Source organism: Kitasatospora sp. NPDC050463, assembly GCF_040655255.1.
Classification (GTDB): domain Bacteria; phylum Actinomycetota; class Actinomycetes; order Streptomycetales; family Streptomycetaceae; genus Kitasatospora.
In genome coordinates, this window is record NZ_JBFAJO010000015.1 from 2,820 (window position 1) to 115,567 (window position 112,748).

At 74.8% G+C, this 112,748-nt stretch carries 94 protein-coding genes and 1 tRNA gene; 44 read left to right on the top strand and 51 right to left on the bottom strand.

Annotation, left to right across the window (positions count from 1 at the left end):
• Nucleotides 1-165 precede the first annotated feature (165 nt).
• The 5 genes from AB0J08_RS12005 to AB0J08_RS12025 form a co-directional block, all read right to left on the bottom strand.
• Nucleotides 166-636, bottom strand: coding sequence for a hypothetical protein (locus tag AB0J08_RS12005; RefSeq protein ID WP_360631011.1), 471 nt, complete (start codon nucleotides 634-636; stop codon nucleotides 166-168).
• Nucleotides 637-884: 248 nt separating this feature from the next.
• Entirely contained in the window at nucleotides 885-1,763 is an 879-nt protein-coding gene (locus AB0J08_RS12010; protein WP_360631014.1) for an alkaline phosphatase family protein, read from the bottom strand.
• A gap of 220 nt (nucleotides 1,764-1,983) precedes the next feature.
• Complete coding sequence (locus AB0J08_RS12015; RefSeq protein WP_360631334.1) at nucleotides 1,984-2,760, bottom strand: ATP-grasp domain-containing protein; 777 nt, start codon at nucleotides 2,758-2,760, stop codon at nucleotides 1,984-1,986.
• A 95-nt stretch (nucleotides 2,761-2,855) separates the two neighbouring features.
• Nucleotides 2,856-3,227 carry an ADP-ribosylation/crystallin J1 gene (locus tag AB0J08_RS12020; protein ID WP_360631017.1) on the bottom strand — a complete coding sequence of 124 codons (372 nt, stop codon included), beginning with the start codon at nucleotides 3,225-3,227 and terminating at the stop codon, nucleotides 2,856-2,858.
• A gap of 107 nt (nucleotides 3,228-3,334) precedes the next feature.
• Nucleotides 3,335-4,513, bottom strand: coding sequence for an acyl-CoA dehydrogenase family protein (locus tag AB0J08_RS12025; protein ID WP_360631020.1), 1,179 nt, complete (start codon nucleotides 4,511-4,513; stop codon nucleotides 3,335-3,337).
• A 118-nt stretch (nucleotides 4,514-4,631) separates the two neighbouring features.
• Here AB0J08_RS12025 and AB0J08_RS12030 point away from each other — a divergent pair, with 118 nt between their 5' ends.
• The 3 genes from AB0J08_RS12030 (at nucleotide 4,632) to AB0J08_RS12040 (ending at nucleotide 6,009) form a co-directional block, all read left to right on the top strand.
• On the top strand, nucleotides 4,632-4,775 hold the full coding sequence (locus AB0J08_RS12030) for a hypothetical protein (protein WP_360631023.1): 144 nt from the start codon (nucleotides 4,632-4,634) through the stop codon (nucleotides 4,773-4,775).
• 127 nt (nucleotides 4,776-4,902) lie between these two features.
• On the top strand, nucleotides 4,903-5,550 hold the full coding sequence (locus AB0J08_RS12035) for an MOSC domain-containing protein (protein WP_360631026.1): 648 nt from the start codon (nucleotides 4,903-4,905) through the stop codon (nucleotides 5,548-5,550).
• A 138-nt stretch (nucleotides 5,551-5,688) separates the two neighbouring features.
• A complete protein-coding gene (locus AB0J08_RS12040; RefSeq protein WP_360631029.1) occupies nucleotides 5,689-6,009 on the top strand; it encodes a hypothetical protein in 321 nt (106 codons plus the stop codon).
• A gap of 27 nt (nucleotides 6,010-6,036) precedes the next feature.
• Here the strand turns inward: AB0J08_RS12040 and AB0J08_RS12045 are convergent, their stop codons facing one another.
• From AB0J08_RS12045 to AB0J08_RS12055, 3 genes are all read right to left on the bottom strand, one after another.
• Nucleotides 6,037-6,510: a MarR family transcriptional regulator gene (locus tag AB0J08_RS12045; protein WP_360631032.1), complete on the bottom strand. Its 474-nt coding sequence runs from the start codon at nucleotides 6,508-6,510 to the stop codon at nucleotides 6,037-6,039.
• Between the two features lie 115 nt (nucleotides 6,511-6,625).
• A complete protein-coding gene (locus AB0J08_RS12050; RefSeq protein ID WP_360631035.1) occupies nucleotides 6,626-6,934 on the bottom strand; it encodes an AzlD domain-containing protein in 309 nt (102 codons plus the stop codon).
• Entirely contained in the window at nucleotides 6,934-7,683 is a 750-nt protein-coding gene (locus AB0J08_RS12055) for an AzlC family ABC transporter permease (RefSeq protein WP_360631038.1), read from the bottom strand. The genes AB0J08_RS12050 and AB0J08_RS12055 overlap by 1 nt, the downstream gene beginning before the upstream one ends.
• 69 nt (nucleotides 7,684-7,752) lie before the next feature.
• Here AB0J08_RS12055 and AB0J08_RS12060 point away from each other — a divergent pair, with 69 nt between their 5' ends.
• Nucleotides 7,753-8,376, top strand: coding sequence for an XRE family transcriptional regulator (locus AB0J08_RS12060; RefSeq protein WP_360631041.1), 624 nt, complete (start codon nucleotides 7,753-7,755; stop codon nucleotides 8,374-8,376).
• 19 nt (nucleotides 8,377-8,395) lie between these two features.
• Here the strand turns inward: AB0J08_RS12060 and AB0J08_RS12065 are convergent, their stop codons facing one another.
• Nucleotides 8,396-10,228: a cholesterol oxidase substrate-binding domain-containing protein gene (locus AB0J08_RS12065; protein ID WP_360631337.1), complete on the bottom strand. Its 1,833-nt coding sequence runs from the start codon at nucleotides 10,226-10,228 to the stop codon at nucleotides 8,396-8,398.
• A gap of 231 nt (nucleotides 10,229-10,459) precedes the next feature.
• On the opposite strand from AB0J08_RS12065, the gene AB0J08_RS12070 reads away from it, so the two are divergent.
• Entirely contained in the window at nucleotides 10,460-11,851 is a 1,392-nt protein-coding gene (locus AB0J08_RS12070) for a class II fumarate hydratase (protein WP_360631044.1), read from the top strand.
• Nucleotides 11,852-11,968: 117 nt separating this feature from the next.
• Here the strand turns inward: AB0J08_RS12070 and AB0J08_RS12075 are convergent, their stop codons facing one another.
• Nucleotides 11,969-12,439 carry an SPW repeat protein gene (locus AB0J08_RS12075; RefSeq protein WP_360631047.1) on the bottom strand — a complete coding sequence of 157 codons (471 nt, stop codon included), beginning with the start codon at nucleotides 12,437-12,439 and terminating at the stop codon, nucleotides 11,969-11,971.
• Between the two features lie 265 nt (nucleotides 12,440-12,704).
• Between AB0J08_RS12075 and AB0J08_RS12080 the strand changes: the two genes are divergently transcribed.
• Together AB0J08_RS12080 and AB0J08_RS12085 are read left to right on the top strand one after the other, a co-directional pair.
• Complete coding sequence (locus tag AB0J08_RS12080) at nucleotides 12,705-13,262, top strand: PadR family transcriptional regulator (RefSeq protein WP_360631050.1); 558 nt, start codon at nucleotides 12,705-12,707, stop codon at nucleotides 13,260-13,262.
• 70 nt (nucleotides 13,263-13,332) lie between these two features.
• Complete coding sequence (locus AB0J08_RS12085; RefSeq protein WP_360631053.1) at nucleotides 13,333-15,033, top strand: acyl-CoA dehydrogenase family protein; 1,701 nt, start codon at nucleotides 13,333-13,335, stop codon at nucleotides 15,031-15,033.
• A gap of 126 nt (nucleotides 15,034-15,159) precedes the next feature.
• On the opposite strand, the gene AB0J08_RS12090 is transcribed toward AB0J08_RS12085, so the two are convergent.
• The 3 genes from AB0J08_RS12090 to AB0J08_RS12100 form a co-directional block, all read right to left on the bottom strand.
• Nucleotides 15,160-16,434: a M28 family metallopeptidase gene (locus AB0J08_RS12090; protein WP_360631340.1), complete on the bottom strand. Its 1,275-nt coding sequence runs from the start codon at nucleotides 16,432-16,434 to the stop codon at nucleotides 15,160-15,162.
• Between the two features lie 276 nt (nucleotides 16,435-16,710).
• Nucleotides 16,711-18,996, bottom strand: a complete 2,286-nt coding sequence (locus tag AB0J08_RS12095; protein ID WP_360631056.1) for a histidine kinase — start codon at nucleotides 18,994-18,996, stop codon at nucleotides 16,711-16,713.
• 137 nt (nucleotides 18,997-19,133) lie between these two features.
• On the bottom strand, nucleotides 19,134-19,769 hold the full coding sequence (locus AB0J08_RS12100; protein ID WP_360631343.1) for a response regulator transcription factor: 636 nt from the start codon (nucleotides 19,767-19,769) through the stop codon (nucleotides 19,134-19,136).
• A 392-nt stretch (nucleotides 19,770-20,161) separates the two neighbouring features.
• Between AB0J08_RS12100 and AB0J08_RS12105 the strand changes: the two genes are divergently transcribed.
• Nucleotides 20,162-22,405: an ATP-binding protein gene (locus AB0J08_RS12105; RefSeq protein ID WP_360631059.1), complete on the top strand. Its 2,244-nt coding sequence runs from the start codon at nucleotides 20,162-20,164 to the stop codon at nucleotides 22,403-22,405.
• A gap of 182 nt (nucleotides 22,406-22,587) precedes the next feature.
• Here AB0J08_RS12105 and AB0J08_RS12110 read toward each other — a convergent pair whose 3' ends face one another.
• From AB0J08_RS12110 to AB0J08_RS12120, 3 genes are all read right to left on the bottom strand, one after another.
• A complete protein-coding gene (locus AB0J08_RS12110) occupies nucleotides 22,588-22,779 on the bottom strand; it encodes a hypothetical protein (RefSeq protein WP_360631062.1) in 192 nt (63 codons plus the stop codon).
• A gap of 280 nt (nucleotides 22,780-23,059) precedes the next feature.
• Nucleotides 23,060-23,998: a hypothetical protein gene (locus AB0J08_RS12115; protein WP_360631065.1), complete on the bottom strand. Its 939-nt coding sequence runs from the start codon at nucleotides 23,996-23,998 to the stop codon at nucleotides 23,060-23,062.
• 135 nt (nucleotides 23,999-24,133) lie between these two features.
• The gene (locus AB0J08_RS12120; RefSeq protein WP_360631068.1) at nucleotides 24,134-25,246 is read right to left on the bottom strand and encodes a hypothetical protein; all 1,113 of its coding nucleotides are present in this window, start codon (nucleotides 25,244-25,246) and stop codon (nucleotides 24,134-24,136) included.
• 824 nt (nucleotides 25,247-26,070) lie between these two features.
• Here AB0J08_RS12120 and AB0J08_RS12125 point away from each other — a divergent pair.
• The 7 genes from AB0J08_RS12125 (at nucleotide 26,071) to AB0J08_RS12155 (ending at nucleotide 34,501) form a co-directional block, all read left to right on the top strand.
• Nucleotides 26,071-27,432, top strand: coding sequence for an alpha/beta family hydrolase (locus tag AB0J08_RS12125; protein ID WP_360631071.1), 1,362 nt, complete (start codon nucleotides 26,071-26,073; stop codon nucleotides 27,430-27,432).
• A gap of 352 nt (nucleotides 27,433-27,784) precedes the next feature.
• Entirely contained in the window at nucleotides 27,785-28,999 is a 1,215-nt protein-coding gene (gene hppD, locus AB0J08_RS12130) for a 4-hydroxyphenylpyruvate dioxygenase (RefSeq protein WP_360631074.1), read from the top strand.
• 68 nt (nucleotides 29,000-29,067) lie between these two features.
• Entirely contained in the window at nucleotides 29,068-30,267 is a 1,200-nt protein-coding gene (locus AB0J08_RS12135; protein WP_360631077.1) for a cupin domain-containing protein, read from the top strand.
• Nucleotides 30,264-31,115 carry a hypothetical protein gene (locus AB0J08_RS12140; RefSeq protein ID WP_360631080.1) on the top strand — a complete coding sequence of 284 codons (852 nt, stop codon included), beginning with the start codon at nucleotides 30,264-30,266 and terminating at the stop codon, nucleotides 31,113-31,115. Before AB0J08_RS12135 ends, AB0J08_RS12140 begins: the two co-directional genes overlap by 4 nt.
• On the top strand, nucleotides 31,112-32,332 hold the full coding sequence (gene fahA / locus AB0J08_RS12145) for a fumarylacetoacetase (RefSeq protein WP_360631083.1): 1,221 nt from the start codon (nucleotides 31,112-31,114) through the stop codon (nucleotides 32,330-32,332). Before AB0J08_RS12140 ends, fahA begins: the two co-directional genes overlap by 4 nt.
• Before the next feature lie 164 nt (nucleotides 32,333-32,496).
• A complete protein-coding gene (locus AB0J08_RS12150; protein ID WP_360631086.1) occupies nucleotides 32,497-33,549 on the top strand; it encodes an enoyl-CoA hydratase/isomerase family protein in 1,053 nt (350 codons plus the stop codon).
• Nucleotides 33,550-33,721: 172 nt separating this feature from the next.
• Nucleotides 33,722-34,501, top strand: a complete 780-nt coding sequence (locus AB0J08_RS12155; RefSeq protein ID WP_360631089.1) for an enoyl-CoA hydratase — start codon at nucleotides 33,722-33,724, stop codon at nucleotides 34,499-34,501.
• 56 nt (nucleotides 34,502-34,557) lie between these two features.
• Here the strand turns inward: AB0J08_RS12155 and AB0J08_RS12160 are convergent, their stop codons facing one another.
• Nucleotides 34,558-36,543, bottom strand: a complete 1,986-nt coding sequence (locus AB0J08_RS12160; protein WP_360631092.1) for an NAD-binding protein — start codon at nucleotides 36,541-36,543, stop codon at nucleotides 34,558-34,560.
• A 127-nt stretch (nucleotides 36,544-36,670) separates the two neighbouring features.
• Here AB0J08_RS12160 and AB0J08_RS12165 point away from each other — a divergent pair, with 127 nt between their 5' ends.
• Nucleotides 36,671-37,309, top strand: coding sequence for an HdeD family acid-resistance protein (locus AB0J08_RS12165; RefSeq protein WP_360631095.1), 639 nt, complete (start codon nucleotides 36,671-36,673; stop codon nucleotides 37,307-37,309).
• Nucleotides 37,310-37,384: 75 nt separating this feature from the next.
• On the opposite strand, the gene AB0J08_RS12170 is transcribed toward AB0J08_RS12165, so the two are convergent.
• From AB0J08_RS12170 to AB0J08_RS12180, 3 genes are all read right to left on the bottom strand, one after another.
• A complete protein-coding gene (locus tag AB0J08_RS12170) occupies nucleotides 37,385-38,029 on the bottom strand; it encodes a DUF6461 domain-containing protein (protein WP_360631098.1) in 645 nt (214 codons plus the stop codon).
• A 68-nt stretch (nucleotides 38,030-38,097) separates the two neighbouring features.
• The gene (locus AB0J08_RS12175) at nucleotides 38,098-39,528 is read right to left on the bottom strand and encodes a CoA transferase (protein WP_360631102.1); all 1,431 of its coding nucleotides are present in this window, start codon (nucleotides 39,526-39,528) and stop codon (nucleotides 38,098-38,100) included.
• Between the two features lie 21 nt (nucleotides 39,529-39,549).
• The gene (locus tag AB0J08_RS12180; protein WP_360631105.1) at nucleotides 39,550-40,176 is read right to left on the bottom strand and encodes a LysE family translocator; all 627 of its coding nucleotides are present in this window, start codon (nucleotides 40,174-40,176) and stop codon (nucleotides 39,550-39,552) included.
• Nucleotides 40,177-40,293: 117 nt separating this feature from the next.
• Between AB0J08_RS12180 and AB0J08_RS12185 the strand changes: the two genes are divergently transcribed.
• Nucleotides 40,294-40,752: an Lrp/AsnC family transcriptional regulator gene (locus AB0J08_RS12185; protein ID WP_360631108.1), complete on the top strand. Its 459-nt coding sequence runs from the start codon at nucleotides 40,294-40,296 to the stop codon at nucleotides 40,750-40,752.
• Nucleotides 40,753-40,793: 41 nt separating this feature from the next.
• Here AB0J08_RS12185 and AB0J08_RS12190 read toward each other — a convergent pair whose 3' ends face one another.
• Nucleotides 40,794-42,089 (bottom strand): cytochrome P450, encoded by a 1,296-nt coding sequence (locus AB0J08_RS12190; RefSeq protein WP_360631111.1) that lies wholly within the window; start codon nucleotides 42,087-42,089, stop codon nucleotides 40,794-40,796.
• A 353-nt stretch (nucleotides 42,090-42,442) separates the two neighbouring features.
• Between AB0J08_RS12190 and AB0J08_RS12195 the strand changes: the two genes are divergently transcribed.
• Nucleotides 42,443-43,336, top strand: coding sequence for a hypothetical protein (locus AB0J08_RS12195; protein ID WP_360631114.1), 894 nt, complete (start codon nucleotides 42,443-42,445; stop codon nucleotides 43,334-43,336).
• A 253-nt stretch (nucleotides 43,337-43,589) separates the two neighbouring features.
• Here the strand turns inward: AB0J08_RS12195 and AB0J08_RS12200 are convergent, their stop codons facing one another.
• Nucleotides 43,590-44,075 (bottom strand): zf-HC2 domain-containing protein, encoded by a 486-nt coding sequence (locus tag AB0J08_RS12200; protein WP_360631117.1) that lies wholly within the window; start codon nucleotides 44,073-44,075, stop codon nucleotides 43,590-43,592.
• Here AB0J08_RS12200 and AB0J08_RS12205 point away from each other — a divergent pair.
• Entirely contained in the window at nucleotides 44,074-44,676 is a 603-nt protein-coding gene (locus AB0J08_RS12205) for a sigma-70 family RNA polymerase sigma factor (RefSeq protein WP_360631120.1), read from the top strand. The two genes, AB0J08_RS12200 and AB0J08_RS12205, sit on opposite strands and share 2 nt — an antisense overlap.
• Nucleotides 44,677-44,894: 218 nt before the next feature.
• Here the strand turns inward: AB0J08_RS12205 and AB0J08_RS12210 are convergent, their stop codons facing one another.
• The gene (locus AB0J08_RS12210) at nucleotides 44,895-45,560 is read right to left on the bottom strand and encodes an NAD(P)-binding domain-containing protein (protein WP_360631123.1); all 666 of its coding nucleotides are present in this window, start codon (nucleotides 45,558-45,560) and stop codon (nucleotides 44,895-44,897) included.
• A gap of 343 nt (nucleotides 45,561-45,903) precedes the next feature.
• Here AB0J08_RS12210 and AB0J08_RS12215 point away from each other — a divergent pair, with 343 nt between their 5' ends.
• The 3 genes from AB0J08_RS12215 (at nucleotide 45,904) to AB0J08_RS12225 (ending at nucleotide 49,993) form a co-directional block, all read left to right on the top strand.
• Nucleotides 45,904-47,409: an MFS transporter gene (locus tag AB0J08_RS12215; protein ID WP_360631126.1), complete on the top strand. Its 1,506-nt coding sequence runs from the start codon at nucleotides 45,904-45,906 to the stop codon at nucleotides 47,407-47,409.
• A gap of 49 nt (nucleotides 47,410-47,458) precedes the next feature.
• Nucleotides 47,459-48,793 carry a cytochrome P450 gene (locus tag AB0J08_RS12220; RefSeq protein ID WP_360631129.1) on the top strand — a complete coding sequence of 445 codons (1,335 nt, stop codon included), beginning with the start codon at nucleotides 47,459-47,461 and terminating at the stop codon, nucleotides 48,791-48,793.
• Between the two features lie 111 nt (nucleotides 48,794-48,904).
• The gene (locus tag AB0J08_RS12225; protein WP_360631132.1) at nucleotides 48,905-49,993 is read left to right on the top strand and encodes an isocyanide synthase family protein; all 1,089 of its coding nucleotides are present in this window, start codon (nucleotides 48,905-48,907) and stop codon (nucleotides 49,991-49,993) included.
• On the opposite strand, the gene AB0J08_RS12230 is transcribed toward AB0J08_RS12225, so the two are convergent.
• The 3 genes from AB0J08_RS12230 to AB0J08_RS12240 are packed head-to-tail and all read right to left on the bottom strand — an operon-like array spanning nucleotide 49,978 to nucleotide 52,961.
• Nucleotides 49,978-50,787, bottom strand: coding sequence for an ABC transporter ATP-binding protein (locus AB0J08_RS12230; RefSeq protein ID WP_360631135.1), 810 nt, complete (start codon nucleotides 50,785-50,787; stop codon nucleotides 49,978-49,980). The two genes, AB0J08_RS12225 and AB0J08_RS12230, sit on opposite strands and share 16 nt — an antisense overlap.
• Entirely contained in the window at nucleotides 50,784-51,866 is a 1,083-nt protein-coding gene (locus AB0J08_RS12235) for an iron ABC transporter permease (protein ID WP_360631138.1), read from the bottom strand. The genes AB0J08_RS12230 and AB0J08_RS12235 overlap by 4 nt, the downstream gene beginning before the upstream one ends.
• A 3-nt stretch (nucleotides 51,867-51,869) precedes the next feature.
• Entirely contained in the window at nucleotides 51,870-52,961 is a 1,092-nt protein-coding gene (locus AB0J08_RS12240) for an ABC transporter substrate-binding protein (RefSeq protein WP_360631141.1), read from the bottom strand.
• A gap of 131 nt (nucleotides 52,962-53,092) precedes the next feature.
• Here AB0J08_RS12240 and AB0J08_RS12245 point away from each other — a divergent pair, with 131 nt between their 5' ends.
• On the top strand, nucleotides 53,093-53,983 hold the full coding sequence (locus tag AB0J08_RS12245; RefSeq protein ID WP_360631144.1) for a helical backbone metal receptor: 891 nt from the start codon (nucleotides 53,093-53,095) through the stop codon (nucleotides 53,981-53,983).
• 132 nt (nucleotides 53,984-54,115) lie between these two features.
• Entirely contained in the window at nucleotides 54,116-55,159 is a 1,044-nt protein-coding gene (locus AB0J08_RS12250; protein ID WP_360631147.1) for a lytic transglycosylase domain-containing protein, read from the top strand.
• 72 nt (nucleotides 55,160-55,231) lie between these two features.
• On the opposite strand, the gene AB0J08_RS12255 is transcribed toward AB0J08_RS12250, so the two are convergent.
• The 3 genes from AB0J08_RS12255 to AB0J08_RS12265 all read right to left on the bottom strand — a co-directional run bounded on the left by AB0J08_RS12255 (nucleotide 55,232) and on the right by AB0J08_RS12265 (nucleotide 60,759).
• Nucleotides 55,232-57,469 carry a hypothetical protein gene (locus AB0J08_RS12255; protein ID WP_360631150.1) on the bottom strand — a complete coding sequence of 746 codons (2,238 nt, stop codon included), beginning with the start codon at nucleotides 57,467-57,469 and terminating at the stop codon, nucleotides 55,232-55,234.
• A 206-nt stretch (nucleotides 57,470-57,675) separates the two neighbouring features.
• The gene (locus tag AB0J08_RS12260) at nucleotides 57,676-59,241 is read right to left on the bottom strand and encodes a lipase maturation factor family protein (protein ID WP_360631153.1); all 1,566 of its coding nucleotides are present in this window, start codon (nucleotides 59,239-59,241) and stop codon (nucleotides 57,676-57,678) included.
• A 447-nt stretch (nucleotides 59,242-59,688) separates the two neighbouring features.
• Entirely contained in the window at nucleotides 59,689-60,759 is a 1,071-nt protein-coding gene (locus tag AB0J08_RS12265; protein ID WP_360631156.1) for a GAF domain-containing protein, read from the bottom strand.
• A 409-nt stretch (nucleotides 60,760-61,168) separates the two neighbouring features.
• On the opposite strand from AB0J08_RS12265, the gene AB0J08_RS12270 reads away from it, so the two are divergent.
• The 5 genes from AB0J08_RS12270 (at nucleotide 61,169) to AB0J08_RS12290 (ending at nucleotide 65,719) form a co-directional block, all read left to right on the top strand.
• Nucleotides 61,169-62,443 (top strand): acyl-CoA dehydrogenase family protein, encoded by a 1,275-nt coding sequence (locus AB0J08_RS12270; protein ID WP_360631346.1) that lies wholly within the window; start codon nucleotides 61,169-61,171, stop codon nucleotides 62,441-62,443.
• Nucleotides 62,444-62,867: 424 nt separating this feature from the next.
• Nucleotides 62,868-64,862 (top strand): ATP-binding protein, encoded by a 1,995-nt coding sequence (locus AB0J08_RS12275; RefSeq protein ID WP_360631159.1) that lies wholly within the window; start codon nucleotides 62,868-62,870, stop codon nucleotides 64,860-64,862.
• On the top strand, nucleotides 64,862-64,984 hold the full coding sequence (locus AB0J08_RS12280; RefSeq protein WP_360631162.1) for a hypothetical protein: 123 nt from the start codon (nucleotides 64,862-64,864) through the stop codon (nucleotides 64,982-64,984). Before AB0J08_RS12275 ends, AB0J08_RS12280 begins: the two co-directional genes overlap by 1 nt.
• Nucleotides 64,981-65,361, top strand: coding sequence for a DUF742 domain-containing protein (locus AB0J08_RS12285; RefSeq protein WP_360631165.1), 381 nt, complete (start codon nucleotides 64,981-64,983; stop codon nucleotides 65,359-65,361). Before AB0J08_RS12280 ends, AB0J08_RS12285 begins: the two co-directional genes overlap by 4 nt.
• A 220-nt stretch (nucleotides 65,362-65,581) precedes the next feature.
• Entirely contained in the window at nucleotides 65,582-65,719 is a 138-nt protein-coding gene (locus AB0J08_RS12290) for a hypothetical protein (protein ID WP_360631168.1), read from the top strand.
• 75 nt (nucleotides 65,720-65,794) lie between these two features.
• Here AB0J08_RS12290 and AB0J08_RS12295 read toward each other — a convergent pair whose 3' ends face one another.
• The 7 genes from AB0J08_RS12295 to AB0J08_RS12325 all read right to left on the bottom strand — a co-directional run bounded on the left by AB0J08_RS12295 (nucleotide 65,795) and on the right by AB0J08_RS12325 (nucleotide 81,048).
• Nucleotides 65,795-66,280: a MarR family transcriptional regulator gene (locus AB0J08_RS12295; RefSeq protein WP_360631171.1), complete on the bottom strand. Its 486-nt coding sequence runs from the start codon at nucleotides 66,278-66,280 to the stop codon at nucleotides 65,795-65,797.
• A 211-nt stretch (nucleotides 66,281-66,491) separates the two neighbouring features.
• Nucleotides 66,492-68,489, bottom strand: a complete 1,998-nt coding sequence (locus AB0J08_RS12300) for a hypothetical protein (protein WP_360631174.1) — start codon at nucleotides 68,487-68,489, stop codon at nucleotides 66,492-66,494.
• On the bottom strand, nucleotides 68,486-72,403 hold the full coding sequence (locus AB0J08_RS12305) for a DUF5682 family protein (protein WP_360631177.1): 3,918 nt from the start codon (nucleotides 72,401-72,403) through the stop codon (nucleotides 68,486-68,488). The genes AB0J08_RS12300 and AB0J08_RS12305 overlap by 4 nt, the downstream gene beginning before the upstream one ends.
• A 4-nt stretch (nucleotides 72,404-72,407) precedes the next feature.
• Complete coding sequence (locus AB0J08_RS12310; protein ID WP_360631181.1) at nucleotides 72,408-73,562, bottom strand: AAA family ATPase; 1,155 nt, start codon at nucleotides 73,560-73,562, stop codon at nucleotides 72,408-72,410.
• Entirely contained in the window at nucleotides 73,559-78,706 is a 5,148-nt protein-coding gene (locus AB0J08_RS12315; RefSeq protein WP_360631184.1) for a hypothetical protein, read from the bottom strand. The genes AB0J08_RS12310 and AB0J08_RS12315 overlap by 4 nt, the downstream gene beginning before the upstream one ends.
• On the bottom strand, nucleotides 78,703-79,560 hold the full coding sequence (locus AB0J08_RS12320; protein WP_360631187.1) for a DUF4132 domain-containing protein: 858 nt from the start codon (nucleotides 79,558-79,560) through the stop codon (nucleotides 78,703-78,705). The genes AB0J08_RS12315 and AB0J08_RS12320 overlap by 4 nt, the downstream gene beginning before the upstream one ends.
• A gap of 315 nt (nucleotides 79,561-79,875) precedes the next feature.
• On the bottom strand, nucleotides 79,876-81,048 hold the full coding sequence (locus AB0J08_RS12325) for a PQQ-dependent sugar dehydrogenase (protein WP_360631190.1): 1,173 nt from the start codon (nucleotides 81,046-81,048) through the stop codon (nucleotides 79,876-79,878).
• A gap of 228 nt (nucleotides 81,049-81,276) precedes the next feature.
• Between AB0J08_RS12325 and AB0J08_RS12330 the strand changes: the two genes are divergently transcribed.
• The 5 genes from AB0J08_RS12330 (at nucleotide 81,277) to AB0J08_RS12350 (ending at nucleotide 86,007) form a co-directional block, all read left to right on the top strand.
• The gene (locus tag AB0J08_RS12330; protein WP_360631192.1) at nucleotides 81,277-82,224 is read left to right on the top strand and encodes a GNAT family N-acetyltransferase; all 948 of its coding nucleotides are present in this window, start codon (nucleotides 81,277-81,279) and stop codon (nucleotides 82,222-82,224) included.
• Between the two features lie 182 nt (nucleotides 82,225-82,406).
• Entirely contained in the window at nucleotides 82,407-82,748 is a 342-nt protein-coding gene (locus AB0J08_RS12335; protein WP_360631195.1) for a hypothetical protein, read from the top strand.
• Between the two features lie 544 nt (nucleotides 82,749-83,292).
• Complete coding sequence (locus AB0J08_RS12340; protein WP_360631198.1) at nucleotides 83,293-84,525, top strand: MFS transporter; 1,233 nt, start codon at nucleotides 83,293-83,295, stop codon at nucleotides 84,523-84,525.
• Between the two features lie 4 nt (nucleotides 84,526-84,529).
• Complete coding sequence (locus AB0J08_RS12345) at nucleotides 84,530-85,189, top strand: TetR/AcrR family transcriptional regulator (protein WP_360631201.1); 660 nt, start codon at nucleotides 84,530-84,532, stop codon at nucleotides 85,187-85,189.
• A gap of 101 nt (nucleotides 85,190-85,290) precedes the next feature.
• The gene (locus tag AB0J08_RS12350) at nucleotides 85,291-86,007 is read left to right on the top strand and encodes a siderophore-interacting protein (RefSeq protein WP_360631204.1); all 717 of its coding nucleotides are present in this window, start codon (nucleotides 85,291-85,293) and stop codon (nucleotides 86,005-86,007) included.
• Nucleotides 86,008-86,074: 67 nt separating this feature from the next.
• Here AB0J08_RS12350 and AB0J08_RS12355 read toward each other — a convergent pair whose 3' ends face one another.
• The 3 genes from AB0J08_RS12355 to AB0J08_RS12365 all read right to left on the bottom strand — a co-directional run bounded on the left by AB0J08_RS12355 (nucleotide 86,075) and on the right by AB0J08_RS12365 (nucleotide 88,507).
• Nucleotides 86,075-86,626, bottom strand: coding sequence for an NUDIX domain-containing protein (locus tag AB0J08_RS12355; RefSeq protein WP_360631207.1), 552 nt, complete (start codon nucleotides 86,624-86,626; stop codon nucleotides 86,075-86,077).
• Between the two features lie 488 nt (nucleotides 86,627-87,114).
• A complete protein-coding gene (locus tag AB0J08_RS12360) occupies nucleotides 87,115-88,254 on the bottom strand; it encodes a CapA family protein (RefSeq protein WP_360631210.1) in 1,140 nt (379 codons plus the stop codon).
• 103 nt (nucleotides 88,255-88,357) lie between these two features.
• Nucleotides 88,358-88,507, bottom strand: coding sequence for a hypothetical protein (locus tag AB0J08_RS12365; protein ID WP_360631213.1), 150 nt, complete (start codon nucleotides 88,505-88,507; stop codon nucleotides 88,358-88,360).
• 277 nt (nucleotides 88,508-88,784) lie between these two features.
• Between AB0J08_RS12365 and AB0J08_RS12370 the strand changes: the two genes are divergently transcribed.
• The 4 genes from AB0J08_RS12370 to AB0J08_RS12385 all read left to right on the top strand — a co-directional run bounded on the left by AB0J08_RS12370 (nucleotide 88,785) and on the right by AB0J08_RS12385 (nucleotide 92,814).
• Entirely contained in the window at nucleotides 88,785-89,552 is a 768-nt protein-coding gene (locus AB0J08_RS12370; RefSeq protein WP_360631216.1) for a universal stress protein, read from the top strand.
• Nucleotides 89,553-89,662: 110 nt separating this feature from the next.
• Nucleotides 89,663-90,976, top strand: coding sequence for a M48 family metalloprotease (locus tag AB0J08_RS12375; protein ID WP_360631220.1), 1,314 nt, complete (start codon nucleotides 89,663-89,665; stop codon nucleotides 90,974-90,976).
• A gap of 137 nt (nucleotides 90,977-91,113) precedes the next feature.
• A complete protein-coding gene (locus AB0J08_RS12380; protein WP_360631223.1) occupies nucleotides 91,114-91,536 on the top strand; it encodes a MarR family transcriptional regulator in 423 nt (140 codons plus the stop codon).
• Nucleotides 91,537-91,623: 87 nt separating this feature from the next.
• A complete protein-coding gene (locus AB0J08_RS12385; RefSeq protein ID WP_360631226.1) occupies nucleotides 91,624-92,814 on the top strand; it encodes a PP2C family protein-serine/threonine phosphatase in 1,191 nt (396 codons plus the stop codon).
• Between the two features lie 31 nt (nucleotides 92,815-92,845).
• Here the strand turns inward: AB0J08_RS12385 and AB0J08_RS12390 are convergent, their stop codons facing one another.
• Together AB0J08_RS12390 and AB0J08_RS12395 are read right to left on the bottom strand one after the other, a co-directional pair.
• Nucleotides 92,846-94,279 carry an ABC transporter substrate-binding protein gene (locus tag AB0J08_RS12390; protein ID WP_360631229.1) on the bottom strand — a complete coding sequence of 478 codons (1,434 nt, stop codon included), beginning with the start codon at nucleotides 94,277-94,279 and terminating at the stop codon, nucleotides 92,846-92,848.
• On the bottom strand, nucleotides 94,270-94,878 hold the full coding sequence (locus tag AB0J08_RS12395) for a hypothetical protein (RefSeq protein ID WP_360631232.1): 609 nt from the start codon (nucleotides 94,876-94,878) through the stop codon (nucleotides 94,270-94,272). Before AB0J08_RS12395 ends, AB0J08_RS12390 begins: the two co-directional genes overlap by 10 nt.
• 245 nt (nucleotides 94,879-95,123) lie before the next feature.
• Here AB0J08_RS12395 and AB0J08_RS12400 point away from each other — a divergent pair, with 245 nt between their 5' ends.
• The 4 genes from AB0J08_RS12400 to AB0J08_RS12415 are packed head-to-tail and all read left to right on the top strand — an operon-like array spanning nucleotide 95,124 to nucleotide 99,175.
• On the top strand, nucleotides 95,124-95,729 hold the full coding sequence (locus AB0J08_RS12400; protein ID WP_360631235.1) for a hypothetical protein: 606 nt from the start codon (nucleotides 95,124-95,126) through the stop codon (nucleotides 95,727-95,729).
• A gap of 13 nt (nucleotides 95,730-95,742) precedes the next feature.
• Complete coding sequence (locus AB0J08_RS12405) at nucleotides 95,743-97,719, top strand: ABC transporter permease (RefSeq protein WP_360631238.1); 1,977 nt, start codon at nucleotides 95,743-95,745, stop codon at nucleotides 97,717-97,719.
• Nucleotides 97,716-98,507: an ABC transporter ATP-binding protein gene (locus AB0J08_RS12410; RefSeq protein ID WP_360631241.1), complete on the top strand. Its 792-nt coding sequence runs from the start codon at nucleotides 97,716-97,718 to the stop codon at nucleotides 98,505-98,507. The genes AB0J08_RS12405 and AB0J08_RS12410 overlap by 4 nt, the downstream gene beginning before the upstream one ends.
• Nucleotides 98,504-99,175, top strand: coding sequence for an ATP-binding cassette domain-containing protein (locus AB0J08_RS12415; protein WP_360631244.1), 672 nt, complete (start codon nucleotides 98,504-98,506; stop codon nucleotides 99,173-99,175). The genes AB0J08_RS12410 and AB0J08_RS12415 overlap by 4 nt, the downstream gene beginning before the upstream one ends.
• Here AB0J08_RS12415 and AB0J08_RS12420 read toward each other — a convergent pair whose 3' ends face one another.
• Nucleotides 99,176-99,367, bottom strand: coding sequence for a hypothetical protein (locus AB0J08_RS12420; protein ID WP_360631247.1), 192 nt, complete (start codon nucleotides 99,365-99,367; stop codon nucleotides 99,176-99,178).
• A gap of 72 nt (nucleotides 99,368-99,439) precedes the next feature.
• Entirely contained in the window at nucleotides 99,440-100,234 is a 795-nt protein-coding gene (locus AB0J08_RS12425) for an SDR family NAD(P)-dependent oxidoreductase (protein ID WP_360631250.1), read from the bottom strand.
• A 265-nt stretch (nucleotides 100,235-100,499) separates the two neighbouring features.
• Here AB0J08_RS12425 and AB0J08_RS12430 point away from each other — a divergent pair, with 265 nt between their 5' ends.
• Entirely contained in the window at nucleotides 100,500-100,934 is a 435-nt protein-coding gene (locus AB0J08_RS12430) for a protein-tyrosine phosphatase family protein (protein WP_360631253.1), read from the top strand.
• A 37-nt stretch (nucleotides 100,935-100,971) separates the two neighbouring features.
• On the opposite strand, the gene AB0J08_RS12435 is transcribed toward AB0J08_RS12430, so the two are convergent.
• The 7 genes from AB0J08_RS12435 to AB0J08_RS12465 form a co-directional block, all read right to left on the bottom strand.
• Nucleotides 100,972-101,787, bottom strand: a complete 816-nt coding sequence (locus AB0J08_RS12435) for a helix-turn-helix transcriptional regulator (RefSeq protein WP_360631256.1) — start codon at nucleotides 101,785-101,787, stop codon at nucleotides 100,972-100,974.
• 301 nt (nucleotides 101,788-102,088) lie between these two features.
• Nucleotides 102,089-103,384, bottom strand: a complete 1,296-nt coding sequence (locus tag AB0J08_RS12440; protein WP_360631259.1) for an MFS transporter — start codon at nucleotides 103,382-103,384, stop codon at nucleotides 102,089-102,091.
• Entirely contained in the window at nucleotides 103,381-104,640 is a 1,260-nt protein-coding gene (locus AB0J08_RS12445; RefSeq protein WP_360631263.1) for an ATP-grasp domain-containing protein, read from the bottom strand. The genes AB0J08_RS12440 and AB0J08_RS12445 overlap by 4 nt, the downstream gene beginning before the upstream one ends.
• A gap of 116 nt (nucleotides 104,641-104,756) precedes the next feature.
• The gene (locus tag AB0J08_RS12450) at nucleotides 104,757-106,922 is read right to left on the bottom strand and encodes a biotin carboxylase N-terminal domain-containing protein (protein WP_360631265.1); all 2,166 of its coding nucleotides are present in this window, start codon (nucleotides 106,920-106,922) and stop codon (nucleotides 104,757-104,759) included.
• 7 nt (nucleotides 106,923-106,929) lie between these two features.
• On the bottom strand, nucleotides 106,930-108,534 hold the full coding sequence (locus AB0J08_RS12455; RefSeq protein WP_360631268.1) for a carboxyl transferase domain-containing protein: 1,605 nt from the start codon (nucleotides 108,532-108,534) through the stop codon (nucleotides 106,930-106,932).
• Nucleotides 108,531-109,781, bottom strand: coding sequence for an aminotransferase class I/II-fold pyridoxal phosphate-dependent enzyme (locus tag AB0J08_RS12460; RefSeq protein ID WP_360631271.1), 1,251 nt, complete (start codon nucleotides 109,779-109,781; stop codon nucleotides 108,531-108,533). The genes AB0J08_RS12455 and AB0J08_RS12460 overlap by 4 nt, the downstream gene beginning before the upstream one ends.
• A 558-nt stretch (nucleotides 109,782-110,339) precedes the next feature.
• Nucleotides 110,340-110,990: a helix-turn-helix transcriptional regulator gene (locus AB0J08_RS12465; protein WP_360631274.1), complete on the bottom strand. Its 651-nt coding sequence runs from the start codon at nucleotides 110,988-110,990 to the stop codon at nucleotides 110,340-110,342.
• A gap of 132 nt (nucleotides 110,991-111,122) precedes the next feature.
• On the opposite strand from AB0J08_RS12465, the gene AB0J08_RS12470 reads away from it, so the two are divergent.
• Entirely contained in the window at nucleotides 111,123-112,529 is a 1,407-nt protein-coding gene (locus tag AB0J08_RS12470) for an MFS transporter (protein WP_360631277.1), read from the top strand.
• A 67-nt stretch (nucleotides 112,530-112,596) separates the two neighbouring features.
• On the opposite strand, the gene AB0J08_RS12475 is transcribed toward AB0J08_RS12470, so the two are convergent.
• A tRNA-Glu gene (locus tag AB0J08_RS12475) sits at nucleotides 112,597-112,665 on the bottom strand.
• Nucleotides 112,666-112,748 lie beyond the last annotated feature (83 nt).

The window sequence follows — 112,748 nt, forward strand, 5'->3', positions numbered from 1 at the left end:
GGGTCGAATGTGACCTTCGAGCGTTCGCAGATCCGGATGATCCGGTGGGCGCGGGCCGCGGGCCGCGGTGAGGTCGTGGTCGGACCCCGGCGCCGGGCACCTGGCCGCCCCGCCCCCGGCCCACCGCCCGGTACTCGACCGCCCGGTAGTCGGCCGCCCGGTGGCTCAGTGCCTGGCGGCCGACTGCGCGCGCAGGGCGGCCTGGACGGCGGCGCCGTCCTGCCAGGCGTAGAGCTGGTTGCCCGTCAGGGTCACGTCGTAGTGCCCGCACGAGCCGCTGATCTTCGAGGAGACGCCCTCGGGGAACCAGCCGGCCTTCATGGTGGCCGGCACCGGGTGGACGCCCCTGCCCGGCTGGGCGGTGACGCAGCCGGCGGGCAGCCGCCCGTCCGGCAGGGTGGCGCGCAGCAGTCGGTCGTCACCGGTGGTGGACACCAGGTAGTGGACGCCGGAGGCGTTGTCGGGCAGCCAGGACGGTACCGAGTGCCGGCCGGCCTTGGCGGCGCTGCCGGTGGTGTAGGTGACCTGCTCCTGGTGGCGCCCGTCGTACCAGTCGGAGACCCGCGGGCCGACCGCCACGGCGGCGACGGCGACGGCCATACCCGTGCCCGCGACTCCGAGTACGACCTTGCTCACGATGCCGTTCATGCCCGCCCTGCCCTCTCCCTGTTCGGTCCCGTCCCCGGTGCCCGGCGCTGCGCGAAGGGCGCCCGGTCCACCGGGGTGTGTCCATCCTGACCCGTCGTGGCCTGCCGCGGCGTCACCACGAGGTCGCGACCGCACCTGCGACCTTGGGGGTACGGCCTCCACCCTGAGGGGTACACGGGCCGCCGTCGTCTCGGGGTTCACCCCCGGTACGGCGGTGCGGGCGGGCCCGTGCGGCGTCAGCGGCCCGCCGGGACGGGCGCCGCGACCGGGAACGGCCGGCCGTCCAGAGTCCAGTGCGGGTCGATGGGCCGGCCGAGGGAGGCGTACACCTGGGCGGCGACGTCCGGGTGGCGGATCTCCCCGGTGGGCGGGGCGGCGGGGATGCCGGGACCGGAGCAGGCCACCCAGGCGGTGCGCTCCTCGGGGGTGCGGCCGCCGTGCCCGCCGGCGTCGACGTGGCCGTGGTCGGTGACGACGATGACCGTCCACGCCTCCTCGGCGTGGCCGGGCCGGGCGCGCACCGCGTCGAGCAGCCGGCCGAGACGTTCGTCGGCGGCGCGCATCGAGGCCCGGTACTCCGCGCCGCAGCCGAGGAAGTGCGCGGTCTCGTCGACGGCGCCGAGATAGACGAAGGAGGCCTCCGGGTCGGCGGTGGCGAGGACGTGGACGGCCTCCCGGGTGACCTCCTCGTCGACGGCCTCCCAGGCCTCGGGGGTGTCCTCGGCGGGGGCGACGTAGCAGAGCCGGCCGGGGGCGCGGAACAGCGGGCCGCCGGACTCGGTGATCACCAGTGGGTCCCAGCCGGCGGCCACGAAGGTGCGGCGGCGGTCGCCGCGCGCCAGGCGGGTGGCGAAGTCGGGGAATACGTCGAGCCGGTTGCCGCCCAGGTGGTTGCCCCAGACGCCGTGCTTGGCGGGCTCGACGCCGGTGACGATGGTGGCCCAGCAGGGGCCGGACATGGTGGGCGTGGACTCCGCCACCGTGACGGGCGCCAGGAACCCGGCCCCGGACACCTCCGCGAGCCGGGGCATCGGGACCTCTTCAAGCAGGTCGTACCGGACACCGTCGATCCCGACGACGAGGACCCTGGACCGGGGCGGCGGAGCGGTGGGCATGGTGAGGGCGGTTCCTTTCACGGTGCGTCCCGGTGTGGCCGCGCGGGCGCCACCGGTCGCGTCATGCTGCACGGCCCGCCGGGCCGGTCGGTGTCGCCGGGGCGAACGGCGGGTGTCCGGGCCGTGTCGGGCCGACGGGCCGGCTCACCCCGACGCACCCCCGGGCGGGCCGACGGGCCGGCTCACCCCGACGCACCCCCGGGCGGGCCGACGGGCCGGCTCACCCCGACGCACCCCCGGGCGGACCGACGGGCCGGCTCACCCCGACGACGGCCCCGGGCGGACCGCCCGGCCCGCTGCCGCCCCGGACGAACCGCCGGTCGGCCGGGCGCAGCGCGGCGGCCGGGCCCGCCGCGCGCAGCACGACCTCCAGCGCCCGGGCCGGGTCGGCGGCGTAGCAGTGGGCGAACCACGGCAGGTTCGCCTCGACGACGGCCCAGCGCTCGCCCGGGTCGTACGGGTCGAGCAGCGGGCCGACGTCCAGCACCACGGCGCTGGGCAGGGTGTCGCCGACGGCGGTGAGCAGGCGGCGGGCGAAGCCGGTGGCCTCGTCGGTGAGCGGCCCGGGGTCGAGCCGGCCGAAGCGGGCGTAGCGGCTGCCGGTGACCACCTCGCCGTCCAGGACGAACAGCCGGTACTCGGCGCCGAACGTCACCGGGTCGCTGACCAGGACGGGCGTGTCGGGCCCGATCCGCTCGCCGTGCCGGGGCAGCCGGGAGCCGTCGGAGTAGACGGCCGGCGGGAGGGACTTGTCGGCGGGCGGTTTCACGAAGGCCGGCCGGCGCAGCGTCCAGGCCTCGGCGAGGGTGGTCAGCTCGATCCGTCGGCCGGTGAACTCCTCCGGCAGTCGGGCCGGCCAGTCGTCCGCCGGTTCCAGCAGGGCGAGGCCGAGCCGGTCGGCGATCCGGGCGGCGGCGAGCGGGCCGCCGTACCAGTGGACGGGACGCCCGGCGAGGCGGTCGAGGACGGCGGGGCCGGTGAGCTCGGCGGTCGCCAGGCCGCGTGCGGCGGCGGCCTCGGCGAGCAGGACGGTGGTGCCGGTCTGCTGGGCCGAAGTGAGCAGGACGGGGCCGGCGGCGTCGCGGACGGCCGTCACGGCTGCGGCCGGAACGTGTGGACGATCTCGATGCGGCCGACGATGTGCCGGTTGAACTCGTCCAGTTCCTCGGCGGGTACCCAGAGTTCGAGGATGGTGCGGCCGCCGACCTGCCGGACGGGGTAGCGGGCCAGGAAGGCCGCGTCGACCTCGAACCGGGTGACGTGGCCGACGCCGGCCGCGGGGACGTTCCAGTCCCGGGCGATCCGGATCGCGTAGTCCTCGGTGAGCACCGGGTAGAAGATCGGCTGGTCGGGCAGTCGGGGCGGCCAGGCCCGGTGCCCCGACGCCTCGACCAGGGCCAGCTCCTCGGGGCCGGTGGGTCGCCAGAGCGTGGTGGTCGCGAGGGTGGGGGTCGGGCTGTTCATGGGAGCCGACGGTAGCCGGGCGGCAGCCGGCCCGGCCACCGGGTTTCGGGCCGGGTCGACGACCGCCGCAGCGGCCCGGCCCGGCCCCGTCCGGCCCCGAGAGCCCGTCAGCGGTAGGCCGACTCCCCGGTGATGGCCTCGCCGAGGACCAGGGTGTGGATCTCGCTCGTCCCCTCGTAGGTGAGCACCGACTCCAGGTTGTTGGCGTGCCGCAGCACCGGGTACTCGGTGGTGATGCCGTTGGCGCCGAGGACCGTCCGGGCGCTGCGGGCGATCTCCAGCGCGGTGCGCACGTTGTTGAGCTTGCCGAAGCTGATGTGCGCCGGGCGGGCCGCCCCCTCGTCCTTGAGCCGGCCGATCCGCAGGGCGACCAGGTAGGCCTTCTCCACCTCCAGCATCATCTCGACCAGCTTCTGCTGGGTGAGCTGGAAGCCGGCGATCGGCCGGTCGAACTGGATCCGGCTCCGGGCGTAGTCGAGGGCGGTGGTGTAGCAGTCGCGGGCGGCGCCGACGGTGCCCCAGAGGATCCCGTACCGGGCCTCGCCCAGGGAGGAGAGCGGCCCCCGCAGGCCGGTGACACCGGGCAGGACGGCGTCGGCGGGCAGCACGACCTCGTCGAAGACCAGCTCGCTGGTGACGGAGGCGCGCAGCGACAGCTTGCCGTGCACGTCGGTCGCGGTGAAGCCGGGGGTGCCGGGCTCGACCAGGAAGCCCCGGACACCCTCCTCCGTCTGCACCCAGACGACGGCGACGTCCGAGATGCTGCCGTTGGTGATCCACATCTTGGAGCCGGAGAGCACCCAGTCGCCGCCCCTGCGGCGGGCCCTGGTCCGCATGTTGGCCGGATCGGAGCCGAAGTCCGGTTCGGTGAGGCCGAAGCAGCCGATGAGTTCGCCGGCGGCCATGCCCGGCAGCCAGCGCTCCTTCTGCTCCTGGGAGCCGTAGGCGTGGATCGAGCGCATCGCGAGCGAGCCCTGGACGGAGACGAAGCTGCGCAGCCCGGAGTCGGCGGCCTCCAGCTCCATGCAGGCGACCCCGTAGGCGACGGCCGTGGAGCCGGTGCAGCCGTAGCCGTCGAGGTGCATGCCGAGCACACCGAGGGCGCCCAGTTCGGGGGCGAGTTCGCGGGCCGGGAAGACGCCGCGTTCGAACCAGTCGCCGATGTGCGGGCGGATCCGCTCGTCGGCGAACTTCCTTACGGTGTCGCGGATCAGCCGCTCCTCGTCGGTCAGCAGGTCACCGACGGCGAGCAGGTCGGCCGGGTCGATCCGGGTCGGCTTCGCCATGGAAGCTCCTTGTAGTCTCGGCGGGCACCGGTCCGGGCCGGTACGGGTGCCGGCCGCGGCGGGTACCGGCGAGTATGGCGCACGGGGGCGGGCTCCGGACGGGGGCGAAGGAGTGAGCATGTACACAGTGGCGCGGCTGACGGCGGACGGGCTGCCCGACGCGGTGGAGCAGCCGGCCGGGCTGCTGGTGGACATCGTCGAGGGGGGCGCCTCGCCGGGCTTCCCCGCACCGCTCGACCCCGCCGACGCGACCGCCTGGTGACAGGCGCCGGCCCCCGCCGCCGAAGGGGTTCAGCGGTGGAACGTCAGCGTGACGGCGTGCCGCACGGCCGCGGCCGCGGCCGCGAAATGAGTCGCGTCGGCGTTGACGGGCTCGTACCGTCACCCCCATGAAGCTGCTCTCCGTCAATGTCGGCAGGCCCCGGCCCAACCCGTGGAAGGGCCTGAGCGCGACAGGCATCGACAAACAGCCCGTCAACGGCCCGGTCGCCGTCAGCGCGCCCGGGCCCAAGGGCACCGGTGAGGTCGGTCTCCTCGGTGATCGGGTGTACGACGTGAAGCACCACGGCGGCGTCGACCAGGCCGTCTACGCCTACGCGCGCGAGGACCTCGACGACTGGGAGGCCGAGTTGGGCAGGCCGCTGCGGAACGGCGTCTTCGGGGAGAACCTCACGAGTCTGGGCCTGGACGTCAACGGTGCCCTGATCGGTGAGCGTTGGCGGATCGGGTCGGACGTCGTCCTGGAGGTGTCGTGCGCGCGGATCCCTTGTGCCACCTTCCAGGGCTGGCTGGAGCGCGACGGCTGGATCAAGCGGTTCACGCAGGCCGCGCGGCCCGGCGCGTATCTGCGCGTGATCGAGCCTGGCGACATCCGCGCAGGTGACCCGGTCGAGATCGTGCATCGGCCCGACCACGACGTGACCGTCGCGCTCGTCTTCCGGGCGATGACTCTGGAACCGGACCTGCTGCCGCGACTGCTGGTTGCCGAGGCGCTGCCGCTGGAGGTGAAGGAATCGGCCCGCAAGCGCTCCGCATAGCCGTCGGGTGCGGGAACCGCCCGCCTCCGAGGCCCGGTGGCAGCGGCAAGCCGGTGCCCACCTGCGCAGGGCCACCGATAGGGTGATCGTTTGATCGTTTCCGGAAGGCCGGACGAGAATCCGAACGAGGGGTGGAGCATGGCGCGCTGGGCACTGGTCGTCCAGGAGACCGAAGGCGTCGGCAACGACCGGATCTGGGGCACCAAGGTGCTGGCCGAGATCGAGGGCAGCCGCGAGGAGGCGCTCGCCGAACTCCGGCGGCTCGTCCCCACCTACACCCCGCAGCACCCGTTCAACAGCCGCCGGCGCACCCTGCTCCGGGACGGCGACACCTATCTGCTGATCTCCCGGGGCAGCATGCGGGACTACCACTGCGTGTTCCGGGTGTGGGAGCTGCTCTGGGACAGCGAGCGGCCCGAGATCCAGCAGGAGCGTCTGGGCGACGGCGCCCGGGGCTGAGCCGGGCGGGCTGAGCCGGAGCGCCGGTCAGGTGGGCAGGTCGGCGTCGCCGCCGAGGTTGGCGACCATGCGGCGCAGCACGTTGAGCGCGGCGGCCCATTCGCCGGGCGCGATGCCGTCGTGGATCTGCTCGTGGGCGCCGGCGAGGCGGCCGCGGGCCCGCTGCCGGCCGGCCTCGCCGGCCTCGGTGAGGGTGAGGCCGTGCGCGTCCTCGGTGAGCCAGCCCCGGTCGAGCAGGCCGTCGATGACCAGGTCGAAGTCGACGGCGGGGACGATGCCGACGGCGTACGGGCGGAGCTTGTCGGCCAGGGCGGCGCGCTGCCAGCCGCCGGGCTCGCCGGCCACGTGGTTGAGGGTCCACCAGTGGGGCTGGGTGAGCTGCTCCTCGGCGAGCTCACCCCTGATCCGGGCGAGGACGAGCTGGGCGGTGGCGTCGCTCCAGTAGCCGATCGGCTGGGCGGCGAGCCGGACCTCGGGGTAGTCGCGCAGGTGAACGGCCATGGTGGACGGACCTCCGGTGAGTGGGCTCGGACGAGGCTGCCCACGTTAGAAGTTGACGTCCGCTTGAGGTCAAGCCCGGCCGCTCCCGTGACGAACCGTCGGCGGCCGGGCCGCCTCAGGCGACTCCGCAGAGCCGCAGGACGGCCGTGGTCGCGGCGCCCGCCACCACCACGACCGGGAACGGCGCGCGGCGCAGCGCGAGCAGCCCGGCGACCAGCACGCCGGCCGGCCGGGCCCAGCCGGCGAAGCCGTGCCCCTGGGTGAGGGCGCCGGTGGCGACGAGCGCGACCAGCAGCACGGCGGCGGCCACGGCCAGCAGGTGGCGCAGCCGGTCGGAGAGGGTGAACCGGTGACCGAGGGCCGGGCCGGCGAGGCGGAACGCGTAGGTACCGGCGGCCAGCAGGAGGACGGCGAGCAGGGGCATCAGTGGACTCCCTCGGTGGCGGCTGCGGGGCTCGACCCGACAGCGGCGGCTGCGGCACTCGACCCGACGGCGGCCGGCGCGGCCGGACCCCGCCCGGCGAGGAGCAGGCCGAGGAGGGCGAGCAGGACGGGCAGGCCGGCCGGCAGGTACGGGGTGGCGGCGACGGCGACCGCGGCGCCGGCCAGGGCGGCGGCCCGGGTGCGCGGGTCGGTGAGCGAGGGCAGGACGAGGGCGAGCAGGACGGCCGGGAAGGCGGCGTCGAGCCCGAGCGCGTCGGTGTCGCCGATGAGGCCGCCGGCCGCCGCGCCGACCACGACGGCGATGTTCCAGACCGTGAACAGGGCCAGGCCGCAGAGCCAGAACGCGGCCCGGCGCCGGCGCCGGTCGGGCTGGAGCAGGGCGAAGGCGACCGACTCGTCGGTCATCAGCTGGGCACCGAGCAGCCGCCGCCAGCGCGGCCCGTCGAGCACGTCGGCGACGGTGAAACCGAAGGGCAGCAGACGGGCGTTGAGCACCAGGCCGGTCGCGACGGCGGCGAGTGCGCCGCCGCCGGAGAGGATGACGCCGACGGCCGCGAACTGGGCACCGCCGGCGAAGACGAGCACCGACATGGCGATCGGCAGCCAGAGCGGCAGGCCGCCGGAGACACTGATGGCGCCGAAGGAGGCGCCGACCAGGGCGTCGGCGACACAGACCAGGGCGATGTCCCGCAGCGTGGCGCGGTCGAGTGTTCGGAGAAGCGAACGCATGTCCAGTAGAGTGAACCCGACGGATGCCGTTCGTCAAGGCGAACGCCTGGACTTGTGGAGCGAACGCGAATGAGTGCGAACACCGCCGGCGGCGACAGCGACCGGCGCCCCGGGGCCGACCGGGCCGCCGGCCCGGGCCCGGCCGGCTCGGAGCTGATCGGGCTGATCGCCGCCTCCATCCGGCGCGAACGCGAGCGGGCCGACCTGTCCATGGCGGAGCTGGCCCGCCGGGCCGGGATCGCCAAGTCCACGCTCTCCCAGCTGGAGTCGGGCGCGGGCAATCCGAGCGTGGAGACCCTCTGGGCGCTCGGTGTCGCCCTGGACGTGCCGTTCAGCCGGCTGGTCGACCCGCCGCGGCCGGTGGTGCGGGTGATCCGGGCCGGCGAGGGGCCGGTCACCCACTCCGAGCGGGCCGACTACGCCGCCACCCTGCTGGCCTCCTGCCCGCCGAACGCGCGCCGCGACATCTACCGGATCGAGGCGCAGCCGGGCGAGCCCCGGGCCTCCGACCCACACATGCCGGGCACGGTGGAGCACGTGGTGCTCAGCTCCGGCCGCGCCCTGGTCGGCCCGCCGGCGGACCCGGTCGAACTCCACCCGGGCGACTACATCAGCTACCCCGGCGACGCCCCGCACGTCTTCCGCGCCCTCGCTCCGGACACCGTGGCGGTCATGGTGATGGAGCACGTCTGACCCACCGGGCGGCGCCGGGTCAGGACGTCAACAGCGTGTCCAGGAAGGGGTTCCCGAAGACCCGGTGCGGGTCGTGGCGGTCCAGGACGGTGATCGCCTCGTCCCAGCCGGGGCCGCCGCCGTCGCGCAGGCTGGCGGGGACGACCCGGCCGAGCACGTCCGGATCGGCCCAGGCGGCGTCCGTGGTGTACGCCCAGCCCTTGGACCACTCGACGCGCAGGCCGGCCCGGGTGCCGTCGAAGGTGCGCAGCAGGAACTGCTCCAGGTCGCGGGCGAAGCGGTGCAGGCCGGGGGTGCCGGGGAGGCTGAGGACGTCGAGCCAGACGGCGGTGTCCCACTCGGGGCGGTCGGGGCGCGGGCGCAGCGCGGAGAGCAGCGGCGGCCGCGCCCCGGGGACTCCGCTGGAGGCCGGGTCGTCCAGGCCGGTGACCCGGATCTCCACCGCGCCGTTGATCGGGAACTCGCCTCGCGCCTGGTACTCGCCGAGCAGCTGCCGGTAGTAGGAAGCGAATTCGGAGACCACCCACTGGAGGTCGGCGCGCCGGGCGAGTACGGCGTAGCCGTTGGCGGTGACCCGCAGGGTCGTGGGACGCACGTACTGCAGCAGGGTGCGGGAGGGGCCCCAGAGGTCGGAGCGCAGGCCGCCGGCGAGCAGGTGGGTGAGCAGTTCGCCGGAGAGCAGCTCGCGGAGCACGCCGCCGGAGAGCAGCACGTCGGTGATGTCCCCGGTGAGGGCCACCTTCGCGATCAGGTACTGGAGTTGGCCTAACAGCGGGGCCGATCCCCAGGCTCCGGCGACGAGTTGGCCGGCGAGCCGGGCGACCGGCTCCGGGATGCTGTCGGAGAAGGGGTAGTTGTAGGGCTCGTCGACGGTTCGGGAGCCGAACGGGCGCGACGGGGCGACGCTCCAGGTCTTCAGCCAGGGGCGGTCGGTGCAGGCGAACCAGATCGCCTCGGCGCGCCCTTCGCGGTCGACGAAGTCGGCGAAGGTGCGCGGGCGGCCGAGGGCACCGCCCGAGCTGCCCGGACGGGCGAAGAGCTCGGTGGCCGGGATGTCCAGCCGGCTGACGCAGCGCAGCGGCACGTCGGGGCCGGCCCGGAGCACCACCTCGGTGACGAAGGCCCGGCCGAGGTGGACCAGGAACGCGGCGCTGTCGGCTTCGGAGCGGTCGAAGGTGCGCAGGGCGTAGCGGCCGGTGGCCGGGTCGTGGACGACGGCGGTGAGCCGGGTGACCTGGTTGCTGACCGAGCCGTAGCCGTGGCCGTCGGGGCGGATCTCGCCGGTGGCCGGGACGGCGGTGCCGTGGCCGCCGATGGCGAGCACGCCGCCGACGGTGAGTTCGCCGGGCGCGGGGCAGTTGGCGACGCCGAGGCCGCGGTCGGCCAGGTGGGCGAGCAGGCTCTCCATGGTGGCGCCGGTCTGCACCCGGACGGTGGTCGGCGAGTCGGCGGCCAGGGCGGTGAGGTGGCGGGTGGTGTCCAGCAGCAGGACGCGGGTGGACTCGGGGGTGGCGTCGGCGACGGTGAGCGGCGCCCAGGTGTGCCGGTACCCCTGGGCGCGCAGCCGCCAGCCGTGGGCGTGCGCCCAGTCGGCGAGCAGCGGGACCTCTTCGGGCGTGCGCGGGGCGCAGGTCCAGAGCTGGTCGGTGCGGACCTCGCCGGACCAGTTCTGGTAGACCCGCTGGTACAGCTCGGTGCCGGCGGGCAGGTCGGGCGGTGCCGGGGTGGCGGCCTGCGCGCTGTCCGGTCCGATCGTGCCGCGCAGCAGCCAGGCGGCCGTGCCGAAGGCCGCCGAGGCCCCAAGCAGCTCCCGCCTGCTCAGACCGTCCCCGTCGCGCCGCGCTGTCGCCATGTCCGCCCCCTGCTCGGTGATCGTCTCCCCCGGTGCGTGCACGAGCGTACGAAGCGGGCGGGCGCGATCGGGTGAGCACGTCGTGATCTTCACTCTTTCGAGTGAAGCTCACTCGGTTCTCCCGCCACCCGCGGAAATACCGGGAGCCCGCGCGCGGCTGTCGTGTTGCGCAGACCGCACCCCGCCCGGGGAACCGACCCGGCCGGGGCCGACCAGGAGGTGCAGCGCGCGATGGGTGAGCAGGAGTTCCGGACCGAGCACGACTCGATGGGCGAGGTCCGGGTACCGGCCGCCGCCAAGTGGCAGGCCCAGACGCAGCGGGCGGTGGAGAACTTCCCGGTGTCGGGCCAGCGGCTGGAGCGGGAGCACATCGCGGCGCTGGCCCGGATCAAGGCCGCCGCGGCCCGGGTGAACGCGCGGCTCGGGGTGCTGGACGAGGAGACGGCGCAGGCCGTGGCGGCCGCCGCCGAGGAGGTCGCCCAGGGGCACTGGGACGACGAGTTCCCGGTGGACGTGTTCCAGACCGGCTCGGGCACCTCGTCCAACATGAACGCCAACGAGGTGATCGCGACACTGGCCGCCGAGCGGCTCGGCCGGCCGGTCCACCCCAACGACCACGTCAACGCCAGCCAGTCCTCCAACGACGTGTTCCCGTCCTCGATCCACATCGCGGCCACCACCGCCGTCACCCACGACCTGATCCCCGCCCTGGAGCACCTGGCGGAGGCCCTGGAGCGGAAGGCCGCGGAGTTCTCCCAGGTGGTGAAGTCCGGCCGGACGCATCTGATGGACGCCACCCCCGTCACCCTCGGCCAGGAGTTCGCCGGGTACGCGGCGCAGGTCCGGCACGGGCGGGAGCGGCTGCTGGCGACGCTCCCCCGGGTCGCCGAACTGCCTCTCGGCGGCACGGCGGTGGGCACGGGCATCAACACCCCGCCCGGGTTCGCCGCCGCCGTGATCGAGGAGGTGGCCCGGGCCACCGACCTGCCGCTGACCGAGGCCCGCGACCACTTCGAGGCGCAGGGCGCCCGGGACGGCCTGGTGGAGCTGAGCGGCCAGCTCCGCACCGTCGCGGTCGGCTTCACCAAGATCGCCAACGATCTGCGGTGGATGGGCTCGGGTCCCCGCACCGGCCTCGGCGAGATCAACCTGCCGGACCTCCAGCCGGGTTCGTCAATCATGCCCGGCAAGGTCAATCCGGTACTGCCCGAGGTGGTGCTGATGGTCTCGGCCCAGGTGATCGGCAACGACGCCACCGTCACGGTGGCCGGCGCGAGCGGCAACTTCGAGCTGAACGTGATGCTCCCGGTGATCGCCCGCAATGTGCTGGAGTCGATCCGGCTGCTCGCCAACAGCGCCCGGCTGCTCGCCGACCGCACGGTGGACGGAATCACCGCCAACGTCGAACGGGCCCGCGAGTACGCCGAGTCCTCGCCCTCGGTGGTCACCCCGCTGAACCGCTACATCGGCTACGAGGAAGCCGCCAAGGTCGCCAAGCAGGCGCTGGCCGAGCGGAAGACGATCCGTCAGGTGGTACTGGAGAGCGGCTACCTGGAGCAGGGCAGGCTCACCCGGGAGCAGCTGGACGAGGCCCTCGACGTGCTGCGGATGACGCACCCCTAGCAGGCCCCCGGGGGCGGCCCCGCGCCCGCCGGCGCCCCATCGGCCCCCGCTCGACGTGCGCCGGGGCGCGGAGCGACCTCACCGCTCCGCGCCCCGACTCGGGGCTGCCGTGTGGCGTCAGCTCCTGGACCGCCCGGCCCGGCCGCGTCGCATGGACGCGCCGTTCGACGTCATGGTGGCCATGGAGATCGCGGCGAGCCCCAGCAGGAACATCACGGCGCCCGTGATCAGGCAGGTCACGATGTTCTTCCCGCGGTCGACCGCTCCGGACACCACCCAGGGGGAAACGATCGTCCAGGCACCGAGCAGCGTCGCCGCCCAGGCCCGTGCGTGGGTGCGCTCGTATGCCGAGCCGTACCCGGCCATCAGCACGCAGTAGGCGAGACCCACGATCAGGCAGGTGACGGTCAGCGTACTGAAAGCGGTGAAGCCGACGATCCATGGCGAGGCCGCCAGGAACAGACCGGCGAGAACGGCCAGGGCCTCGACGGCCTGGGCCCGCGGGGTCAGGGTGACCCGCTCGTAGTGCTCCCGTAGTTCGACGATGTCCGGATGATGCTCCATGCCCATCGGAATCTGGGTAGACACCGATACCACCTCCTCGGTCCGGCACGTGGATGGTGCCAGCCAAGTTCTATTTTGGCGCCGATCTGCCGTTTTGCACCTTTTCTCCCCGGAAGTTACTCTGGCGCACCCCCGCCGCCGCAAACACCCCCGCCGCCGCGCGCACCCCCGCCTGACGCGCAGGCCCCCGCCCTCGGCGCCCGGCGCCACGTCACGCCACGGTGAGCTGCGTCTCACCCGCGCGGGGCACCCTTGCCTATGCAACTCGTTGCATAGCAGGATTCCGCTCATGGCACTGGAGCACGCGATCCTCGTCTCGCTGCTGGAGCAGCCCGGCTCCGGCTACGAGCTGGCCCGGCGTTTCGACCGCTCGATCGGACGCTTCTGGACCGCCACCCACCAGCAGATCTACCGGGTGCTGCGGCGGATGGAGGCGGACGGCTGGATCTCGGCCGAGGAGGTCGCCCAGGACGGCCGGCCGGACAAGAAGGTCTACTCCGCGGCCGGCCCCGGCCGGGCGGCGCTGGCGGGCTGGCTGCGCGAACCGGTCGAACCGGAGACCGTCCGGCACGAGCTGGCGGTCAAGATCCGCGCGGCGGCCTTCGACGACCCGGCCGCCCTGATCTCCGAGGTCGAGCGGCACCGCGAGGGCCATGCCGCCCTGCTCGCCCGCTACCTGCACGGCGAGCGGCGCGACTTCCCCGACCCGGCCGCCCTCGACGCCCGGCAGCAGTTGCAGCACGTGGTGCTGCGCGGCGGCGTCGAGTACGAGCGGATGACCCTCGCCTGGCTGGACGACGTGCTCGCCACCCTGCACCGCCTCGCCGCCGACCGGACCGGGGACTGATTCCCGCTCCGCCGACGGCCGAGAACCACGCCCCACCCGATCGCCACCCTCGACCCTCCGGGAGCCCGTGATGCTCTTCAACCCGCGCACGTACGACCCCACCCAGTTCGACGAGCCGACCCGCCGACTGCTGCGCGCGACCGTGGACTGGTTCGAGTCCCGCGGCAAGAAGGCGCTGATCGACACCTACATCGACCGCACCTGGTACGCCGACTTCCTCGAATTCGCCGCGAAGGAAGGCCTGTTCGCGGAGTTCCTGACGCCCTCCTCGGCCGACCCGGACAAGCGCTGGGACACCGCCCGGATCGCCGAGCTGAACGAGATCCTGGGCTTCTACGGGCTGGGCTACTGGTACACCTGGCAGGTCACCGTCCTCGGCCTCGGACCGGTCTGGCAGAGCCGGAACGAGGCCGTCCGGGCCCGCGCGGCAAAGCTCCTGACGGATGGTCACGTGATGGCGTTCGGGCTCTCCGAGCGCAGCCACGGCGCCGACATCTACTCCACCGACATGATCCTCACCCCGGACGGCGAGGGCGGCTTCACCGCCACCGGCTCCAAGTACTACATCGGCAACGGCAACGTCGCCGGCCTGGTCTCGGTGTTCGGCCGCCGCTCGGACGTCGAGGGCCCGGAGGGCTACGTCTTCTTCGCCGCCGACAGCCGCCACGAGGCGTACCACCTGGTCAAGAACGTCGTGAACGCCCAGATGTACGTCAGCGAGTTCCGCCTGGAGGACTACCCGGTACGCGCCGAGGACGTGCTGCACACCGGCAAGGCTGCCTTCGACGCCGCGCTGAACACCGTCAACGTCGGCAAGTTCAACCTCTGCACCGCCTCGGTCGGCATCTGCGAGCACGCGATGTACGAGGCCGTCACGCACGCCCGCAACCGGGTGCTGTACGGCAAGAACGTCACCGACTTCCCGCACGTGCGGCGCGAGTTGACCGATGCGTACGCCCGCCTGGTGGCGATGAAGCTGTTCTCCGACCGCGCGGTGGACTACTTCCGCAGCGCCTCGCCCGAGGACCGGCGTTACCTGCTCTTCAACCCGATGACCAAGATGAAGGTCACCACCGAGGGCGAGAAGGTCATCGACCTGATGTGGGACGTCATCGCGGCCAAGGGCTTCGAGGCGGACACCTACTTCGACAAGGCGGCGAAGGACATCCGCGGCCTGCCGAAGCTGGAGGGCACCGTCCACGTCAACCTGGCGCTGATCCTCAAGTTCATGGGCAACTACCTGTTCGCCCCGGCCGACTACGCGCCGGTGCCCACCCGGCTGGACGCGGCCGACGACGAGTTCCTGTTCCGCCAGGGCCCGGCCCGCGGCCTCGGCGCGATCCGCTTCCACGACTGGCGCACCGCGTACGACGCGTTCGCGCACCTGCCGAACGTGGCCCGCTTCCGCGAGCAGGCCGACGGCTTCTGCGGCCTGCTGCTGACCGACGCGCCGAGCGAGGAGCAGCAGGCCGACCTGGACTTCCTGCTGGAGATCGGCCAGCTCTTCGCGCTCATCGTCTACGGCCAGCTGGTGCTGGAGCAGGCCGAGCTGACCGGGCTGGACGCGGACCTGCTGGACCAGGTCTTCGACGCGCTGGTGCGGGACTTCTCGAAGCACGCCACCGAGCTGCACGGGAAGGCCTCGACCACCGAGGCGCAGGCGGCGTGGGCGCTGGCCAACGTCCGCCGCCCGGTCGCGGACGGCGAGCGGGCCGCGAAGGTGTGGGCCATGGTCGAGGCGCTGTCGGGCGCGTACGAGATGCGTCCGTAGCGGCGCGGGGCGACGGAGCCCGCTGCGGCCCCACCGGGGCGGGGCCGCAGCGGGCTCACGGAGCGGGGGTGCCGGCGGCGGCCGGCACCCCCTTCCTGCGCGTCGCGCCCGTTTCGCCCGCCGGGGTCAGAAGGTGAGCTTCCAGCTGTCGATGTAGCCGGTGTCCTGCTGCCCCACGTCCTGGACCTTCAGCTTCCAGGTGCCGTTGGCGGGCACCGCGGAGGCGTTGACGGTGTAGGTGGTCTGCACGTTGGGCGCGGAGTCGCTGCCGCTGGAGTTCTTCAGCCGGAAGGCGGTGCCGTTCGGCGCGACCAGGTCGATGACCAGGTCACCGCGATAGGTGTGCTTGATGTCGACCGCGACCTGGAGGGCGGCGGGCGCGTTGCCGGTCCGGCCGGTGACGGCGAGGTCGGAGGTCACCGCCGCGCCGTAGTCCGGGATCTGCACATCGGCGGTGGCCTCGAAGACGGTGCCGGTGGGCGGCGTCGTGGTGCCGGCCGAGAGGGTCCAGATCGCGTAGGCGATGGCGTCGCTCATCCGGTCCAGCGCGGTGTCGTTGATGTTGGCACTGGTGTCGCACGAGGAGTGGTAGCAGCGGTCGAACGCCTGACCCGCCGTGCCGCCCCACTTGGCCGCCTGGGCACTGGTCTTGGTGTAGTCGGCACCGCTGAACAGGCCGCCGACCCGGATGCCGGCGTCCTGGAACGGGGCGTGGTCGGAGCGGCCGTCGCCCTCGAAGTCCTGCTCGGTGCTGATGCCGATGCCCGCGAAGTACTCGCGGAACAGCGCGTCCAGCGCGGTGTCGTAGCGGTAGGTGAAGTACCCCGGGTTGGGGGAGCCGATCATGTCGAAGTTCAGATACGTCTCGATCTTCGAACGCTCGGTGGCGGGAAGGCTGTTGACGTAGTTCTTGGAGCCGACCATGCCGTACTCCTCGGCGCCCCACCAGCCGAACCGCAGGTGCTTGGCGGGCTGGAGCCCGGCCCGGGAGACGGCCAGTGCGGTCTCCAGGATGCCGGCCGAGCCGGAGCCGTTGTCGTTGATCCCCGGCCCGCCGGTGACGGAGTCCAGGTGGGCGCCGGCCATCACGACGTGCGAGGTGTCGCCGCCCGGCCAGTCGGCGATGAGGTTGTAGCCGGTCGAGCCGTTGTAGGTGAAGGTCTTCAGCGAGGTGGTGAAGCCCGCCGCGTCCAACTTGCCCTTCACGTAGTCGATCGACGCCTTGTAGCCGGCGCGGCCGTGGGCGCGGTTGCCGCCGTTGGCGGTGGCTATCGACTGCAACTGGGCCAGGTGCGCCTTGACGTTGGCGACCGGGATGTCGGGGGCGGTGGCAGCAGCGGCCGGGGAGGCCGCGGGGGCCACCGGGGCGGTGGGGGCCGCGACGGCGGCCGGGGCGAACAGGGCGGCGGCGAGTGTGACGACCGCCCCGGTCGACAGGGCGGATCGGCGCAGGCGGGATCGCCGCGAGGCGCGCTCGGTCAATGGAGGCTCCAGATTCTGGTGGGGCAGAACGGAAGCGCACAGCCTCGCGGGTGGCCGTCGGGTCGAAGGGGCGGCCGGGTTGGGGTCCGGCCGGGAGCGGGGCCGACCGGGACAGCCCGGCCGGAATGCGGTGACAGCGGGGGCACAGCCGCGAAGTTGACGCGACCATGATGATTGGGCCAACCCCGGCTGCCGTCAAGGGGACCGCCGGGGGCGGTCGGCTCCGTCCGTGGTCGGAGCCACCGCTTCGGACACGACCGGAATGCGCGGCAGCACCGCCCGGACGAGTGCGCCGCCGGGGTGGTTCACGGCCGTGAAGCCCCCGCCCAACTCCTCGGCCCGCTCGGTCATCGAGCGCAGCCCGAGCCCCGAACCGGACCGGGCGACGCCGCCCTGGCCACCGCCGGCAGCACCGCCGGTGCCACCGCCGCCACTGCCGTCACCGGCGACGTCCGGGAAGCCCCGGCCGTCGTCCCGGGCCTCGATCACCACCTCGTGCGGGCGGACCCGCAGCGTCAACCGGGCCTCGGTGGCGCCCGAATGGCGCAGGACGTTGTTCAGCGCCTCGCCGCCGATCCGCAGCACCGCCACCTCGACCGCGGCCGGCAGGGCGGGCGGCGGGTCCGGGTCGAGCACCAGGCTCAGCCTCACGCGCTCCCCGTCCAGCCCGGCGACCAGCCGCCGCAGGGCCTGCGCCAGCCCCTCGCCGGCCAGCGCCGCGGGCGCCAACCCCTCGGTGATCCTCCGCAGTTCGACGATCGCCTGGCCGATCCCGGCCGACACCGCGCGCAGCGAGCGGGCGGCCGGCGAGTCCTCGGGGACGGCGGCCCGCGCGGTGTCGATGCCGAGCCGCAGTCCGGACAGGGTCGGCCCGAGCCCGTCGTGCAGGTCGTGCCGCAGCCGGCGCCGCTCCTCCTCCCGCGCCAGCACGATCTGCCGCCGCCCGGACTGGACTTCCTCGTACATCCGCAGCGAGGCGATGGCGGGCGCGGCCTGATCGGCGAGGAAGCGCAGCACCTCGTGGTCCTGGGCGTCCAGCACGGGCTGCCCGGCGCGCGGTGGCGCATAGAGGTCGCCGATCACCGAACCCTCGTAACTGAGCGGGAAGACCTGACTGTTGGGTCCGATGACGCCGACCGAGGCGAGTTCGTGCGGACCGCTGCTGGTGTGCAGGACCACCCTCGCCCCGGGCAGGCCGAGGGCGTCGACCACGGTGTCGCACAGCAGCGGTGGCGCGTCGGCGGGGCTGACGGCCCGGCTGAGCCGTTCGGCGAGCGCGCGCACCACCTGATAGGGCCTCGCCCGGTCGCCGTAGTAGAACCGGTCGACGGCGCGGACCACCCAGCGGGTGGTCGGACCGAGCAGCCCGCCGATGGCGAGCGCCCCGGCCGCGAGGAGCTGGGCGCCGGCGGTACTGGCCTGGGGCAGCACGCGGCGCAGCAGCAGCGCGATGCCGAGATAGCCGGCGATCAGCACGGCGGTGAGAGCCAGGACGCTGAGCATCCGCCGGGTCGCCCGGTCCAGGTAGCGCGAGCGGTCCCGGGTGAAGGCGTAGCCGACCGCACCGAGCATCCACAGGGCCGAGCCGGTGAAGTAGGCGACCGCCGCGATGCTCTCCGAACTCCCCAGCCTGAGCGCGATGTTGGTGGTGACCAACCAGATCAGATAGGGGACGAGCACCACCGCGACCGTCCGGTGCGGGCGGTCCGAACGGTGCCAGCGCACCGCGGCCACCGTCAGGCTGACCACCACGAGCGCCCAGGAGACCAGCGTGACCCGCCACTCGTCGAGCGGCAGCCCCTCCCCTTGCGGCACCAGGACGTCGCCGAAATACGGCAGCGGCACCCCGAGCCGGACCACGCACGCATGGCAGGCGCTCCAGACTGCCACCACGACCACGAAGCCCCGGCCCGCGGGGCCGCCGGGCAGCCGGCCACCCGGGAGCCAGAGCGGCAGGGCGATGGCCAGGAAGACGAACAGGGTGACGGAGGCGAGCAGCAGGGCCGCACCGACGGCCTCCGCCACCGGGCCGGCGCCGGCCGCGGCGGCGGCGAGCAGCACGAAGCGGGAGAGGCAACCGCCGAAACCGGCGGCCAACAGGACGAGTCCGAGGCTGAGCCCGGGGGGTCCGGTGGCCCGGTCGACGCCCGCAGCGGCAGCGGCACCGGCCGTGACACCGGGGCGAGCGGGGCTGGTGCGGCCGGTGGGTTCGATGGAGCGGGCGGGGTCGAGCAGGCCCGGCGGGGAGGCGTCGGGCCCGGCGCGGTGGGCGAGGACCAGCAGTCCGGAGAGCACGAAGCCGAAGCCGAGCAGGACGGTCTCACCGTCGTGCAGGAGGAACGCCTCGGCCCACGGGGCGTCCTGGTGGATGAGGGCCAGCAGCACCCAGCCGAGGCCGCAGAGCAGCGTCCCGGCACAGACCCAGTACGCCCGGATCAGGCCGGCCTGCCGGGTGGTGGTGACCGGGACCGGTTCGCTCATGTGGGCCTCCTCCCCCGCATCCTCGGCTTCCTGGCGTCCCGGGCGCCCGGGACGGCGGTCCGGTCCCCGCCCCGGCCGCTGCGCAGGCCCTGCCCGCCGCCCTGCCCGCGCGGCGGGCAGGGCCTGCAGCGGTCGCCTCAGCCGTCGCCGAGGCCCATGTCCCGCGCCCGGGCCACGGCCTCGGCGCGGGTCGCGACGTGCAGCTTCTCGAAGATGTGGGTGACGTGGTTGCGAACCGTCTTCTCCGCCACCACCAGCTCCCGGGCGATCCGCCGGTTGTCCAGCCCGCGTGCCACCAGGTCGAGCACCTCCGCCTCACGTGCGGTGAGGGCGGGGAACAGCTGCCCCGCCTCGCGCAGCCGGGCCCCCGCCAGCAGGGCGGTGATCCGGCCGGCCATGTCCGCGCCGAACACCGCGCCGCCCGCCGCGACCGTCCGCACCGCGTGCAGCACCTCCTCCCGGCAGGCGCCCTTGACCAGGTAGCCGCGGGCTCCCGCCTGGAGCGCGGCGAGTAGGCTGCCGTCGTCGTCGGCCATGGTCAGCATCAGCACCGGCGGGGACGGCTGCCGCTCGGAGAGCCGACGCGCCGCCTCCAGCCCGGAGCCGTCCGGCAGGGAGAGGTCCATCACGACCACGTCCGGGCGGCTCCGGGCGACGGCGGCCGCCACCTCGCCGACCCGCTCGGCCTCAGCCACGACGGCGATCCCCTCCGCGCTCTCCAACGCGGCCCGCAGACCCTCCCGGAACAGCGGGTGGTCGTCGACGATCAGCACGCGGACCGGGGAGGCGTCCCGCCGCTCGTCCGGGCCGCCGGAGGTGTCCGGGGCTCCCGGGACGCCCGAGGCGTACGGAGTGTCCGCGTCGCCCGGGACGCCCGAGGCGCCGAGGGCGCCGTCCACGCCCGGCGGCGCGGCCCGGGGTCGATCGTCCGGCTGCGGGGCGGGCGGTACGACGGGGTGCTGTTGGTCCACCTGGCCGACACTACCAGCGATGATGAGGTGACTTTCCGTGACATGCGCAGATCGCCGCACCCCGCGGCGGCCGGTGGTGCGAAGGACGAGACCACTGCCCCATGCGCCCGGGACGGTGGGCGGCCGAGACTGGAGCGGTGCCCGGCGAGCGGCTGCCGACGGACCACACCCCCAGCCCGTTTCGAGGCGGTGCCATGACCACGGTGATCCCTCCCCGGCCCCGGACGCCCGCCCGGCCCGCCCGGCCCGCCCCCCGCCGGACGGCCGCCCAACGGCAGCTCACCGGCGCCGCGATCTGCACGGCCCTCTGTCTGGCCGTCGCCACCCTCTGGACCTGCTACGTGCTCGTCCACCTCGGTACGCCCGGCGTGGACCGCCCCCGGGACCAACTCGCCATCCTGCTCTACGCGCTGCCCACCGCCGGCGCCGGGATGCTGCTGCACGCCCACCGCCCGGGCAGCCCGCTCGGCTGGGTGATGCTGGCCTACGCCCTGACCTCGATGCTGCCCAGCGCCGCCGGGGCACCCGTCTGGGTGGAGGTCTCCGACCCGGGCATCGTCGGGGCGGTCGCGGTGCTGCGGTCGGTCTGCGACACGATCAGCCAGACCCTGTTCTACGTCCTGCCGCTCTGGCTCCCGTACGGACGGCTCACCGACCGCCGGTGGTGGCTCTACGTCGGCGCCGTCGCGCTCTGGGAGATCCCGGACGGCCTGTCGTTCCTGAGCCGTCCCACCGCCTACGGCCGGCCCGATCCGCTCGCCGACAGCGCGCCCGCCCACGCCCTCGGGTCGGTCTCGAACCACCTGGACGGCCTCTACGACCCGGTGAACTACCTGCTGGTCGGCATCGCGGCCGCCGTCCTGCTGTCCCGGCTGCTCCGCCCCTCCCCGCGCCCGGAGCGGGACCGCAGCGGTGCGCCCCGGCCACAGCACCCGGCCCACCGGGCGCACGTGGCGGGCATGCTGGGCGCGTACCTGCTCTGGGCCGGCCTGCAGGACTACTACGCCCGCAGCTTCCAGGACGACTACTGGCTCAGCTACTCGCTGTTCACCGCCGCCGGCGCGGTCTGGGCGGTCGCCGTCGCCCGCCTGGTGATCCGGGACGGCGGCTGGCGGCTCGACCGGGCGGCCCGGTCGGTCCTGACCGGGCTTCTCCTGGCCACCGGACTGACCACGCTGTTCGTGGTGTCGGCGGCCGTGCTGTCCGGCTGGCTGGTCCCGGGCCGGGGCGCGGCCGGACTGACCCTGATCGCCCTGGTGTTCGGGCTCGGCGCAGCCCTGCCCCGGGCCACCCGGTGGGCGGTCGGGCTGGTCGACCGGCTCTACTACGGCGCCCGCGCCCAGCCCTACCAGGTCCTGCGCACCCTGGCCGGACGGGTCCGGCAGGTGGTGGACCCGGAACGGCTGCCGGCCGTGCTGTGCGGCACCGTCGCGGAGGAGTTGCGGCTGCCCGGGGTCGCACTGAGCGTCACCACCCGGGCCGGGCGGCGCCCACTGGCCGCCGTGGGCCGGACGGACGGTCCCGGCCAGGCCTTCGCCCTGGTTCACCACGGCGAGACGATCGGGGAGTTGACGGTCGGGCTGCGGGAGGGCGAGGAGCGGCTGGAGGCCGGCGACATCGACATCCTGCGCTCGCTGGCCGACCAGGTCTCGCCCGCCGTCGCCTCGCTGCGGTTGCGGCAGGACCTGCAGGCGAGCCGGGAGCAGATCGTCGCGGCGCGGGAGGAGGAACGGCGCTGGCTGCGCCGGGACATCCACGACGGCCTCGGCCCCGCACTGGCGGGGCTGCGGCTGCGGGTGGACAACGCCGCGGCGGCGGCCGCGGCGGGGGCGACGGGAGAGGCGGGTGCGGCGGGGCGGGCGCGGGGTGGGACCGCGGCGAGCAGCGGTGCGGACGTGGCACAGGCGCTGGTCGGGATCTCGGCGGACCTCGCGATGGCGATCAAGGAGGTCCGGCGGATCACCGACCGGCTCGGGCCCGCCCCACTCGGCGAGTTCGGGCTGGCCCGGGCGGTCCAGCAGCTCGCCCTCACCTTCAGCGGTGCCGGACTCGCCGTCACCGCCGCGCTGACCCCGGACCCGCTGCCCGCCCTGCCGGCCGCCGTCGAGGTGGCGGTCTACCGGATCACCGCCGAGGCACTGAACAACGTCCTGCACCATGCCCGGGCCGGGCGCGCCGACGTGGTGGTCCGGGTGGACGACGAGACGCTGACGCTGACCGTGCAGGACGACGGGGTCGGCTACCGGCCGGTGGCCGGCGAAGACTCGCGCGCGCCCTCCGGTGGCGGTGGGGACGGGGTCGGGATCCGGTCGATGGCCGACCGGGCGGCGGAGATCGGCGGCAGTTGCACGATCGGACCACTGCCGCGGGAGCACGGGACACGGGTGAGGGCGGTGCTCCCCCGCTTCCCGTCGCGGGGCGGGCCCGGCGCGGTGTGAGGAGCGTCGGCGGCAACGGTGTCCACCTGCGTCGCGGTGCGCCGTCACGACGGTCTCCGCCCCCGGTGCCGTGAGCATCGGGGGCGGAGGCGGGATTCGGAGTTCGGGACTCGGGTTCGGGATTCGGGTTCGGGATTCGACGGGGGAGGGGACGAGGGACGGGGGGCGGACGGACAGCAGGCTCAGCGCTTGCAGTCCTTCTCGCCGGGCTTGCACCGCTTGGTCGTACCGCCGGCCGCGGACGCCGGACCGGACGTGGCCGCCACACCGACGACGGCTTTCCTGCACACGACGGTCGCCGCGGCGAAGCCGACGAGTACGGACGCGACGCAGAGCGTCTTCGTTGCCGTCTTCGTTGCCGTGTTCGTTGCCATGGGGGGTGCTCCAGATTCTTCGTCTTCCGAGCGGTTCGAGCCGATCGGCCGCTCTGCCTCCACCGTGCGCGGACCCCCGCCCCGGGCGCATGGGCCCGCCGTCCCGTTCCGGTCCCACGGCCCACGGCCCACGACGGGCCTGCCGGCCGGGCGGCGGGCGTCCGCACGGGTCGGGACGGGGAACGGGGCGACGGAACGGAGCGGTGCGGTACGGCGGGCGGGCCCGGTCGTGACCCCGCTGCCCGGCGGGGTCACCGTCGGGCAGCGGGGTCGGGGTGGTTCACGGTCGGGTACGTCGTCCGGCGCCACGCCGGGCCGGGGCCGCTCGGCCGGCGGCGGCGCGGCGGGGTACGGCGAGGGTGAGGCAGAGCAGCTCGGCGCCCAGCGGTCCGGCCTCCAGGTGGAGCGGGCTGCCCCGGCGGGCCAGCAGGAGGTCGCCGTCGACCGCCAGATGGTCCGGTTCGCCGGCGGCCCGCCCCACGAGGAAGGAGCCGCGCAGCACATGGAGGACGATCTCGGCCTCGGCCCGCGCCGGCAGCGTGTGGTGGGCGCCGGGGCTCAGCCGCAGGTGGTCGAAGGACTCGCAGGCGCTGGCGAGCATGGAGCGCCGGGCCAGGCAGCGCAAGCGGATCCGTTCGCCGTTCGGACCGAGGATGACGGCGGCGGAGCCCGCGGCGGTGGTGACGATCACCGTGGCTCGCCTCCCTTCGGATTGTCGGGGTTCTCGGAGCTCTCGGGGTTCTGGGGGTCCTCGGCGCGCCGGGACCGCGTGGGCCGCTCGGGGCGGTCCGGATGCGCGGGGCTCGCAGGGCCCGGACGGGGGGTCGGGGTGGCCCCCGGTGCGCTGCCGGCCGGCGGGTGGACCGGACGGCCCGGACCCGGCGGGGCGCCCGACGACGGTGAGGACGGCCTGGAAGAACTCCAGGCCGGCCGTACCGGCGGTGAGCACGGTCCGCGCGCCGAGCGGCAGCGTCAGCGCGGTGCCCTCGACCAGCGGGATACCGGCGTCGGGCGTCTCCTGCGTCTCGGCCTCGGGGCCGGTCGCCGTGCCCGAACCGGCGGTGACGTAGAGGGCGTGCTCGACGCCCTCGGCGGCGACCTCGGTGCGGCAGCCCGGTTCGAACCACCGCAGCCCGACCGCGCGCAGCGGACCGCTCAGCACGCGGCCGGGATCGACGGCGCCGCGTCGGCGGAGATCGGTGATGACGGTGCCCGTCATGACGGTGACTCCTTCTGGTCGGCGGCGGTCCGTTCCGGTCCGCCCTGCCTCTCCACGGTGTGGCGCCCGCCGTCCCGGTCGCGCGGTGACGGTGTCCTGTCCTGCTCCCGCACGGCGCCCGAGCCCGGCCGGGGCTCACCCGGCCGCGGGTTGGGGCGCCGGGACCCGGCCGTGCGGGACGGCGACCGGGCCCAGGCTCTCGGCGGCGGCCCGCACCAGTGCGGCATCGACCGGGGTGAGCAGCCGGCCCCGCACGCAATGCGGGCGGCCGAGACCGGCGAGCAGCAGCAGACCGGGCCAGGGGGCGGTACCGACGGCGTCGGCGAAGGCCGTCGCATCCGGGGCGCCGGGCAGGCCGGTCACCGAGCCGTTGCGGGCGACCAGTTCGCGGTGCGCCCAGGCTCCGGCCGCGTCCAGCAAGCCGAGTCGGACGGCGATGCGGGCGGCGAGCAGGAGCCCCACGGCCTCGGCGTCGCCCGGAGCGAGCGGACGGCCGGCCAGGCTCCGCACCAGCACGGCGAGGCGCCGCCCGTACCCCAGAGCGAGGGCGGGGCCGGTCTCGAACGGGTCGAAGCAGACCAGCGCGGCCCGGGCGTCCGCGCAGACGGCGAGGAAGGCGGCGATGGCTCCGGCACCGTAGCGGGCCTCGGGGTCGAGGGAGCCGGCGAGCGCCTCGTACTGCGCCGGGCAGACGGCGAGGACGTGCCGGATCACGCCGATCATGCCGGCCCGGGTCTCCGGGGCGGGCCGGTCGGCCAGCAGGTCGCTGCGGACCCAGACCAGTGCCGGCGCCGTCCGGGCGGGCAGTGCGCGGGCGTCCGGCGGCGGTCGCCGCAGCGCGAGTGCGGGCCCGACGGCGGCCGCCAGGGTGGTCGGCAGCCGCAGGTCGGCCGCGACGGCGCAGGCCTGCTCGCCGCCGAGGGCGATCACCACGGTCCGGCCGCCGCTGCGCCGGCCGCCGGGGGTCGGCCGCTCAGGCGGCGTGCGGTCGGACGGCGTGCGGTCGGACGGCGGAGCGGACCGCAGGTCGAGCACGGTGCACGGCGCGTACACGGCGGCCATGGCGCGCACGCGGACGAGAAGATCGGCGGGTGCCGCACCGTCGGCCACCAGGAGGAAGCGATCGGCCTCGAACGCGGCCGTCCGCTCGGCGAGTTCCGCCCAGGAACCCTCACCCCGGCGCACCGCCAGCGGGACGTTCGCCGGTCCGGCCTGGATCCGCCGGTCGAATACGGTGGCGCTGCCCATCGCCGTCCACCTCCTGCTCCTTCTCCGACCTCGACGATGGGCCGCCCTACGCCCCGGGCACCTGAGCCGCCCTGCCCCTCCCGACCCGGCCGGGCACAGGACGGGACAGGGGCGGGACCAAGGCGGGACAGGGCGGGAATCGGCGCAGGACAGCGCAGGACAGCACGGGGACAGCGCGGCGAGAAGGCGGAACGGAGGCGGGACCGGCCCGGCCGGCCCCGTACGACGAAACGGACCGCGCCACGAACGGACCGCGCGCTCCTCGCGGGCCCGCGCGGCGGCCGATCAGGCGCGCAACCAAGCTGCCACATCGGAAGGCTCACGGACCGTCAGATCATCGAGCGGCCCAGCCGGTGACCGTACAGCTCCTGCACCCCGCGCCTCGACCACCACCAGCCGGCGGCCGGGCGGGCCGCCGGCCCGGGCCAGGGCCGGGTCGGCTGGGTCGAGGAGGCCGGGCTCGAAGCAGACCGGCCACCGACCGGCCCGCGGTCGGACCGTCGGCGGCGCGCGGGTGGTACGGGCGGGAGGAGGCCACGGGACGACTCCTTCGGCGGCGGGCGCCCGGTGCACGGGCCGGTCTGCACCCACGCTCCGGCACCCGGCGTCCCGGACGCACGGGCGGCCGGGCCCATCCCCGTCCCGCCCCCGCCGGGGCGACGCCCTCCGGGGACGCGCTCCCGGGAATGCCCGCACCCTCGCCCGGAGCGGCCTCGCACCACCGTGGACCGGCTCCAGCGCCCGCCCACCCACGTGCCGGACGTACCGGGCATACCGCACGTACCGGATGTACTGGACGTACGGTGGAACGCGGAGGCCGCGCCATGCACGTCACCCGAACCCACTTCACCGACCGCACCGACGCGGGCCGCCGGCTGGCCGCACTGCTCGGCCACCTGCGCGGCCCCGGCACCGTCGTCGTCGCCCTCCCGCGCGGCGGCGTCCCGGTGGCCGCCGAGGTCGCGGCCGCGCTCGGCGCCCCGCTGGACATCTGCGTGATCCGCAAGCTCGGCTTGCCCCACCAGCCGGAGCTGGGCATGGGCGCGATCGGCGAGGACGGCGTCCGGGTGCTCAACGACCAGGTCATCCGGCTGGCCGGCGTCACACCCGGGCAGCTCGCCGAGGTCGAGGTGCGCGAGCGCGCGGAGCTGGAGCGCCGGGCACGCCGCTACCGGGGCGGGCGCCCACCCGCCGACCTGCGTGGACGCACCGTGGTCGTGGTGGACGACGGCATCGCCACCGGCTCCACGGCCCGGGCGGCCTGCCGGATCGTCCGGGCCCGGGGGGCGGCCACGGTCGTGCTGGCCGTTCCGGTGGCGCCCGACGACTGGACCGACCGCCTGGCCGGAGTCGCCGACGAGCTGGTCTGCGTCGGCACGCCGTCCCCGTTCTTCGCGATCGGCGAGTTCTACGACGACTTCGGCCAGACCGGTGACGAGGAGGTGCTGCGCCACCTCGCCGACGCCCGCGCCGAGCCCGTGCCGGACCGCGCCGGGCGGGCGCCGGACCCCGTCGCGGTGGACCCCGTCGCGGTGGACCGCGAGCTGATCCTGCCGGTCACCGGCGTCCGGCTGGCGGGCCGGCTGACCGTGCCGGAGGACGCGGCGGGCGTGGTGGTGTTCGCCCACGGCAGCGGGAGCGGGCGGCGCAGCCCGCGCAACCGCCGGGTGGCCGCGGCCCTCAACCGGGCGGGCCTGGCCACGCTGCTGTTCGACCTGCTCACGGAGGACGAGGAGCCGGACCGGCGGAAGGTGTTCGACGTCGACCTGCTCGGGGCCCGCCTGACCGCCGTGGCCCGACTCCTCCCCGAGCTGCCGCAGGCCGGGGAGCGGGACCTCCCGCTCGGGCTGTTCGGCGCCAGCACCGGCGCGGCCGCCGCGCTCTGGACGGCCGCCCGGCTGGGCGAGGGCGTGCGCGCCGTGGTCTCCCGGGGCGGGCGGCCCGATCTCACCGACCCCGAGCGGCTCGCCGAGGTCAGCGCGCCGACCCTGCTGGTCGTCGGCGGCCGGGACGGCCGGGTGATCGACCTGAACCGGCAGGCGCGGGCCCGGCTGCGCTGCGAGAGTGAACTGGCGGTGGTGCCGCACGCCGGCCATCTCTTCGAGGAACCGGGCACGCTGGACAGGGTGGCCGAGCTGGCCCGGGACTGGTTCCTGCGGTACCTGCCGCCCGGCTCGCCCCCCTGACCGTTCCCACGGCCGGCCCGTCCGGCCCCCGTCCGCCCCCGTCCAACCCCTCCGACCCCTCCGACCCCTCCGACCCCTCCGACCCCTCCGACCCCTCCGACCCCTCCGACCTCACGGCCGGCCACCACGCCGTACAGACCTCGCGTGAACCACTCCGAACAGCCATGCATTTTGTGCAGCCGAACCCGCCATTTCCTGATCAGCTTGTACACATTGATCAGTGAAATCCCGACCTGTTGCCCAACCATCCCGACAGGAGCAAGCTCTCCGCTCAGCCGCACCGCCCACCCCGCGGCGTGGCCGCCTCAAGCGGATGCCTCAATGCCGAGGCCTCAATGTGGAGGAACGACCGATGACCCCGCAGTCCCACGCCCTTGAGCTGACCCCCGAGGAACGCGAGGCCGGTCTCGACGCCGAGCAGCTCCGCCGCCTCGTGGGCCTCGTCGAGCACGACCCCGCCACGGACCCGTTCCCTGTCACCGCGCAGGACGCCATCGTGTTCGTGGTGGGCAACGCCACCCAGACGGCCCACTTCTACCAGGCCGTCTTCGGCATGGAGCTGGTCGCCTACTCCGGCCCGGAGACCGGCCGCCGCGACCGCAAGGCCTTCGTGCTGCGCTCCGGCTCCTGCCGCTTCGTGATCAAGGGCGGTGTCTCCCCGGACAGCCCGCTGCTGGACCACCACCGCCGGCACGGCGACGGCGTGGTCGACCTGGCCCTGGAGGTGCCGGACGTCGACAAGTGCATCGAGCACGCCCGCGCCCAGGGCGCCACCGTGCTGGAGGAGCCGAACGACGTCTCCGACGAGAACGGCACCGTGCGCCGCGCGGCCATCGCCACCTACGGCGAGACCCGGCACACCCTGATCGACCGCTCCCGCTACCACGGCCCCTACCTGCCGGGCTTCGTGGCCGCCGAGACCAGGGTGACCCGCGCCGCCGGGGCTCCGAAGCGGCTGTTCCAGGCGCTGGACCACGCGGTCGGCAACGTCGAACTCGGCCGGATGGACGAGTGGGTGGGGTTCTACAACCGCGTCATGGGCTTCGTGAACATGGCCGAGTTCGTCGGTGACGACATCGCCACCGAGTACTCGGCGCTGATGTCCAAGGTCGTGGCCAGCGGCAACCACCGGGTGAAGTTCCCGCTCAACGAGCCGGCCATCGCCAAGAAGAAGTCGCAGATCGACGAGTACCTGGAGTTCTACGGCGGCCCGGGCTGCCAGCACCTGGCGCTCGCCACCAACGACATCCTCACCACCGTCGACATCCTGCGCGCCAACGGCGTGGAGTTCCTCTCCACCCCCGACTCGTACTACGACGACCCGGAGCTGCGCGCCCGGATCGGCAAGGTCCGGGTCGAGGTCGAGGAGCTGAAGAAGCGCGGCATCCTGGTCGACCGCGACGAGGACGGCTACCTGCTGCAGATCTTCACCAAGCCGCAGGGCGACCGGCCGACGGTGTTCTTCGAGTTCATCGAGCGGCATGGCTCGCTCGGGTTCGGGAAGGGCAACTTCAAGGCGCTCTTCGAATCCCTGGAGCGCGAGCAGGACCGCCGCGGCAACCTCTGATCAGCACCCCCGATCGGAGCACGAGCGGCGAACGGCCAGTCGGCGAACGGGCCAGGAGGAGCAGGACGATGGCGTACTACCGGCAGCTGGGCAGCATCCCGCCCAAGCGGCACACCCAGCACCGCACCCCCGAAGGCGGGCTGTACTACGAGGAGCTGATGGGCGAGGAGGGGTTCTCCTCGGACTCCTCGCTGCTCTACCACCGGGGCATCCCCTCGGCCGTCGTGGACGCCGTGCCGTGGGAGCTGCCGGACCAGTCGACGGTGCCCAACCACCCCCTGCTCCCCCGGCACCTCAAGCTGCACGAGCTGTTCGCGGGCCAGGAGTGGAAGTCCGCCGACGTCGTGGGCGGCCGCCGGCTCGTCCTCGGCAACGGCGACGTGCGGATCTCGTACGTCGCCGCCGGGGCCCCCAGCGAGCTGTACCGCAACGGGCTCGGTGACGAGTGCGTGTACGTGGAGTCCGGCACCGGCACGGTGGAGACGGTCTTCGGCACACTGGAGGTCGGCCAGGGCGACTACGTGGTCATCCCCCGGGCGACCACCCACCGCTGGGTGCCCACCGGCGACGAACCGCTGCGTGTCTACTGCATCGAGGCGAACAGCCACATCTCCCCGGTGAAGCGCTACCTCTCCAAGTACGGCCAGCTGCTGGAGCACGCGCCGTACTGCGAGCGGGACCTGCGCGGCCCCTCCGGCCCGCTGCTCGTCGACGGCGAGGACGTCGACGTGCTGGTCAAGCACCGCAGCCCGAACGGCGTCGCGGGCACCCGCTACACCGTGCCGCACCACCCGTTCGACGTGGTCGGCTGGGACGGCTGCCTGTACCCCTATGTCCTCAACGTCCGGGACTACGAGCCGATCACCGGCCGGATCCACCAGCCGCCGCCCGCGCACCAGGTGTTCGAGGGCAACGGCTTCGTGATCTGCAACTTCGTCCCCCGCAAGGTGGACTACCACCCGCTCTCGATCCCCGTCCCCTACTACCACTCCAACGTGGACAGCGACGAGGTCATGTTCTACTGCGGCGGCGACTACGCGGCCCGCAAGGGCTCGGGCATCGCGCAGGGTTCGATCTCGCTGCACCCGGGCGGCCACACCCACGGCCCGCAGCCGGGGGCGTACGAGCGCAGCATCGGCGTGGAGTTCTTCGACGAGCTCGCGGTGATGGTGGACACCTTCCGGCCGCTGGAGCTGGGCGAGGGCGGCCGGGCCAGCGAGGACGGCAACTACGCGTGGACCTGGGCGGGCCGGGGGCCGGCGCGGTGAGCCCGATCCCCGAGCTGTTCCAGGCCCTCTTCGACGACGCGGCCGTGTTCCCCCCGGGGAACCTGCCGCTCGCCGAAGCGGTGCCGGCCCACCGGGCGCACCGGCTGGCCTGGTACGCCGACGCGGTCGGACCCCTGCTGTGCGGGGCGGGCCGGCTGGGCGAGTTGGCGGCCGTGCGGGACCCGGCCCGGGAGGCCGGGCCGTTGCGGGTCGGGCTCGTACTGCCGGGGGGCAGTGCGGAGCTCGGCCCGGCCCTCGCCGCCGCCGCGCCGTTCGAGGTGGCCGGCGTCGAGCTGGCCACCCGGGACGCCGGCGAGGCGGTGGCCGCACTCGACCTGCTGCTGCCGCCGGACGTCCCGGCCGCCGTCGAGCTGCCGCGCGAACTGCTGCGCGGCGACGGCCTGGGCGACGCCCTGGACGTGCTGGTCGACAGCCCGTACCGGGCGAAGTTCCGCACCGGCGGGGTGGTGGCCGAGGCGTTCCCCGGCGAGGAGGAGCTGGCCGCCTTCCTCACCGGCTGCGCGCAGCGCGGCCTGCCGTACAAGTGCACCGCCGGGCTGCACCACGCCGTCCGGCACACCGATCCGGCCACCGGCTTCGAGCACCACGGCTTCCTGAACGTGCTGCTGGCCGCGCAGGAGACCGACCGGACAGCCGCCGCCGAGGTACTGGCGGAGCGCTCCGGCGCCGTGCTGGCCAAGGCGGTCGGCGCACTGACCGGCCGTCAGGTTACGGTGATCAGAAACTCGTTCACCGCGTTCGGCACCTGCAGCATCGCCGAACCCCTGGACGACCTGGCCGGGCTCGGCCTGCTGTCGCCCAGTCCCACGCCCCAGGAGGACCGTTGAGCACCCCCCGCAGCTGGCTCGCCAGCGCCCAGGACTCGCCGTTCGGCGTGCACAACCTGCCGTACGGCGTCTTCACCGCCGCCGACCGGCCCGGCCGGCGGCGGATCGGCGTACGCGTCGGGGAGTTCGTCCTCGACGCCGGAGCCGCCGCGCGCGCCGCCGGGGCGCCGTCCGTCCTGCTGGACGCCGAGAGCCTCAACCCGCTGCTGGGCGCGGGCCGTCCGGTCTGGACCGAGGTGCGTGCCTCGCTGACCGACTGGCTCACCCACGCGTCGTACCGGGAGGCGCTCTCGCCGCTGCTGCTGCCGCTGGCCGAGGTGGAGCTGCACCTGCCGTTCGAGGTCGCCGACTACGTCGACTTCTACGCCTCCGAACACCACGCCACCAACCTGGGCCGGATCTTCCGCCCCGGCTCGGACCCGCTCACCCCCAACTGGAAGCACCTGCCGATCGGTTACCACGGCCGGGCCGGCACGGTGGTGGTCTCGGGCACCGAGGTGGTCCGCCCGCACGGACAGCGCAAGGCACCGGCCGACCCGGCGCCCTCCTTCGGCCCGACCCGCCGGCTGGACATCGAGGCGGAGGTCGGCTTCGTGGTCGGCACGCCGTCCGCGCAGGGCACGCCCGTCACCCTGGACGGCTTCCGCGAGCACGTGTTCGGCGTCTGCCTGGTCAACGACTGGTCCGCGCGGGACATCCAGGCCTGGGAGTACGTGCCGCTCGGCCCGTTCCTGGGCAAGTCCTTCAGCACCTCGGTCTCGCCGTGGATCGTGCCGCTGGACGCCCTGGAGCACGCCCGGGTCGCCCCGCCGGCCCGGGACGTCGAACCGCTGCCCTACCTGGACGACCGGGGTGGCGAGCCCTGGGGTCTGGACCTCGCGCTGGAGGTCCGGCTGAACGGGCACCCGGTCTCCCGCCCGCCGTTCGCCTCGATGTACTGGACGGCCGCGCAGCAGCTCGCCCACATGACGGCCAACGGCGCCTCGCTGCGCACCGGGGACCTCTTCGCCTCGGGCACCGTCAGCGGCCCCGAGCCGCAGACCCGGGGCGCCCTGATCGAGCTGACCTGGAACGGCGAACAGCCGCTCAAGCTCCCGGACGGCACCACCCGCACCTTCCTGGAGGACGGTGACGAGGTCGCCATCACCGCGACCGCCCCGGGCCGCGACGGCGCCGTGGTCGGTTTCGGCGAGGTGACCGGCCGGGTCGTGCCGTAGCACCGCCACGGAAGCCACCGCCACGGAAGCCACGGTCGAGGAGGCGGCGCCGAACCCCGGCGCCGCCTCCGGCGCGTCCCGGCCGGACGGTTGCGGACAGGTGCCTAGTACGGTGGCGGTCGGATCTTCACGACGGACAGCGACGACGAACGGGAGCGGGCCCGATGAGCGCAGAGGTACAGGCCTACCGGGACGGCGGCGTCGGGCGGATCGTGCTCGACCGGCCGAGGGCCATCAACTCGCTGACCCACGACATGATCACGGCCGTCCGGGCCGCACTGGACGGCTGGGCCGCGGACGACGCCGTGCGCGCCGTGGTGCTGACGGGCGCGGGCGAGCGCGGCCTCTGCGCGGGGGCGGACATCCGGGCCCTGCACGACGACGCCAAGGCGGGCGGCGCCGGCGCCCGGGCGTTCTTCCGCGACGAGTACCGGCTCAACGCGCTGATCGCCCGTTACCCGAAGCCGTATCTCGCGGTGATGGACGGCATCACCATGGGCGGCGGTGTCGGCCTCTCCGCGCACGGCGCCGTGCGGATCGTGACCGAGCGGTCCGTCGTGGCGATGCCGGAGACCAGGATCGGCCTCGTCCCGGACGTCGGCGGCAGCCTCCTGCTGGCCCGCGCCCCCGGCGAGTCGGGCACCCACCTCGGCCTCACCTCGGGCTCGATGGGCCCCGGCGACGCCCTGTTCTGCGGCTTCGCCGACCACTTCGTGCCCTCGGGGCGGATCCCCGCGCTGCTCGACGCCCTGACGGGCACCGCCGGCCTCACCGGCGCCGGCCTCACCGCCGCCGTGGCCGCCCACGCCGCGCCCGCTCCGCCCGCCGCCCTGGCCGCGCGGCGGGAGTGGATCGACTCCTGCTACGCCGCCGACACCGTCGAGGAGATCGTCGAGCGGCTGTTCGCCTGTGGCGTCCCCGAGGCCAAGGAGGCCGCCGAGCAGCTGCTCGGCAACGCGCCGACCGCCGTCAAGGTGACGCTCGCCGCGCTACGCCGGGCCCGCGCCCTGCCCTCGCTGGAGGCGGTGCTCGACCAGGAGTACCGGATCTCCTGCCACGCCCTGACCACGCCGGACCTGGTCGAGGGCATCCGCGCCCAGGTGGTCGACAAGGACCGCAACCCGCGCTGGTCCCCCGCGGAGCCGGCCGACGTCATCACGGCGGACGTCGACCGGTTCTTCGCCCCGCGCGAGGGCGACGAACTCGGCCTGCTCTGACCGGGATCGGCCCGTTCGACGGGCCGACCTGCCGGGCCGCCGGGCGTACCGGCGGACTCGTGACGACCGTCTCGCATGGCAAGACTGGCGCGGGGCGGTGCACGTCGGAGATCGTTGGGTGGTCAGGACGCACCCGGTGTGGTGCCGAGCAGCGAAATGGGAGTCAACGGCGATGACCGAGACCTACGAGACGATCCTGGTCGAGCGCAAGGGGCGGGTCGGGCTGATCACGCTCAACCGGCCGAAGGCGCTGAACGCGCTCAACACGCAGCTGATGAAGGAGGTCGTCGCGGCCGCCACCGCCTTCGACCGCGACCCGGAGATCGGCGCTCTGGTGATCACCGGCTCGGAGAAGGCCTTCGCGGCCGGCGCCGACATCAAGGAGATGCAGGGCAACCGGTTCCCCGACGTCTACCTGGACGACTGGCTGGGCCCCTGGGACCGGCTCGGCGAGCTGCGCAAGCCGGTGGTGGCGGCCGTGGCCGGCTTCGCCCTGGGCGGGGGCTGCGAGTTGGCGATGCTCTGCGACATCCTGCTGGCCGCCGACACGGCGAAGTTCGGCCAGCCTGAGATCAAGCTCGGTGTCATCCCCGGGATCGGCGGCTCGCAGCGGCTGACCCGCGCCGTCGGCAAGGCCAAGGCGATGGAACTCTGCCTGACCGGCCGGATGATGGGGGCCGAAGAGGCCGAACGGGCCGGCCTGGTCTCCCGCATCGTCCCGGCCGACGAGCTGCTCACCGAGGCACTGGCCACCGCCGAGAAGGTCGCCGAGATGTCCGCCCCGGCCGCGATCATGATGAAGGAGAGCGTCAACCGGGCCTTCGAGACCACCCTGGCCGAGGGCGTCCGCTTCGAACGCCGGCTGTTCCACGCGGCGTTCGCCACCGCGGACCAGAAGGAGGGCATGGCCGCCTTCGCCGAGAAGCGCCCGGCGAAGTTCACCCACCGCTGACGGGTACGGCCGGGGGTGGCGACCCGCCGCCCCCGGCCCGCCGCCCCGGCGCTCCGTCAGTTCCCGTCAGTGATCGTGGTGTTGAGCCTGGCGAGACCGCTGCGGCTGGCGGCGACCACGATCCGGTCGCCCGGTTCGAGGCGGCGGGTGCGGTCGGCGTAGTTCCAGTTGTAGAGGTGCGGCCGGTCGGCGAGCCGGACGGCGATCACCCGGACGCCGCCCGGGTCCTCCAGGTCGTGCCGGTTCATGCCGACCAGTGCGCCGCCCTCCTCCGCCCGCAGCTCCGCGATCAGCAGCACGTGCCGGAACACCGAGAGGGTGCCGAGCACTTCACGCCCCATCAGGGCGGCGGCGAAGGCCGGAGCGGACAGGTAGGAGACCGAGCGGGACGCCGCGTTGTCCAGCGTCGCGTAGACGTGCCGGGCGAAGCTGTCGTCGAACAGCCGGACCACCACGCGGACGTCCCGCTTGCCGGCCCGCGCCTCCAGGGCCGCCTCCAGGTTGGTGGCGTCGTCCCCGCTGACCGCGACCACCGCACGGCTGTGCTTCAGCCGGGCCCGGCGCAGCTGCTCCTCCAGCGGGCCGTCGTCGACCACCACCGGCACGCCCAGGGCCCGGACGGCGGAGATGCCCCGGGCCTGCGGGTCTCGCTCCAGTCCGACCACCGGCACGCCCAGGCCGTGCAGTTGGGCCACGACGCGGGTGCCGAGGTTGCCCAGCCCGGCCACGATGACGTGGTCCCGGGTACCGGCGCCGGGGTTGCGGGGCTGGCCCCGCCGGCCGGAGCCGAGCACCTCGACCATGATCGCTGTGGCGACCGGGGCGAAGGTGATCCCGCAGAAGGTGATCACCACCTGGGCGACCCGCTGCCAACTGCCGCCGGTCCCCGTCCCGGCGGCCGCGTCGGCGTGCTGGTCTGGCTGGGCCGCGCCGGCCAGGTCGAGCAGCGAGACGTAGAGCGACCAGCCGAAGTCCCGGTTGAGGTACCAGAGCAGGCCGAAGGCCATCAGCACCGCCGCCAGCGCGGTGATCAGCACCAGCCGGAGCCGGGCGCTGGTGAAGTAGCGCAGGGTGTCGAGCAGGCGCCAGCGCAGCCGGCGTGACCAGCCGATCCGGATCGGCGGCTCGCTCGGCAGCGCCTGCAGCGCGGCCACCCCGCCGGGCTCCTGCTCCGGTCGCTGCTCCGGGCGTTGCTCCGGGACCCGGTCCGGCCGGTCCCGAGCGGCCCGGTCCGGTCGCACCCCCGGCTCCTGGGCCGGGGCGGCCGACTGCTCCGGCACCGACGCCGCGCCCGCGGCATCTCCCGTACCACCGGCGCCGGCCGTACCACCGGCGTCTCCCGCGCTCCCGGCGCCGGTGCCCGGAGCGCCGACCCGCGTGCGGCGTACCGGCCCGTCGCCACCGAACGCGCTGGCCAGCCGGACGAAGGGCGCCGAGTCCCCCTCCTGCTCGGGCAGCAGCCGGATCCGGCTGAGGTCCTGCCGGTCGATCCGGTCGGCGACGATGCAGATCCGGCCGGAGTCGATGTCCTCGTCGTAGGCGATGTGCAGGAAGCGGTCGCCGACCTGGACGGAGTTGGGCCGGGACAGCGCGGCGGCGGCGAAGGCGGGCGCGGCGGTGGCCGAGCCGGAGAGCGCGGTGCCGTTCTTCAGCAGCCGCTCGATGTTGTCACCGAGCCGCTGGTTGAACATCCGCAGCACGATGCGGATGTCGGGATTGCGGTCCTGGGCGCTGAGCGCGGTGTGGATGTTCCCCTGGTCGCTGCCGTCGACCAGGGCGATCCCGCGTGCGGTCTCGACCCGGACGGCCCGCAGCGCCTCCTCGGTGACACTGCTGTACTCCACCACGGCGACCACCCCGGCCAGCTGCTCGATCTGCGGCGCGTGGTCACGGGTGCGGTCCGGGACCAGCACCACCACCGGTACTTCGTAGTGTTCGACGAGTTCGACGGCCAGCCGGTGGGCGAGTGCGTTGCCGCCGCACACGATGTAGTGCTGGCTGATCGGCCCGACCGGAGGGGTCCCCCACCCTTCAGAAGTCATATCGCCGGATCATATCGACAGTGAGTGATCGGGAGGTGTCGCTCCGGTGTCCGAGGGGCGATCAGTTCCATCCCCCGAACGGGCGAACCCGACAGGCGGCGGACGGCCCCCGCGACGATCGTCAGGAGTGTCCTCCGCCCTCCCAAGCCGCCAGGAGTACGCCGCCGTGGTCTCCCCGATCATCACCCCCAACGGTTCGCCGGTCCAAGGCCCGCTCGGGCTGCTCGCCAAGGCTGCCTGGCAGGTGCTGCTGCTCGCCGGGCTCGTCTCGCTCGCCCTCGGGATCATCGTCTTCGCCTGGCCGGAGCAGACCCTGCGGGTGGTGGGCATCCTGTTCGGCCTCTACCTGCTGGTCATCGGCATCGTCCAGCTGGTCGCCGCCTTCGGCACCCACGTCACCACCGCGATGCGGGTGCTGGCCTTCATCAGCGGCGCGATCTGCGTCCTGCTCGGCCTGCTCTGCTTCCGCAGCGCGGTGCAGTCGCTCCTGCTGCTGGCGCTCTGGATCGGCATCGGCTGGCTGTTCCGGGGCATCACCCAGCTCGTCGCCGCGATCTCGGACGCCGACATGCCCGCGCGCGGCTGGCAGGCCTTCGCCGGTGCGGCCAACACCGTGGCCGGTGTGCTGCTGATGGTCTGGCCGGTCGGCTCGATCACCGCCCTGACCGTCCTCGCCGGGTGCTGGCTGCTTATCCTCGGCCTCATCGAGATCGTGACGGCCTTCCAGATCCGCAGCCGGGCCAAGCAGATCCCGTCCGGCGTCTGACGCCCCGAGCCGTAGGCCCGCCCCGGCCCCGCCGTGGTCCCCGCTCCGGTCCCCGCTCCGGCCCCCGGGCAGGGCCTACGGCTCGGGGGCGTAGCCGATCACGAACTCGGCCGTCCGCAGCCACTCCGGGGTCAGCCGCAGGCCGGTGAGCTCCTCGCCGAGGGCGAAGGCCGCGGTGGTGGTCCGCTCGATGTCCCGGTCGTCGGCCGCGCTGACGTCGAAGCCGACCTTCGCCAGCAGCTCCGCCACCGCGTCCGCGTCGCTGCCGTCCCGCTCCGCCGGGAAGAGCGGCTCGAAGTGCAGCCGGTTGCGCTCGCCCTCCTGCCAGTGGAAGTGGTCCACGGCGTTGACGTTGCGGAAGTGCGAGACCAGCCTGGTGCCCTCGGCGAGCCCGGGCAGCAGCTCCCAGGTGGTCCCGAGGTAGCCGTTGACCTCCAGCGCCACCGCCCAGCCGTCGAGTTCGACGACCGCGACGACCATCAGCGCCTCGTCCTCGCGCCCGTGGAGCGCCTCGTCCGCGTCGCAGTCGCCGTCCTCGTACCGCTCCCAGGCCTCCAGCACCTCCTGGATGCCGGTGACCCGCCGGCCGGGGACGGCCCCGAACCGGCGGAGCAGCTCGGCGCCGGAGAGCCCCTCGACCATGGTCAGGCAGTACGCCTCCAGGATCGGGGCGAACTCCTCGGTTTCCAGCCAGGCGTAGTCGGTCGCGTGTGCGGTCATGCCGGAGATCCTGCCACCCGCCTCCGACACCGCGCGCCGGCCGCTCCCCGGAAGGCCCCCGCCGCCGGTCAGCGCCAGGCCGGCGCGTCCGTGCCCCAGCGGCCCGGCGGGCGGGACCAGTCGGCGGGGCCGCCCTCGTAGGCGAGCGGCGGGAGCGCGTACCGCAGCCGGCCGTGCGGGGAGTCGGTCTCGGCGAGCCACCGCTGCGGGTCGTACGGCTCCGCGTCCGCCGCGCCGGGGACGGCGGGGGCGGCGGGCCCGATGCCGTGCTGCAGCCAGGAGGCGGTGCCGGCCAGCGAGTAGCGCAGGTGGCGGCCGCCGGGGCGGCCGGTGCGCTGGTCGGTGAGGGCGCGCAGGACTCCGGCGGCGATCAGGTAGCCCGTCCCGTGGTCGAGCGCCTGGGCGGGCAGCACGCCGGGGTGGCCGTCGGCGCCGGCCTCGGTGGCGGCGATGCCGACGCCGGCCTGGACCAGGCTGTCGAAGCCTCGGCGGCCGGCCCAGGAGCCGGTCCAGCCCCAGGCGCAGAGCTGGGCGACGACCAGACCGGGGCGGCGTTCGAGCAGTGCGGCGGGTGCCAGGCCGAAGGCGTCCAGGGCGCCGGGGCGGTAGCCGGTCACCACGACGTCGGCCGTGGCCAGCAGAGCCTCGAAGGCCGCGCGGTCAGCGGGGGCGGCGAGGTCCAGCCGGGTGGAGCGCTTGCCGAACCCGGTGTCGGCGTGCGCGTCCTCGGCCTCGGGCAGCCGGGGCGGGTCGACCCGCAGGACGTCGGCGCCGAGCAGCGCGAGGGAGCGGGTGGCGACGGGGCCGGCGATCACCCGGGTGAGGTCGAGGACGCGGACGCCGTCGGCGGGCAGGCCGGCGGGGCCGAGCGGGCGGGCGGCGGCGGTGCCGACCACCCGGGTCTCGACCAGCGGGTGCGTGGCGCCGCTCACCGGTGCGACCGCCACCGCGAGCGCGCCCGCCTCGTAGGCACGCTCCTGCACCCACTCGGCCGGGTGCTCGCGCAGTGTCCCGGCCAACTGCTCGGGCCCGGCGTCGGCGGGAAGTCCGAGGGCGGTGAGCAGCCGGGCCCGGTGGTGCGGGTAGTTGGCGTGGGTGCGGACCCAGCCGTCGGCGCTCTGCCAGAAGCCGGAGAGCGGAGCGAAGCTGACGGGGGTCCGGCCGTCGATCCGCAGGTGGCGCTCGCTGACGAAGGCGGTGGCGACCGCGCCCTGGTCGATCCGGACCGCCGGCACCCCGCCCCCGGAGCGCAGCGCGGAGAGCTCCCCGGCCGCCAGCGAACAGGCGGCGACGGTGGCGCGGGCCAGCTGCCGGACCGGGAGCCGGGCGGGCAGGACGCCGTCGGGCCCGTGGAAGGAGACCCGTGCGAGCAGTTCGGCGGGCCCGCCCAGCGCGGCCCAGGCGTGCGCGGTGGCGCCGTCGGGGGAGGTCGGGCCGTCGTGCGCGGTGGAGCCCTCGTACGGGGCGGAGCGGTGGGCGGGCGTCGGACTCTCTGTCATGCCCGCATTCTGCTCCCGATCTCAGGCGCTCGCCGTGACGCCCGCCACCAGCATCAGCAGCACCGCGGAGACCACCGTCATCCGCCGGGCCGCCTGCGGGGTGGCACCGAACCGGCCGCCGAGACGACCGCTGGCGTGCGCCACCAGGCCGTAGACGACCGCGCAGGCCAGCACGTTGAGCGAGCCGAGGGCGAGCACCTGGCCGCCGACCGGCAGCGGGGCGCCCGGCTCGACGAACTGGGGCACCAGGGAGAGGTAGAGCAACAGGCCCTTGGGATTGAGCAGGGCGGTGAGCATGCTCTGGCGCAGCACGGTGGCGGTGGGCTGCGGCGGGGCCTGCGCGAACGCGGTGGGCCCGCCCCGACGCAGGGCGAGGAGCATGCCGGCGGCCAGCACCAGCAGGTAGGCCGCGCCGGTCAGGCGCAGCACGGGCAGGGCGGCGGGTACCGCCCGCAGCGCGGCGGCCAGGCCGGCACTGGAGAGCAGGGTGTGCACGGCGTATCCGGCGCAGACGCCGGCGACCGCGACGAGCGCGGCGCGGCGGCCCTGACCGAGGCCCCGGGCGGCGATGTAGAGCCAGTCGGGGCCGGGAGTACAGACCAGGAGCAGGTCGACCCCCAGGAAGAGGAGGAGGGCGTGCGTGTCCATGGTGGTGACCTGTCGTGTGCGTTCCGGCGGCTCGGTCACTGAAGGTAGCCGGATCGGGCCGGCACACGATGGCCAGTTCATGCCCCTCTATGCGGCAATTTGGCAGAATATTGCGCCATGGACCGTATCGACCGCAGAATCCTCCGTGAGCTCCAGCAGGACGGCCGCCTCACCAACGCCGAGCTGGCCGCCCGGGTGGACCTCACCCCCTCGCCGTGCCTGCGCCGGGTCCGGCAGCTGGAGCAGGACGGCGTGATCCGCGGCTACCGGGCGCTGCTGGACGGCGCCGCGGTCGGCCGCGGCTTCCAGCCCTTCGTGACGATCACCATGCGGCACGAGGACCGGGCGACGGTGGCCGAGTTCGAACGCCGGGTGGCGGAGCTGCCGGAGGTGGTGGAGGCCCACCGGCTCTTCGGCGAACCGGACTACCTGCTGCGGATCGCGGTGGCGGACATCGCGGCGTACGAGCGGTTCATCACCGACGTGCTCTCCGGGCTGCCGGGCATCGCCCAGGTCAACTCGCACCTGACGATGAAGCAGGTGAAGGCCGACCGCGGCATCCCGACCGGCGGGTAGCCGACCTGGTCCGGTAACGCCGGAAGGCTTCGGCGCAGGCCTCAGAACGTGAAGCGCAGCGCCCGCACCCGGTGGTCGAAGTTGGACGGGACCAGCTCCGGTTCGCCCACCGAGCGTGCCTCGGGCAGCCGGGTGAACAGCTCCCGGAAGAGCACCTTCATCTCCTGCCGGGCGAGGTGCGCACCGAGGCAGTAGTGCGGCCCGCCGCCGCCGAAACCGAGGTGCGGGTTGGGGGTGCGGGTGACGTCGAAGGCGTCCGGGTCGGTGAAGACGGTCTCGTCGCGGTTGGCGGAGCCGAAGAAGAGCACCACCTTCTCCCCCGCCCGCAGCAGGGTGCCGTCGGGACCGCCCAGCCGGTGGTCGACGGCCAGGGTGCGGCGGAACTGGATGATCGGCGTTGAGTGGCGGACGATCTCGTCCACCGCGCCGCCGAGATGGCGGTCGAGGTCGGCGAGCAGCAGGGCGCGCTGCTCGGGGTGGACGGTGAGCAGGTGCAGTCCGTGCGCCAGCGCGTTGCGGGTGGTCTCGACGCCGGCGACCAGCAGCAGCGAGAAGAACGCGCCGAGTTCGCGCCCGGTCAGCCGGCGACCGTCGACGTCGGCGGTGACCAGGGCGGAGATCAGGTCGTCGGTGGGCCGGCGCCGGCGCTCGCGGCCGAGTTCGGCGACCATGCCCTGCATCCGGGCGAGCGCCCGCAGACCCCGGCCGGGCACCCGGATCCGACGGCGCAACGGGCGGGCGACACCGGTGTTCTCGGAGGCGTGGTCGACCTGGTCGAGGATCGCGCGGCGGGGCTCCTCCGGGATGCCCATCATGTTGCAGATCACCTGGAACGGGAGTTCGGCGGCCACCGAGGAGACGAAGTCCTCCGGTCGGTGCCGCTCCACCTGGTCGACCAGGCGGGCGGCGACCCGGCGGATGTCGTCCTCGGCCCGGGTGATCAGGCGCGGGGTGAAGGCGCGGGAGACGATCCGGCGCAGCTGGGCGTGGCGGGGATCGTCCAGGTTGACCATCGAGTCGCCGAACAGCAGCCGGACCCAGCGGGCGGGTTCGGGGGTGGTGACGCCGGGACCGCTGAGGAACACCGCGGGGGTCCGACTGGCCTCGACCACGTCGGCGTGCCGGACCAGGGCGTGGTAGCCCTTGGCGGGGCGGCCGGCCGACCGGTGGGTCGGCCGCGCGTCCGACCTTTCACGCGACCTTTCGCCGACGAAGACCGGGGCGGGCAGCCGGCGCAGTTCGGCGAAGGCGGCGGCGCGGGCCGGCGCGGGCAGCTGCCAGAACCCGGGGTCGGCGAGGTCGACGGCGGGGGCGTCGGATTCGGCCACTGTGCCCATGCCGGGCCTCCTGTCCTGTCGGTGCCCACATTTAGTCAGCACCGACAGGCAGACTGTCAAACCGCAACTACCATGCGATTGGCCGATATTCAGACTCGCGCAGGCGAGGTGACGGCCGCGCCGCACTCCTCGATCATCGCCGGGGTGACGGTCGGCCGGGCCTGGGCGATGGCCGCCAGGCAGTCGGCCGTACTCGCGCCCTCGGCGGTGTCCCGTCCGGGGGTGCCACCTCCGCCGGCCCCGGTGGCCCCGGATGGCCCCGGCCCGGGCCTGGCGGCCGGGCATGCTCTCACGGGGGTGGAACCGGCCAATACCCGAGGGGTCGGTACGGCCCGGCGAGGGCGAGTGCGACGATGAGTGTCATCGTGATGACCGACCGGATCCGCGCACTGCGCGCCGTGGTCTTCGCCGCGCTCTGCGTGGCGCTGGCCGCCACGGCGCACGTCGCCATGGCCGGCGCCGGGGTCTCCCCGCCGGTACTGGCGGGCGCCTTCGGTCTCACCCTCGGCTTCGGCTGGCTGCTCGCCGGCAAGCGGCGCGGGCCCGGTCCGATCAGTGTCTGGATGGTCGCCGCCCAGAGCGCACTGCACCTGATGTTCCAACAGGCCGGGGCGCTGACCGCCGATCGTGCGGGGATCGGCCGGCTCGCCACGACGGACTGGGCCGGCCTGCTGCTCTGCAATCCGGACCGGGCACCCGTCGGGATCTCGCCGGCCGACCTGGCCCGGATGGCCGGCATCGACCCCGACGTCCCGCCCAGCGCGGGCGTCCGCACCCTGACCGGGGCGCACCACCTCGGCACGGCGACCGCCGCGGGTCCGTCCTCGGCCGCGGCCTCCCGCGGCCACGGGATGGCGGGCATGGGCGGCGGGCCCGCCCTGTCCACCGACGCGGCGGCGACGTCCGGCCTGCCGACGACCTCCGGGATGTCCGGCCACGACATGGCGGCGCACTCCATGTCGGCCGGGATGATCGCCGCCCACCTGCTCGCCGCACTCGCCTGCGCGCTGCTGCTCTGGCGCGGCGAGACGGCGCTGGTCCGGCTGTTCGAGCTGCTCGGTGGGCTGGGCACCGTGCTGGCGGGGGCCCTGCTGCTCCCGCTGCTGGCCCTGTTCGCCCGGCCACGCGGGTTCGAACCGCCGGTTCCGCCCCGGCCGGCCGCCCACCGGGCCCGGTTGCCTCGGCTGGTACTGCTCTCGCACGCCCTCGTCCGGCGCGGCCCGCCCTCCTTCGCTCCCGCCTGCTGACGCGCCCACCCCCCGACGCCGCCAAGGCGTCCGCATCACGGTGGGCAGGTCGCCCCGTGCCATGGCCGAACGGCCGCGCCGCCGGGGTCCGGGCCCGCACGCCCCGCCGCCCCCTGCCGGGACCCGGCGACCCGTGCGCGTCCCACCGACGACGAGCGCTCCGCCCGCAGCGGCCCGCGCTCCCGCGCTATCCCCTCAGGACCTCTTCATGCCTGACTACGACGGCGCACCGGCCTCGCCCGGCGCCACCGTCCTACCGCTCCGGCGCCGACCCGCCGTCCCCCTGCCCGGGACCACCCGTCGCGCCGAGCCCGTCCACAGCTGTTCCGGTGTCACCTGGCCGGGCCGCGCCCGGTCCGGCCGCACCTGCCCGGTCCGAACCGGACGCATCGGTCCCGGACTCGGCACTGCCGGACCGGCCGTGGTCGGACTCGCCACGGCCGGACTCGGCGCTGCCGGGTCCGCGCTGTCCGAGACTCGCGAGCAGCGTCGCCGACCACTCCGCCGATGGCCCGTCCGCGCCGCCCGCCGCCACCCGGCCGCGCAGCCGCTCCGCCCGCTCCCGCCAATCGCGACACGCTTCGCAACGCGCGAGGTGCTTGTCCAGCCGCCGGTCCGGCAGACCGGTCGGCTCGCCGTCGAGACGGGCGGACAGAGCGGTACGGAAGTGGGCGCATCTCATGTGACCATCGTCGCGCACCTGGCCCCGTACCGGACCGTCCGGGTGGGGGGCCGGCATGGATGACGAGCAGGTGACCGCCCTGGCCCTCGCCGCCCGCGCGGGCCGGCCGGCCGACGTCGAGGCCTTCGTCCGGGCTACCCAGCGGGACGTCTGGCGGTTCGTCGCCCATCTGACCGATGTGCAGTCCGCCGACGACCTCGCCCAGGAGACCTTCCTGCGCGCGCTGCGGAGCCTGCCCGGGTTCGCCGGCCGCTCCTCCGCCCGCACCTGGCTGCTCTCGATCGCCCGGCGCACCGTCATCGACCGCTACCGGACGGCCGCCGCCCGCCCGCGCTGCGCCGCACTGCCGGACTGGCAGGAGGCCGCCGAGCGGCAGGCCGCCCCGCCCGCCGCCGGGTTCGAGGACGGTGTCGCGCTCGACGACCTGCTCGACCGGGTGCCCGCCCAGCGCCGCGAGGCCTTCGTGCTCACCCAGGTGGTCGGTCTGAGCTACGCCGAGGCCGCCGAGGTGGCCGGCTGCCCGGTCGGCACCGTCCGGTCCCGGGTGGCCCGGGCCCGGGAGGAGCTGATAGCCCGCCTCCGGGCGGCCGAGGTCGGCGAGACGGCCGCCCCGGGGCCGGCCACCGCGCCGGCCACCACACTGGCCGCCACCTGCTGACACCGCCCCGCCGATCCGCCCGGGCCTGCGGGAGTGCCGCAGGCCCGGGCACCCTGTTTGGCTCCTCCCACCGACGAGGGAGGAGCCGGACGGGCCGCCGCGACACCCGGGTCCCGCGGTCGGTACACCCACCCCTCGACCGGACCGGGCCCGTTCGTCCAGCGACCACCCGCCGTGCTCGGTCCGGTGGGCGTCACCGCCGACCGCGCCCGCGGTCGTCAGACCTGGGCTCGGAATGCCGCGGTCCGCTCGGGCGAGGCCTCGGCCAGCGCCTTGACGACCGCGTCGACACCCTCCCGCAGACCGTAGACGGGGGTGTCGGGCTGCTGGCGCCAGGACTCGTCCAGGCCGCCCGCGTCCACGCTGTCGAAGCCCAACTCGTCGATCAGGGCGCGGACGACGCGCTTGGCGGCGTCGTCGTCCCCGGCCACCGGGAGGGCGATGCGCTCCGGGTCCCCCTGCGGGCGGGGCCGGTCGAGGATGTCCTGGGCGTACGTCCCGTTGAAGGCCTTCACCACCGGGTGCCCGAGGTGCTGCGCCGTCCACCGGCTCTCGGTCTGCCCCTCCTCGATGGCCGCGATCCGCCCGTCCCGCTGCTGCGGGTAGTAGTTGCCGGTGTCGATCACGACGAAGCCCTCGGCGGCGTCGTCGAACAGACCGGACGGCAGGTCAGGCACGTTCTTCAGCGGTACCGTCACCACCACGACCTCGGCGCCGCGCGCCGCCTCCGTCACGGTGACCGGCGTGGCACCGGTCTCCTCGGCGAGCGCGGTCAGGGTCTGCGGGCCGCGCGAGTTGGCCACGGACACCTCGTGCCCGAGGGCGGTGAGCCGACGGGTGAGGTTGCCGCCGATGTTGCCCGCGCCGATGATGCCGATCTTCATGATGATCCTTTCGGTCCTGCCGCAACCGTGCGTCGCGCCTGGCTGCAACCCCGGATCAGGCGCCACTATTTCCGCCGGAGCGCCACGACCCGGTCATGAGCGGATCGGCCGTGGTCAGGACCGGTTCCGGCCGACCACGGCCGACCACGACCGACCGCGACCGCCCGCCGCCCGCCGCCCGCCGCCCGCCGCCCGCCGCCCGCCGCCCGCCGCCCGCCACGATCCGGCCAACCGGGAAATTCCCCCAGGTGTTCGGAACCGGAGCCCCCTCGCCTCCGACTGCTGTACCGGACCCCGCCGCCGAGGCGGTGTCCGCTACGGCACCGGGAAGCGGAGGAGGACCATGGCAGCGCGACAGGCGCCGGCCGCCAGTGGAAAGGACGACGGTCCGGCACAGCCGCAGGACAGATGGATCCTGGTCGTGGCGGCCGGGCTGCTCTCCTTCGTGGCGATGCTCGACATGAACGTCGTCAACCTGGCGCTCACCGACATCGCCGAGGGACTGCACGTCTCGTCGACCACCGCCCAGTGGGCCGTCCTCGGCTACCAACTCCCGCTGGTGGCACTGCTGCTGCCGGCCGGCCGATGGCTCGACCAGGTCGGCACCCGGTCCGCCCTGCTGCTCGCGGTGAGCTGCTTCGCGCTCTGCAGCGTGCTCGCCGCCGTCGCACCGTGGGCCGGCTGGCTGGTGGCGGCGCGGCTCGCCCAGGGCGCCTTCGGTGCCGTGCTGTTCGTGCTGATGCCGGTGCTGGCCGCCACCGCCGTCCGGCCGCAGCTGCGCGGCCGGGCGATGAGCGTGCCCGCCACCCTCGGCCCGCTCGGCGCCGTCACCGGGCCGGTGATCGGCGGCCTGCTGCTCGACCACGTCGGCTGGCGGGCCATCTTCCTCGTCAAGCTGCCGGTCTGTCTGGCCGCGCTGGCGATCGCCCACCGGCACGCCCCGCACGGCGGGCGGCTGCGGCTGCCCGACCGGGGCTCGCTCGGTGACGCCGCGCTGATCGGCTCCGCGGTGGCCGCCGTCCTGCTCGGGCTCACGCTCGCCCCCAGCTCGCCCGGCTGGCTGCTGCTCGTCCTGCCCGCCGCCCCGCTGGTCGTCCGCTGGCTGCGCCGGCCCGGCGGGCGGCCGGTCGCGGCCGTGCTGCGCGCCTCCGGCACCGCCGCCGTGAACGGCTCGGTGCTGGCACTGGCCGCCGGCTTCGCCGCCACCCACTACCTGCTAGCCCAGCACCTGCGTCGGGACGACGGGATCAGCGCCACCACCACCGCGCTGACCATGCTGGCGTTCCCGCTCGGCATGGTGCTGGCCGGTCGCTTCGGCGGGCGGCTGGCCGACCGGTGGGGTGCCCGGCCCACCGCGCTCACCGGAGCCGCCGTCACCGCGACCGGCCTGCTGCTGCTCGTCCCGCTGGACACCGACTGGACGCCGGCCGACATCTCCTGGCGGCTCGCACTCGCCGGGGCCGGCATGGGCTTCAACGGCGGCCCGGTGCAGGCCATGGTGATGAGCGCCGCCGCGCCGAAGCAGCTGGCCACCGCCGGCTCCGCGGTCCAGCTCGCCCGCAGCCTCGGCTTCGCCCTCGGACCGGCCCTCGCCACCGCCGCCGCACTGGTCGGCACCGGCACCACGGCCGTTCGGGCCGGGCTCGCCCTCGCCACGCTGGCGGCCGCCACCGCCGTGGCCCTCCTCGCCCTGCACCACCACACCGACCGCGGCAGCCGCGGCAGCCGTGCCAAGAACGCCACCGGATCCGCGATCACCGACAGCACTGCGAGCACAGGCAGTGCCGAGAGCAACGACAGCGCGGACGGCACCGACAGCACCGGCAGCGTCACGAGCTCCAGGGCTTGACGAAGCGCCGTCGTGCGCGCACCCCAGACCCCGACCGGAGGACCACCGCATGACCGACACCGTCCACGATCCGACCGCGAGCAGCCCGGCGGACACTCCGCGCTGCCCCTTCGGACACGACGAACTCCCGGACCCGGTACCGCTGTACGGGCCCGAGTACAAGAGCGACCCCTATCCGCTCTACCGGCGGATGCGTGAGGCCGGACCGGTCCACCGGGTGCGGTTCCCGAGCGGGATCGCCGCCTGGCTGGTGACCGGCTACCGGGCCGCCCACGAGACCCTCAACGACCCCCGACTCGGCAAGAACCACGCCCTGGGCAACGAGGGCTGGCGCCGGCTCGCCTCGATCATGCCCGAGCCGCAGCACTCCCAGCTCCAGGTCCACCTGCTGCACCAGGACCCGCCGAAGCACACCCGGATGCGCCGACTCGTCCTGGACGCCTTCGCGCCCCGCCGGGTGGAGTCCCTGCGCCCGCGCGTCCAGGAGCTCGCCGACGCCCTGGTCGACGAGCTGCCCGACACCGGCGGTGCCGATCTGGTGGCCGGCTTCGCGGCCCACTACCCCTTCCGGGTGCTCGCCGAAGTCATCGGACTGCCACAGGAGTTGGCCGTCCGCTTCGACCGCGACTGGGGCAAGGTCGTCCAGCCGGTCGGCCCGCAGGACCCGGGCCGACCGGTCTACGAGGGCCGGCTGCGCGGGCTCCAGGGGTACATCGCCGACGTGGTGGCCCACAAGCGCGCCCATCACGCCCCCGCCGGGCCCGACGTGGACCTGCTCGGCCGCCTCGTCGCCGCCTGCGACGCGGGCGAGTTGACCCCCGAGGAGCGCGACTCGATCGTGTTCCAGCTGCTGGTGGCCGGCCAGGAGCCCGTCACCAACCAGATCACCACCATGCTGGTCACCCTGCTGCGCCACCCCGACCAGCTCGCCCGGCTGCGCGAGGGCCTCGCCGCCGACCCGGGCCTGCTCACCCGCGCGGTGGAGGAACTGCTGCGTCACGACGCCGCGTTCGAGCTCACCACCTGGCGCTTCTTCGCCGAGGACAGCGACCTGTACGGGACCACCGTCCCGGCCGGCGACTCCGTGATCGTCTCGCTCTGCGCCGCCAACCGCGACGGCGAGCAGTTCCCGGACCCCGACGTCCTCGACTTCGACCGCACTCCCAACGCCCATCTGGCCTTCGGCCACGGCATCCACTACTGCCCCGGCGCCGCCCTGGCCCGGCTCGAACTCCAGATCGCCGTCGCCACCCTGCTCAGCCGGTTGCCCGGGCTGCGCCCGTCCGCCGAGGACGGCGAGGGGATCGACTCGCTCACCTGGGTGCCCGCCGTCCTGGCCCGGGGCGTGAACCGCCTTCCGGTCGCCTACGACAAGCGGGTCTGACCGCCCCACGGCTCCCCGGCACTCCCGCTCACCGCCCCGGCGACCGCCGCCGGGGCGTGGCTCCCGCCTGCCCCGAAGCCCGCACTCCGAACGTTTCCGTGGAGGACCACCATGCCGCCCGCCGGCGTCGCCACCGATTCCCCGACCGCATCCGCCGCCCCGCCCGGCGCCCCCGCCCAAGCCGCCGCCCGGGCCGGCGTCGTCCGGGAGCCCGCCGCCCGACCCACCCCCGAACGGGCCGCCGCCGCCCGGGCCGGCGTCGTCCGGGAGCCCGCCGCCCCGGACCCACGGTCCGTGCCGCGGATCTGCGCCGCGATCCTGGACCTGCTGCTACCGCACCGCCGCGCCTCCGACCCCGCGCCGAACGCCACGGCCGCCGATTTCCCGCTCCAGCTGGAGCAGTTGGCCGACTTCGTCGCCGCCGGCGACCCGATCGTGTTCACCCTGCCCGGCTTTCCCTGCAAGTCGCCCAACCCCGCCAAGGTGCTCAGCCACCTGCCCGACGAGGGCGAACGACTCTCGCTCACCTTCCTCGACAGGCTCTGCCAGGAGATTGGCCGGCTCTACGAGCCCGGTGCGCAGATCCTGATCTGCTCCGACGGGCACATCTTCGGCGATCTGATCCACGTCCCCGACGAGCACATCGACCAGTACTCCGACGCGTTGTCCGCGATGATCGCGCGCGAGGGTCTGAGCCACCTCGCCACCTTCGACCTGCGGGCCGTCCTCGGCGATCTGCCGTTCGACGAGAAGCGGGCCCGGGTGCACGCCCGGTACGCGCCCGGCAAGGAGGAGCTGCGCGAGCAGGTGCTGACCGACGAGGAGACCCTGCGCCTCTACCGCGGCATCACCCGGTTCCTCACCGAGGACACCGCCGGCTTCACCGGCACCAGGTCCGCCCTGCAGCGCGACTGCCGCCGGCGCGCGTACGGCGTCATCCAGCGCAGTCGCGCCTGGGGCGCCCTGATCGCCGAGCAGCACCCCCGGTCCGTCCGGCTCTCCATCCACCCGCAGCGGGTCGGCGCACCGAAGTTCGGCATCCGGCTGCTGGAGGCCGCCGACGCCTGGACGACGCCGTGGCACTCCGCGGTGTTGCACCGGCCGGACGGACACTGGGAGTTGCTACGCAGCGAGGAGGCCGGGAGGATCGGCCGCCTGGTGGAGCGCGACGGCCGCCCGAGCCACTACGAGACCTCCTGACGCGTCGCCCGCCCCGCCGCCGACGCAGGCGTGCGGTGGTCGAACGCGATCAACGGGTCGCCCGTGAGCGGGTGTTCGACCACCGCCGCCCGCACGCCGAACACCTCGGCGAGCAGCTCGGCGGTCAGCACGTCACGCGGCGTCCCGGACGCCACCAGCGCGCCGCGGTGCAGGACGTGCAGCCGGTCGCAGACCGAGGCCGCCGCGTTGAGGTCGTGCAGCGCGATCAGCGTGGTGCGGCGCTGCTCGCGCAGCAGGCCGAGCAGCTCGACCTGGTGCCGGACGTCCAGGTGGTTGGTCGGCTCGTCCAGCACCAGGACGTCCGGCTGCTGGGCCAATGCCCTTGCCAGCAGCACTCGTTGACGCTCACCCCCGGAGAGCTGGGCGAACCTTCGGTCCGCCGCGTCCGCCATCTCGACCCGCTCCAGGGCGTCCTCGACCAGGCGGTGGTCCTCGGCATCGTCCCCCGCGAAGGCCCGCTTGTACGGGGTCCGACCCATCGCCACCACCTCGCGGACGGTCAACTCGAAGTCCCCGCCGCGCTCCTGGGGCAGCGCGGCGATGTGCCGGGCCGACTGCGCGGCGGTCAGCCCGGCCAGCTCCCGGCCGGCCAGCAGCACCCGCCCGGCGCTCGGCCGCAGATGCCGGTAGACGGTGCGCAGCAGACTGGACTTGCCGCTGCCGTTCGGGCCGACCAGGCCGGCGATCTCGCCCTCCTTGGCGACCAGATGGACGCCGGCCACCACCGTCCGTCCGGACAGGGTGACACTCAGATCCTCGACGGCGATCCTCAATTCCGCTCCAGTCGTCGGTCCAGCAGGTAGAGCAGGGTGGGTGCGCCGATCACGGCGGTGACCACCCCGATCGGCAGCTCCTGGGTGTCCAGCACGGTCCGGGCGAGAGTGTCGACCACCACCAGCAGCACCGCCCCGGTGAGGGCGGACAGCGGCAGCAGCCGGCGGTGGTCGCCGCCGACCAGCAGCCGGCAGACGTGCGGCACCATGAGACCGACGAAACCGATCGCCCCCGAGACGGCGACCAGCACACCGGTGAGCACACTGGTGACGACGAAGATCTCGCGGCGCAGCCGGGTGACGTCCACCCCGAGCCCGGCTGCCGTCTCGTCGCCCATCAGCAACGCGTTCAGCCCCCGGGCGCGGGCCTGGAGCAGCGCCAGCCCGAGGACCACAGCGGCGGCGGGGACGGCGAGTTGGCCCCAGACGGCGCCGCTGAGGCTGCCCATCAGCCAGAACAGCACGCCCCGGGTCTGCTGTTCGTCGCTGGTCTGCAGGACCAGGTAGCTGGTGAAGCCGGTGAGGAACTGCCCGATGCCGATGCCGGCCAGGACGAGGCGCAGCGGCGAGAAGCCGCCGCCGCGCCGGGCCAGCAGCCAGACCAGGGAGAACGCGGCCAGGGCGCCGAGGAAGGCGGCCAGCGAGATGGTCAGCCCGATCGCGCTGCCGAAGGCCAGCTCCAGGCCGAGCCCGCCGCCGAGGACGATCACCGCGACCGCGCCGAGCGAGGCGCCGGAGGAGATCCCGAGCAGATAGGGATCGGCGAGCGGATTGCGGACCAGCGCCTGGACGGCGGTCCCGACCAGGCCGAGCCCGGCCCCGACCATCGCCGCCAGCAGGGCGCGCGGGACGCGCAGTTGCCAGACGATGAGATCGCGGGTGCCGGGCTCGGGCGCCCGGCCGGTGAGCCGGTGGGCGACCACCGACCAGACCTCGCCCGGCGGGATGTCCACCGAGCCGAGCGAGACGGCTGCGGTGAGCGCGGCGACCAGCGCGAGGGCGAGCACGGCGGCCAGCGGCCCGGCGCGCAGGCCCCCCGTCCGGCTCCGCCTGCCGGTGGCGGCGGCGGCCGATGCCACGGCCTACCGTCCGTTCTTGACGAGCGCCGGGTGAACGGTGGCCGCGATCTGCCGGACGGTGTCGGCGTTGCGCACCCCGGCGATGGTGGTGACCTCGGATCCGATCCGCAGGAAGCGTCCGTCCTGGACGGCCTTCAGGCCCTGCGTGGCGGGGAAGCTCCGCAGGAAGGCCTCGGCGTCGGCGAAGGCCTTGCGGTTCTCCTCCTCGCTGCCCCGGTTGCGCACGGCGAGCTGGATCCAGTCCGGGTTCCCGGCCACCACGTCCTCCCAGGAGACCGGCTTGAAGTCGGCGTCGCAGTCGGCGAACACGTTGCGCGCGCCCGCCAGGGTGATCACCGCGTTGGCGACCTGCCGGCCGCAGACCGACACCGGCTGCTTGGTCCCGGCGTCGAAGTCGAAGAGGAAGTAGCTGGGCCGCTGCTCGGCGGGAACGGCGGCGGTCGCCGTGCGGACCTCGCCGATCTGCTGCTCCATCCCGGCGACCAGTTCCTCGGCCCTGGCCGCCGTGCCGGTCACCGCGCCGAGCCGGCGGATGTCGTTCTCCACCTCGGCGAGGTCGGTGCGCGGCGCCTTGGCGGCCTTCGGCGTGCCGGCGCAGGCGGTGGAGAGCAGCATGACGTGCTGGATGCCCGCGGCCGCGAACTCCTCCTCGCTCGGCCCGGCCCCCGCCCCGCCCATCATCGGCATCGAGCCGAAGGTGTCCACGTAGAGGTCCGCGCCCGAGCCGAGCAGCTTCTCCTTGGCGATCACCTTGTCGCCCAGGACCGGCACCTTCGCGCCCTGCTCGGCCAGCGCCGCCGGCAGGCTGCCCCTGCCCGGCGGGAACCCGGTGCCGACGACCCGGTCGCCCGCGCCGAGCTGGAGCAGCATCTCCAGGCTCGCGGCATTGCTGGTGACGATCCGCTTCGGGGCCTGTTCGACGGTGGTCTCCCTGCCCTGGCAGTCCGCCACCTTCACGGGGAACCCGGCGGCGGTAGCCGGCCCGCCGTCGCCGCCCCGGTCACCACCGGCACTGTTCCCCCCACCACCGCTCCCACAGGCCGTGGCGAACAGGGCGATGGCGGCCGCGATGCCGCAGAACACGCGAGGGCGCATGGAACTCTCCTGGTCAGTGGTCGTGCTCGGGCCCGTCCTGGGAGCCCGGACCAGGTAGTCGGCCGCCGCGCCCACCCGGTTCCCACGACTTTCCGCCGCCGGGCCGGGTGCGTCCGGCTTAGGGTGGCCGGATGGCCTCCCACACCGCCCAGCCGCCCGACCCGCCGTCAGGGGTCCCGTCCGGGAGGGGGCCGCGATCGGGCCGACCGTCCCGCGAGCCGGCCGCCCGGGTGGACAGCCGGGGGGACGACCTCGGGCTGCGGGTACCGCTCGGGCCCGGCCCGGTCCGGCGGGTCGTGTCGCTGGTGCCCTCGCTGACCGAGGCCGTCGCCGCCACCGCGCCCGGTCTGCTGGTGGGCGTCACCGACTGGTGCAGCCACCCCGCCGACCTGGCCGTGACCAGGATCGGCGGCACCAAGAACCCCGACGTCCGCCGGATCACGGCCCTCGCGCCGGACCTCGTCATCGCCAACGACGAGGAGAACCGCCGCCCCGACCTCGACGCGCTGCGCGCCGCCGGCCTGCCGGTCTGGGTCACCGACGTCCGCACCCTGGACCAGGCGTTCGACTCCCTCCACCGGCTGCTCACCACCGCCTGCGGGCTCCCCCGCCCTGGCTGGCTGGACGCCGCCGAGGCCGCCTGGGCGGACCTCCCTCCCCGGCCGACCTCCCGGCGTGCCGTCGTCCCGATCTGGCGCCGGCCCTGGATGGTGCTCGGCCGGGACACCTTCGCCGGCGACCTGCTCCGCCGCCTCGGCGTCCAGGTGGTCCACGCCGACCACCCCGAGCGCTACCCCGCCATCCCGCTGCCGGAACTCCTGGCCTGCGAGCCCGAGCTGGTCGTCCTTCCGGACGAGCCCTACCGCTTCGCCGGGGACGACGGCCCCGAGGCATTCCCGGGTGTCCCGGCGGCCCTGGTGAGCGGGCGGCATCTGACCTGGTACGGACCGTCGTTGGTGCAGGCGCCCGGGGTACTGGCGGCGCAGCTGGCCCGGGCCCTGCCCGGAGCGGCGCCGGGCTGAGCACGTGGACCCTGCGGATCCGTTCCGGCCGCACTCCCGGGACCACGCGTCAGTACGGTGATCACACCACCGTAGGATGACCGCCTCGCGCCGGGTCGGCCGGCGAAAAAGGGGGGGCGACATCCCATGAACATGCGTGCTTCACGGCAGGCGCTCGTCCTGGTGTCCGTGGCGGCCGTGTCCACTGCGCTGCTGACGGGCTGCGGCAGCAAGAAAGCGGACGACGGCGCCGGCGGCACCCCGGGCCCCGTGGTGGCCGCCACCACGGAGGCCTCCCCCTCGGGGACACCGACGGTCGACACCTCCGCCTCACCGACGCCGAGCGCCTCGACCGGCACCAGTGCCTCGCCGAGCACCAGCGCCTCGCCGAGCGCGACGGCGAGCAAGTCGGCCAGACCGAGCCCGACCGCGTCGCAGAGCACCGTCAAGCCGACCACCGCCAAGCCCGCGGACCCGGCCCCCAAGGCCGCCACGACGCCCCCGGCGCCCCCGGCCCCGGCAGCCGTCGCCGCGGCTCCCGCGCCGACCGCGAAGCCCGGACCGGTCGCGCCTCCGCCACCGCCGGCGCCGGCCACCCCGCACGTCCCTCCGCTGCAGAGCGGCTGCACCCCGACCAAGCCCCAGCCCGACGAGCCGAAGGAGGACGTCGCGGCGGCACTCACCTCGGCCGCCGGCCAGTCCCGCACGCTGTTCCTCAGCAACGGCGGCACGGACAAGCTCCCGGCGCTGCCGGTCAACCTGGTCAAGGCGATCGCCTGGCAGGAGAGCGGCTGGCAGTCCGGCATCCTCGCCTGCGACGGCGGCATCGGCACCATGCAGATCATGCCCGCCACGGTCAGCTGGATGAACAGCAAGTTCGGCACGACCTCCGACCCCAAGACGCTGACCGGCAACGTCCAGCTCGGCACCCAGCTGCTCGACTGGCTGGTCGCCTACTACGGCGACTCCTCGTTCGGCGGGAAGTACGACCTCTCCCCCGACCCGGCCACCGGCCGGACGCCGCTGCTCGACCTGGTGATCGCCGCCTACAACGCCGGGGCGGGGAACGTGCACTACAACACCGTCACCGACCCCGTCACGGGCGCGACCGGCGGGAGCCTGGCCATCCCGAACCCGAGCTACGTCGCCAACGTCAAGGCGCTGATGTCCAGCGCCCCCTGGAACAAGGCCGGCTGAACACGGCGAAGGGTCCGGTGGAGGCGGTTCGCCCGCTCCACCGGACCCTTCGGCGTCTCTCGTCGCTGTGCGTCAGCCTCGCGCGGCCGTCACGGCGGCGCCCAGCGCCTCCTTGATGCGCGGGCCGAGACGGGCGAAGCCCAGCTCCTTCATCGCCGCCCGCAACAGCTCCTCGTCGCTGCGCTCGACTCCGTCACCGTCCAGCCACCGCACGACGGCGAGCAGTTCGTCCGCCGAGTAGGCGGTCACCGGACGGCCCGGTGTGAAGTCGGGCTTCTCGGGCAGACCGGCGGCGACGGCCTCGGCGGGCTCGGCAACCTCGGCGACCGGCTCGACGGCTTCGGCGACCGGCTCGGCCTCTGCCGACTCGACCACGGCAGTTGCCTCGACCTCGGCAACCTCGGGCTCGGCGACCGGCGCTTCGACCACCGGCACGGACTCCGGCTCGACGACCGGCTCGACGACCTCGACCGCGGCCACCGGCTCGGCAACCTCGGACTGGACCGGCTCGGACTCGGCCACCGGAGCAGCCTCGACGACCGGCTCGGACTCGACGACCTCGGGCGCGGCCTCCTCGACCATGACCTCGGCCACGGGCTCGTCGGCAACCGGCTCGTCGACCACGAGCTCCTCGACCACCGGCACGGACTCCGGCTCAGCGGCCGCCTCCGACTCGGCAACCTCGGACTCGACCGCGTCGGACTCGGCCACAGGAGCAGCCTCCGGCGCGACCTCCTCGACCAGAGGCACCTCGACCTCGGCGACCGGCTCCTCGACCACGGACTCCTCGGCCACCGCCACGGACTCCGGCTCAGCGACCGCCTCCGACTCGGCAACCTCGGACTCGACCACAGGAGCAGCCTCCGGCGCGACCTCCTCGACCAGAGGCACCTCGACCTCGGCGATCTCGGCGACCTCGACCTCGGCAACCGGCTCGGCGTCCTCCGACCGGTCGTCCTCCACCAGCACCGGCTCGGCCTCGACCTGGGCCGGAACGGCCGGAGCCGCGTCCACCAGGTCGTCCGCAGCGGGGGACGGTGCCGGGAGGGAGACGACGGCCGGTCGGGCCTCGGCGGGCTCTTCGGCCGTGATCTCGTCGACCTCGACCTCGACCTCGACCTCTGCCTCTGCCTCTGCCTCTGCCTCGACCTTGGGCTCCGTCACCTCATCGGCGGCCGCAGCTTCGACACTCTCGGTCTCGGTCTCGACCTCTTCCTTGCTCTCGGCCACCGGCTCGACGTCGGTCTCGGCCTCGGCCTCGATCGCCGCCTCTTCGGCGGCCGTCTCCTCGACGAAAGCCTCCGCTGCGGGCGTCTCCTCGGCGGGCGTCTCCTCCGTCGCCGTCAGCCCGTCACGCTGGCCGCCGGCCAGGGCCTGGCGGGCACCGTAGGCGGCCTCGGCGGCGCGGCGGTCGGCACGGGCGGCGGCGAGCTCGGCGAGCAGGTCGGCGAGGCCGGCCTCCTCGAGGGAGGTCCGCAGCGAGCGGATGGTCGGGAGGCGGTAGAGCGTGCCCTCGTCCGCCGCCAGGCGCTCCACCAGGTCGATGAGCTCGGGGAACGGCAGCGCGTCCAGGTCGTGCTCGGGCAGCAGCCGGGCGAGGTCGCGCAGGCCGGTGCCGATCGACTCGAAGGCCGCTGCGGTCCGCTCCGCCAGCGGGCCGTCGGCGGGCGGGACGGGCAGGGCGCCGGAGGGGGCGAGGACGGCCCAGGCCCGGCGTTCGATCTTGGCGGAGGCGAGCGCCTCGTGCAGTTCCTCGGGCCGGGCCTTGCGGCCTCCGGCGACCAGGGCGGCGGCCTGCTTGCGCAGCCCGCGAGCGCGCAGGAACGACAACTTGACGCCGTTCTCCCGGCGCCAGGCCCGGTCCGCCGTGGCGGCGACGAGCGCGTCCAGGTCGGCGTCATACGCGGCGGCGATCAGGATGGCGGAGGTCTGGTGGACGCGCTGGAGCGTCTCGGCGAACAGCGCCGCGACGGCGACGCTGCCGGGCACCTCGACCTTGGCATCGGCGGCCAGGGTGGTGACGGCCTCCCAGGTCTGCTGGAGGTCGCTGCCGCGGAGTTCGGCGAGGGTGGTGGAGGCGGCGCGGGCGTCCTCGGGGGTGGCGACCGTGTCGACGGCGGCGTACCACGCGTGGGTCCCGGCGGTGAGGGTGAAGGCGCCGAGTTCGGCGTAACGGCCGAGCTCGTCCCGAAGGCCGGTCTCCGCCGTGGCCGCCTGGCCGCGGTTCTGCTCCGGGTCCGTGGCGTCCTTGGCGTCTGCGGCGGCCTTGGCGTCTGCGGCGTCGGCATTGCGCGAGTGAAGCACTGTCATGTTTGGTCCGGTTCTGGGCGACTGCGGCGGGGCGGGCGACGAGGGCGACGGCGGACCGGGTGCGCACGGAGGCCCCGGCGGGAGGGGCTGGGGCGCGCGGTCGGGCTGCCGGGTGTGGAGGCCAAGAATACGGGTGCCCGTTCGAGCCTTGCACGCACCCACCGCCCGACGGGCCGTTGTGGCGTGCCACACCGCCCGCCCGGCCGCTACTCGGGAGGGCCGGGCGGGTGCTGCGGCGCGGGGCCGGGCGGGTGACCCGGTCGGCGTCGCAGCCCGTCCAGCGGCACCGAACGGCTGCGGCGGCCGAGGGGCGGCCGGTAACCGGAACGAGTGAGGGTGTCAAGGCTGACCGGCGCAAGGTACTCGTGCTGCGCGGTCCGGTGCCACCACGCGCCGGTGGTCCGCAGTTCGCGCCAGTCGGTGAAACGGTAGCGGTGGAGCGTCGCCCGGACGTGGGTCGGCGGGGCGTCCGGGAAGGGGTTGTGGCGCAGCATCCGCAGCGTGGCCGGGTCGTTCGCCAACAGCCGGGCGACGAATGGCAGGAACCAGGGCCGGGCGTAGGCGGGTGAGATGGCGGCGAACCACATCAGCCAGTCCAGCCGCAGGTGGTAGGGAGCGTACTGGCGCGGAAGACGGCGCACGTCGCCGGGCTTGCCCTTGAACCCGTACTCGTGCCAGACGGTCTGCCGGGTGACGGTGGGCTCGTCGGTGCCCTCGATCACCACCTCCTGGCGGATCCGGTTGACGCTGCCGAAGGCACCGTAGGTGTTGACCAGGTGAAGCCGGTTGAAGGATCGGTTCATCACCTGTTCACGGGAGACCATGTTCCGGACCGGCCAGTAGCTGAGTCCGACGACGGCGAGGGTCAGCGCCATCGCCAGGCCCTCGAACCAGCCGGGGGTGCCGTGGTAGGCCCGGGGGTGGACGGGCAGGCCGAGCCGGGCCGGGTCGACGGCGGCGAGGGCGAGCGCGATGGTGAGCCAGTTCAGCCAGGCGAAGTTGCCGGAGGCGACCAGCCACAGCTGGGTCACGACGATGACAGCGGCCGCGTAGGTGGCGACGGGCTGCGGGAGGAAGAGGCCGACCGGCACCACGAGCTGGGTGACGTGGTTGGCGGCGACCTCGACCCGGTGCAGCGGCGCGGGCAGGTGGTGGAAGAACCAGCTGAGCGGTCCGGGCATCGGCTGGGTCTCGTGGTGGTAGCGCAGACAGGTCAGGTCGCGCCAGCAGCGGTCGCCGCGCAGCTTGATCAGCCCGGCGCCGAACTCGACCCGGAAGACCAGCCAGCGCATCAGCCAGAGCACCGGGAGGGGCGGGGCGATGTCCTCGTTGCCCAGGAAGGCGGCGAGGAAGCCGGCTTCCAGCAACAGGGACTCCCAGCCGAAGGAGTACCAGGTCTGGCCGACGTTGACGATGGACAGGTAGAGCGCCCAGAGCACCGCCCACAGCAGCATCGACGCCCAGAGCGGGACCGCGTCGCCCAGCCCGGCCACCAGGGCGGCGGAGAGCACGACGCCGGTCGCGGCGACGGCGGCGAAGAACCGGTCGCTGTAGTGGAGGTGGAACAGGCTCGGCGCCCGGCGGAACGGCACCCGCGCGGTGAAGCGGGGCACCGGCAGCATGCCCTCGGCACCGATCAGGGCCCGGAACTGGGCGGCGGCGGCCACGAATCCGGTCAGGTAGACGGCGGCCAGCAGCCGTTGCACGAGGAATCGGCTCGGCCCGTACTCGGGTGCGGCGAACCAGCCGGCGAACCACTCCATGCGGCCCATGCCTACCATCGACGGCCGGCCTTCGGCGCCCGGCCGGGGTGCGGGAGCGGCCGGTTCACCCGCGCGGCGGCCGGGGCGGGTGGCAGCGGGCCGGGGCGACGGCTGCGACGACGGCGGGGCGACGGTCGGGGCGACCCCTCAGAGGCACCGTGGCGGGGAGCCTCTCCTCGGGGGTGAGAGGCGCCCCACCACGGTGGCGGGGTCGGTGGACACGAGGTCGGCGGACGGGGCGTCGGCGGACGGGCCGTCGGTCGTGGACGGGCCGTCGGTCGTGGCCGGGCCGTCGGTCGTGGCCGGGCCGTCGGTCGGAGCGGAGCAGGGGCTGGGACGGTCGCGGCGAGCCGGGCCGGCGGCAGTGGACGCGGCGGCGGCAGTGGTCGTGGACGCGGCTTCGGTCGTGGCAATGGCCGTGTTCGTGGAGTGGGGGACGGGTGGGCGGGTCCGGACTCAGCCCGGGAGGACCAGTCCGGTCTCCCCGGCGCCGAGACCCTGGCGGCCGGTGCCGGCACCGCTCTGCTGGAGCCGGTCGACCAGCAGCGCGGCCAGCGTTCCCAGCTCCTCCTCGGTACGGGACTGCGCGGTGACGTCCATGCCGACGACGAGGACGCCGCTCACCTCGCCGGTGCGCACGACCCGCTGCGGGGTGCAGGTGAAGCTGAAGATCTGGTGGATCCGCTGGGCGTCCGGCCGGGTGGTCCGGAAACGGACGTCGTTCAGGACGGTGGCCCGACCGGTGTGGTAGGCCTCGGCGACCACCTGCGCCAGCCCGGCCTCGGCGAGCTGCGGGTAGGCCTGGTCGATCGAGCCGTACGTCGCCGCGCCGAAGACCTCGGCGTGCTGCGGGTTGACGTAGCGGATGTCCCGGTCGGGACCGTGGGTGAGCATGATCGGGAACGGCGATCCGTCGAAGGCCGCGAACATCTCCTGCTGCTGGGCGACCAGGTGGTCGCGCAGCCGGATCTCGGAGAGCAGTGCCTCGGCGAGGTGCTGGATGTCGCGCAGCCGCTCGCGGCCCCACTGGCGGGGTTCACGGTCGAGGACGCAGACGGTGCCGATGACGGTGTTGGTGTCGTCGACCAGCGGGGCGCCGAGGTAGGCGCGCACCCCCAGCTCGTCGACAACCGGATTCCCGGAGAACCGGGGGTAGGCGAGGATGTCGTCGAGTGCCAGCGGGGAGCGCTGGGCCACCACGTGCGGGCAGAAGCCGTGGCTGAGCGGCATCTCCCGGGTGGGGAGGTCGAAGGCGATGCCCCGGTCGGCCCAGGAGGACCCGATGTCGCCCGGGATGTCAACCGAGTTTGGCGGAATGAAGAGCCCCCGGAACATCTGCCGCTCGTCGTTGATGAAGTTGACCATCGCGATGGGGGCGCGGGTGATGCTGGCGGCCAGGTGAGCGAAGCGGTCGAAGGCCTCGTCCACGGTGGGTTCGTTGAGACCCAGGCTGCGCAGCCTGCGGGTCCGCTCGGACTCACCGGCGGCACCCGGGAACTGGCCTTGAGTGCTCATCACATCAGTCATGGCGCACATGTAATCAGACGTCCGGCGCGATCGGTGCTCCCGGCCCACCCGGGCTTGTGTTGCTGATGGACAGTCAAACCCGCACGTGGACGACCGTCCGACAGGGCGGAAAGTGGGGAACGATCATTCCCCCGTTGCGGTGCGTTTCAATCCTTCCTCGCCCTCGGGGGATCCGTTCGCGCCAATTCAAGATCGACTCTGGAGAGGTCCGGATCGCCATACGACAATGAGCCCTGCCGAAAATACGGACGGCGTCCGTCAGGATCCCCGTCCCGCACTTCCGCGCGCACCGGCTGCATCGGAGCAACCGGCCGCCATCTCATCAACCCCCACTCTTGGGCGGCCGGAGCGGATCGGCTGCACGGACGGAGGCACGACCACCCCGGAATCGAGAGGACCCAGCATGGCGATGGACTACTTCACCGACGAACGACACGAGAGCCTGCGCGCGGAGGTACGTGAGTTCGCGGAGAAGGAAGTGCGTCCACAGGTGGCCAGAATGGAGGCCGACCGTACGGTCGAGGTCGAGCTCTCCCGCGAGATCGCCCACCGCGGCTGGATCGGCGCCACCATCCCGCGGGCGTTCGGCGGGCTCGGTCTGGGCCACCTCGCGAAGACGGTCATCGTCGAGGAACTGGCCCGGGTCAGCGGCGCGATGGGCGCGATGGCACAGGCCTCCCAGCTCGGCGTCGCCAAGGTCATCCACTTCGGCTCCGACACCCAACGCCGCTACTGGCTGCCCCGGTTCGCCTCCGGCGAGGTGCTGCCGACGATCGCCGTCACCGAGCCGGACTCGGGCGGTCATGTGCTCGGCATGACCGGCACCGCGCGGCGCGAGGGCGACGAGTACGTGCTCAACGGCCGCAAGTGGTTCGTCGGCAACTCCCACATCGGCGACGTGCACGGCGTGGTGCTCCGCACCGGCGAGGGCACCAGGGGCCTGTCCGCGTTCCTGGTCGAGAGCGACCGCCCGGGCTTTCGCACCGGGAGCCTCGGCTCGCAGAGCGGTCTGCACGGCTTCAGCTTCGGCGAGATCGTCTTCGAGGACTGCCGGATCCCCGCCGCCAACCGGCTGGGCGAGGAGAGCCAGGGCCTGGACGTCGCCTACTCCTCCTCCACCCTGTACGGCCGGCTGAACCTGGCCGCCGTCGCACTCGGCATCCACACGGCGATCGTGGAGGACACCGTGCGGTTCGCCGAGGGGCGGGTGCTGTACGGCAAACCGCTCTCCCAACTTCCCAACATCGCTCTCAAGTTGGGCGAGATGCAGTCCCGGCTGATGACCGCCAAGCTGGCCGCGTACCACGCCTCGCACCAGCTGGACCACGGTCGGCCCTGCGACGCCGAGCTGATGAACGCCAAGCTGATCAACACCGAGTACGCGCTGGACTCCGCACGGAACGCGATGGAGATCCACGCCGCCCGGGGCCTGCAGGCCGAGTTCCACATCGAGCGCTACCTGCGGGACGCCACCCACATCTACCCGCCGGCCGGCACCTCCGACGTCCAGCGGCTGCGGCTCGGCCAGGTGGCCTCGGGCACGTACGGCAAGCAGTGGTCGGCGGAGCTGTCCGACCTCACCAGCTGGGCCTGGACCGAACTGGCCCAGCGGGAGGCCCGCCTGGAGGCCGACGCCGCACGTGCGGCCGGCGCCGCCCTGCTGCACATGCCGCTGGCGGGCTGAACCACCGTTCGGAAGCTACCGAGCCACCCGGAGCCGGCCCACGCCCGGCCTCCGGCCCCACCTCGGACTTCCCGTACTTGACCTGTTCCTGACGGCTTTCCGGAGACCTCCCCTCGGGCTCCCGGGAAGCCGCCGACGATCGGGGCCACCCTTCTGACCAGCGGGGATCCGCTGCCAGACGGCCGTCGGATCGGCTCGAAACCGTGTCACCATCCGCTTACGTATCGTCAGTTGATATTGCGATAGGGCCTCCTGGGGCTGATAGCGTGCCTGACGTCGGCGGCCGTGCTGCACCCCGCCCGGACACGGTGACACCACGTCACCTCGCCCGGCCCCCGCCTGGAACCGCCGGCCGTGGCGCTCCGAGACCCCGGTCGGACCGCACACGAGCGAACCCGCCGTTGGCCCTGCACCAAGGAATCAGATGCCAGGCATATCGGCCCCGCGCACGGGCCACCGCGCCGGCCGGTCCGGCTCGCTCCGCCGCTCTCTCCTCGTTCTCGTGCTGGTCCCCTGCCTCGGCCTCGCCGCCACCTGGGGCTACGCCGTCCACCTGCTGCTCGGCTCCGGCCACCGGACCGCCCTGGCCTGCGTCAGCGCGGCCGTCGGCGTCGTCCTGCTCTGGAGCCTGGCGCGCGGAGTACGGCTGGCCCGGACGGTGTCCGCCCGGCTCCTCGGCCTGCGGGCCGACACCCTCTCGCTGGCCCAGCACGAGATCCCCCAGGTGGTCGGCCGGCTCCGGGCCGGCGAGTCCGTCCCGCCGCCGCCCGCCTGGAGCCCCTCCCGGCGCCTCGGCGACGAGCTCCAGCAGACCGCCGAGGGCCTCGCCGCCCTCCGCACCGCCTCCCTCACCGCCATCGTGCACCAGGCCCAGGGCCGCGAAGGAACGAAGAAGGTCTTCCTCAACATCGCCCGCCGCACCCAGATCCTGCTCCACCGCCAGATCAGCATGCTGGACGCGCTGGAGCGCGAGCACGAGGACCCCGAGCTGCTGCGCGAGCTGTTCGCCGTCGACCACCTCGCGACCCGGATGCGGCGCAACGCCGAGAACCTGGTCATCCTCGGCGGCGCGCTCCCCGCCCGGCGCTGGCGCAACGCCGTCCCGATGGTCAACGTGCTGCGCAGCGCCGTCTCGGAGACGGAGAACTACTCCCGGGTGGTCGTCCAGGAAGTCCCGCGCACCTCGCTCGGCGGACACGCCGTCGCCGACGTCATCCACCTGATCGCCGAACTGATCGAGAACGGCACCACCTTCTCGCCGCCCTACAGCAAGGTGCAGGTCTCCGCGCAGGAAGTCCCCAGGGGGCTGGCCGTGGAGGTCGAGGACCGGGGCCTCGGGATGACCACGGAGGAGTACGAGCGGCTCAACGCGTATCTGGCCGACCCGCCCGAGTTGGACGTCTCCGCGCTCGGCGACGACCTGCGGCTCGGCCTCTTCGTGGTGGCCAGGCTGGCCACCCGGCACCACATCCGGGTCACGCTGCGGTCCTCCCCCTACGGCGGGACGCGGGCCGTCGTGCTGGTGCCGTCGGTGCTGCTGGAGCAGGCGGAGCAGGCCCCGTCCGTGGCGGGTCTGCCGTCCGGCGCCCGGGTGACCCGGACGCCGGTGGCGGAGGCCGACCGGGACCGGGACGGCGGGGGCAGCGGGCCGGGTGGACCGGACGGGGGCGGCGGGCCGGGCGGACCGGGCGGGGGCGGCGGGGAGCCCCCGGGGGCTCTCGGCGGGCGGCCGGGCGCCGGGGCGACCGGTATCGCGCCGGATCCGGCGGCGGCCGGTGCGGGAGGTAGTGCAGGAGGTACTGCGGGGGAGGACGATGGCCGGGTGGTCCTCGGGGAGCCGCCGGCCCGGTACCGGGAGGGCGGCGACCGGGGTGACGGCGGCCCCGCCGCCTGTGACCTGCCGGTGGGCTCGCCGATCCCCGGGCTGCCCGGTGCGGTGGTCGTCCCCCGCTCCGCGCCGCCCCGGCGGTACGGGAACCCGGCGGACGAGCCCCCGACCGGGTTCCCGGGCGGCGCTGTCCCGGGTGACGGTGTCCCGGGTGGCAGTGTCCCGGCTGACGGTGGCGCCGTCGTCGGTGGTGCTGTCGTCGGGGGCACGGCCGAAGGTCGGCGGTTCGAAGGCCCGCCGTACGGAGGCCCGCAGGGTGAGCCGTGGGACGGCGTGGTGAGGGGTCAGCCGGCCGACCCCGTAACGCCCGCCCAGGAGCGGGTCCCGCAGGTCTGCTCGGACCACGGTCCGGACGGCCTCCCGCGCACTCCGCCCGTGCTCCCCCGGCGGGTGCGCAACGCCAGTCTCGCCGAGCAGTTGCGCGCGGCACACGCGCCGGCCGCCACGGTGTCCCCGGACGCCTGCCCGGCCACCGCTCCCGCCACGCCTCCCGTACCTCCCGCACCTCCCGCAGCCAAGGAACAGCCGTGATGAGGCGACCCGCCGGGCCGATGGCCGTCGAGACCACCATGCTGGTCAGGCAGGTCGGCCAGTACCTCTCCGCGACGCCGCGCAGCGATGCCGGCCCGGTCGACGCGGGCGGCGGCGCGTGACCGCCGGCGCCGGGGAGGTCTCGTTCTTCGACCAGGACGCCGGCCATCTGGTCCGGCCCTATGCCATCACCAACGGCCGCACCGGCCCGGTCCGTGACGGTTTCGCACTGATCACCCTGGTGGTCACCGCCGACCCGCGCACGGACACCACCCGGCTGTCGCCCGAACCGGCCGCGATCATCGACCTCTGCCGCGAACGCCCGCTGGCCGTCGCCGAGATCGCAGTCGGCCTGGACCTGCCGGTGAGCGTGGTCAAGGTGCTGCTGGACGACCTGTCGGAGGCCCGCCTGATCCTCACCCGGGCGCCCGTTCGACTCGCCGAGGCGCCGGACGTCTCACTGCTCCAGGCCGTGATCGAGGGCGTCCGCCGGATCTGACCGGTCGGCCCGCCCTCGCCCGCCCGGCTCCCACGCGGGCCGGCCCGCGCGAGCGCTTCCAGCTCCCTTCCCCAAGAACCGAATTGACGACCCGGACCCTGGCGCCGGGGGCGGCCGAGATCCTCGCTGCCGGCGGCTTCGGCGTCGGCAAATCGACCATGGTCGGCTCGGCCCCACCTCTTCGGCACGCCCTGCCGGCCCCGGTTCTGGTTCGTGCGGGATGCCCGCCGGGCCTTGGACCTGGACCCCGCCGCCCCGGCCGTCCTCTTCCGGCGTCCGCGAGCGGAGCTCCGGCAAGGAGCTGCCGCTCACGCTGCTCGACCAGGTCCACCGGGAGGCCCTCGCCGGTCGACGGTGAGGGCCCGGACAGTGGCCGGCTGTCCGGGTAACCGCGACAGTGGTCGGGGGCCGGTGCCGGGAGCCGGCCTCGGGGTTAGACGGCGGCCGGCACCGTGGACGCGGCCGGGGCGGCCGGAGTGAGCTTGAGCTCCTCCAGGGCCTGGACCAGCGGGGCCAGTTCCGGGGTCTCGGTGGCCTTCGCGAGCGTCGCCTCCAGGGTGGCGTCGTGCACCGGTCGGGCGGCCTGGAGCAGCTGGCGGCCCTGCGGGGTCAGCTCGGTGTAGATGCCGCGCCGGTCGTCCACGCAGAGGAAGCGGCTGAGCAGGCCCCGGTCCTCCAGACGCGTCACCAGACGGGTGGTCGCACTGCTGCTGAGGGCTGCCGCCCGGGCCAGCTGCTGCATCCGCATGTGCCAGCCGTCCTGCCGCGAGAGTGCGTCCAGCACCGTGTACTCGACCACCGAAAGCTGGTGCTCGCTCTGGAGCGCCTTCTCCAGCGCGGCGTCGATCAGGCCGTGCAGAGCGGCGAGCGTACGCCAGCCGCAGGCGCGGATCTCGGCGGCATCGTCGTGGATACCCATGGCTCGCCCTTCTCTTCCCTGTCCCGGCCCGGACCCCGGCCCGAGCTCGTACGCGAACTCGGGCTCGGCCCCGGGCCGGACCCCGTGGCCGGTCGGTGGACCGGCCGGTCGCTTGTCCGGCCCCGGTCGACGGTGTTACGACCGGTCGAACGTTTTCCCGTCCCCCCAGTATGCCATTCGACGCGTTTTACCTGCCTGTGCAAATACTTTCTTATGACCCAGCCTTGACCTGATCCCGGCGTTGCCAACCCTCCGCGCAGAGTGCCGAGGCCAGCTCCTCCCCGTAGCAGGCCGCTGCCAGCCATGCGGTGGTGAACGCGGCGTGGTCGTCCGCCACGATCCGGCCGAACACGTCCCGGGGGTGGTCCGCCGCCGCCGCGCGGAGCGCGTCCAGCAGGGCGGCCCCCGTGGCCAGGCCCGCCGCACGCAGCTCCGCCCGGCCGGTGTCCGCCCGGCCGGCGCCGAGTGCGAGCCCCTGCCGCCCGCCGGTCACCGCCTGCTCGACCCGGCGGCCCAGCAGGTGGACCGGAGCAGCGGGCCCGCCCGGGCCGGTGAGAGTGTCCGGGCCGGTGAGGGCGTCCGGGCCGGCCGGAGGGGTGGGGGCGCCGAGGGTGAGATCGGCGGTCTGCAGCCGCTCCAGACCCAGATTGACCCGTGCCGCCCGGTCCGCGGGCAGAGCGAGGGCCGGGTCACCCGGCTCCGGCCCGGCGGGCGGCGCGCCCACCGCGAGCAGCCGCAGCTCCGGGCGCTCGGCACGCTCCAGCCGGCCGATCACCCGCAGCCGCAGGCCCGGCGCGGTGGCGAGCAACGCCAGGTTGCCCCGGTACGCCAGTCCGGGGTGGTCGTGTGCCGCGTGCAGCGCGACCACCAGCCCCGCGCAGTCGGCGAGCAGCTGCGACGCGCCGCCCGGCCCGTACGGGGCTGCGCCGAGCAGGGTGACGTCCAGGAACAACAGATCGCTCCCGGCCGGCCGGGTCTCGTACGGCAGCGCCGCCGCTGTCAGCGCCCGCTCCACCTGGGCGGCCGGGGGCTCCGCCCAGAGCCCGGCGACCGGCTCGGCCGTCCACGCCGCACCCGAGGCCCGGACCGCCCGGACCGAGCTGCCCGCGCCGAGCCGGCCGGTGGCGGACCGCGTCGCCCCCTGGACGGCCAGCCCGGCCCGGGTGAACTCGCGATGGCTGAGCAGCGCGTCACCCAGCCGGACCGCCCGGTTCCCGGCCCCGACCGCCTGCGGTGCGGCGGTCGTCGGGTCGGCGTGCGGCATGACCTCCGCGACGGTGCTCAGCCGACCGGTGGCATCCACCACCCAGGTCAGCACTCCGGCGTGGGTGGCGGTCAGGACCGGTTCGGCGAACAGCCCGTACAGCCGCAGCCCGCCCGCCTCGCGATAGGTCTGGCGGGCGGTGCCGCGCAGCACGGCGAGGTCACCGCGCCCAGCGGTCGGGGCGGCCGGCGTCGGGGCGGCCGTGGTCAGGGCCGTGGTCAGGTCGAGCAGCTCGCGCAGGCCGGCGACCAGGGCGGCGAGCCGGTGGTCCGGCTCGCCCGAACGAGCCGCCCGGACCTGGGTCACCACGGCGACCGCCGCAGCGGCCGGCCGGTGGAGCCCGGCGAGCCGGGCTCGGTGGGCGGCGCGCAGCAGCTCCGCCTGGAGCACGGCGCCGGCTCCACCCACCCCCGCCGCCAGGACGGCCGCCGCGGCGCGGTGCAGGTGGCGGACGGCGGCCTGCTCGGCCGGGGTGAGCGGGCCGGCGGCGCGGGCGTCGGGGGCGGTGTCCGCGGCGGTGCCCGAGCCGGCTTCAGGGGTGCTGTCAGCGGCGGCGGGCGGTTCCGGTTCCCGTTCCGGGCCTGTGTCGGGGCCCGGTCCGGTGCCTGGGTCCGGGGCCGGTTCGGTGCCCGCGTCGGCGAGACGGCAGACCGTGACCGCCGCCGCCCGGTGCACGCAGGCCGGCGCCAGCAGGCAGCCGCAGCGGACGTCGGCCGGGACCCGGACCACTCCGCCCGGCGCGTGCAGGACGAGCGCCGTCTCCTCGTCCACCTCGATCCGCCACTCGTCGCCGGACCGCTGCACCGGCCGCTGCGCCAGCTTGGCGGCCGCTCCGTCCAGGCGCTTCTGCAGACGGGCCGACAGGCCCGCCACCACCTCGGCGACCACCTCCGGGCGGACGGCCGGCCAGGCCGCGCCGGACGGCGGACTCTGCTGCTCTGTCATCGGACCTTCTCCCCCACCCAGCGGGCCAGTTCGAGCGGGCTCAGCGCCGCCACGGGCATCCCGGCCGCGACCAGCTGGCCCGCGACCGCCTTCGAGTAGCGCGCCGTCCCGCTGTCGTCCAGCGCGGCACAGCCGAGCAGGTGGCAGCCGGAGTCGACCAGCGCGCGGGTCTGCGTCAGCAGCCCGCCGATCGGGCCGCCCTCCTCGAAGTCGCTGATCACCGCGACCAGCGTCCGGGAGGGCACCGTCACCAGCTCCCGGGCGTACTTCAACCCGGTGGCGATGTGGGTGCCGCCGCCGATCCGTACCTCCAGGAGCAGACCCAGCGGGTCCTCCACCCGCTCGGTCAGATCGACGACCTCGGTGGAGAAGGCGACGAAGTGGGTGCTCAACGACGGCACCCCGGCCAGGATCGAGGCGGTCAGCGCCGCCCAGACCGTGGACGACTCCATCGACCCGGACACGTCGACCACCAGGATCAGCCGCCAGTCGGCCGCCCGGCGGGCCCTGCTCCGGAAGACCGGACGCTCGGGGACGATCACCGTGCCGGCTCCCGGCTCGCCCGGGCGGGCCGGGCGGGCGGTGGCGAGATTGGCCCGGATCGTCCGGTCGAGGTCCAGCCCGCCGCCGGGCCGCCGGCTCGGACGCGGCACGCTGATCCCGGTGAGCGCCGGGCGGAGCCTGGTCGCCAGCTCGCGGGTGAGTTCGTCCACCAGTCGCCGCACCAGCGGGCGCAGCCCGGCGATCCGCGCCTCGGGCAGGCCGCCGGCGTGCTCCAGCACGGTGCGGAGCAGGTCGACGGACGGGCGGACGGCGCCCGGGTCGATCGCGTCCAGTGCGTCGGTCCGACCCCGGCCCACGGCGGCGGCGAGCACCTCCTCGCGGATGCCCGGACCGAACAGCGCGGTCAGCTCCTCGGACCACTCGCGGACCCCCGGGTAGGGTGCCTCGCGGCCGCCCCGGTTGCCGCCGGCGCCGCCCCGCCCGTCCAGGCCGGGGCCGGATCCCTCGCCGTGCCCGGTGCCGTACAGCTCGTCGAGCGCGGTGGCGAGCCGGGAGCCCCGCCCGCCGAAGCCGCCGTTGCCCGGCCGGCCGAGCAGCAGTCGCCAGCGCTCGGCGGGCGCGAGCGCGTGCGCGGCGGGCGCGAGGGACGCGACGGACGCGACGGACGCGGGAGTGAACCGTCCCGGGCCGGCCGTCTCGGGGCCGGGCCGGACGGGGTGCTCCGGTACGACCGTCGGCCGGGCGAGCGGCTTCGGGAGCAGACCGCGCCGCTCCAGGGCAGCGCGGGCGGCGAGGTCCGCGCGGGCCCAGTCGGCGAGCAGCTCAGGCGCGACCGTGTCCGGCAGGGCGTGCAGGCGACTGCCGAGACGCTCCTCGACCAGCGTCAGCAGCCGGTCGCGAGCAGCCGGGGCGAGGGTGTCGAAGCCGCCGCGCAGCGCGGGCAGCCGGTCCAGGAAAGCGGTGTCCGGCAGGGCGGTGACCCGCTCCAGCACCGGTTCGAGCACCTCGGGGGCGGTGGCGAAGAGCCCCTCGGCCGCCGTCAGCAGGCCGACCAGCGAGCGGCCGAGGGCCTGCCGGGTACCCGCGTCGGTGGCCCCGTCGACCCAGGAGGCCGCGCGGTCGCCGAACGCCGTCGGACTGTCCTGCCCGAGCAGCACCCGCACCGCCCCGGCCGCTCCCCGGACCAACGGGCTCCCGCGGTCGGCGAGTTCGGTCAGCGTGTGGCCGAGGCGCACTCCACCGGACAGGTCGGCCCGGCGGGCCAGCTCCACCAGGGCCCGGGCGTCGGCGGGATCGTCCGACCCGCCCAGCCCCTCCAGTTGGCGCACCGCCGCCTCGGTCAGCGACTCGCCCGCCGCCAGCAGCGCGTCGAGCCGGTCCCCGGGCAGAGCCGCAACAGCCTCACTGCCGGACCTGGCGGGATCCGACGGGCCGTCCGTCCGCTCCTCGCTCCCCTCGTCGGACTCGGCCCGCGCGACCTCGGGCGCCAGGCCGGGGATGTGACCGGCGGCGAGACGGTCCAGCAGGGCCAGGGCGTCCAGGAGTTCGGGGAGCGTGCCCGACTGCGGGAGGACGGTGGTGAGCTGGGCGAGGCGGGTGTCGGCGAGCGCGGGCAGCCCGCAGGCGGCGGCGTCGGCGAGGCCCTGGAGCACCTCACGGGCGGTGGGGCCGTCCACCTGCTGCTCGCGGCGCAGCCGTTCCCGCAGCGCGCCCTCGGCCGCCTGGACCGGGGTGACGCCGCGGGTGCCGGCGATCGTCAGCATGGCGGCGACGGTCGGGGTCCACCGCACCCGCCAGCGGGCGCCGAGCGTCTCGGTGCCGCCCGCTCCCACCCCGGCCACCGATTCGCCGTACGGGACGCCGCAGACGGTGAGGCGGTGCAGGAGCAGGTCGCGGCGGCGGTCGAGAGGTGAGCGCAGTGGGTCCAGCCGCAGTTCTCGCGGGGCGGCCTCGGCGGTGTCGCCCGGGCCAGGGAGGCCGAGTTCGGTGAGGGCCGCCTCGACGGCCGGCGCTAGGCCGCTGCGCGGGGCGCCGGGCGCGGCCCGGCCGGTCCGGGTGCCGACCAGGACGCGCTCCAGCGCGCGGGCGACGGCCCTGCCCCGGCCGAACGGCTCCCCCTGGGCGAGGACGGTCTGCACCGCCTCGACCAGCTCGCCCCGGCCCGGGGCGGCCAGCCCGCGCAGCCGCGCGAGGTCCCCCGCGAGCCGGACGATCTCGCGGGCGTCGGCCGGGCCGGAGGGGTGGTCCTGGGCGCGCAGCGCCTGGCAGATGCGCACCGCGGTGCCGGTCAGCGCGTCGGCGAGCCGCTCCGGATCACCGCCCGCGTCGAGCACCGTGTGCTGCCACTCGGGGTCGCGAATGCCCGCCGGGTAGCCGGAGCGGGCGTCGAGCAGCGGGTAGGTGTAGGGGATCAACGAGACGACGTGGCCGCCGTCCGCCGCCGCGTACCCGTTCTCGCCCTCGCCCTCGGGAGCAGGGCCCAGGGCAGCCGCGTCCACGTCCGCGTCGTCGAGCAGTGCGGGCGCGTGGAACGCCCCGACGACGACGGCGACCCGGCGTCCGTCGGCCGCGGCGGCCCTGATGCGCGAGCGCATCCAGGCCTCGCGCCGCAGGTCGTACGGGTCGATGCCGTCGGTCTCCGCCGCATCGCGGCGCATCGCCCAGCCGACCAGCAGCGCGGCCCGGCGGACGGCCTCCGGGGTGGACCCGGGGGCGGCCGTCTCGACCAGGCGGTCCCAGAGGTCCTCGTCGTCCCGCCCGGTGAGCCGGTGGCGCAGCGCGTCGGCGACGCCGGGGCGGCCGCCCGCCGCCGGGCGCCCGGCCGGATGACCGGCCTCGGGCGGGCGGCGGGCCGAGGCCCGCAGGGCGAGCGGCAGGTCGCACGCGAGGGCCGGCACGCCGTTGCGGCGGGCCCACCGCAGCGCGGCCAGCTCCGGCGAGAAGTCGGCGAACGGGTAGAAGGCGAGCTCGGCGGCCCCCTCCCCGGCGCCGTCCTCCGACCGGCCGGGAGCGGCGGCGAGGGCGACCGGCGCCGTGGTGGACTCATCGGCCAACCAGCCCAGCCAGGGCTGGAACTCGGCGGGCAGTTCGACCAGCACCACCTCGGGCCGGGCCGCGGCGAGCAGCGCGGGCACCACCGCGCTGAGCGACGGCGCATGGTGCCGGACGCCGATCAGGTACGCCCCGGGCCGGCCGGCCCCCGAGGCGGCCAGCCGCGCCGCCTCCGCCTCGACGACCCCGCGCGGGTCGCCGTGGTCGCCGTGGTCGCCGTGGCCTCCGTGGTCCCCGGACCCGGGGTCCGTCTTCGAACTCCGGGGCGCGCCGGGGTGCGCTCCCCCGGCGCCGGACCCGCCGGACACCGCCCCGCCCGGTGCGGCACCGCCGGGCATCACCGCGCTGCTCCGCGTCATCGCCTCACGCCTCCAGGGCCGAACGCTGGTCCCAGAGCATGCGCCAGGTGGCGGCGCCCTGTTCGGCACGGCGGCGGACCGGGCCGTCCCAGTAGCCGAGCAGCCGGGCGGCGTCGGCCGGGTCGTCCTTGCGGACGACGCCGATCAGCTGACCGGGCAGCCGCCCGAGGAGATCACCGCCGTCGGACAGGTAGGCGGCGCAGACGCCCAGCGCGGTGGCCACCGAGACCGCTTCGGCGGTGCTCATCACGGTGGACGGCCGCTCGACGTCCCAGCCCTCGGTGGAACGGCCGGTGCGCAGGTCCCGGAAGGCGGTGACGAGTGCCTCCAGCACCGCGTCGTCCACCGCGTACGCGGCACCGGCCCGGGCGACGGCCGCGGTGGACTGACGGCGGACCAGCTCGACCTCGGCGGCCAGGCTGGCGATCGGACCGACCGTCTCGAAGTTGAACCGCCGCTTGAGGGCGGCGGACATCTCGCTGACGCCCTTGTCCCGCAGGTTGGCGGTGGCGATCAGGGTGAAACCCGCGGCGGCGTGCAGCTGGCCGTCCGGGCTGCCCGCCAACTCGGGCACGGCGATGCGCCGTTCGGAGAGCAGCGAGACCAGCGCGTCCTGCACCTCGGGCAGGCAGCGGGTGACCTCCTCGACCCGGGCGACCGCGCCGGTGGTCATCGCGGTGAGCACCGGCGAGGGCACCAGGGCCTCCCGGCTGGGCCCCTTGGCCAGCAGCAGGGCGTAGTTCCAGCCGTACTTGAGCTGGTCCTCGGTGGTACCGGCGGTGCCCTGGACGGTGAGCGCGCTGGTGCCGCAGACAGCGGCGGCGAGCAGTTCGGAGAGCATCGACTTGGCGGTGCCGGGCTCGCCGACGAGCAGCAGGCCGCGCTCCCCGGCGAGGGTGACGACACAGCGCTCGACCAGCGCCCGCTCGCCGACGAACTTCTGCTCGACGGCCAGGCTCCTCCGCCCGGCCTTGAGCTTCTCGCCCTCACTGCCCATCACGAAGGTGACCACGGCGCGCGGGGTGAGCCGCCAGCCGGGCGGGCGCGGGCCGGAGTCGTAGGCCGCCAGGAACTCCAGTTCGGCGGCGTACTTCTCCTCGGGCGGGACGGTCTGCCGGGCCGTGGAATCGGCGGGCTGGTCCTTCACGGCGGTGCTCATCGGCGGGCCTTCCTGCGCTTGCTGGTGCGGAGCTCTTCGTAACCGGGGGCGTCCCCGTCACCGACCCGCTGCCAGGCCCGGGCGAACAGCTCCGGGACGGACAGGTGCGGCAGGACGGCGTGGTGGGTGGGCAGTTCGTACAGACCGGCCTTCCAGGTCTCCGCCGGCAGGCCGGGGGCCTTGGCCTCCTGCCAGCCGCCGGGCAGGAAGAGACTGCGGCCGGCCCGGGCCCGCTTGGCCTCCAGCACCAGGTCGGTGGCGGCGAGTTCGGCCCGGGCCTGCTTCAGCCGGGCGGGCTTCCAGCCCGTCCAGCGGGCGACGTTGCGGTCCGTCGGATCGGGCAGGGCCAGCAGTTGGAGGTAGAGCGCGGCGGCGTCCGCGCCGAGGCCGCGGGCGGCGGCCACCTCGGCGACCAGCGGGCCCACGCTGAGCTGCGGGTTCTGCGCCCAGCGGGCCAGCCCTCCGGCACCGGCCGGCGCCTGGTCGGACCCGAGCTCCACCGGCGTCACCAGGCGCTCCAGCTCGCCGCCCAGGATCGCCGCCAGCGCGGGCCGCTGGCTCCCGAACCAGTAGTCGGCGCAGAGCCCGTCCAGCAGCTCCAGCAGCGGGTCGTCGCCGCCGGTGAGCCCGGCCGGACGCAGCCAGGCGTGCTCGTCGTCGCCGTATCCGGGGGCGAGGACGAGGGCGTCCCCGCAGCGGACCAGGCCGTCGGCGTCGGCACCGCCCTCGGCCGGCAGACCGTAGCGGGTGCGCAGCAGCGGCGCCAGCTTCTCGTTCTTGGCGGTGCGGTGCAGGTCGTAGCCCAGCAACAGCCCCGGGTCGGCGAGCCGGCCACGCAGCGCGGCGACGGCCCGGGGCAGCAGCGGGCGCAGCGGGCCGTCGGCGGGCAGGTGGTAGGCGAGCCAGCGCAGGGCGTCGACGGCCCCGCCCAGGCCGGCGTTGCCGGGCAGGGCGTCCGGGTCGTCGGCGAGCAGGCGCACCGGCCCGCCGTCCTCGTCGGCGCGCACCCGGTAGCCGGTGGTGCGGCTGAGCCAGGGCGTCCGGGCGGGGTTGAGGACCTCCTCGATGTGGTCGATGCCGACGCCGCTGACGGTGGCCTGGGCGTCCTCGGGCAGGGTGACGAGCTTTCCGAAGCGCTCCGTCCACCGCTCGGCCCCTGCGGCGATGTCCGGCCCCTCGGTCCAGAGGGCCTTCGGGTCGGCGGGCAGCAGGGCGGTCCAGACGGCGGCGAGGCCGGTCCGGTCGCGGCCGCGCAGCCAGTCGCGGGCGGCCCGGGCCTCGGCCGACTTGAGGCCGTACTCCTTGAGCCGATCGGCGGGGAGCCCGTTTCCGTACCACTGGAAGAGGGTGCCCGTGGGGCTGAGCAGCAGGGCGGCGCGGGTGGCACCGATGCCGGTCCGCCCGCCGAACGCGGTGGCCTGCCCGGGCTCCCGGGTGAAGCCGCCGTGCAGGGCGAGCAGGGTGGTGAACCGCGCCGTCCAGTCGGCGGTGACGGCCTCCTCGGTGGTGCGCTCCTCGGCGGTGCCGAAGTGGGCGACCGGCCCGAAGGCACCGCTCGGATCGTGGTCGACGGCGAGCCAGTGCACCCGGTCGTCGCGGTGGTGGCGGCAGCCGAGGACGACCACGGTGCGGCCCCCGTGCCGCAGGACCTGACCGGCCCGCGGCTGGTGCTTGCGTTCGGTGCCGTCGGGGTCGACGAAGGTGCCGAGCGGCTCGGTGAGGGTGATCTCGCGCAGGGTGGCGCCGCGGTCGGCGAGCGGCCCGCGGGTGAGCTCGGTGAGCAGCAGGGCGAGCGCCGACCGCTCGGCCGCGCCGGTGAGCGGCGCGGCCGCGGCGTAGGCGAGGGTGCCGAGGCGCCCGAGGACGTGCAGCCAGCCGTGGTGGTTGTCGTCCCCCTCCAGCTCGACCTGGAGCGGGGTGGACCAGCCGTCGGCGCCCTGCGGCGCTGCCGGCGGGTCGGCGAGGACGGCGAGGACGGTGCGCAGGTTGCCGAGCACCCGCCACTGGTCGTCGCGCTCCCAGGAGCGGCCGAAGCCCCCGACACCAGGCAGCAGGATGTCCACCGCCTCGCGCAGGTCCTGGTCGCGTCCGTGCTCGGGCCGGTAGGCGGGGCCCGTCCGGGCGGTGCCGGCCTTGGGGCGGGCCTCGGCCTCGGGTTGCGGGACGAAGCGGGAGGCCCGGTCGAGCAGGTCGGCGGCGGCCCGGGCGAGCCCGGCGACGCCGGCCCGCAGCAGCGGGTGGTCGACGCCGGGCAGGACCGCGCCCACCGCCTCGACGGGCACGGTGCGCCGGGCGGCCTTGCCGCCCGCGAGCAGGCGTCGCGACCCCTGGACGACGAGCCAGCGCTGCTCGCCCTCGGCGACCGGTTCGACGTCCACCGGCCAGGCGGCGTCGATCAGCCGGGCGGCCTGCTGCTCGGTCAGGCCGCGCAGGACGTGCGAGCCCGCTTCGTCGCGCGGCCGCAGGGCGTGCCAGTGGACGAGCGGGGGGACGAGCGCGGTACCGGCGGCCTCCAGCCCGCCGGGCCGGCAGCTGCGGAGGTCGGTGGTGGTGTCGCCGCCGGTGCCGTCCGCGTCGGGCAGGGCGAGGCCGAGGCCGCCGCCGCGCGCCTCGACGACCAGCGGGTGGGCGCCGCCGGGCAGACCGAGCCGGCCGACCGGGAACTGCTCGGCGTGCCGGCCCCGGCCAGTGAGGACGAGGGTGGACCCGTCGGCGGTGCCGGTGGTGACCCGCACCCCGTCGACCCGGACCCAGCTGCCGAGCGCGGCGCCGTCGGTGCCGAGCGGGGTGGCCTCCAGGCCGGGCTGCATCGGCAGCAGCCGGGTGCGGTCGACGTCGAGCCGGCCGGCGGCCGCGGTGGCGGCGATCCGGGGCGGTTCGGCGACGCGACCCAAGGTCCCGGTGACCGGGTCCAGCTCGGTGAGGGCGGCGCCGGACTGGCCGTGACGGACCGTCCAGTGGCCGGTGCCGTCGCCGATCACCTGGTACTCGGCGGGCATCCGGGTATCACCGGCGTGCAGCGGGCGCTCGCCGGTGGTCCGGCCGCCGCCGGGCAGCGGGAGGGACGGGGAGTCCGGATCGTTCCTGCCGCCGTAGTAGCGGACGACGGTCTCGCCGCCGAGCTCGAAGGTCTCGGCGGGGCGGCCGGACCAGTAGGCGTACTGCTTGCCCTCCCGGTACCAGGCGACCAGCAGCTCGCCGTCGACGAAGCGCAACCGGGGTCGCTGCCAGTGCTCCAGCTTGTCGGGGATGCGCAGGGCGTGCTCCAGCAGGATGCCCTGCGGGCCGACCACCACGGCCTGGCCCCGGTGGACCAGGATCAGCTGGGGCCAGGCGTCCTCGATGGCGAGGCCCTCGGGCAGTTCCTTGCCGCCCGGACCACCGGGCGCGGCGCCCGGCTCGATGCCCACCCTGCCGAGTGCCTCCTCCAGCGCGGGCCAGCCGAGCTCGTCGAGGATGCCGGCCCGCAGGGTGCGGGCGAGCAGGCCGGTGACGTCGAGACCGGCGATCCGCTCGGCGGCGGCCGGGTTCTCGGCGCGGATCGCGGTGCGACTGCCGCGCAGCTGCCCCAGCAGGGCGGCGGCGCTCGCCAGGCCGCGGGCGGCGAGGAGTTCGTCGGCCCGCGCGTCGGACCACTCGACGAACAGCTCGCGCAGCACCGGGAGAGCGGGCAGCTGCTTGAGCGCGGCGGCCGACCAGCTGTTGGGCACGGCAGCGCGCAGCGCGGGGCGCAGCCGCGGATCGGCGGCGACGGCGGCGAGGGTCCGGCCGTCGGGGCCGGACGCCCGGACCCAGTCGTCGAGGTCGAGGCCGTACCCGTCGGCCGGGTCGGCGACCGGGACGCCCTCGGCGAGCAGGAGGTCCAGCAGCTCGATCTGGGTGGGGCTGCGCCGCACTCCGGTGAAGAGGTCCACCGGAACGCCGTCGGCGCGCAGCCGCTCGGTCATCCGGGCGGCCAGGGCGACGGTCTCGGTGCTGAGGCCGCGGTTGCGCCAGCCCCGGCCGAGGTGGCCCACCCAGCGCTGCAGCCAGACGGCGGCCGGCTCGGCGCCGGCGGCCGCGGCTCCCGGGGTGTCGGCGCCCTGGGTGTCGGCGCCCTGCCCTGCCGCGCCCACGGCGGGCAGGCCGGTCAGCAACTGCTCGGCGCCGCTCTCGGCGAGGACGGCGAGCCAGGAGGCGTCCTGGGCGCTCTGGTCGGAGACGCCGGCCGGGTCGGGCAGGATCTCCAGCAGCCGGGCGCGGACACTCTCGTCCCGCCGGCCGAGCTCGACGACGGCGCCGTGCCAGGACTTCCAGAATGCGCCGGGTGCCCGGTTGACGGCGGGTGAGGCGAGCAACTCGGCGAGCAGGGCCTGCTCGTGCTCGGTGCGGTCCAGCCCGGCGGCCCGGATCAGGGCGCGGGCGTCCTCGGCGACCCCGGCGTAGGGGGCCATCCCGGCGGCCGAACGCTCGGTGCAGAGCTGGCGGAAGCGCTGCCAGGCGGTCAGCGGGTCGAGCCGACCGCTCAGCTCCTTGACGTACTGGCGCAGCGCCTTGACGGTGAGCGCGCCGGCCAGCGCGAACTCCAGGAAGACGGCGCGCAGCCGCTCCTCGTCCACGGCGAGGCTGTGGGTGCGCTCGGCCTCGCGGGCCTTGCCGAAGAAGGTGCCGGCGTAGCTCTGGTTGCCCTGTTCGACGAAGATCCGGCCGACCTCCTCGCAGTAGGTCGGCAGGAAGTGCGGCACGGCGCGGCCGAGACGCACGGCGAGCGCCTCGAAGCCGTCCTTGGCGTGGCCGGGCTTGGACTTGGCCTGCCGGGCGAGCCGCTCCATCTCTTTGACCAGGGCGAGCGCGTGGTGGCCGTTCGCCGGGTCGTGGACCAGCGCCCAGGCGGGGAAGCCCAGCGCCTCCTGGCGCACCTGGCCGACCTCGGCCGGCTCCTCGGCGGGCTTCAGCCCGAGGAAGTCGACCGCGAGGTCCTCGGCGGGCCCGAGCGCGCCCGGGACGAGCCGGACGACGCGGCGCCCGTCGAGCGCGGGGTGGGCGTAGCTGCGGGCGGTCAGGACGTCCGCGGCGCTGTCGGGCCGCCCGGCGTCGGGCAGCGTACCCGCCGGGAGGACCGCTCCGGCGTCCAGCAGGCGCTCGTGCAGTGCGGTGGTGCTCATGCGGGCTCCTCCCCTTCGATCGTGCGGCCGGCGTGCAGCGCGGCGGCCATCCGCATGCCCTCGGACCAGGCGACCGGCCCGACCTCGGCCAGCGGCAGGACCTTGCCGTCCGGGCCCGCCCAGCTGAGGGCGCCGGTCTCGCACGCGTCGTACTCGTAGTAGTCCCCGACCCAGACACGGGCCTCCAGGGCGAGGCCGTCCTCGACGACGGGCAGCACGGCGTGACCGCCGCGCACCCGGTAGCCGAGTCGGGCGCAGCGGCCGAGCAGCTCGCGCAACTCCTTGTAGCGACCGCCGGAGTAGGCGGTGACCTCGGTGCCGGGCGCGGCCTGCGCCGGGCGGTGCCAGACCTCCCGGTACAGCTGCTGCACCTGCTGGGAGACCCCGAGCTCGACGGCGAACTCGCGCAGCTCGTCCAAGCCCTCCAGGAGGACGGGGTGGGGTATCCGGATCTCGCCGTCGGTGAGGCGCACGGTGTCCCCGTCGAGGTCGACCAGGCCGAGCCCGCGCTCGGCGTCGGCGCCGCGCAGGAACCCGGCGACCTCGCCGCCGGCCCCGGTGACCACCAGGTCGCGCAGGACGTCCTGCCAGGCCTCGTCGGGCCAGACCGCGACGACGACCGCGGCGGGCACGGGCAGCGAGCGCACCATCCACCGCTCGACGTCCTCCTGGCAGCGCCGCCGGTGCGCGGCGAGCCACTCGGTGAGCTGCTTGAGCCCGGTGACCACCGGGTCGTCGTTCAGCTTCGACGGAAGGGACTTCAAGGGCCGGCCGGCCGCGTTGCGGCACACCACCCGGCCCTCGTCGTCGAGCGCGACTTGATAGCCGCCCGTCCCCGCTTCCACCCACGTCACGGCCGCTCTCCTCCCAGCTGCTGGTCTGCGATGGGAGGAACGTAACGGGACACACTGACAACGCGTCCGTCAGGGGGCCGCTGCTGCGACCGAGCACCTTCAAACCTATCGAACGAGTGAACGATCAGCAGGGATGCGCGGCGGCCACCGCCGCCGGGCGGAACGGCGGCGGCCCAACTCCCGCACGGGAAGCACGGTTCGTCGGTCGGGTGAACCGGCCCAGGCCGGCGAACGGGCAGCCGGGCGGCCGACCGGTTGAACGGGAGACGGCGGAGGGCCGGGACGACGGTACCGACCGCGGCTCCCGGCCCCCGGCTACGAAATGGTGAGGCGCAGGATCCGGTCGTCGCCGGAACGGGAGTCCCCGCGCCCGTCGGTGTTGTTGGTGACCAGCAGCAGCGTGCCGTCCCGGTCGGCGACCACGGTGCGCAGACGGCCCTGGGCGTCGGTGAGGAACGCCTGCGGGGCGCCGGCCGCCCGGTCGCCGTCGAGCGGGACGCGCCAGAGCCGGGTGCCGCGCAGCGCGGCGATCCAGACCGCGCCGTCGGCGTACGCGATGCCGCTCGGAGACGCCTCGGAGGTGTGCCACTGGGCCACCGGGTCGATGAGGTCGGGCCGGTTCCCGATGCCCTCGACCACCGGCCACCCGTAGTTGCCGCCGGCCCGGATCAGGTTCAGCTCGTCCCAGGTGTCCTGGCCGAACTCCGAGGCCCAGAGCCGCCCTTGGGGATCCCAGGTGAGCCCCTGCACATTACGGTGGCCGTAGGAGTACACGGGTGAGCCGGGGAAGGGGTTGCCCGGCGCGGGGGCGCCGTCCGGGGTGAGCCGCAGGACCTTGCCGCCGAGCGAGCCCTCGTCCTGGGCGAGCGCGGTGTTGCTGCTGTCGCCGGTACCCGCGTAGAGCAGGCCGTCGGGGCCGAAGGCGATCCGGCCGCCGTTGTGCCGGGGGCCGTGCGGAATGCCCGACAGGAGGACTTCGGGTGCGCCGAGTTGCTCGGTCGCGGGCCGTGCCGGGTCGTACGTCAGCCGGACGATGCGATTGTCCGTGTCGGTGCTGAGGTAGGCGTACACCAGGTGGTCGTCCCCGTAGCGGGGCGACAGGGCGAGGCCCAGCAGCCCGCCCTCGTCACCGGAGACCACGCCGGGGACGGTGCCGGCCTCGGTGCGGGCGCCGTCCTTCGCCGCGACCCGGAGGATCCGGCCGCTGTCCCGCTCGGAGACCAGCAGGTCGCCGTCGGGCAACACCACCAGGCCCCAGGGCGCCGCCAGCTCCTCGGTGACCGTCGCCCGGACGGCCACCAAGGGAGCGGGGCCGGGCGACGGCGAGGCCCCGGACGCGGTGGCGGACGCGGCGTCCGAGGAAGGGCCGGACGCCGACGACGACGGAGCGGCCGATGTGGCGGCGGGCGCCGGGGCCGAGGAACAGCCCGTGACGGCGACGGATCCCAGGAGCAGGGCCAGCAACCCGACTCCGACACGACTGCGCACGAGCGTCTCCACTCAGGAGGGCGGTTCAAGAGGACCGAGAACGGCTGCCGCGCGGGAAGGCCGGGAAGCACGACAGCCCTCAGCTCATCACAACGGGCGCGTGCACACCCCTCGACACTCGCCGCACTCGGCCCAACGGCGTCGAGATCCCGGCAGGCGCGCAGTTCCTCTTATGGAGTCGCCGCTCCTCTTATGGAGTCGCCACACAGCCTAGTACAATGTCACATTGTGACTCCTCGTCCATTCCAGCCCTCCACCGACTACCCGCCGCTGGCCCGGCTGCTGTCCGCCACCACACTGCGACCGGTCACCCCGGCGACACTGCGCGCCCAGGACGCCGAACTGCCCTCGCGCGGCAGCCTCTACGCCGCATCCGGCAAGCCGGTCACCGGTTTCGGTCGGATCCGACTGGTGACCGCCGACCCCGACGGAGAACTCCTCGCCTACGCCACCGCCTGGCGGGCACCGTGGACTCCGCCCGGGGACATCGCCTCCCTGGTCGTCGGCTCGGCGGGCCTGCCGCCCGAGCGGCTCCTGCCACTGACGGACGCACTGGAAGGCTGGGCCCGGGGCGCCGGCGCCCGCCGACTACTCGGCGAACTGCCCGACCACGGAAAGGCCTTGCTCCGCCTGCTCACCGCCCGCGGCCACCAGGTCGACGCCCACGTCCGCACCGCGACCGCCCGCCTGGACGCCGTCCGCCCGGCCACACCGCCGCCCGGCATCCGGTTCGGCACGCTCGCCACCACCATCGCCCCGCAGCCGGCCCTCCAGCTCTACCGGCTCTACCTCGAGACGCTGCCGGACAACCCGGGCTTCGCCGACGCACTGCCCGACTTCGACCGCTGGTACGCCGAGGCGGTGACCGGCGAAGGCTGCCGCCCCGACTGGGTGTTCACCGCCGAGTGCGCGGGGCGGATCGTCGGCGTGAGCGCCGCCCGCACCACCGACGATCCGCACACCTGCCACGTCGACTACACCGGCGTCCTGCGGCCCTGGCGGCGACGCGGGCTGGCCCGGGCCCTCAAGACCTTCGCCACCCACCGCCTCGCCGCCCAGCGCGTGCGGACCGCCCACACCGAGGTCGAGGCGGCCAACCGCCCGATGATCGCCGTCAATTCGTCCCTCGGATACCGGTGGGGCCCGGGCCACTACCGGCTGATCAAGGAACTCTGAGCCGGCCCCCGCCCCGCCGCCCGTTCCGCTCCGGCAAGCGCCACCCCGGCCGATCCGCCACCCGGGTGTCGAGCGCCGCGGCCCGGTCGCACGGCGCGTGGCAGGCACCGTTCGTGATCGACCGTCAGCTAGCGTGCTTCGTCGGAAGGCCTGAGGGCATCGCGGTGACGAAAGGGCTCACCATGGCGGAGAACTTCACGAATCAGCCGGCGTCGGAGTCCGTGCGCCTGATCGACTTCGACGAGGCGAAGGCCGTCCCGGGGATCGTCCCGGGCACCTTCATCCTCGTCGTCAGCGGGACCAAGCCGTACCTGAACATGACGGTCCGCCTGTCGCCCCTGACCTTCATCGCCCGGCCGGAGTACTGGGGCATCGAGGTGGTCGGCGCACTGCCCGGCATCGGGCTCCCCGCGACCGCCTCGTACACGGAGTCCCTGCCGTTGGACGGCATCACGGGCACCAAGGGGATCGAGGTGATCGGGGCCTACCGGACCGAGCGGATCGACCTGCCGGACCGGGGCTGAGGCCGGGAACGGGCCCCGACCGGAGCGCTGACCGGCGGCCCGGCCGGGCCGCTCGGCAGGGCGCCCCCGCAGCATCCCGGAAAGATGCGGAACCGGCCGCCGTACGCGGCCGGCCCGGGCACCGGACGGACCGACCGCTCGACCGGTTCGACGGCCGGGGCGGGCAGCGCGACAGCGGGTCGTCGCACAGCGCGCCGCAGGTGCGGAGCCTGGCGGGCACGGCCGGTCCGGCCCCGCCGTCGTGGCCGAACGCCACCGCGCCCGCCACCAGCGGGTGCGGGACTCCGTCGCGGCGCGCCCGCGCCGGAGCGTCTGGGCGTCGCGGACCGGTAGCGAGTGGCCGTCCTGCGCGACCCCGGGAGCCAACCCACGCCGGGCGCGACCGGACTTCGCATTGAACCTGGACGCAACGTTGCGTCCAGTGCTACCTTCCAATCGCAACGCAACGTTGCGTCTACTTTGCTTCCCGGGCCCCTCCGAGCCCGCGCCGAGCCCTGCACCGGACCCGCCGGAACCCCGCCCTCCCACTCCGAGGAGCACCGCCGTGCCTTCCATACCCCCCGCCCTCCCCTCACCGACCCCCGCGACGCCGATCGCCAGAGCCGCCGTCGCGCTCGCCCTCTGGGTCACCATGGCCGGCACCACCGTCCCGACCCCGCTCTACCCGCTCTACCAACAGGCCTTCGGCTTCTCGCCGTTGACGGTTACGGTGACCTTCGCCGTCTACGCCGTCGGCGTCGTCGCCGGCCTGCTCACCCTCGGCCGCCTCTCCGACCGGATCGGCCGCCGCCCCGTCATGGCCGCTGCCCTCCTGCTCGCCGCAGCCGCCGCCGGACTCTTCGAAGCCGCCTCCACCCTGCCCTGGCTGCTGGTCGCGCGAGTGGTCTCCGGCCTCGCCGCCGCCCTGATCACCGGCGCCGCCACGGCGGCCCTGCTCGACCTCGCCCCGCCGGAGCGCCGGCTGCGCGCCCAGACCCTCGCCCTCGCCGCCAACATGGGCGGACTGGCCGGCGGCACCCTGCTCTCCGGTGCCCTCGCCGAGTGGGCCGGCTCCCCGCTGCGCCTGCCCTGGACGGTGATGCTCGCCCTCACCGCCGCCGCCCTGCTCGGCCTGTTCGCCGTCCCCGAGAGCGTTTCCCCCACCACCACCGGGCTCCGTCCGGGCTTCCAGCCGCTGCACGTGCCGGCCGGCATCCGGCCCGCGTTCCTGCGCGCCGCCCTGGCCGCCGGATCCGGCTTCGCAGTCCTCGGTGTCCTCACCTCGGTCAGCGGGCTCTTCCTCGCCACCGTCCTCGACCTCCACCACCACGCGCTCACCGGCCTGGTCGCCGGCCTCGCCTTCGCCGCAACCGCCGTCGGCCAGTTGCTCGCCCGCGTCCTGCCCGGGCCTCGCGCGCTGCCCGCGGCCTGCGCCGGCCTGGTACTGGCGGCCGCCCTGATCGCCACGGCGCTGCTCGCCGAGTCGCCGGCGCCCCTGCTCCTCGGCGCCTGTGTCAACGGCCTCGCCACCGGCACCGCGGTCGGCACCGGGCTCGGCGCCGTCAACGGGGGCGTCGAACCGCGGCAGCGCGGCGCGGCGGTCTCGACGTTCTTCGCCGTCCTGTACGCGATGCTCTCGGTACCGGTGGTCGGCGTCGGCGTCCTCATCCGGGCTACCGACCTGCGCACGGCGGGCGTCGTCTTCAGCGTGCTGGTCGCCGTCCTGGCCGTCGGTGTCGCGGCCGGTCTGACCGGTCGTCGCCCGCGGCCTTCGGCCGCCCTGGCGGAGGAGGCATGAGAGGATGAGCCCGACCAAGCACCCCGGCCGGCTCCGCCGTCGGCCCGCCCGTGAGGACCGCAGCGCCATCGCCGCCCAGCCCCGCCCCGCCACCGGCAGCAGCAGCGCGAACAGCGGCCGCCGCAGCGAGGCCGCGCGCCTGGCCGTGCTGAACGCCGCCGACGACCTCCTGGTGGAGCACGGATTCGAGGGCCTCACCATCGAGGGCATCGCCGCTGCTGCGGGCGTCGCCAAGCAGACGATCTACCGCTGGTGGAAGTCCAAGGTCGACATCCTCTTCGACAACCTGGCCCTGGACTCCGGCCCCGGCCTCGCCTGGCCCGACTCCCCGGCCGCTCCGGCCGATCTGCGCGCCTACCTGCACCGCTTCGCCACGTTCCTCGGCGAGGAACCGGCCGGCCGCGTCCTGCAGGCCCTCCTCGGCCATGCCCAACTCGACGCGCGTACGGCGGAGTTGCTGCACACCGACTTCCTCGACCCACTCCGTGCCCGCGATGTCGCGCACATCCGGGCCTGCCTCGGCACCTCCGAGGACGAGGCCGCGGTGCTGCTGGACGCCCTGCTCGCCCCGCTCTACCACCGCGCCCTGGTACTGCGCCGCCCGCTCGACCGGGCCTTCGTCGACACACTGCTCGACCAGCACCTCGGCCACCTCGCACGCTGATCCCGGCGCCGCGCCGCCCCAGCTCTTCACCGTGCCGCGCCGCACCTTCGCCGCGCCCTTCATCCGGCCCGTGTCCGCCTCCGGGCCGCTCAGGAGTCCTCATGTTCCGACGCCCCCGTCCGACCCACGACGTCGAGGTCATCGCGACCACCCCGTTGACCTCCACCCTCACCCGGATCACCCTCGCCGGCCCGACGCTGGCCGAGCTGGGGATCGAACACCCCACCCAGTGGGTCAAGTTGGCCATCCCCGAGGGCCCGTCCCGGGCCTACACCATCCGCCACCACCGGCCCGCCGACCGCGAGGTGGACATCGACGTCGTCCTGCACGGCAACGGCCCCGCCGCCCGCTGGGCGTCCGTCGCCCACCCCGGCGACCGGGCCCGCATCGCCGGGCCGCGCGGCCGCCGGCCGGACTTCGACGGCGCCACCCGGCTGCTCCTTGCCGCCGACGAGAGCGCCCTCCCCGCCGCCCTCACCCTACTTGACCAACTGCCCGCCACCGTAAGTGTCTTCGCCTGGTTCGAGGTCGCCGAAAGCACCGACACCCTCCCCCTCGCCACCCGCGCCGAGCTCACCACCACCTGGCTCCCCCGCGGCGGCTCCCACCCCAAGGGCCGGCTCCTCGCCGACGCCCTCCTCGCCACCGACGCCCCCTTCGCCACCGACGTCCCGGCCGGCTCGGCCGCCTGGATCGCCGGCGAGGCGACCGCCGTGGCCACCGTCCGCCGCCACCTCCTCACCGACCGGAACCTCCCGCGCGACCGCGTCCACGCGAAGGGCTACTGGAAACACGGCGAGGCCGACCACAAGGGGTGAACCGGCCGCCGTCACCCGCGGCGGGGATCGACCGGCGCCGCCCCTCAGCCGGCCGAACCCCGACCCGCTACCGCCGCCGCCGCGCCGAGCGGTACGGCCCCAGGAAGAACGAGAGCGCCGCCAGCGACGCCCCCTCGGGCACCTCCCCGGCGGCCAGCAGCTCCACCACGTCCTCCTCCGCCACCCACTCGACCCGGCTCGCCTCGCTCCGGTCTGCCGGTTCGCCAATCCGGGTGCAGCCGGTCATGTGGAACGCGTGGAACCGCATCGTCGAGATGCCGGACATCGCGTTGAACCCGACCAGCGGCTCCACCCGGCCGGGCCGCCACCCGGTCTCCTCCTCCACCTCCCGGGCGGCGGCCGCCGCCGGCTCCTCGCCCGGCTCCGCCCACCCGGCCGGCACCTCCCACCCCCACTGCCCGGTGATGAACCGGTGCCGGTACAGCAGCAGGAACCGCCCCGCGTCATCGGTGACCACCGCCGTCGTGCACGCCTTCGGCATCCGCACCACATGGTGGTCGACCCGCCCGGTCCCGGGGATCTCCACGTCGTCGAGCCAGAGCTCCACCCAGGGCGACTCGTAGAGCCGCCGCCGGCCGTACGTCTTCCACTCCGTCATCGGCCGACTCTCCTCCGCACCCGCGACCACCACGACCTCAGCCACGACCCTCTCACGCCGTCGTCACCGGAGCTCCGGGCCGCCCCCGGCAGCGGCCCGAGCGGAAATCCCGGTGCCGAGCGGGGGACGGCCCCCTACCGTGGGCGGCATGTGTACCCGGAGCCGGACCTCGCGACGGCACTTCGTCTGCCTGCCGTGCCGGTCATCGGTGAAGCGGCACGGCGCGCCGGGGCGGGACGTGTGCGCGCGGTGCGGTGGCGCCCTGGTCGACGCGGGCCAGGACCTGGCGGTGCCGCCGCGGCGGGACACGGCGGGGTGGCGGGCACTGACGGCCCTGCTCGCCGCCGGGGTGACGTTCCACTCGCGGTGCTGCTACGGACCGGGGTGGCGGCCCCGCACCCCCCGGGAGATCCGGGAGCGGCTCGCCCGGGCGGCCGACGGTGGTCGCCCGGTGGCCGAGGCGCTCACCACCCGGGATCCCGACGACCTCAGCGTGCGGCGCCGGGCACGGGGGCCAGGCCGGTACAGCCCCGGAGGGCGTCCCGGCGCTTGAGCGCGGCCTCGGCGGCGGGCCCGGTCCTCGGGACGGGCACGCCCTGGCCGTCGACGGTGGCGGGCGTGAACGTCTCCCCGGTGACCTTGCCCTCCGCGGTCAGGGTCAGCGTCGTCACACCGGTCTCGTCGGAGAAGGCGTAGTTGGAGGTGCCGTACCAGAGGAAGTTGCCGAAGCCGTAGCCGATGTAGGTGGAGCCGAGCATGCCCGAGCCGAGCATGGTGTGGGCGTGGGTGCCGACCACCGCGGTGGCCCCGGCGGTGGCGAGCTTCTTGGCGATCGCGGTCTGGGCGCCGGTCGGGCAGGCCTTGCCCTCGTCGCCCCAGTGCAGGTAGACGAGGACGACGGGCGCCTGCTTCTTCGCCTCCTGCACCGCCTTGACCAGGGCGGCGGCGTCCAGCGCCGAGGCGATGCCCGGCTTGTTGGAAGCGGCCCGCCACTTCTGGTTGGTGAGGTCCTCGACCTGGCTGGCCGCGACCACCGCGACCTTCACCCCGCGCACGGTGGTGACGTACGGGGCGTACGCCTCCCTGGCGTCGCGGCCGAAGCCGACGACCGGGATCGGCGAGGACTCCTTGGCGGCGAGCGTGTCGGCGAGCCCGTCCGCGCCGAAGTCCACGGCGTGGTTGTTGGCCATCGAGACGACGTCGACGCCGGAGTCCTTGAGCGCGCTGAGCGCCTTGGGCGAGGTGCGGAAGGTGTAGGTCTTCGCCTCGGGAGCGCCGCGGTCGGTTATCGCGGTCTCCAGGTTGAGGACGGCGAGGTCCGCCTCGGAGAGGGTCGCGGAGATCGGGCCGAGTGCCTGCTCGGGCGGCTTCACCGCGAGCCGGGCCTCCGTGCGGCCCTCGAAGTGGACGTCGCCGGCGAACGCCACCGTGATGACCCCGTCGGGGCGGGGCGCCGGGGCGCCACCGGACGGCGTGGCCGACGCCGTGTTCCCCGTCGGGGCGGCGGACGGGGACTTCGCCGCGTCGCCCGCCGGCGCCCCCCGGCCCGGAGCCGGGTCGTCGGGCCCGCAGGCGGCCACGGATATCAGCCCGAGCAGCAGTGCGACGGCGGCCGCGACTCGGCGCATGTGAAGTCCCCCCGGGGTGGTTTCGAGAGCGGTCAGCCTACGCCACTCCCCCGCACCGCCTTCGCCCCGCGTCCACACGCAGCCGGGCCGGCCCCGCCCACCGTCACCGCCCGCCAGCACCGCACGCCGACACCCCGGGCGCCACCAGGGCGCGCGCCTCGACCTCGGCGAACAGGGCGATCGCCTTCTCCTGCGCCGACACCAGGCCCTCAACGCGCAGGCCCTCCCGCACCCCGGACGGTTCGACCGCCATACCGGATTCCCCCTCCCCAGGCGGCGCCGCCGGAGACCGCGCCACGGCTCACGACCGCACGACCACCGCCCGAACCCGCCGGGCCGGGCGGCTCCGACGGATCACAGCCGCGGGCCCGGCGGCGTCGACCCGGTTCCCGGCCCGGCTCGGCCACCGGGACGGTGCGTCCCATTCGGCCGCCCCGCCGGGCCGTCGCGTCCCTGGCGCGGCGGCCGTCCGGACGCGCAGCGTGGAGGGGGTGAACGCTCCCGAACCAAGGCGGAGAGGTGGACGGGTGATGGACGGCGCGGAGAACGGCGGCCGTCGGCAGCGGATCGTGGTCGGGATCGACGGCTCGGCCCCCTCGAAGGCGGCGCTGCGCTGGGCGGTCGGCCAGGCGGTGCTCACCGGGGCCGTGGTGCACGCGGTGGCGGCCTGGGAGTACCCGTCGGTCTACGGGTGGGTCGTGCCGATGCTGGACGACGGGTTCGAGCGGGCGGCCCGCCGCACCCTGACCGCCGAGGTGGACGAGGTGGTCGGCCGGGACCGTCCGGTGGAGATCGAGGAGAGCCTGGTCCTCGGGCACGCGGCCGAGGTGCTGCTGGAGCTGGCCGAGGGCGCGGACCTGCTGGTCCTCGGCAGCCGGGGCCGCGGCACGTTCTCCCGGGCGCTGCTGGGGTCGGTGAGCGCCCGTTGCGCGGTGCACGGCAGCTGCCCGGTGGTGATCGTCCGCGCGGACGGCAGCACCGTGTCACCGCTCGGCACCGCCGAGCGGACGGCGGCGATCACCGACGAGGGGACGAGCGGCGCGGCGCCGGCCGTCCGCACCAAGGACTGGCAGTTGAGCCTGCACGTCGTCGAGGACCACGAGACCACCCGGGTGCACGCCGTGCTCGACGCCGACGGCACGGTGCTGCACAGCGACGCCCGCGCCCGCCGCAACCCGCGGGACGAGCCGGCCCCGGTGGTGGGCGACGCGTTCGCCGTGGGGAGGGCCCTGATCGACCTGGGCCACCAACTGCTCCGCGAGGGCACCCAGAGCGCCACCGGGGCGACGGAGGAGTGACATGCTGATCCCGGCAGCCGCGGGCCGGCGACGCCCGCCGGGCGACCGGCGGACGCTACCGGACGGCGGACGGCGACCGACACCCACAGACAACGGATGACAGCCGACAGATGACAGACCCGGCCAGCCCGACTCCGGGCTCAGCGATCCCGGCCCCGGGGGCCGGCTCCCCCGCACCCGACTTCACTCCCGACCAGCGCGCCCGGGGCCGCGCACTGCGCCGCGCCCAGCTGCCGTGGGCCCTGGGCGGGCGGCTGGCCGGTCTGGCACTGGCACTGCTGCTCGGGCTGACACCGGCCGGGGCCGCTCTGGTGACGGCCGCCGGTGACCTGTTCGGCGGCTCGCGGACGGCCGAGGTGCTGGCGGGGGCGGCCGTCCTGGTCCTCCTCGGCCGGGCGGCGCAGCTGCCCTTCGCCGCCGGTGGCCGGACGGTGCGGGCCCGGTACGGGCTGGTGACCCAGGGCTGGGGCGGCTGGGCCGTGGACGTCGCGCGCGGGCTGGCCCTGGGCCTGGCCCTGACGCTGCCGATGGTGTGCGGGCTGTTCGCGCTCACCGAGCGGTCGCCGGACCGCTGGTGGCTCCCGGCTGCCGGCGCGGCGGCGCTGCTCACGGCGGCGCTCTCCTTCCTCTATCCGCTGCTGGTGGAGCCGGTCTTCAACCGCTTCGACCCGATGCCGCCCGGGCCGCTGCGCACGGCCCTGCTCGCGCTCGCCGACCAGGACGGCGTCCAGGTGCGGGACGTCCTGGTGGCGGACGCCTCGCGGCGGACGACGGCCCTCAACGCGTATGTGTCCGGCCTGGGCGCGACCCGGCGGATCGTCGTCTACGACACGCTGCTGTCCACCGCCGAGCCGCGCGAGGTGGAGCTGGTGGTGGCGCACGAGCTGGGGCACGTGAAGCACCGGGACGTGCTGACCGGCACGCTGCTGGGCGCGGCGGGGGCGGCCGTGGTGGTCTGCCTGCTCGGTCTGCTGACCGGCTGGGGTCCGCTGTTGTCGGCGGCGGGGGCGACGGACGCGGCGGATCCGCGCGCGCTGCCGCTGCTGGCGGCCTGCGCGGCCCTGCTGGGCGCCCTGTCGGGGCCGGTTCAGTGCGCGGTGAGCCGCCGGGTCGAGGCACGGTCGGACCGGCACGCCCTCGAACTGACCTCGGATCCCGAGCAGTTCATCGCCATGCAGCGCAGACTGGCACTGGCCAACGTGTCCGATGTCGACCCGCCCCGGGTGCTTGAGCTACTGTTCGCCACTCATCCGAGTGCGACCCGCCGGATCGCGGCCGCCCGCGCCTGGCAGGCCGCGGCCGCCATCGGCACCCGGGACGGCGGGGCACCGGGCACCGGGGCTCAGAAGGACGGGGCCCGGGGCGACGGGGCTCCGAAGGCTCCGAACGGCGGAGTCCCGGCCGACGGACCTCGGGCCGGCTGAGCCCGCCCCCCGGTCACTCGCGGCCCGCCGCGACCGACACGGGGCCGGCTCACCCGAGCGGGGCAGCGGGCGGCCGGACGCCACGGACCGCAAAATCGTTGTATAGTGCAACAAATTACCGAGGAGGTAGGACCGCCGTGCCCGGCCGCGAGACATCGATCGACATCATCCAGCGCGAGCTGACCGCCTTCGCCCGGCGCGCCCGGCACAAGGCCTCCCAGCTGCACCCGGACCTCTCCCTGGTCACCTACAGCATCCTCGACCTGATCAACGAGCGCGGTGGCTGCCGAGCCGCCGACGTCGCCTCGTACTTCATGCTCGACAAGTCCACCGTCAGCCGCCAGGTCACCGCGCTGGAGAAGCTCGACCTGCTGCGCCGCGAAACCGATCCGGACGACCAGCGCGGCCAGATCCTGCGCGCCACCGAGGCCGGCCTGACCCTGCTGCGCATGGCCGGCGAGCAGCGCCGGATCGCCTTCACCGCCCGCTTCACCGACTGGTCCGACGATGACGTCGCCCGCTTCGCCGGCTACCTCGCGCGCTACGGCTCCGAGGACTGAGCCGCCCGGAGCCCGGTCGCGCCGGTCGCGGGCCGACCCTCGCGCGCCGGGGTGCGGGGCACCACCCGGACGGTGTACAGAGGAGAGGTGCCCCTTCGGCCGCGTCCCCGTGACCACCGCCCGTCGTGGCGGCCCGGCCGCCACGCCCTGACGGCGCTCCCGCTCGCGCTGATCGTCGTCATCACCGTGGTCGACATCCTGGCGCCGCCGGCGATCCACCTCGGGCCGCTGCTGATCGTCGCGCCCGCGATCACGGCCTCCTTCGCGGGCGCGCGGAGCACCGCCCTGGTCGCCCTGCTCGCGCTCGCCGCCCTCACCGTCATCGGCATCACACGCGACGGCCTCACCACCCCCAACCACGAGACGCAGCTCGGCGCGCAGGTCGTCGTGTCGGTGCTGATCGTCGGCCTGCGGGTGCTGCGCGACCGCCACGAACGGGAGCTGGCCCAGATCCGCTCGGTCTCCGAGGCGGCCCAGCGCGTCCTGCTGCGCCCGCTGCCGGACCGGATCGGGCAGCTGCGCCTCGCCTCCGTCTACCTCGCCGCCGAGGCCGAGGCGCAGGTCGGCGGCGACCTCTACGCGGCGGCCCGCACCGCCGGCGGCACCCGGCTGCTGGTCGGCGACGTCCGCGGCAAGGGCATCGCCTCACTCGGCGAAGCCGCCCTGCTGCTCGGCGCCTTCCGCGCGGCCGCGCACCTGCACGCCGACCTCCCCGACCTCGCCGACTATCTGGACGGCAGCGTCCGCTGGGGCCTCACCCAGCTCGGTGAGCAGCACCGCAGCGAGCAGCGGGACGGCGGGCCTGGACGGGACGGCCGGGCGGGCGCGGGCGCGGGCGACGGCGCCGGAGAGGCCGCGGACGACAGCGGCGAGTCGTTCATCACCGCCGCCATCCTGGACATCCCCGACGACGGCTCGGTGATCCGCCTGATCGACTGCGGCCACCCACCCCCGCTGCTGCTGCGGGACGGCGGCGTCACCGCGCTGAACGCCCGCCTTCCCGCCCCGCCGCTCGGGCTCGGCGAACTCGCCCCGGGCTCCTACCGGGTGGACGAGTTCCCCTTCCTGCCCGGCGACCTCCTGCTGATCTACACCGACGGTGTGATCGAGGCCCGCGACGCCCGGCGGCGGTTCTACCCGCTCGCCGAGCGCCTCGCGGCCTGGCCCGCCGGCCCGCCGACCGCCCTGGTGGAGCACGTGCGTCACGACCTGCTGGCGCATGCGGGCGGACGGCTGGACGACGACGCGGCGATCGTCGCGGTGGAGCGCCTCCGCTGAGGCCGCCCCACTCGCGGTGGCCTGGCACGCGTCACGGCCGGTAGGGCAGTTGCGGCACCTCGAAACAGGTGGTCTCCATCGAGGCCACCTGGGTGACCCAGCCGCCCCGGCCCCCGTAGGCGGTGTCCTGCCAGCGGGCGGCGTTCAGGCAGGCCCGGGTCGGTCCGGTCGGCGGGGGCTGCGGGACGAAGGAGGCGGGCAGGATCAGCCCGTGCGCGTCGTACGGCTCGGCGCGGTTCATGAACCGTTCGACGCAGGCCCGGGTGAGTTCGGCGCCGCAGGAGTCCATCGCGTCGGTGAGCCACTGGGCGCCCGCCCAGCCCTCCAGCTCCCAGGCCGAGAGCAGTGGCTCGCGGTCGGGGTGGTAACGGGCCATCGCGGTGCGGAAGTCCCGGACCGCCGGGTACTGCACGTCCTCGTAGTTGAGGCTGGCGGAGGTCGCCCAGAGCGCGCTGCGGCAGTCGGGCGAGGCCTGGTAGTCGGTGCCGACGGCCTGCGACCAGTTCTGGACGTTGGTCGCCTTCGCCGTGACCCGCACCCCCGCCTCGTCCAGCGCCCGGCAGAGCGCCGCGTTGCCCCGGGTGTCCATGGCGTCGAGGAGCAGCTGCGAGCCGTCGGCGCGGACGGCGGCGGCCACCGCCTGGAAGTTCGGGAGCGCGAAGTCGACCGTCTGCATCAGCACGCGGTAGCCCTCCGCCTCCAGCCCGCTCTTCAACTGGGCGGCGTAGCGCGCCGAGTCGGCCTGGTTGTAGGCGACCACGGCCGCGCTGGTGGTGCCCAGCCGCTCGGTGAAGAACCGGAACGCCTCGGGGGTCTGGTAGAGCGTCCCGTTCCAGCCGACGGCCTGCCCGTCGCGCGGCGCACTGCTGCCGTAGATGCCGTAGAGGTGCGGCCACCGGTCGTAGGCGGTGCCGATCGGCTGGCCGCCGATGTCCGGCACGCCCTTCCCGCTCACGTACGACGCGCCGGCGTAGTCGAGCACGCTGCCGGAGACGAAGGCGAAGACGTGCTGCTGGTCGATCAGCCGGTGCACGCAGTCCTGGTTGCCGATGCCGCTGCCGCCGTCGTCGCAGGTGACCAGCTTGACGGTGCGCCCGTGCAGCCCACCCCGGTCGTTGAGGGCCTGGACGAAGGCCTGCGCCCCGTAGCGCGGACCGCTGAACACCTCGCTGCCGACCGGACTGGTGAGCGAGGTGACGATACCGATCCGGATCTCCGACGCCGTGACACCGGTGTCGGAGGCGGGGTTGGCCCCGACGCCGGTGCTCGCGCCCGCCGGCGTGGGGCGGTGCGTGAAGGCGCTCACCGGCAGCCGGGTGCCGCAGGCGGTGGCGGTGGCGAGCAGCAGGGCGGTGAGGGCGGCGGCCCCGCGGCGACCCGGGGTCCGGTGGCGGACACGGCGGGTGGGCCGCCGACGTGGGGGTGCGTCGGCGGCCCGGCGGGACGGCGGGGCCGTCAGCTGCATCCGGGGATCGGGGTGCCGCTCGCGCCGCCGGCCTGGGTGAGCAGGCCGCAGAGCGAGGAGCGGGAGACCTTCCAGGTGCCGTTGTCGAGGACGGCCTGCCCGGTGGCGCTCGGCTCGACCACGGCGCCCTGGAGCGAGAGTTCGTAGGTGACGGTGGCCTCGGTCGGCGAGGTGAACGCCACGTTCGTGACCCTGGCCTTGACCTGGCCGACCCGCGGGTCCTGCGAGAAGCCCTCCAGCACCGGGAGCAGTACGTCACCGTTCTGGAGCAACGAGGCCTTCTCGGGGATGGGGGTGGAGGGGTCGAAGAACTTCTCCCAGTTGGCGGTGACCTGGTTCGTCGCGGTCGCCGGATCGGCGGGCGCGGTGGCGCCGGCGCTCGCGCTCCCACTCGCGCTCCCGCTCGTACTGCTGCTCGCGGTCGCCGAGGCCGTCCCCGAGAGGGATGCCGACACCGAGGCCGACCCCGAGGCCGTGGAGCCGGAGGTGCTGCTGCTGCACCCGGCCACCGCGCCCACCAGCAGCAGCGCGAGCAGCGCGCCCACCGACCGCAGGACCGGGCCACCGCCCCGACGGGTGCCGCTCTGCCTTACGCGCATGGTGTTCCTCTCGACGAACGCGGCTCCCACCGCCCGGGTGCGGCACCGACCGCTCGGGTGCACCGCGCTGGCCGGCGGGCCGATCTCCGGATGCTGTTCCAGGCCGATCCTGGAAATGTCGCACGTGACACCATCAAGGCGGATTCATGGACGAATCGCAATCTGGGGGCGAAAGGCCTCGTACCATACTGAAGGGGACGGCTGAGCGGCCCGGCTCGGGGCTGCTGCGCTCGGCCGCCCGCGCGGTGCGCACGGCCCGGGGCGCCCGCGAGTGGCCCGGCTGGACGCTCGCCGCCGCCGGGGCGGCCTTGTGCGTCCTGGGCTGGTACGGGGTCTCCGGCGAGGCCTTCGTCGAACAGCAGATCCCCTACCTGGCCTCCGCGACCGTTCCGGGTGCGGCGCTGATCGTGGCGGGCATCGTGCTGGTCGCCCTGCGCTCATCCGGCCGGCCCCCGGCCGGGCCGCCCCCACCCGCCCACGGCGACCTGACGGACCGACGGGTCGAGCGGCTCTACACCCTGCTGGTCGAACCCGATGAACCCGACCAGCCCGACCAGCCCGGCGAACCGGACGGGCCGGACGGGCCCGCCGACCCCGAGAGGTCCACCACACCGACGGGTACCGGACCGCCGACGGGTACCCGACCGCTCGCCCTCGCCGACGGCACGCTCTACCACCGGCCCGGCTGCCCGCTGGTGAGCGGCAAGCCCGGTGCGCAGCCGGTGGACGCCGCCGCCGTACGGGCGCGGGGGCTCGCCCCCTGCCTGGTCTGCGAACCCGGCGAACCCGGCGAACCCGTCGCCGGCCCGGGCGGGCCCGAACCCGCCGGACCCGCCCACCCGGCCGGCTGAGGCGGTGCCACCCGTGCCCGGTTCCCCCGCCCTCGACTCCCTCGGCCTCACCGTCGACCTCGCCCTGGCCGGTCTCACCGTCGGCAGTGCGGCCGCCCTCAGCGGGATCGGCCTGGTCGTCTGCCACCGCGCGACCGGCGTGCTCAACCTCGCCCAGGGCGCCCAGGCGATGCTCGTCGCCTATCTGCTGCGCGACCTGGTGGTGGTACGGCACTGGCCGGTCTGGCCGGCCCTCGCCTGCTGTCTGCTGCTGGTCGCACCCGCGCTCGGGGTGCTGCTGGACTCCCTGGTGTACCGGCCCCTGCAACGGCGCGGCGCCGGCACGGCCGAGACGATGGTCGCCGGTGTCGGCGTGTTCGTGCTGCTCATCGGGGTGGTCGTGCTGGTCTGGGGCACCGCTCCGGTGAGCGGCGCGCCGTCCCCGTTCGGCGCCACCCCGATCGCGCTGCCAGGCGGGCACACCCTGCGCCCCGACGCCGTGGCGCAGCTCGCCGCCATCCTGGTGCTCGCCCTGACGGTGGCCGCCACCACCCGCTTCACCCGGTTCGGGCTCCGGCTGCGGGCCGTCGTCGACGACCGCCGGCTGGCCCGGCTGGCCGGGGTGGACTCCGACCGGGTCTCGGCTGCGGGCTGGGCGTTCGGCTCGTTCACCGCCGGTCTGGTCGGCGTCGCCCTCGCGCCGTACCTGCTGCTCGACCCGTACGGGCTGCCGCTGCTGGTGATGGAGACGATGGCGGTCGCGGTGGCGGCGCGGTTGCGCAGCATCCCGGTGGCGGTGGCGACCGGCCTCGGCCTCGGGATCGCGCAGGCCGAGCTGACCAGGGTGCGCCCGTCCGGCCAGCTGCTGCCGCTGGTCCAGGCGGTGCAGGCCAACCTGTTCGTGGTGGCCCTGCTGGCCGCCGCGCTGCTGGCCGGGCCGCGGATCACCGGCGGATCCGGCGACCGCGCCCCGCTCACCGCGCGCGGACCGGCCGGCGGCGGCCGGACGGCCGGGGCGGTCTGCCTGGTACTGCTCCTGCTGCCGCTGGGCTTTCGCGACAACGATCTGCGCAGCGCCCTGCTGGTGCCCGCGCTGGCCCTGGTCCTGCTCTCGATCGTGCTGGTGACCGGCTACGGCGGGCAGATCTCGCTCGGCCAGGCCGGGTACGCGGGGCTGGGCGCGCTCGGCACGGCGCTGCTGATGTCCGGGCGGATCCCCTTCGTCCCGGCGCTGCCCGCCGTGCCCGCGCTGCTGTTCGCGGTGCTGGCGACCGCCCCGCTGGGGCTGCTCACCGGCTGGCCGGCGATCCGGCGGCGCGGGCTGGCGCTGGCGCTGGTCACCTTCGCGGTCGGGACGGCGATGAGCCGCTTCGTCTTCCAGCAGCCGTACGCGACCACCGGGCTCACCCTGGACCGGCCCGCCTTCCTGGCCGGCGACCGCGCCTTCTACCTCGCCGAGCTGCTGCTGCTCGGACTGGGCCTGCTGGTGGTGCGCGGGCTGCACCGGGGTCGGCCGGGCCGGGCCCTGACGGCGATGCGTGACCACGAGCCGGGCGCGGTCGCGGCGGGCGTGAACGTGCCCGGGCTGAAGCTGTTCGCCTTCGTGGCCGGGGCGGCGCTGGCCGGGCTCGGCGGCGCACTGATGGGTCTGGCCGGGCGGGCCTTCGACCCGGCCTCGTTCGATCCGGTGCGCGGACTGCTCTGGTTCGCCGCGGTGGTGGTGGCCGGTGCGGACAGCGCGCTCGGAGCGGTGCTGGCCGCCGCGCTGCTGATCGGCCTGGACGCGGGCACGGTGGCCGGGGTGTCGGCGGTCGCGGTCGGCCTGCTGGCGGCGACGATCGGCCGCCTGCCGGGCGGCCTGGCCGGGGTCGCGGCCCGGGCGGCCCGCCCCCGCCCGGCGGACCCGGCCGCCGCACTGCCACCCGGGCGCCTCACCCCGGCCGGGCGCCGGGTCCGCGCCCTGATCGCCGCCCGGCGGGCCGCCGCGGCGGCCGAGGAGGCGCGGCCGTGAGCCGGCCGGGCGTCGACCGGGCCCGGCTGACGGCCCGCGGGGTGGTCCGCCGGTACGGCGGGATCGAGGCGGTCGCCGGGGTGGACCTCGCCGCGCCGCCGGGGCGGATCACCGCGCTGGTCGGGCCGAACGGCGCCGGCAAGAGCACCCTGTTCGACTGCCTGGCCGGGACGGTCCGCCCGGACGCCGGCCGGGTGCTGCTCGGCGGCCGGGACGTCACCCGGCTGCCCGAGCACACCCGGGTCAGGCTCGGTCTGGCCCGGACCTTCCAGCAGATCGCCGTCTTTCCGACCCTCGCGGTGGCGGACAACGTCCGGATCGGTGCCGAGCAGCGGCACGGCCGCCGCCCGGACGCGCGCGCCGTCGAGGCCGCGACGGCGCGCGCGCTCGCCCTGTTCGGCCTCCAGGACTTCGCGGCGGACCCGGCCGGAGACCAGCCGACCGGGGTGCTGCGCCTGGTGGAGCTGGCCCGCGCGCTGGCGGGCGACCCCCGGGTGCTGCTGCTGGACGAGCCGGCGGCCGGGCTGGACACCGCGCAGACCGCCCGGCTGGTCTCCGTCCTGCGCGGCCTGGCCGACCGGGGCATCGCGCTGCTGCTGGTCGAGCACGACCCCGATCTGGTCCGCGAGCTGGCCGACACCGTGTACGCGATGGCCGGCGGCCGGGTGGTGGCCTGCGGACCGGCGGCCGTGGTGCTCGCCGACGCCCGGGTGGCCCGGGCCTGGGGCGGGACGGGGGTCGGCCCGGGGCCGGCGCACGGGTCGGCGCCGGGGGTGACCGCCGCATGACCGTCGAAGCCGCGCTGGAGCAGGCCCGCGTCCGGTACGGGCCGCTGGAGGCGCTGCACGGGGTGGACCTCGTGTTCCCGGCCGGCGCCGTCACCGTCCTGCTCGGCCGCAACGGCTCCGGACGGACCAGCGTGCTGCACGCCCTCGCCGGGGTGGTGCGGCTCGCCGCCGGGCGGGTGGTCTGGCGGGGGCGGGACGTCACCGGGCTCGGTGTCCACCGACGGGTCCGGCTCGGGCTGACGCTGGTGCCGGCGGAGCGGGCGGTGTTCGCCTCGCTCACCGTGGCCGAGCACCTCGGCCTCGGCGGGGCCCCGGCCGCGGAGGCTCTCGCGCTCTTCCCCGAGCTGACCGCCCTGCTGCCCCGCCCGGCCGGGACGCTCTCCGGCGGTCAGCAGCAACTGGTGGCCGTGGCCAGGGCGTTGACCGCGCGACCGGGCCTGCTCCTGCTCGACGAGCCGGACCGGGGGCTGGCGCCCGCCGTCACCGCCCGGCTGCACGCGCACCTGCTCGCCACGGCCGCCACCGAGGGCCGGGCGGTCGTGCTGACCGCGCAGTCGCTGCCGCGCAGCCTCACCGGCGCGGCCGTCGTCCACGTGCTGCACCGGGGCGAGGTGGGCTTCTCCGGGGAGCCTTCCGAGCTGAGGAGGCGTCCGGCCGGGGCGTGGTGATCAGCTCACCCGGGCGCCACAGCGGACCATGATGGCGTCCAACAGACCCCGTACGGCGTCGAGTTCGCGTACGGCATCGGTGATCCGGGCGCGTTCGGCGGCGAGGCCGGTGAGCAGCTCGGGGCAGGCCTGCCCGGGGCGGCGATCGCCGGGAGCGGACAGGTCCTGCTCCTCCGCCTGCGCCCTCCTCACCGCCGAGCCTCACCGCCGGCTGCGGACCGGACGGTGTTTCAGCCCTGGTCGAGGAGCTGGGCGTCCGACGGCCTACTGCGCCAGATAGCCACCGTCCACCGGGAGAACGGCCCCGGTGACGAAGGACGCGTCGTCCGAGGCCAGGAAGAGCACCGCCGCAGCCACCTCCGCGGGCGTCCCGAGCCGGCCCATCGGGTGCATCTTCTCGATCGCCGTCAGGTACTCGGAGCCGCCCGGTTCGTCCTGGAGCCGGCGGACGCGCTCGGTGGTGATGGTGCCGGGAGCCACCGCGTTGACCCGGATGCCGCGGTCGGCCCACTCGACGGCGAGGTGCTTGGTCAGGCCGGACGCCACGAACTTGGCGGGCCCGTACACGGCCTGGCCGCGCTGACCGGCCTCGCCGGAGATCGACGAGAGGCAGACGATCGCGCCACCGGCGCCGCCGGGCCCGGTCATCGCCTCGATCGCGTACTTGCAGGTGAGGAACATCCCCCGGCCGTCGACGGCCATCACCCGGTCCCACTCCTCGGCGTCCGCCTCCGTGATCTCCATCAACGGGAGTACCCCCGCGTTGGCCACCAGGACGTCGATCCGGCCGTGCCGCTCGACGGCGGCGCCGATCATCCGGCGGGCGTCGTCCTCCCGGGAGACATCGCCGACCACCGTACTGACGGCGTGCGGCAGCTCGTCCGCCAGCCGCCCCAGGCCGTCGGCGTCGAGGTCGGTCGCGACCACCGACGCGCCCTCCCGGGCGAAGCGTTCGGCCACCGCGCGGCCGATCCCGCTCGCCGCACCCGTCACCACACACGACTTGCCCGCCAGCCGCCCGGCGCCCGGCACCACCGGGGATTCGATCGCATCAGCCATGGCACCGGACTCTATCGACCAGGTGTCAGCCAGCCGTGCACTACGCCGAGTTGGCCGCGATGTCGGATCGGGCGGACCCGGACCCGGACCCGGCCTCGGTCCGGGCGTCGGCCGACGGTGAGGACGACCTTCCCCGGACCTGTCCCGCTCGCTCAGCCGGTGCGTCTGCGCCGCCTGCGCCAGTGGGAACACCCCGACCACGCTGTACACGGCCTCCTGACCGGTCGGACGCACCACGCCGCCGGGTGCGCCGTAGGCTCGCCCCATGACCGCCTCCGTCACCTGGGACCCCACCGCCGCCGGGGTGCTGCGCCTGCCGTCCGGCCGACTGGTCCGGGGGCGCGGTCTGCGACGGCCGCTGCCGGCCGGGCCGCAGCCCGCCTTCGGCCTCTACCTGCTGGGGCACCGACCGCCGGCCGTGCCCTGGGCCGACCGGTGGCTCCGCTGGCCCGACTTCCGGCTGCCCGCCGACCGGGCCGAGGCGGCGCGGGCCTTCCGGGAGGTCTGGGAGCGGTCGGCCTCCGAGCGGGTCGAACTGGCCTGCGCCGGCGGCCTCGGGCGGACGGGCACCGCGCTGGCCTGCCTGGCCGTGCTGGACGGGGTGCCGGCCGGTGAGGCGGTGGCGTACGTGCGGGAGCACTACGACCGGCGCGCCGTCGAGACGCCCTGGCAGCGCCGGTTCGTGACGCGCTTCCACTGACGCCGCGCCCGCACCCGGTGGGGCCCGCCGCCCGGCGTCAGACCCCGGGCGGCGGGCCCAGGACGACGAAGCTCAGGTCCGGCCGGCCGCCGGGGGTCAGGACCTGGGCGACCGTCTCGATCGGTTCGGGCGACAGGTGCGGCAGCCGCAGGCCGAAGCGGTCCCCGTCTCGGTTGGCGACCACGCAGGCCCGCCCCGCCCAGAGCCGGCGGCAGAGCGGGTCGCGCAGCACGTCGGTGAGCAGGGCGACCACCGCCTCGTCCCCCGGGTAGCGGGCCAGCGCGAAACGGATCATGGCGAGGGTCATCCGGGCCTGCCACGTCCAGTCGGCGACCTGCTCGCGGGCCTCCGGGGCGGTCAGCACCCAGCGGGCGAAGTTCGCCCCGGGGTGGCGCATCCAGGGGAACCACTCGGCGGCGGCCCGGTTGTGGCCGACGACGGTCCAGGCGCGGTCGGCGATGAAGGCCGGTCTCGGCGACTGGCGGTCGACCAGCTCCTGGAGGGCGTGCAGGTCCTCCGGGCGGGCCGGGCCGGCGGACGGGGTGCCGCCCATGGCGTAGAGGTAGAGGGTGGCGCGCTCGTCCGCGTCGAGCAGCAGCACGTCGGCGAGCAGCGCCAGCAGTCTGGGGTCGAAGCGGGCCGTGCCGCCGCGTTCCAGATCGCGGTACCAGCGCTCGCTCATGCCGAGTCTGGTGGCGACGACCATCTGGGGCAGCGGTTTGGCGAGCCCCATCCGCAGGCCGGCCCGGCTTCGCCAGTCACGCAGCAGACTGGCGAGGCCGGGGAGTTCGGCGGTGGTCGATTCGTCGTGGTCGAGAGGGATGGGGATGCTCAGTGCCTCGCGCAGCACCATGGCTCACTCCGGTCTGTTCCTGCATTCGACGATGGCGGTCCCGGGGGGACGTGTCGAAGTTCGGGCAGCCCGAAGTGCCGGCGGAGCCGATGGTTCGTCGGTCCGGTCGCGGCGATGACAAGTCCCTTGACTGAACGCTCGGTTCAGTGGGACGACCGACATCGGAACGGCAGACCGGGGAACACCGCGTCTGAGTACCGCAACAAGAAGTCCACCCCCCGGTGTGCCCGCGTGACCCTTGACACGCGCTAGGGGGACTGTACTTCCTTGGCTGTGCTCGTTCAAGCAACGCAGAGTGACATCAGCCGGTCAGCGCCTCCGAGTCGGACACCGGCGAAGCCTGGACGGCGGTGCGGCCGGCGAGCACCGTGACGGTGGTCGCGCCCGCGAACAGCGCGGCGAGCAGCACCCAGCCGACCGCTCCGGCCGGCAGCAGCAGGCCGGTGGCCAGGAACGGGCCGACGATCAGCTGCGCGCTCATGCCCGTGCTGAAGAGCGAGAGGTAGCGCGAGCGGCCGGCCGGGGGCGAGAGCTCGTAGGAGATCTCCCAGCGCGAGACGGCGTGCAGGTTCTCCCCCACGGTCAGCAGCGCGACGGCCACCACCGCGGCGGCCAGCGCCAGGTACCTGCTCCGGCCGTCGGCGAAGGCGAAGAACGCGCAGGCCAGCACCAGGAAGAGGCAGGCGATCCGGAGCATCCGCAGCGCCTTGGCCAACCCCTGGGCGAACCGGGCCACCGAGAGCTGGAGCACCACCGTCAGCACCGTGTTGATCGCCAGCAGGGCCGAGCTGGCACTGGCCGGCAGCCCGGCCCGCTCCACCACCCAGAGCGGCAGCAGGATGAAGAGCACGCAGTCGTGCAGCATCAGCACCGCGTTGGCGGCCGTGACCAGCAGGAACCGCCGGTCCCGGTACGGCGAGCCGCTCTGCGCCGCGGCCTCGGCGGGCGCGGCCGGCGCGGGGGCCGCCGATCCCGCCACCCGGCCGGCCCGCACCACGGCGAGCGCGACGGCGGCGAAGGCGGCCGCGTTGAACAGGAAGAGCGCGACGAAGGCGGCCCGGGACTGCGCGGCCTGCACCAGGGCGGCCAGCAGGAAGCCGGCGGTGAGCCCGATGTTGGTGATGGCGCGCAGCGAGGCCATCGTCTTCGTCCGCTCGGCGGCTCCTTCGAACTCGCCGACGATCACCTGGAGCAGCGGCGAGCAGGCCCGGGCGGCAGCGATGGTCAGACAGGTGACGGCCAGGTAGCCGGCGTAGCTGCCGACCAGGGCGTATCCGATGAAGCCGGCCCCTCGGACCAGCGTCAGCGCCACGTAGACCGGACGTGCGCCGAGCCGGTCCGCGAGCGGTCCGAAGACCAGCGGGCTGAGCAGCCCGGCGATGTTGGCGGCGGCGATCGCCGTCCCGACCGCGACCGCGGTGATGTCGAGGTAGCGGACGAAGTAGAGCGTGGCGGTGGCCAGGTACAGGCCGTTGGCGACCGCGTCCACCGTGGTGCCGGCAGCCATGATCCGGCCCTGTCGCGAGCCGGGCAGCAGAGTGGCGGTCAGCCGGCCCAGCAGGCCAGCGACCCGGGGCGGGGTGTCCGTGCGCGTCATGCGGGCGCCGCCGTACGGGCGGGCTCCACCGTGAAGCGGACGGAATCGGCCAGCTCGCGGGCGAGCTTGCGGGCCTGGTCCGGGGTGTCGGCCCCGACCACGATCACGCCCACCCGGTCCCCGGAGGTGCGCAGCGGCCGGACGGTGCCGCCGGGCGCGACGGCGAGGTCGGCGTAGAGCACGTCCGGGTGTCCGGCGGCCTCCGTCCAGCCTTCGACCGCGGTGACCAGGCCGGACGGCGGGGTGAGGTAGCGGGCGGCGGCGGCCCGGGTCGGCGCCGGCGCGGCGGCGCGCGGAAGGCCGAGCAGGTCGTCGTAGATGAGGCCGAACAGCTCCAGGCCGGGGACGACGTGGGCGAGCATCCGGTGGATCCAGTCGCCGCCGAACCGGCCGTGCACCTCGCCGAGCACGATCCCGTCCGGGCTCAGCCAGAGCTCGACGTGGAAGGCGCCGGAGCGCAGGCCCAGGACGGCGAGCGCCGCCCGTACCTGTCGCTCGATCTCCTCGCGCTGCGCGTCCGGGAGTTCGGCCGGGAGGATGTGGCCGACCTCGACGAAGAACGGCGGCTCCACCTTCTCCTTCTCGGTCACCGCGATGACGACCGGCTCGCCGCCGAGGAAGAGGCCCTCGACGCTGTACTCGGCTCCCTGGACGAACTCCTCGACCAGGAAGGGCCCCTGTCCGGGCAGCAGGGCGATCGCGGCCGGGAGTCCGTCCGGTCCGGTGATCCGGCTCACGCCCGTACTGCCCATCGCGTCACGGGGCTTGACGATCCACGGCCCGGTGGACCCGGTCAGGAAGGCCGCCGCCTGCGCCTCGTCGGCGCAGAGCTCGACGGTGGGCTGCCGGAAGCCGGCGGCGGCCAGTGCGGCCCGGCAGGCGTCCTTGGTGCGCACCCGGCGGACGGCCTCCGGCGGGTTGCCCGGCAGGTCCAGGGCCTCGGCCGTCTCGGCGGCGGCCACCTGGGCCATCTCCTGCAGGGCGAGGACGGCGTCGAAGCGCTCCCCCTCGCCGGCCCGGTCGCGCGCCCAGGCGGCGGCCTCGCCGGGGCGGGCGAAGTCCACCGCCGAGACGGCGCCGGCCTGTTCGGTCACTCCGGGGGTGGCGGCGAGGACGGCCTCCTGGTTGGTCAGGTGGGTCCGCAGCCCGCGCGCGTGGGCCTGGTCCAGGGCGAGCTTCGCCATGTCGAGGCCGAGCGGCACCGCCCGTACCCCACCGACCAGCAGCAGCTTCTGGGGGGTTGGTTCTGCGGGCATACGAGGGCTCCTTGCGTGCGTGGTGCGGGGGTGCATCAGGGGTCGGACATGCGGGGGGTCGGACAGTCGGGGGGATCGCGCCCGAGGGGTCGCGCTGGCGGCGGGTCGTGCGGGACTCAGGCGGCTTCGGGGTCGGCCGCGAGCTCGACCAGCACCTGTTCGGTCGCCACCAGGTCGCGCACGGCGCACCGGATCCCGGTGACGACGCCCGAGAACGGGGCGAGGATGCGGTTCTCCATCTTCATCGCCTCGACGATGACCAGGGCGTCCCCCTCCTCGACCCGGTCGCCGACCTCGCAGAGCAGCCCGACCACCGTGCCCGGCATCAGCGACTTCACGGCGTTGTCGGCGGCTCCGGAGCCGCCCTCGGCGAAGCTCTGGGCGGCCAGCGCCACCCGGTGCCCGTCGACGGAGAGCTCCCAGCCGGCCGCACTGCGCAGGCCGGTCCAGCGCCGGTCGCCGACGGTGCCCTGGAACAGGCCGGGGTGACCCGCTACGGCGGCGAGGGTGACGGTGAACGGGGTGGACTCCACCTGGACGTCGACGGCGCCGCCGCGCCGCCCGGTCAGCCCAGCCTGCACCGTCCGCCGCCCGTGGCGCAGGACGACCCGGCCGAACGGCGCGACCGGGTCCAGCCGGTGACGGTCGAACGGGCCGACGGCGCCGTGCCACGGGGAGGCCGGGGCCTCGCCGACCGGCGGGATCTGCATCGCCGCCGCACAGGCCGCGGCGGCCAGGACGTGGTCGGTCCGGTGCGCGGGGCCGGCCGGCTCGCCCTGCTCCGGCCGCCCGGCCGGGGCGGAGACCAGGGTGTCCACCAGGTGGGTGTCCGTCCGCCCGGCGACCACGGCGGGTGCCTGGAGGAGTTCGGCGAGGAAGCCGAGGTTGGTGGTCAGCCCGGGCAGGGCGGTGTCGCGGACGGCCGGGAGCAGCCGGCGCAGCGCGCTGGGGCGGTCCGGGCCGTGGGCGATCAGCTTGGCGAACATCGGGTCGTAGAAGGCCGGGACCTCGGCCCCGCCCCCGAAGGCACCGCCGTCGAAGGCACTGCCCCCGAACGCACTGCCTCCGAAGGCGCCACCGCCGCCCGGCCCGCCACCGACCGGCCCGTCGAGGAGCGGGTCCGGGCCTCCGGAGCCGGCCGAGGCCGCGCCGTACCCCGACCCGGTGTCGTCGAACGCCGCCTCCACCCGGATGCCGGCCGGCCAGCGGACGGCGGCCGCCCGGCCCGGCGCGGGCCGGAACCCGTCGGCCGGGTCCTCGGCGTAGACGCGGACCTCGACGGCGTGGCCGGTGGCGGTGATCTCGTGCTGGTCGAGCGGCAGTCGCTGCCCGTCGGCGACTCTCAGCTGCCACTCCACGAGGTCGATGCCGGTGATCTCCTCGGTGACCGGGTGTTCCACCTGGAGCCGGGTGTTGACCTCCAGGAAGTAGCAGCGGTCCGCCGCGTCCAGGATGAACTCGAAGGTGCCGGCGTTGACGTAGCCGAGCGACCGGGCACCGCGGACGGCGGCATCCAGCAGCTCCGCCCGGACGGCGTCGGGCAGGTTGGCGGCCGGGGCCTCCTCGACGATCTTCTGGTGGCGGCGCTGCAGCGAGCACTCGCGCTCGAAGAGGTGCACCACGTTCCCGTGCCCGTCACCGAAGACCTGCACCTCGATGTGGCGGGGCCGCTCCACGTACCGCTCGACGAGCAGCCGGCCGTCGCCGAAGCTGCTCCGGCCCAGGCGGACGGCCTCGGCGACCGCCCCGGGCAGGTCGGCGGCGGCGCGGACCACCTTCATGCCCTTGCCGCCACCACCCGCGACGGGCTTCAGGATGACCGGGTAGCCGATCCGCTCGGCGTCGGCCAGGAGCTCCGGCTCCGACTCGGTGGCCGTGCCGGAGCCGGGCAGGACGGGGACGCCGGCGGCGGCCATCAGCGCGCGGGCGGTCGACTTGTCGCCCATCGCGGTGATCGTCGCGGCGTCCGGGCCGACCCAGACCAGCCCGGCCTCGGCGACCGCCGCCGCGAAGCCCGGGTGTTCGGAGAGGAAGCCGTAGCCGGGGTGGACGGCGTCGCAGCCGGTCCGGACGGCGGCGTCGACCAGCTTGCCGACGTGCAGGTAGCTCTCGGCGGCTGCGGCGGGGCCGATCCGGACCCGCTCGACGGCGCCCGCCAGATGGGCCGAGGAGCGGTCGGCGTCGGAGTGGACCGCGACGTACTCGATGCCGAGCCGGCGGCAGGTACGGGCGATCCGCCGGGCGATCTCGCCACGGTTGGCGATCAGGACACGCTTGATCATTTCGTCGTCACATCCTGAACACGCCGAAGCGCGTCTCCTGCTTGGGGGCGTCGGCCGACATGGCCAGGCAGAGCGCCAGCCACTCACGGGTCTCGGTCGGGTCCACCACGGCGTCCACCCACATCCGGGCGGCGTAGTAGAGCGGGTGGGACTGGCGCTCGTACGTCTCGATGATGGGGCGCCGGATCGACTCCTCCTCCTCGGGGGAGAGGACCTTGCCCTCCTTGGCGAGCTGGTCGCTGCGGATCAGCGCCATCACCGTCGCGGTCTGCTCGGCGCCGACGACGGTGGACTTGGCGCTCGGCCACATGGCCATCAGCCGCGGGCCCATCGAGCGCCCGCACATGGCGAGGTTGCCGGCGCCGTAGCTGCCGCCGATCACCAGGCTGAACTTGGGGACCTTGGCCGTGGAGACCGCGTTGACCAGCTTGGCGCCGTGCTTGGCGATGCCGTCGGCCTCGTACTCGGCGCCGACCATGAAGCCGTTGATGTTGTGCAGGAACAGCAGCGGGATGTCGCGCTGGGTGCAGAGCTCGATGAAGTTGGCGGCCTTCTGGGCGCTCTCCGGGAACAGCACCCCGTCGTTGATCACCACGCCCACCGGGTAACCGCCGACGTGGCCGGTGCCGCACACGATGGTCGGGCCGAACCGCGCCCGGTACTCGGCGAGTTCACTGCCGTCCAGCAGCCGGGCCAGGATGTCCCGGGCCGGGATGTGCTCGCGCAGGCTGGCGCTGACGATGCCGGGCAGCTCCGCCGGGTCGTACAGCGGCGGGCGCGGGGCCTGCGGTGGCGGGGCGAGGGCCGGGCGGCCGTCGCGCGCCATGATCTCCCGGACGATCGCCAACGCGTGCTCGTCGCTCTCGGCGAGGTGGTCGGCCACCCCGCTGACCCGGGTGTGCAGGTCGGCACCGCCCAGCGTCTCGGCGTCCACCACCTCGCCGGTGGCCGCGCGCACCAGCTGCGGGCCGCCCAGGAACACCGTTCCGGTGCCGCGCACGATCACCGTCTCGTCGCACATCGACGGGATGTACGCGCCGCCGGCCGTGCAGTTGCCCATCACCGCGGCGATCTGCGGCAGGCCGAGCGCCGACATCTCGGCGATGTTGCGGAACATCCGGCCCAGGTGGTACTCGCCGGGGAACAGCTGCTCCTGGAGCGGCAGGTAGACACCGCCGGAGTCCACCAGGTAGATGCAGGGCAGGCCGTTCTCGCGGGCCACCAGCTGGGCCCGGAGCTGCTTCTCCACCGTCAGCGGGAAGTAGCTGCCGCCCTTGACGGTGGCGTCGTTGGCGAAGACCACGACCGGGCGGCCGCTCACCATGCCGATGCCGGTGACCAGCGCGGCCGACGGCACGTGCTCGTCGTAGACCTCGTGCCCGGCCAGCTGGCCCAGCTCCATGAACGGCGTGCCCGGGTCGAGCAGTTGGTAGACCCGCTGGCGGGCCGTCAGCTTGCCGCGCTCGGTGTGGCGCCGGCGCGAGCGTTCGTCCCCGCCGGCGATGGCGGCGGCCCGGGCCCGGGCGATGACCTGCCGCTTCTCGTCGAAGGCCGCGACGTTGCGGCGGAACACCTCGGTGGAGGAGTCGATGTGCGAGCGCAGGGCCGTCATCGGAGCTGCTCCTGACCCGGCTCGCGCGCCGCCTCGGCCCGCAGGCCCTCGTTCAGGGCCCCGCAGAAGTCGCGGATCTCGGCCTCGGCCATGTTGGCGCGCAGCATCAGCCGCAGGCCCGCCTTGCCCCGGCCGATCACCGGGAAGAAGATCGGCGAGGTGTAGTAGCCGCGCTCCAGCAGCGTCCCGGCGAGGCGGATGGTGGCCTCCTCGGAGCCGATGTCCACGAAGCGGATCGGCAGGCCGTCACCGGCGAAGGAGGTCTCCACCAGGGAGTCGAAGAGCGCGATGTTGTCCTGGAGCGCCTGCTGGAGCTCCTTGAGCTCCGGGGAGTCGTGCAGTTCCGCCGAGGCCGTGATAGCGCCCAGCCCGGCGGTGTTGATGCGCTGCGACCACATCAGCGGGCCGCCGTTGCGCAGCGCGGTGTCCCGGCGCTGCTGCGAACCGTTGCGACCGAGGAAGATCGCCCCTCCGGAGGCGCCGAAGCCCTTGTTGAGCGAGGTGATGATCAGCGTGCGGTCGTTCATCCCGCCGTTGGCCGCCATCGCCTCCAGCACCGCGCCCCGGCCGCGCTCGCCGACGGTGGAGACCCCGTGGGCCTCGTCGAAGAACAGGAAGAGCCCGTACTTCTCCTGGAGGCGCAGCAGTTCGGGGATCGGCGCGGCCCCGCCGGTGCTGTAGACGCCGTCGGCGACGTAGGCGACCTGCGGGTGCTTGCGGCAGAGGTCCTCCAGGGCGTCCACGTCGTTGTGCCCGATGGTGACGATCTCGGCCTCGTCGGCCACCGCGGGCTTCATCGCGTTGAGACAGAAGTGCGCGTTCTTGTCGAAGACCATCAGCGGCGGGACGCCGTCCGTCAGCAGCCCGGAGGCCAGCAGCGGCAGGCTCGCCCAGGCGGCCGCGGCGCAGGAGGCCACGGTCAGTGCCTCGACGTCGAACAACTCGGAGAGCGCCGTCTCGGCGTCCCGCAGCGAGCCGAAGCGGATCCGCATCCGCGAGGTCGAGCTGTTGAGCGCTCCCTCGGCGAGCACCGCGTCGGCGGCCGCCCGGACGATCCGCGGGTGGGTGTCCAGGCCGAGGTAGGAGTACGACGACATGTTCACGAACTCGTGGCCGTCCGCCAGCGCCCGGTGCCGCCCGTCACCGAGGCCGGACACCACGATGTCGAACATCCCGGCCTCGGCGGTGACCTCCCAGAAGTCGTGGCTGATCCGCGCGGACTTCTTGATGTTCATGTATGAATGCACGCCAGATTCCTTGTTGAATTTCGGTACGGTAATACCGGGCCCAGGACCGGGCCGTTATCGGCATCGTCAATTCCGGGCGATCAGGCGTACTCGTGGAAACCGCGTCCGACCTGCCGTCCGAACAGGTCGGACTCGACCGGTCGGCCGCTCGCTTGATCCAGTGATCCCTGCACCGCTGCTCTGCCGGCCCCCGGAGTCCCTCGCAAGCGGTCCGAAGAGCTGCGCGCCTCCCCGGCGATTGAAAGAATTCAATACGCTGCGGCGACTGTCAACCGGAAGATTTTTGCCGCCTCGCAAAACTGGACAGACCGCCATCCGACGGGTGCACCCGGAAATTATTTGCCGGTCGGTCCGCATTGACGCGCACCGGATGACCCGGTCCGCCCCCGCCGGTCCCCGCCGAATGACCGGGGGCGCCGCCGGCCGGTCCGTACTCCCTCACCGTGCGGCGTTCGGCACCCGGACCCGCCCCGCACCCCCCGGGCACCCGGCACCCGGGCCCCGCACACGCCCGACCGTGGGGCGGCGACGCCGACCTGGCGCGGCCGCCCGGCCGTCTTACGGAGCCGTCGCCGACGGGCCGGTGCGGACGACGGCCTGGTCGCCGTGCGGGCCGAACAGGTGCAGGATCTCCACCGCGTGCGCGCCGGTGGGGCCGAACCAGTGCGGCTCGCCGGTGTCGAACTCGGCCACCTCGCCCGGGCGGAGGGTGAACTCGCGGGCGCCGAGGATGAGTCGGAGTTCACCGGCGAGCACGTAGAGCCATTCGTAGCCGCCGTGGGTCACGAGCTTCGGTTCGCGGTGGGCGAGCACCTGCTTGAAGACCTGGACCCGGCCCGGGTACTGCGTCAGGGGCACCAGGACGTTGCCCGGCTCCCTGCGGTGGGGCTTCAGGTGGAGGCGCGGGTCCCCGGTGGCCGGCGCCGCGACCAGCTGGTCCAGGGCGACGCGGTGGGTGCGGGCGAGCGGGATGAGCAGTTCGAGGGTCGGACGCCGTTTGCCCGACTCCAGGCGCGACAGCGTGCTCACCGAGATCCCGGTGGCCGCCGCGAGGGCTTCCAGGGTCAGCCCGCGGTCGCGGCGCAGGGCCCGCAGCCGCGGCCCGATGCCGGCGAGGATCTCCTCGACGTCGGTGTCCGCGGCCACCGGGTCCACCGGGTCCACGGGGTCCGCCGGGTCCACGCCGTCCACGGGGTCGGTGCGGTGCATGGGGGCTCCTCCGGTCCATCCGATCCGTCGGTGGACCGGAGCGGTTTTGCAGTCTTCGCAAAGTTCCTGGGCCGGCGCTGCCACCCGGTCCGAGCATGGGGCCGCAGACGATACCGAACCGAAGGTGGGCCCGTGACCACGACAATCCTGGCTGATCGACCCGCGATGAGCACCCGCCGACGATGGACGGTGCTGGCCGTCTGCGCGCTGAGCATGTTCCTGGTCGGCCTGGACACCACCATCGTCAACGTCAGCCTGCCCGAGATCGGACGCGGGCTGGGCGTGGGCACCAGCGGCCTGGAATGGGTGGTGGACGCCTACACGGTGGTCCTGGCCGGCCTGCTGATCTCCGCCGGCGCCCTCGCGGACCGCTTCGGACGGCGGCGCGTCTTCCAGTGCGGGCTGGTCGTCTTCGGCCTCGCCTCCCTCGCGTGCGCGGTGGCGCCGTCGCTCGGCCTCCTCGTCGCGGCCCGGGCCGCCCAGGGGGTCGGGGCCTCGATGCTGAGTCCGGTGGCCCTGGCGATCGTGGTGAACACGATGCCCGACCCGCGCGAGCGGGCCCGGGCGATCGGCGTCTGGGCGTCCGTCTTCGGCCTCAGCATGGCGGCGGGGCCGGTCACCGGCGGGGCGCTGATCGCGGCGTTCGGCTGGCGTTCGGTGTTCTGGATCAACGCGCCGGTCATCCTCGCCGCCCTGGTTCTGGTCGCGGTGTTCGTGCCGGAGTCGCGCGGGCAGCGCGCCCGACGGCTCGACCTGCCCGGCCAGTTGCTGCTCGTCGTGGCCCTGGGCACCTCGGTCGCCGTCCTGATCGAGGCGCCCCGGATCGGCTGGACCTCGCCGGCGGCGGTGGCCGGCGGCGCCGTGGCGGTGCTGGCGACCGCCGGATTCGGCCGGGTCGAGCTGCGCCGGCCGGAGCCCCTGATGGACCTCGCGCTCTTTCGCCGGGCACCGTTCGCGATGGCGGCCCTGGGCGCCGTGGCCCTGTTCGTCGCGCTGAACGTGAGCCTGCTGCTCAACACGCTCTATCTCCAGCACGCCCGTGGCTGGACGGCGCTCGCGACCGGCGCGGCGACGCTGCCGATGGCGCTCGGGGCCACCGTGTGCGCACCGTGGTCCGGCGCCCTGGTGGGCCGGCTCGGGCCGCGGCGGCCGCTCCTGCTGGCGGGGGCCTTCGTCGCCACCGGCGGTCTCTGCCTGGTGGGTCTGGACCGGGACACCCCTGTCCCACTGCTCCTGGCGGCCTACCTGCTCATCGGCGTCGGCTTCGGCTTCGCCAACGCGCCGATCACCAACACCGCGGTCGGCGGTCTGCCGCCGGCCCGGGCCGGGGTGGCCGGGGCGATCACCTCGACCGCGCGCCAGGTCGGCGCGGCGATCGGCATCGCGGTCGCGGGGGGCCTGGTGGTGGGGGTGGACCCCGACGGTCTGGCCGGTGCCTCGCGGCCCGGCTGGCTGCTCGTGACGGCGTGCGGACTGTTCCTCGTGGCCGTGGCACGGGCCTCGGGCCCGGGGCTCAACGACAAGGGGCGCCAGGGCTAGGACCGCACGGCCCCGGGGCAGAACGACAAGGGCGGGAGTCGATGACGACTCCCGCCCTTGTACACCGAGCGCCGGGCCCGAATCGAACGAACCCTTCCCGCTGAAAGCGGGCGTGCTACCACTGCACCACCGACGCCTGACCGGCCTGGCCCGCGATCACTCCCGCGATCTCGTCCTGCCGACGAGGAAGAAACTACCAACGGATGATCGAAAGACGAA

What these genes read in the sequence shown, in the direction of transcription:
- AB0J08_RS12010 (WP_360631014.1), bottom strand. Translation starts at nt 1,763, where the DNA reads ATGCCCACCGCTCCGCCGCCCCGGTCCAGGGTCCTCGTCGTCGGGATC.
- AB0J08_RS12020 (WP_360631017.1), bottom strand. Translation starts at nt 3,227, where the DNA reads ATGAACAGCCCGACCCCCACCCTCGCGACCACCACGCTCTGGCGACCC.
- AB0J08_RS12025 (WP_360631020.1), bottom strand. Translation starts at nt 4,513, where the DNA reads ATGGCGAAGCCGACCCGGATCGACCCGGCCGACCTGCTCGCCGTCGGT.
- AB0J08_RS12030 (WP_360631023.1), top strand. Translation starts at nt 4,632, where the DNA reads ATGTACACAGTGGCGCGGCTGACGGCGGACGGGCTGCCCGACGCGGTG.
- AB0J08_RS12035 (WP_360631026.1), top strand. Translation starts at nt 4,903, where the DNA reads ATGAAGCTGCTCTCCGTCAATGTCGGCAGGCCCCGGCCCAACCCGTGG.
- AB0J08_RS12040 (WP_360631029.1), top strand. Translation starts at nt 5,689, where the DNA reads ATGGCGCGCTGGGCACTGGTCGTCCAGGAGACCGAAGGCGTCGGCAAC.
- AB0J08_RS12045 (WP_360631032.1), bottom strand. Translation starts at nt 6,510, where the DNA reads ATGGCCGTTCACCTGCGCGACTACCCCGAGGTCCGGCTCGCCGCCCAG.
- AB0J08_RS12050 (WP_360631035.1), bottom strand. Translation starts at nt 6,934, where the DNA reads ATGCCCCTGCTCGCCGTCCTCCTGCTGGCCGCCGGTACCTACGCGTTC.
- AB0J08_RS12055 (WP_360631038.1), bottom strand. Translation starts at nt 7,683, where the DNA reads ATGCGTTCGCTTCTCCGAACACTCGACCGCGCCACGCTGCGGGACATC.
- AB0J08_RS12060 (WP_360631041.1), top strand. Translation starts at nt 7,753, where the DNA reads ATGAGTGCGAACACCGCCGGCGGCGACAGCGACCGGCGCCCCGGGGCC.
- AB0J08_RS12065 (WP_360631337.1), bottom strand. Translation starts at nt 10,228, where the DNA reads ATGGCGACAGCGCGGCGCGACGGGGACGGTCTGAGCAGGCGGGAGCTG.
- AB0J08_RS12070 (WP_360631044.1), top strand. Translation starts at nt 10,460, where the DNA reads ATGGGTGAGCAGGAGTTCCGGACCGAGCACGACTCGATGGGCGAGGTC.
- AB0J08_RS12080 (WP_360631050.1), top strand. Translation starts at nt 12,705, where the DNA reads ATGGCACTGGAGCACGCGATCCTCGTCTCGCTGCTGGAGCAGCCCGGC.
- AB0J08_RS12085 (WP_360631053.1), top strand. Translation starts at nt 13,333, where the DNA reads ATGCTCTTCAACCCGCGCACGTACGACCCCACCCAGTTCGACGAGCCG.
- AB0J08_RS12095 (WP_360631056.1), bottom strand. Translation starts at nt 18,996, where the DNA reads ATGAGCGAACCGGTCCCGGTCACCACCACCCGGCAGGCCGGCCTGATC.
- AB0J08_RS12105 (WP_360631059.1), top strand. Translation starts at nt 20,162, where the DNA reads ATGACCACGGTGATCCCTCCCCGGCCCCGGACGCCCGCCCGGCCCGCC.
- AB0J08_RS12110 (WP_360631062.1), bottom strand. Translation starts at nt 22,779, where the DNA reads ATGGCAACGAACACGGCAACGAAGACGGCAACGAAGACGCTCTGCGTC.
- AB0J08_RS12115 (WP_360631065.1), bottom strand. Translation starts at nt 23,998, where the DNA reads ATGACGGGCACCGTCATCACCGATCTCCGCCGACGCGGCGCCGTCGAT.
- AB0J08_RS12120 (WP_360631068.1), bottom strand. Translation starts at nt 25,246, where the DNA reads ATGGGCAGCGCCACCGTATTCGACCGGCGGATCCAGGCCGGACCGGCG.
- AB0J08_RS12125 (WP_360631071.1), top strand. Translation starts at nt 26,071, where the DNA reads ATGCACGTCACCCGAACCCACTTCACCGACCGCACCGACGCGGGCCGC.
- hppD (WP_360631074.1), top strand. Translation starts at nt 27,785, where the DNA reads ATGACCCCGCAGTCCCACGCCCTTGAGCTGACCCCCGAGGAACGCGAG.
- AB0J08_RS12135 (WP_360631077.1), top strand. Translation starts at nt 29,068, where the DNA reads ATGGCGTACTACCGGCAGCTGGGCAGCATCCCGCCCAAGCGGCACACC.
- AB0J08_RS12150 (WP_360631086.1), top strand. Translation starts at nt 32,497, where the DNA reads ATGAGCGCAGAGGTACAGGCCTACCGGGACGGCGGCGTCGGGCGGATC.
- AB0J08_RS12155 (WP_360631089.1), top strand. Translation starts at nt 33,722, where the DNA reads ATGACCGAGACCTACGAGACGATCCTGGTCGAGCGCAAGGGGCGGGTC.
- AB0J08_RS12160 (WP_360631092.1), bottom strand. Translation starts at nt 36,543, where the DNA reads ATGACTTCTGAAGGGTGGGGGACCCCTCCGGTCGGGCCGATCAGCCAG.
- AB0J08_RS12170 (WP_360631098.1), bottom strand. Translation starts at nt 38,029, where the DNA reads ATGACCGCACACGCGACCGACTACGCCTGGCTGGAAACCGAGGAGTTC.
- AB0J08_RS12175 (WP_360631102.1), bottom strand. Translation starts at nt 39,528, where the DNA reads ATGACAGAGAGTCCGACGCCCGCCCACCGCTCCGCCCCGTACGAGGGC.
- AB0J08_RS12180 (WP_360631105.1), bottom strand. Translation starts at nt 40,176, where the DNA reads ATGGACACGCACGCCCTCCTCCTCTTCCTGGGGGTCGACCTGCTCCTG.
- AB0J08_RS12185 (WP_360631108.1), top strand. Translation starts at nt 40,294, where the DNA reads ATGGACCGTATCGACCGCAGAATCCTCCGTGAGCTCCAGCAGGACGGC.
- AB0J08_RS12190 (WP_360631111.1), bottom strand. Translation starts at nt 42,089, where the DNA reads ATGGGCACAGTGGCCGAATCCGACGCCCCCGCCGTCGACCTCGCCGAC.
- AB0J08_RS12195 (WP_360631114.1), top strand. Translation starts at nt 42,443, where the DNA reads ATGAGTGTCATCGTGATGACCGACCGGATCCGCGCACTGCGCGCCGTG.
- AB0J08_RS12205 (WP_360631120.1), top strand. Translation starts at nt 44,074, where the DNA reads ATGGATGACGAGCAGGTGACCGCCCTGGCCCTCGCCGCCCGCGCGGGC.
- AB0J08_RS12200 (WP_360631117.1), bottom strand. Translation starts at nt 44,075, where the DNA reads ATGCCGGCCCCCCACCCGGACGGTCCGGTACGGGGCCAGGTGCGCGAC.
- AB0J08_RS12210 (WP_360631123.1), bottom strand. Translation starts at nt 45,560, where the DNA reads ATGAAGATCGGCATCATCGGCGCGGGCAACATCGGCGGCAACCTCACC.
- AB0J08_RS12215 (WP_360631126.1), top strand. Translation starts at nt 45,904, where the DNA reads ATGGCAGCGCGACAGGCGCCGGCCGCCAGTGGAAAGGACGACGGTCCG.
- AB0J08_RS12220 (WP_360631129.1), top strand. Translation starts at nt 47,459, where the DNA reads ATGACCGACACCGTCCACGATCCGACCGCGAGCAGCCCGGCGGACACT.
- AB0J08_RS12225 (WP_360631132.1), top strand. Translation starts at nt 48,905, where the DNA reads ATGCCGCCCGCCGGCGTCGCCACCGATTCCCCGACCGCATCCGCCGCC.
- AB0J08_RS12240 (WP_360631141.1), bottom strand. Translation starts at nt 52,961, where the DNA reads ATGCGCCCTCGCGTGTTCTGCGGCATCGCGGCCGCCATCGCCCTGTTC.
- AB0J08_RS12245 (WP_360631144.1), top strand. Translation starts at nt 53,093, where the DNA reads ATGGCCTCCCACACCGCCCAGCCGCCCGACCCGCCGTCAGGGGTCCCG.
- AB0J08_RS12250 (WP_360631147.1), top strand. Translation starts at nt 54,116, where the DNA reads ATGCGTGCTTCACGGCAGGCGCTCGTCCTGGTGTCCGTGGCGGCCGTG.
- AB0J08_RS12255 (WP_360631150.1), bottom strand. Translation starts at nt 57,469, where the DNA reads ATGACAGTGCTTCACTCGCGCAATGCCGACGCCGCAGACGCCAAGGCC.
- AB0J08_RS12260 (WP_360631153.1), bottom strand. Translation starts at nt 59,241, where the DNA reads ATGGGCCGCATGGAGTGGTTCGCCGGCTGGTTCGCCGCACCCGAGTAC.
- AB0J08_RS12265 (WP_360631156.1), bottom strand. Translation starts at nt 60,759, where the DNA reads ATGACTGATGTGATGAGCACTCAAGGCCAGTTCCCGGGTGCCGCCGGT.
- AB0J08_RS12270 (WP_360631346.1), top strand. Translation starts at nt 61,169, where the DNA reads ATGGACTACTTCACCGACGAACGACACGAGAGCCTGCGCGCGGAGGTA.
- AB0J08_RS12275 (WP_360631159.1), top strand. Translation starts at nt 62,868, where the DNA reads ATGCCAGGCATATCGGCCCCGCGCACGGGCCACCGCGCCGGCCGGTCC.
- AB0J08_RS12280 (WP_360631162.1), top strand. Translation starts at nt 64,862, where the DNA reads ATGAGGCGACCCGCCGGGCCGATGGCCGTCGAGACCACCATGCTGGTC.
- AB0J08_RS12290 (WP_360631168.1), top strand. Translation starts at nt 65,582, where the DNA reads ATGCCCGCCGGGCCTTGGACCTGGACCCCGCCGCCCCGGCCGTCCTCT.
- AB0J08_RS12295 (WP_360631171.1), bottom strand. Translation starts at nt 66,280, where the DNA reads ATGGGTATCCACGACGATGCCGCCGAGATCCGCGCCTGCGGCTGGCGT.
- AB0J08_RS12300 (WP_360631174.1), bottom strand. Translation starts at nt 68,489, where the DNA reads ATGACAGAGCAGCAGAGTCCGCCGTCCGGCGCGGCCTGGCCGGCCGTC.
- AB0J08_RS12305 (WP_360631177.1), bottom strand. Translation starts at nt 72,403, where the DNA reads ATGACGCGGAGCAGCGCGGTGATGCCCGGCGGTGCCGCACCGGGCGGG.
- AB0J08_RS12310 (WP_360631181.1), bottom strand. Translation starts at nt 73,562, where the DNA reads ATGAGCACCGCCGTGAAGGACCAGCCCGCCGATTCCACGGCCCGGCAG.
- AB0J08_RS12315 (WP_360631184.1), bottom strand. Translation starts at nt 78,706, where the DNA reads ATGAGCACCACCGCACTGCACGAGCGCCTGCTGGACGCCGGAGCGGTC.
- AB0J08_RS12335 (WP_360631195.1), top strand. Translation starts at nt 82,407, where the DNA reads ATGGCGGAGAACTTCACGAATCAGCCGGCGTCGGAGTCCGTGCGCCTG.
- AB0J08_RS12345 (WP_360631201.1), top strand. Translation starts at nt 84,530, where the DNA reads ATGAGCCCGACCAAGCACCCCGGCCGGCTCCGCCGTCGGCCCGCCCGT.
- AB0J08_RS12350 (WP_360631204.1), top strand. Translation starts at nt 85,291, where the DNA reads ATGTTCCGACGCCCCCGTCCGACCCACGACGTCGAGGTCATCGCGACC.
- AB0J08_RS12355 (WP_360631207.1), bottom strand. Translation starts at nt 86,626, where the DNA reads ATGACGGAGTGGAAGACGTACGGCCGGCGGCGGCTCTACGAGTCGCCC.
- AB0J08_RS12360 (WP_360631210.1), bottom strand. Translation starts at nt 88,254, where the DNA reads ATGCGCCGAGTCGCGGCCGCCGTCGCACTGCTGCTCGGGCTGATATCC.
- AB0J08_RS12365 (WP_360631213.1), bottom strand. Translation starts at nt 88,507, where the DNA reads ATGGCGGTCGAACCGTCCGGGGTGCGGGAGGGCCTGCGCGTTGAGGGC.
- AB0J08_RS12370 (WP_360631216.1), top strand. Translation starts at nt 88,785, where the DNA reads ATGGACGGCGCGGAGAACGGCGGCCGTCGGCAGCGGATCGTGGTCGGG.
- AB0J08_RS12375 (WP_360631220.1), top strand. Translation starts at nt 89,663, where the DNA reads ATGACAGACCCGGCCAGCCCGACTCCGGGCTCAGCGATCCCGGCCCCG.
- AB0J08_RS12390 (WP_360631229.1), bottom strand. Translation starts at nt 94,279, where the DNA reads ATGCAGCTGACGGCCCCGCCGTCCCGCCGGGCCGCCGACGCACCCCCA.
- AB0J08_RS12395 (WP_360631232.1), bottom strand. Translation starts at nt 94,878, where the DNA reads ATGCGCGTAAGGCAGAGCGGCACCCGTCGGGGCGGTGGCCCGGTCCTG.
- AB0J08_RS12415 (WP_360631244.1), top strand. Translation starts at nt 98,504, where the DNA reads ATGACCGTCGAAGCCGCGCTGGAGCAGGCCCGCGTCCGGTACGGGCCG.
- AB0J08_RS12425 (WP_360631250.1), bottom strand. Translation starts at nt 100,234, where the DNA reads ATGGCTGATGCGATCGAATCCCCGGTGGTGCCGGGCGCCGGGCGGCTG.
- AB0J08_RS12430 (WP_360631253.1), top strand. Translation starts at nt 100,500, where the DNA reads ATGACCGCCTCCGTCACCTGGGACCCCACCGCCGCCGGGGTGCTGCGC.
- AB0J08_RS12435 (WP_360631256.1), bottom strand. Translation starts at nt 101,787, where the DNA reads ATGGTGCTGCGCGAGGCACTGAGCATCCCCATCCCTCTCGACCACGAC.
- AB0J08_RS12440 (WP_360631259.1), bottom strand. Translation starts at nt 103,384, where the DNA reads ATGACGCGCACGGACACCCCGCCCCGGGTCGCTGGCCTGCTGGGCCGG.
- AB0J08_RS12445 (WP_360631263.1), bottom strand. Translation starts at nt 104,640, where the DNA reads ATGCCCGCAGAACCAACCCCCCAGAAGCTGCTGCTGGTCGGTGGGGTA.
- AB0J08_RS12450 (WP_360631265.1), bottom strand. Translation starts at nt 106,922, where the DNA reads ATGATCAAGCGTGTCCTGATCGCCAACCGTGGCGAGATCGCCCGGCGG.
- AB0J08_RS12455 (WP_360631268.1), bottom strand. Translation starts at nt 108,534, where the DNA reads ATGACGGCCCTGCGCTCGCACATCGACTCCTCCACCGAGGTGTTCCGC.
- AB0J08_RS12465 (WP_360631274.1), bottom strand. Translation starts at nt 110,990, where the DNA reads ATGCACCGCACCGACCCCGTGGACGGCGTGGACCCGGCGGACCCCGTG.